Annotated in this window: 104 protein-coding genes, 2 tRNA genes and 1 pseudogene (1 of these 107 running past the window's edge); 81 read left to right on the forward strand and 26 right to left on the reverse strand. The window is 70.0% G+C overall.

What is annotated here, in order from left to right:
* Positions 1-1165: 1165 nt before the first annotated feature.
* From M1R94_RS13300 to M1R94_RS13310, 3 genes are all read left to right on the forward strand, one after another.
* Positions 1166-1417, forward strand: coding sequence for a type II toxin-antitoxin system Phd/YefM family antitoxin (locus M1R94_RS13300; RefSeq protein WP_249382197.1), 252 nt, complete (start codon positions 1166-1168; stop codon positions 1415-1417).
* Positions 1414-1689, forward strand: a complete 276-nt coding sequence (locus tag M1R94_RS13305; protein ID WP_249382198.1) for a Txe/YoeB family addiction module toxin — start codon at positions 1414-1416, stop codon at positions 1687-1689. The genes M1R94_RS13300 and M1R94_RS13305 overlap by 4 nt, the downstream gene beginning before the upstream one ends.
* A gap of 183 nt (positions 1690-1872) precedes the next feature.
* The gene (locus M1R94_RS13310; RefSeq protein WP_249382199.1) at positions 1873-2370 is read left to right on the forward strand and encodes a hypothetical protein; all 498 of its coding nucleotides are present in this window, start codon (positions 1873-1875) and stop codon (positions 2368-2370) included.
* A 20-nt stretch (positions 2371-2390) separates the two neighbouring features.
* On the opposite strand, the pseudogene M1R94_RS13315 reads toward M1R94_RS13310, so the two are convergent.
* Positions 2391-2597, reverse strand: a pseudogene (locus M1R94_RS13315) (ATP-binding protein); the annotation flags it as partial.
* A gap of 269 nt (positions 2598-2866) precedes the next feature.
* Here M1R94_RS13315 and M1R94_RS13320 point away from each other — a divergent pair.
* Positions 2867-3052 (forward strand): hypothetical protein, encoded by a 186-nt coding sequence (locus M1R94_RS13320; RefSeq protein WP_249382200.1) that lies wholly within the window; start codon positions 2867-2869, stop codon positions 3050-3052.
* A gap of 47 nt (positions 3053-3099) precedes the next feature.
* Here M1R94_RS13320 and M1R94_RS13325 read toward each other — a convergent pair whose 3' ends face one another.
* Positions 3100-3507: a VOC family protein gene (locus tag M1R94_RS13325; protein ID WP_249382201.1), complete on the reverse strand. Its 408-nt coding sequence runs from the start codon at positions 3505-3507 to the stop codon at positions 3100-3102.
* A gap of 378 nt (positions 3508-3885) precedes the next feature.
* On the opposite strand from M1R94_RS13325, the gene M1R94_RS13330 reads away from it, so the two are divergent.
* The 4 genes from M1R94_RS13330 to M1R94_RS13345 all read left to right on the forward strand — a co-directional run bounded on the left by M1R94_RS13330 (position 3886) and on the right by M1R94_RS13345 (position 6497).
* Positions 3886-4461 (forward strand): hypothetical protein, encoded by a 576-nt coding sequence (locus M1R94_RS13330; RefSeq protein WP_249382202.1) that lies wholly within the window; start codon positions 3886-3888, stop codon positions 4459-4461.
* Positions 4458-4793, forward strand: coding sequence for a transcriptional regulator (locus M1R94_RS13335; protein WP_249382203.1), 336 nt, complete (start codon positions 4458-4460; stop codon positions 4791-4793). The genes M1R94_RS13330 and M1R94_RS13335 overlap by 4 nt, the downstream gene beginning before the upstream one ends.
* Before the next feature lie 262 nt (positions 4794-5055).
* On the forward strand, positions 5056-6099 hold the full coding sequence (locus tag M1R94_RS13340) for a DUF4259 domain-containing protein (RefSeq protein WP_249382204.1): 1044 nt from the start codon (positions 5056-5058) through the stop codon (positions 6097-6099).
* 116 nt (positions 6100-6215) lie between these two features.
* Positions 6216-6497: a hypothetical protein gene (locus tag M1R94_RS13345; protein ID WP_249382205.1), complete on the forward strand. Its 282-nt coding sequence runs from the start codon at positions 6216-6218 to the stop codon at positions 6495-6497.
* A 21-nt stretch (positions 6498-6518) separates the two neighbouring features.
* Here the strand turns inward: M1R94_RS13345 and M1R94_RS13350 are convergent, their stop codons facing one another.
* Together M1R94_RS13350 and M1R94_RS13355 are read right to left on the reverse strand one after the other, a co-directional pair.
* The gene (locus M1R94_RS13350; protein WP_249382206.1) at positions 6519-7721 is read right to left on the reverse strand and encodes a tyrosine-type recombinase/integrase; all 1203 of its coding nucleotides are present in this window, start codon (positions 7719-7721) and stop codon (positions 6519-6521) included.
* A gap of 77 nt (positions 7722-7798) precedes the next feature.
* Positions 7799-7872, reverse strand: a tRNA-Leu gene (locus M1R94_RS13355).
* Between the two features lie 128 nt (positions 7873-8000).
* Between M1R94_RS13355 and M1R94_RS13360 the strand changes: the two genes are divergently transcribed.
* Together M1R94_RS13360 and M1R94_RS13365 are read left to right on the forward strand one after the other, a co-directional pair.
* Positions 8001-8678, forward strand: a complete 678-nt coding sequence (locus M1R94_RS13360) for an ANTAR domain-containing response regulator (protein WP_374109468.1) — start codon at positions 8001-8003, stop codon at positions 8676-8678.
* 310 nt (positions 8679-8988) lie between these two features.
* Positions 8989-10263 carry an ABC transporter substrate-binding protein gene (locus M1R94_RS13365; RefSeq protein WP_249382207.1) on the forward strand — a complete coding sequence of 425 codons (1275 nt, stop codon included), beginning with the start codon at positions 8989-8991 and terminating at the stop codon, positions 10261-10263.
* A 287-nt stretch (positions 10264-10550) separates the two neighbouring features.
* Here the strand turns inward: M1R94_RS13365 and M1R94_RS13370 are convergent, their stop codons facing one another.
* Genes M1R94_RS13370 through M1R94_RS13385 form a run of 4 tightly spaced genes read right to left on the reverse strand, consistent with a single transcriptional unit; the run spans position 10551 to position 14680 of the window.
* A complete protein-coding gene (locus M1R94_RS13370) occupies positions 10551-11357 on the reverse strand; it encodes an ABC transporter ATP-binding protein (protein ID WP_249382208.1) in 807 nt (268 codons plus the stop codon).
* Entirely contained in the window at positions 11354-12325 is a 972-nt protein-coding gene (locus M1R94_RS13375; protein ID WP_249382209.1) for an ABC transporter ATP-binding protein, read from the reverse strand. Before M1R94_RS13375 ends, M1R94_RS13370 begins: the two co-directional genes overlap by 4 nt.
* A complete protein-coding gene (locus tag M1R94_RS13380) occupies positions 12315-13301 on the reverse strand; it encodes a branched-chain amino acid ABC transporter permease (RefSeq protein ID WP_249382210.1) in 987 nt (328 codons plus the stop codon). Before M1R94_RS13380 ends, M1R94_RS13375 begins: the two co-directional genes overlap by 11 nt.
* 8 nt (positions 13302-13309) lie before the next feature.
* Complete coding sequence (locus tag M1R94_RS13385; protein WP_249382211.1) at positions 13310-14680, reverse strand: branched-chain amino acid ABC transporter permease; 1371 nt, start codon at positions 14678-14680, stop codon at positions 13310-13312.
* Positions 14681-15098: 418 nt separating this feature from the next.
* Here M1R94_RS13385 and M1R94_RS13390 point away from each other — a divergent pair, with 418 nt between their 5' ends.
* Positions 15099-15830, forward strand: a complete 732-nt coding sequence (locus M1R94_RS13390; protein ID WP_249382212.1) for a GNAT family N-acetyltransferase — start codon at positions 15099-15101, stop codon at positions 15828-15830.
* On the opposite strand, the gene M1R94_RS13395 is transcribed toward M1R94_RS13390, so the two are convergent.
* On the reverse strand, positions 15743-16177 hold the full coding sequence (locus M1R94_RS13395; RefSeq protein WP_249382213.1) for a hotdog fold thioesterase: 435 nt from the start codon (positions 16175-16177) through the stop codon (positions 15743-15745). The two genes, M1R94_RS13390 and M1R94_RS13395, sit on opposite strands and share 88 nt — an antisense overlap.
* On the opposite strand from M1R94_RS13395, the gene polA reads away from it, so the two are divergent.
* Positions 16176-18881 carry a DNA polymerase I gene (gene polA, locus M1R94_RS13400; protein WP_249382214.1) on the forward strand — a complete coding sequence of 902 codons (2706 nt, stop codon included), beginning with the start codon at positions 16176-16178 and terminating at the stop codon, positions 18879-18881. The genes M1R94_RS13395 and polA overlap by 2 nt on opposite strands.
* A gap of 17 nt (positions 18882-18898) precedes the next feature.
* Here the strand turns inward: polA and M1R94_RS13405 are convergent, their stop codons facing one another.
* The gene (locus M1R94_RS13405; protein WP_249382215.1) at positions 18899-19705 is read right to left on the reverse strand and encodes a class I SAM-dependent methyltransferase; all 807 of its coding nucleotides are present in this window, start codon (positions 19703-19705) and stop codon (positions 18899-18901) included.
* A 133-nt stretch (positions 19706-19838) separates the two neighbouring features.
* Here M1R94_RS13405 and M1R94_RS13410 point away from each other — a divergent pair, with 133 nt between their 5' ends.
* From M1R94_RS13410 to pcp, 8 genes are all read left to right on the forward strand, one after another.
* Positions 19839-21527 carry an ABC transporter substrate-binding protein gene (locus M1R94_RS13410; RefSeq protein ID WP_249382216.1) on the forward strand — a complete coding sequence of 563 codons (1689 nt, stop codon included), beginning with the start codon at positions 19839-19841 and terminating at the stop codon, positions 21525-21527.
* Positions 21528-21543: 16 nt separating this feature from the next.
* Complete coding sequence (locus tag M1R94_RS13415) at positions 21544-22548, forward strand: ABC transporter permease (protein ID WP_249382217.1); 1005 nt, start codon at positions 21544-21546, stop codon at positions 22546-22548.
* Positions 22545-23492, forward strand: a complete 948-nt coding sequence (locus M1R94_RS13420) for an ABC transporter permease (protein WP_249382218.1) — start codon at positions 22545-22547, stop codon at positions 23490-23492. Before M1R94_RS13415 ends, M1R94_RS13420 begins: the two co-directional genes overlap by 4 nt.
* A gap of 5 nt (positions 23493-23497) precedes the next feature.
* On the forward strand, positions 23498-25210 hold the full coding sequence (locus tag M1R94_RS13425; protein WP_249382219.1) for a dipeptide ABC transporter ATP-binding protein: 1713 nt from the start codon (positions 23498-23500) through the stop codon (positions 25208-25210).
* Between the two features lie 165 nt (positions 25211-25375).
* Positions 25376-26899 carry a 30S ribosomal protein S1 gene (rpsA, locus tag M1R94_RS13430; protein WP_249382220.1) on the forward strand — a complete coding sequence of 508 codons (1524 nt, stop codon included), beginning with the start codon at positions 25376-25378 and terminating at the stop codon, positions 26897-26899.
* Between the two features lie 126 nt (positions 26900-27025).
* Positions 27026-27910, forward strand: coding sequence for a siderophore-interacting protein (locus M1R94_RS13435; protein WP_249382221.1), 885 nt, complete (start codon positions 27026-27028; stop codon positions 27908-27910).
* A gap of 2 nt (positions 27911-27912) precedes the next feature.
* On the forward strand, positions 27913-28509 hold the full coding sequence (coaE, locus tag M1R94_RS13440) for a dephospho-CoA kinase (RefSeq protein WP_249382222.1): 597 nt from the start codon (positions 27913-27915) through the stop codon (positions 28507-28509).
* On the forward strand, positions 28506-29153 hold the full coding sequence (gene pcp, locus M1R94_RS13445; protein ID WP_249382223.1) for a pyroglutamyl-peptidase I: 648 nt from the start codon (positions 28506-28508) through the stop codon (positions 29151-29153). The genes coaE and pcp overlap by 4 nt, the downstream gene beginning before the upstream one ends.
* Positions 29154-29211: 58 nt before the next feature.
* On the opposite strand, the gene M1R94_RS13450 is transcribed toward pcp, so the two are convergent.
* The gene (locus tag M1R94_RS13450; RefSeq protein ID WP_249382224.1) at positions 29212-29835 is read right to left on the reverse strand and encodes a TetR/AcrR family transcriptional regulator; all 624 of its coding nucleotides are present in this window, start codon (positions 29833-29835) and stop codon (positions 29212-29214) included.
* 103 nt (positions 29836-29938) lie between these two features.
* Between M1R94_RS13450 and uvrB the strand changes: the two genes are divergently transcribed.
* Both uvrB and M1R94_RS13460 read left to right on the forward strand, forming a co-directional pair.
* Complete coding sequence (gene uvrB / locus M1R94_RS13455; RefSeq protein ID WP_283253400.1) at positions 29939-32047, forward strand: excinuclease ABC subunit UvrB; 2109 nt, start codon at positions 29939-29941, stop codon at positions 32045-32047.
* A 222-nt stretch (positions 32048-32269) separates the two neighbouring features.
* Positions 32270-33313, forward strand: coding sequence for a TerC family protein (locus M1R94_RS13460; protein WP_249382225.1), 1044 nt, complete (start codon positions 32270-32272; stop codon positions 33311-33313).
* 3 nt (positions 33314-33316) lie between these two features.
* On the opposite strand, the gene M1R94_RS13465 is transcribed toward M1R94_RS13460, so the two are convergent.
* On the reverse strand, positions 33317-33610 hold the full coding sequence (locus tag M1R94_RS13465) for a YciI family protein (protein ID WP_249382226.1): 294 nt from the start codon (positions 33608-33610) through the stop codon (positions 33317-33319).
* Between the two features lie 139 nt (positions 33611-33749).
* Between M1R94_RS13465 and M1R94_RS13470 the strand changes: the two genes are divergently transcribed.
* Both M1R94_RS13470 and M1R94_RS13475 read left to right on the forward strand, forming a co-directional pair.
* Complete coding sequence (locus tag M1R94_RS13470; RefSeq protein ID WP_249382227.1) at positions 33750-35135, forward strand: serine/threonine-protein kinase; 1386 nt, start codon at positions 33750-33752, stop codon at positions 35133-35135.
* The gene (locus M1R94_RS13475; RefSeq protein WP_249382228.1) at positions 35132-35743 is read left to right on the forward strand and encodes a hypothetical protein; all 612 of its coding nucleotides are present in this window, start codon (positions 35132-35134) and stop codon (positions 35741-35743) included. Before M1R94_RS13470 ends, M1R94_RS13475 begins: the two co-directional genes overlap by 4 nt.
* Before the next feature lie 20 nt (positions 35744-35763).
* Here M1R94_RS13475 and M1R94_RS13480 read toward each other — a convergent pair whose 3' ends face one another.
* On the reverse strand, positions 35764-36456 hold the full coding sequence (locus M1R94_RS13480) for an MBL fold metallo-hydrolase (RefSeq protein ID WP_249382229.1): 693 nt from the start codon (positions 36454-36456) through the stop codon (positions 35764-35766).
* Between the two features lie 124 nt (positions 36457-36580).
* Between M1R94_RS13480 and uvrA the strand changes: the two genes are divergently transcribed.
* On the forward strand, positions 36581-39448 hold the full coding sequence (gene uvrA / locus M1R94_RS13485) for an excinuclease ABC subunit UvrA (protein ID WP_249382230.1): 2868 nt from the start codon (positions 36581-36583) through the stop codon (positions 39446-39448).
* A gap of 8 nt (positions 39449-39456) precedes the next feature.
* On the opposite strand, the gene M1R94_RS13490 is transcribed toward uvrA, so the two are convergent.
* The gene (locus tag M1R94_RS13490; protein ID WP_249382231.1) at positions 39457-39948 is read right to left on the reverse strand and encodes an OsmC family protein; all 492 of its coding nucleotides are present in this window, start codon (positions 39946-39948) and stop codon (positions 39457-39459) included.
* A 62-nt stretch (positions 39949-40010) separates the two neighbouring features.
* Here M1R94_RS13490 and uvrC point away from each other — a divergent pair, with 62 nt between their 5' ends.
* From uvrC to M1R94_RS13535, 9 genes are all read left to right on the forward strand, one after another.
* Positions 40011-42137, forward strand: a complete 2127-nt coding sequence (gene uvrC, locus M1R94_RS13495) for an excinuclease ABC subunit UvrC (RefSeq protein ID WP_249382232.1) — start codon at positions 40011-40013, stop codon at positions 42135-42137.
* Positions 42134-43072, forward strand: coding sequence for an RNase adapter RapZ (rapZ, locus tag M1R94_RS13500; RefSeq protein WP_249382233.1), 939 nt, complete (start codon positions 42134-42136; stop codon positions 43070-43072). The genes uvrC and rapZ overlap by 4 nt, the downstream gene beginning before the upstream one ends.
* Positions 43073-43083: 11 nt before the next feature.
* Positions 43084-44103: a gluconeogenesis factor YvcK family protein gene (locus tag M1R94_RS13505; RefSeq protein WP_249382234.1), complete on the forward strand. Its 1020-nt coding sequence runs from the start codon at positions 43084-43086 to the stop codon at positions 44101-44103.
* 15 nt (positions 44104-44118) lie between these two features.
* On the forward strand, positions 44119-45099 hold the full coding sequence (gene whiA / locus M1R94_RS13510; RefSeq protein ID WP_249382235.1) for a DNA-binding protein WhiA: 981 nt from the start codon (positions 44119-44121) through the stop codon (positions 45097-45099).
* A gap of 204 nt (positions 45100-45303) precedes the next feature.
* On the forward strand, positions 45304-46311 hold the full coding sequence (gene gap, locus M1R94_RS13515; RefSeq protein WP_249382236.1) for a type I glyceraldehyde-3-phosphate dehydrogenase: 1008 nt from the start codon (positions 45304-45306) through the stop codon (positions 46309-46311).
* A 120-nt stretch (positions 46312-46431) separates the two neighbouring features.
* Entirely contained in the window at positions 46432-47643 is a 1212-nt protein-coding gene (locus M1R94_RS13520) for a phosphoglycerate kinase (RefSeq protein WP_249382237.1), read from the forward strand.
* A 2-nt stretch (positions 47644-47645) separates the two neighbouring features.
* Positions 47646-48443 carry a triose-phosphate isomerase gene (tpiA, locus tag M1R94_RS13525; protein WP_249382238.1) on the forward strand — a complete coding sequence of 266 codons (798 nt, stop codon included), beginning with the start codon at positions 47646-47648 and terminating at the stop codon, positions 48441-48443.
* Between the two features lie 234 nt (positions 48444-48677).
* Positions 48678-48923, forward strand: coding sequence for a preprotein translocase subunit SecG (gene secG / locus M1R94_RS13530; RefSeq protein WP_249382363.1), 246 nt, complete (start codon positions 48678-48680; stop codon positions 48921-48923).
* Between the two features lie 15 nt (positions 48924-48938).
* Positions 48939-49289, forward strand: coding sequence for an RNA polymerase-binding protein RbpA (locus M1R94_RS13535; protein WP_249382239.1), 351 nt, complete (start codon positions 48939-48941; stop codon positions 49287-49289).
* Between the two features lie 18 nt (positions 49290-49307).
* Here M1R94_RS13535 and M1R94_RS13540 read toward each other — a convergent pair whose 3' ends face one another.
* From M1R94_RS13540 to tkt, 6 genes are all read right to left on the reverse strand, one after another.
* Positions 49308-49976, reverse strand: a complete 669-nt coding sequence (locus M1R94_RS13540; RefSeq protein WP_249382240.1) for an O-methyltransferase — start codon at positions 49974-49976, stop codon at positions 49308-49310.
* A gap of 41 nt (positions 49977-50017) precedes the next feature.
* Positions 50018-50761, reverse strand: a complete 744-nt coding sequence (gene pgl / locus M1R94_RS13545; protein WP_249382241.1) for a 6-phosphogluconolactonase — start codon at positions 50759-50761, stop codon at positions 50018-50020.
* Positions 50758-51678 carry a glucose-6-phosphate dehydrogenase assembly protein OpcA gene (gene opcA, locus M1R94_RS13550; protein ID WP_249382242.1) on the reverse strand — a complete coding sequence of 307 codons (921 nt, stop codon included), beginning with the start codon at positions 51676-51678 and terminating at the stop codon, positions 50758-50760. The genes pgl and opcA overlap by 4 nt, the downstream gene beginning before the upstream one ends.
* Before the next feature lie 40 nt (positions 51679-51718).
* Complete coding sequence (zwf, locus tag M1R94_RS13555) at positions 51719-53260, reverse strand: glucose-6-phosphate dehydrogenase (RefSeq protein WP_249382243.1); 1542 nt, start codon at positions 53258-53260, stop codon at positions 51719-51721.
* A gap of 46 nt (positions 53261-53306) precedes the next feature.
* A complete protein-coding gene (gene tal / locus M1R94_RS13560) occupies positions 53307-54467 on the reverse strand; it encodes a transaldolase (protein ID WP_249382244.1) in 1161 nt (386 codons plus the stop codon).
* Between the two features lie 70 nt (positions 54468-54537).
* On the reverse strand, positions 54538-56715 hold the full coding sequence (tkt, locus tag M1R94_RS13565; protein WP_249382245.1) for a transketolase: 2178 nt from the start codon (positions 56713-56715) through the stop codon (positions 54538-54540).
* Between the two features lie 432 nt (positions 56716-57147).
* Here tkt and M1R94_RS13570 point away from each other — a divergent pair, with 432 nt between their 5' ends.
* The 18 genes from M1R94_RS13570 (at position 57148) to M1R94_RS13655 (ending at position 76833) form a co-directional block, all read left to right on the forward strand.
* Positions 57148-58077: a heme o synthase gene (locus tag M1R94_RS13570; protein WP_249382364.1), complete on the forward strand. Its 930-nt coding sequence runs from the start codon at positions 57148-57150 to the stop codon at positions 58075-58077.
* A 24-nt stretch (positions 58078-58101) separates the two neighbouring features.
* Positions 58102-59079, forward strand: coding sequence for a site-specific tyrosine recombinase XerD (locus M1R94_RS13575; protein ID WP_308199911.1), 978 nt, complete (start codon positions 58102-58104; stop codon positions 59077-59079).
* A gap of 71 nt (positions 59080-59150) precedes the next feature.
* On the forward strand, positions 59151-60026 hold the full coding sequence (locus tag M1R94_RS13580; RefSeq protein WP_249382246.1) for a ParA family protein: 876 nt from the start codon (positions 59151-59153) through the stop codon (positions 60024-60026).
* Positions 60016-60942 carry a segregation and condensation protein A gene (locus M1R94_RS13585; RefSeq protein WP_249382247.1) on the forward strand — a complete coding sequence of 309 codons (927 nt, stop codon included), beginning with the start codon at positions 60016-60018 and terminating at the stop codon, positions 60940-60942. Before M1R94_RS13580 ends, M1R94_RS13585 begins: the two co-directional genes overlap by 11 nt.
* Positions 60939-61721 (forward strand): SMC-Scp complex subunit ScpB, encoded by a 783-nt coding sequence (gene scpB / locus M1R94_RS13590; protein ID WP_249382248.1) that lies wholly within the window; start codon positions 60939-60941, stop codon positions 61719-61721. The genes M1R94_RS13585 and scpB overlap by 4 nt, the downstream gene beginning before the upstream one ends.
* Positions 61718-62485: a pseudouridine synthase gene (locus M1R94_RS13595; RefSeq protein WP_249382249.1), complete on the forward strand. Its 768-nt coding sequence runs from the start codon at positions 61718-61720 to the stop codon at positions 62483-62485. Before scpB ends, M1R94_RS13595 begins: the two co-directional genes overlap by 4 nt.
* A gap of 121 nt (positions 62486-62606) precedes the next feature.
* Positions 62607-62969 carry a chorismate mutase gene (aroH, locus tag M1R94_RS13600; protein ID WP_249382250.1) on the forward strand — a complete coding sequence of 121 codons (363 nt, stop codon included), beginning with the start codon at positions 62607-62609 and terminating at the stop codon, positions 62967-62969.
* Positions 62966-64108, forward strand: a complete 1143-nt coding sequence (locus tag M1R94_RS13605) for a prephenate dehydrogenase (protein ID WP_249382251.1) — start codon at positions 62966-62968, stop codon at positions 64106-64108. The genes aroH and M1R94_RS13605 overlap by 4 nt, the downstream gene beginning before the upstream one ends.
* 107 nt (positions 64109-64215) lie before the next feature.
* The gene (gene cmk, locus M1R94_RS13610; RefSeq protein ID WP_249382252.1) at positions 64216-64965 is read left to right on the forward strand and encodes a (d)CMP kinase; all 750 of its coding nucleotides are present in this window, start codon (positions 64216-64218) and stop codon (positions 64963-64965) included.
* The gene (locus M1R94_RS13615; protein ID WP_249382253.1) at positions 64962-65675 is read left to right on the forward strand and encodes a lysophospholipid acyltransferase family protein; all 714 of its coding nucleotides are present in this window, start codon (positions 64962-64964) and stop codon (positions 65673-65675) included. Before cmk ends, M1R94_RS13615 begins: the two co-directional genes overlap by 4 nt.
* A 27-nt stretch (positions 65676-65702) precedes the next feature.
* Positions 65703-67247: a ribosome biogenesis GTPase Der gene (gene der / locus M1R94_RS13620; protein ID WP_249382254.1), complete on the forward strand. Its 1545-nt coding sequence runs from the start codon at positions 65703-65705 to the stop codon at positions 67245-67247.
* Positions 67244-68350, forward strand: a complete 1107-nt coding sequence (locus M1R94_RS13625) for a hypothetical protein (protein ID WP_249382255.1) — start codon at positions 67244-67246, stop codon at positions 68348-68350. The genes der and M1R94_RS13625 overlap by 4 nt, the downstream gene beginning before the upstream one ends.
* Positions 68351-68448: 98 nt before the next feature.
* Positions 68449-68522: transfer RNA gene (locus M1R94_RS13630), tRNA-Pro, on the forward strand.
* Between the two features lie 296 nt (positions 68523-68818).
* Positions 68819-70357, forward strand: a complete 1539-nt coding sequence (locus M1R94_RS13635; protein ID WP_249382256.1) for a type I restriction-modification system subunit M — start codon at positions 68819-68821, stop codon at positions 70355-70357.
* A complete protein-coding gene (locus tag M1R94_RS13640; RefSeq protein WP_249382257.1) occupies positions 70354-71469 on the forward strand; it encodes a restriction endonuclease subunit S in 1116 nt (371 codons plus the stop codon). The genes M1R94_RS13635 and M1R94_RS13640 overlap by 4 nt, the downstream gene beginning before the upstream one ends.
* 41 nt (positions 71470-71510) lie before the next feature.
* Positions 71511-74939, forward strand: coding sequence for a DEAD/DEAH box helicase family protein (locus M1R94_RS20805; RefSeq protein WP_249382258.1), 3429 nt, complete (start codon positions 71511-71513; stop codon positions 74937-74939).
* Positions 74936-75961, forward strand: coding sequence for a hypothetical protein (locus tag M1R94_RS13650; RefSeq protein WP_249382259.1), 1026 nt, complete (start codon positions 74936-74938; stop codon positions 75959-75961). The genes M1R94_RS20805 and M1R94_RS13650 overlap by 4 nt, the downstream gene beginning before the upstream one ends.
* Positions 75961-76833 carry a protein NO VEIN domain-containing protein gene (locus M1R94_RS13655; protein WP_249382260.1) on the forward strand — a complete coding sequence of 291 codons (873 nt, stop codon included), beginning with the start codon at positions 75961-75963 and terminating at the stop codon, positions 76831-76833. Before M1R94_RS13650 ends, M1R94_RS13655 begins: the two co-directional genes overlap by 1 nt.
* A gap of 94 nt (positions 76834-76927) precedes the next feature.
* Here the strand turns inward: M1R94_RS13655 and M1R94_RS13660 are convergent, their stop codons facing one another.
* Entirely contained in the window at positions 76928-77233 is a 306-nt protein-coding gene (locus M1R94_RS13660; protein ID WP_249382261.1) for a helix-turn-helix domain-containing protein, read from the reverse strand.
* Positions 77234-77499: 266 nt separating this feature from the next.
* On the opposite strand from M1R94_RS13660, the gene M1R94_RS13665 reads away from it, so the two are divergent.
* From M1R94_RS13665 to M1R94_RS13740, 16 genes are all read left to right on the forward strand, one after another.
* Positions 77500-78372, forward strand: a complete 873-nt coding sequence (locus tag M1R94_RS13665) for a hypothetical protein (protein ID WP_249382262.1) — start codon at positions 77500-77502, stop codon at positions 78370-78372.
* A 324-nt stretch (positions 78373-78696) separates the two neighbouring features.
* Positions 78697-79284, forward strand: a complete 588-nt coding sequence (locus M1R94_RS13670) for a hypothetical protein (protein ID WP_249382263.1) — start codon at positions 78697-78699, stop codon at positions 79282-79284.
* A gap of 17 nt (positions 79285-79301) precedes the next feature.
* On the forward strand, positions 79302-80198 hold the full coding sequence (locus M1R94_RS13675) for a hypothetical protein (protein WP_249382264.1): 897 nt from the start codon (positions 79302-79304) through the stop codon (positions 80196-80198).
* Positions 80199-80328: 130 nt separating this feature from the next.
* Positions 80329-80955: an SAF domain-containing protein gene (locus M1R94_RS13680; RefSeq protein ID WP_249382265.1), complete on the forward strand. Its 627-nt coding sequence runs from the start codon at positions 80329-80331 to the stop codon at positions 80953-80955.
* A complete protein-coding gene (locus M1R94_RS13685; RefSeq protein ID WP_249382266.1) occupies positions 80952-81719 on the forward strand; it encodes a hypothetical protein in 768 nt (255 codons plus the stop codon). The genes M1R94_RS13680 and M1R94_RS13685 overlap by 4 nt, the downstream gene beginning before the upstream one ends.
* On the forward strand, positions 81716-83149 hold the full coding sequence (locus M1R94_RS13690) for a CpaF family protein (protein ID WP_249382267.1): 1434 nt from the start codon (positions 81716-81718) through the stop codon (positions 83147-83149). Before M1R94_RS13685 ends, M1R94_RS13690 begins: the two co-directional genes overlap by 4 nt.
* Entirely contained in the window at positions 83146-84027 is an 882-nt protein-coding gene (locus tag M1R94_RS13695) for a type II secretion system F family protein (protein ID WP_249382268.1), read from the forward strand. The genes M1R94_RS13690 and M1R94_RS13695 overlap by 4 nt, the downstream gene beginning before the upstream one ends.
* Positions 84024-84917: a hypothetical protein gene (locus M1R94_RS13700; RefSeq protein WP_249382269.1), complete on the forward strand. Its 894-nt coding sequence runs from the start codon at positions 84024-84026 to the stop codon at positions 84915-84917. The genes M1R94_RS13695 and M1R94_RS13700 overlap by 4 nt, the downstream gene beginning before the upstream one ends.
* A gap of 15 nt (positions 84918-84932) precedes the next feature.
* A complete protein-coding gene (locus M1R94_RS13705) occupies positions 84933-85136 on the forward strand; it encodes a hypothetical protein (RefSeq protein ID WP_249382270.1) in 204 nt (67 codons plus the stop codon).
* 84 nt (positions 85137-85220) lie between these two features.
* On the forward strand, positions 85221-85583 hold the full coding sequence (locus tag M1R94_RS13710) for a TadE family protein (RefSeq protein WP_249382271.1): 363 nt from the start codon (positions 85221-85223) through the stop codon (positions 85581-85583).
* A 26-nt stretch (positions 85584-85609) separates the two neighbouring features.
* Positions 85610-86038 (forward strand): TadE/TadG family type IV pilus assembly protein, encoded by a 429-nt coding sequence (locus M1R94_RS13715; RefSeq protein WP_249382272.1) that lies wholly within the window; start codon positions 85610-85612, stop codon positions 86036-86038.
* Positions 86039-86126: 88 nt separating this feature from the next.
* A complete protein-coding gene (locus M1R94_RS13720; RefSeq protein ID WP_249382273.1) occupies positions 86127-86522 on the forward strand; it encodes a pilus assembly protein TadG-related protein in 396 nt (131 codons plus the stop codon).
* Positions 86519-89638 carry a LysM peptidoglycan-binding domain-containing protein gene (locus tag M1R94_RS13725; protein WP_249382274.1) on the forward strand — a complete coding sequence of 1040 codons (3120 nt, stop codon included), beginning with the start codon at positions 86519-86521 and terminating at the stop codon, positions 89636-89638. The genes M1R94_RS13720 and M1R94_RS13725 overlap by 4 nt, the downstream gene beginning before the upstream one ends.
* 101 nt (positions 89639-89739) lie before the next feature.
* Positions 89740-90279, forward strand: a complete 540-nt coding sequence (locus M1R94_RS13730; protein WP_249382275.1) for a putative immunity protein — start codon at positions 89740-89742, stop codon at positions 90277-90279.
* Between the two features lie 94 nt (positions 90280-90373).
* A complete protein-coding gene (locus M1R94_RS13735; protein ID WP_249382276.1) occupies positions 90374-91897 on the forward strand; it encodes a hypothetical protein in 1524 nt (507 codons plus the stop codon).
* A gap of 360 nt (positions 91898-92257) precedes the next feature.
* On the forward strand, positions 92258-93346 hold the full coding sequence (locus M1R94_RS13740) for a competence protein CoiA (RefSeq protein ID WP_249382277.1): 1089 nt from the start codon (positions 92258-92260) through the stop codon (positions 93344-93346).
* Between the two features lie 227 nt (positions 93347-93573).
* Here M1R94_RS13740 and M1R94_RS13745 read toward each other — a convergent pair whose 3' ends face one another.
* Entirely contained in the window at positions 93574-94341 is a 768-nt protein-coding gene (locus M1R94_RS13745) for a GNAT family N-acetyltransferase (RefSeq protein ID WP_249382278.1), read from the reverse strand.
* Positions 94342-94698: 357 nt separating this feature from the next.
* Between M1R94_RS13745 and M1R94_RS13750 the strand changes: the two genes are divergently transcribed.
* From M1R94_RS13750 to M1R94_RS13780, 7 genes are all read left to right on the forward strand, one after another.
* A complete protein-coding gene (locus tag M1R94_RS13750; protein WP_249382279.1) occupies positions 94699-95010 on the forward strand; it encodes a DUF6112 family protein in 312 nt (103 codons plus the stop codon).
* A gap of 1 nt (position 95011) precedes the next feature.
* Positions 95012-96184 (forward strand): hypothetical protein, encoded by a 1173-nt coding sequence (locus M1R94_RS13755; protein ID WP_249382280.1) that lies wholly within the window; start codon positions 95012-95014, stop codon positions 96182-96184.
* A complete protein-coding gene (locus tag M1R94_RS13760) occupies positions 96181-97587 on the forward strand; it encodes a PrgI family protein (protein ID WP_249382281.1) in 1407 nt (468 codons plus the stop codon). Before M1R94_RS13755 ends, M1R94_RS13760 begins: the two co-directional genes overlap by 4 nt.
* Positions 97584-98936: an ATP-binding protein gene (locus tag M1R94_RS13765; protein WP_249382282.1), complete on the forward strand. Its 1353-nt coding sequence runs from the start codon at positions 97584-97586 to the stop codon at positions 98934-98936. The genes M1R94_RS13760 and M1R94_RS13765 overlap by 4 nt, the downstream gene beginning before the upstream one ends.
* A complete protein-coding gene (locus M1R94_RS13770; protein ID WP_249382283.1) occupies positions 98930-100060 on the forward strand; it encodes a DnaB-like helicase N-terminal domain-containing protein in 1131 nt (376 codons plus the stop codon). Before M1R94_RS13765 ends, M1R94_RS13770 begins: the two co-directional genes overlap by 7 nt.
* Before the next feature lie 410 nt (positions 100061-100470).
* Entirely contained in the window at positions 100471-101883 is a 1413-nt protein-coding gene (locus tag M1R94_RS13775) for a type IV secretory system conjugative DNA transfer family protein (protein WP_249382284.1), read from the forward strand.
* The gene (locus tag M1R94_RS13780) at positions 101880-103112 is read left to right on the forward strand and encodes a transglycosylase SLT domain-containing protein (RefSeq protein WP_249382285.1); all 1233 of its coding nucleotides are present in this window, start codon (positions 101880-101882) and stop codon (positions 103110-103112) included. The genes M1R94_RS13775 and M1R94_RS13780 overlap by 4 nt, the downstream gene beginning before the upstream one ends.
* An 18-nt stretch (positions 103113-103130) precedes the next feature.
* On the opposite strand, the gene M1R94_RS13785 is transcribed toward M1R94_RS13780, so the two are convergent.
* Positions 103131-103799 carry a transaldolase family protein gene (locus tag M1R94_RS13785; RefSeq protein ID WP_249382286.1) on the reverse strand — a complete coding sequence of 223 codons (669 nt, stop codon included), beginning with the start codon at positions 103797-103799 and terminating at the stop codon, positions 103131-103133.
* Positions 103800-103909: 110 nt separating this feature from the next.
* On the reverse strand, positions 103910-104881 hold the full coding sequence (locus tag M1R94_RS13790) for a sugar-binding transcriptional regulator (protein ID WP_249382287.1): 972 nt from the start codon (positions 104879-104881) through the stop codon (positions 103910-103912).
* Between the two features lie 113 nt (positions 104882-104994).
* Between M1R94_RS13790 and araB the strand changes: the two genes are divergently transcribed.
* Genes araB through M1R94_RS13820 form a run of 6 tightly spaced genes read left to right on the forward strand, consistent with a single transcriptional unit; the run spans position 104995 to position 112088 of the window.
* The gene (araB, locus tag M1R94_RS13795; RefSeq protein ID WP_249382288.1) at positions 104995-106728 is read left to right on the forward strand and encodes a ribulokinase; all 1734 of its coding nucleotides are present in this window, start codon (positions 104995-104997) and stop codon (positions 106726-106728) included.
* Positions 106725-107774 carry a substrate-binding domain-containing protein gene (locus tag M1R94_RS13800; RefSeq protein ID WP_249382289.1) on the forward strand — a complete coding sequence of 350 codons (1050 nt, stop codon included), beginning with the start codon at positions 106725-106727 and terminating at the stop codon, positions 107772-107774. The genes araB and M1R94_RS13800 overlap by 4 nt, the downstream gene beginning before the upstream one ends.
* Before the next feature lie 58 nt (positions 107775-107832).
* Entirely contained in the window at positions 107833-109329 is a 1497-nt protein-coding gene (locus M1R94_RS13805; protein ID WP_249382290.1) for a sugar ABC transporter ATP-binding protein, read from the forward strand.
* Positions 109326-110369 (forward strand): ABC transporter permease, encoded by a 1044-nt coding sequence (locus M1R94_RS13810; protein WP_249382291.1) that lies wholly within the window; start codon positions 109326-109328, stop codon positions 110367-110369. The genes M1R94_RS13805 and M1R94_RS13810 overlap by 4 nt, the downstream gene beginning before the upstream one ends.
* Complete coding sequence (locus M1R94_RS13815; protein WP_249382292.1) at positions 110366-111517, forward strand: ABC transporter permease; 1152 nt, start codon at positions 110366-110368, stop codon at positions 111515-111517. The genes M1R94_RS13810 and M1R94_RS13815 overlap by 4 nt, the downstream gene beginning before the upstream one ends.
* Before the next feature lie 52 nt (positions 111518-111569).
* Positions 111570-112088 (forward strand): SIS domain-containing protein, encoded by a 519-nt coding sequence (locus tag M1R94_RS13820; RefSeq protein WP_249382293.1) that lies wholly within the window; start codon positions 111570-111572, stop codon positions 112086-112088.
* Positions 112089-112280: 192 nt separating this feature from the next.
* On the opposite strand, the gene M1R94_RS13825 is transcribed toward M1R94_RS13820, so the two are convergent.
* Both M1R94_RS13825 and mobF read right to left on the reverse strand, forming a co-directional pair.
* The gene (locus tag M1R94_RS13825) at positions 112281-112634 is read right to left on the reverse strand and encodes a hypothetical protein (RefSeq protein ID WP_249382294.1); all 354 of its coding nucleotides are present in this window, start codon (positions 112632-112634) and stop codon (positions 112281-112283) included.
* Positions 112634-115343, reverse strand: partial view of a MobF family relaxase gene (mobF, locus tag M1R94_RS13830; RefSeq protein ID WP_249382295.1) — the 3' portion only. The gene runs 860 nt beyond the window's last position; 2710 of the gene's 3570 nt are visible here — the last part of the coding sequence; the start codon falls outside the window, past its right edge — the gene reads right to left on this strand; its stop codon occupies positions 112634-112636. Before mobF ends, M1R94_RS13825 begins: the two co-directional genes overlap by 1 nt.

Here is a 115343-nt window from a genome sequence, read left to right on the forward strand (position 1 = left end):
ACTACTACCGTCAGAACACAGCGTCGACGATGCTGGAAACCAGAGAACCGAGCCTCCACTGAACTCGGGGCGGTCCACAGGTGCTCGAACCCTCCGCTGACGCCGCGTATCCCATCGTGGCAGACCCCGAGTGGAGTTGGGGGCTCGGCCTGTACGCCCACTTCAACAGGGCAGAGACGGTAGCTGTGCCGGGATGGAATACGGCGACTATCGCCGGCGCATGCGGCGCGGGAGGCCTGATCGCCGGCGCACCTGGTGCGGCGGTCATGAGTACGTCATGCGGCCTCGTGGTTGAGACCATCAAATATCAGGCACGCGTGGCGAACGCATCCAGCCCGAAGAAGTGTCTGTTCATCAGGTTCGTCCCTGGGGGCTCTTTGACGAGCGCCTTCCCGGGCACCTACAGGGACGCTCGCTGCAAGTAGGGCGTCGCCGAGCCGGTGATGGGCGGGGAGGGCGGGGACGCATGACTCCTGGTCCACCCGCCCATTGCCGGTGATCGTGGAGGCCCACGGATGGGTCACTGGCATATGCCCGTGACCCTGGCGGCTCGCGTCAGCCATCTGGACGCCGCGTCAGGCAGTCGCCTAGTGCGTCAGGCGGTCACCCGGTCGGGCACCGGGACGCTGCCTTGCGTGCAAGGCCGGTGCAGCGTCGCCTTCTGTCCGTTGAGCCGATCGGGAGGGCCTGTTCGCCGACTCGGACTGCCTCGTTCGCGGAGTCCCAGGGTGGCCGGCTCAGGGAACACGGGACGGCCGTGGCGCCGGACGGTGTTATCAGAACCACGACGCAGCCGTCGATGGTGGTGCGGGTCTCCTCGATCAACGCCTCCATCGCGGCCATCGGCGAGCCCGGTGTATAGCGCGTGACCGGCCCGTCCGGGGGAGCCAAGGGGGAGCTGCCGGGCGTTGGTGTGTCCTGGGGGGTTCAGGCGCACAGCAGTACCAAGGCCACCACCACGAGCCATGTGAATTTGCGCCCCCCGAATCGGCTGCGGTCGCGACAGCGTAGAAGCCGCGGAGGTTTGCCGGGAGCCCTCCATGGCGACATTCACTCGACCAGATCGCATGCCGTGCAGCTAGGTCCGGTGCGTCAGGTGCGCCGGAGGGGGTGGCACCCTCGCCCGCTTCGACGTACAGTTTTCTGTACAGCCCGGAGGTGGTCCATGAAGACGATGACGTACTCGCAGTCGCGCGCCCGGTACGCCGAGGTGCTCGACGGCGTGGTGGATGACCGCGAAGAGGTCGTGATCACCCGCGCCGGGCACGAACCGGTGGTGATCGTGTCGCTGGCGGACTACGAGTCGCTCAAGGAGACCGCCCACCTGCTGCGCAACCCGGCCAACGCGCGCCGCCTCCTGACCTCGATCGAGCGGCTCGAGGCCGGCGGCGGGCAGGCGCACGAGCTCGCCGAGTGAGGTACGTGTGGGACCAGGACGCCTGGTCCGACTACGTGTGGTGGCAGACTCAGGACCGACGGATCGCCAAGCGGATCAACGAGCTGCTCCGCGATATCGCCCGCGCCACCTCTGCAGGCAGCCCCCACGAGGGGATCGGCAAGCCCGAAGCGCTCAAGCACGGCCTGCACGGCTACTGGTCGCGCCGGATCACCGACGAGCACCGACTCGTCTACAAGGTCGTCGACGACGAGGTCCGCATCGCCGCCTGCCGCTACCACTACGAAGCATGACCGGAGCCGGGGCCAAGGCTTAGGTCCGAGGCCAGGCGACCTCACCGCGCGCCACCGCTAGGAGATCCCCAGCCTCGACGACGACGACCCCACCTTCCCCGCGCCCGCAGCTGTGTCGGCCACCGCGCAACTGAGACCCGACTGGTTGTTCGGGATCGCGGTGGCTGCCGCTACCGTGCTGACATGTCGACAGACGTGGACGCCCGCGGCTCCCTTGCCCGTCCACTGCCGGCCGCGAACAGGCTGGTGATTCACGTCGCTGCGGGCGTCGTGGGGGCCACCTTCTTCGTCGTCATCGGTGTGCTGACGATGTACGCCCAAGCGCGGAGGGAGGGACTACTCCTCAACTTGGCGGGAACACCGACGGCGGTCGGCGCCTATGGGCCGTCCGCTTGGGTGTTCGAATCTGGTGTGGCAGCCGCCAGCGCCGCGCTGGTTCTCGCCTACTGCGTAGTGCGGCTTCGAGGTGGCCTGACCTGCGGACTCACCGTGGCTCTGGCCTGGCTCGCGAGTGCGATAGCACTACCGGAACCGCCCGTGCACGACTACTACCTCCTCCCGCTGCTCGAGAGGGTCCTACTGGGGGCAACGTCCTCGCCCGCAACCCATGTCGTAGCTGCAGTGCTCGTAGGAGCCTTCTTCCTTGATGCCCATTCCGCGCGACGCGCGCGGTCCAGCTGAACGAGGCAGGTGCGCGACGCTCAAGGGGTGGCCTGCTGCCCGGTCCGCTGCGCCCGGGAGTGGGCGAGGCGGCAGTTGGTGGCGCCGGCCTCGATGATGTTGCCGCCGAAGGTGAGCCGGTCCACGATCGCGGCGCACAGGCGTGGATCGGTGGAGTTCGTGGTCCAGCCGGAGAAGGACTCGTTGGAGGCGATGGCGACGCTGTTGGTCTCTTCGCGCTCGATCAGGCGCGCACTTGGTCAGCTCCCCGTCCAAGCGCACCGACACGTCGCCGAAGTCGACCGCGGCCTTCGCACCAGGTGCGTGAGTCTGCGGGACGAACGCGGCGTCGACGTCCAAGCCCGCCCCGGCCCGGATCTGCGGGCGGCGCTTGGCGACGTAGTCACGCACCGCCGAGTACGTCAGCTGCTCCAAGCTATGGCGGCACCTGACACAGCCATCCTCTGAAGCAACGACCAGGATGGGCCTCTGAAGCAACGACCAGGAGGGGACGACGATGAGCAGTGTGAACCCGAACGAGGAGCGGCCCCTCGGCCTACGGCCGGGCATCAACGACTCTCCCGGTTCGCCCACCTTCCGTGACGGCCCAGCCAACCTCCCACAGCCAGGTCGAGCGCGACTGCTCGGCATCGCAGTGCTGCTCACGCTGTTGGTGGTGGTTGCCTTCTTCGTGCTCGGGTGACCGGGGGAGCGCATCGCACGCGCCGACTCCTGTCCCGCAGACGCGTCCTACGGTTCGGCAGGCGAGGCGACGAGCTCGACCTCGAACCCGGTGGCGTTCTCTAGGTATGCGGCGTAGTGGTCCCGGCCGCCCGCGTAGGGGTGCCGGTCCTCGAAGAGCAGGGACCAGCCCTGGGACTGTGCCTCGCGTGCCAGGTCCTCGACGTCAGCCCGACTGCCGGCGTGGAACGCCACGTGGTTCAGGCCGGGCGCGCGACGGTCGTGGTGCTCGCCACGCACGTCCGGGCCGGACTCAACGACGACGTAGGTGGCGCCAAGCTCCCAGCTGAGGCCCGTGCTCCACGAGTCCGCCAGGCGATAGCCCAGCGCCACCAAGAGCCACTCGAGCGACGGTCGGGCCGCCTCAAGGTCGGCCACCCAGAGCTCCAGGTGATGAAGTGTGCCCCTCGACGTCATCGCGCCATCGTCTCAGCACCGGCACGCCGACCCGTCGCACGATTGTCACATCCATGATCGGGCCGCCGAGGACCGAACTGCTGCGCGACCCTTGCCAGGAGCCTGACCAGCCGCAGACTCCTCTTGCACTCCGTGCCGTCGCCGCCCCGAGATGGGCTGCGTCAGGTCCGCGTCAGGTGCCAATCGGGGTCGGACGCTCGGGGCTTGAGGCCATCGAGATCCATCCGGATCTGCCGAGAAGCGGATGCGCGAGGAGGGGCATGCCGGTGTCGCAAGCCGCTATGGACCCGGACGCGGGCATCCGGGATTGACTGCTGATGATGGCGATGGCGTACGAGCATCTTGACGGAACTTGCTCTGTCAGACAGAGTGAGTTCCATGACCACAGCCGTTGAGTACATCGACACGGTCCGCCAACAGCAGCGCGCGGCAAGGCACACGGTGTCGTTGACCCTAGGGGTCCACGGGCTTGCCTTGGCTGGCCTGGCGGTGGCCAACAGCCGGTTTGAGTGGCACCACAACGTCGTCACGCTCCTGCTGCCGTGCGCCGTCTACCTCTCGCTGTGGCTGGTGGTCCGGCTTCGCCGCCGGTTCACCGGCATTGGCGCTGGCCGCGACGGCTTCGGCGTCATGGCCGTGGTCTCGCTCCTGCTTGTCGTGTTCTTCCCGTTCGGCGCCATGGCGGTGATGTTCGCCGGCCCTGGGGCATTCCTCGGGCTGGGTCTGGCGGTGATCGGGGCCCGCCAGAGTGCGCCACGCCTTTGGGGCCCGGCGATCGCCCTACTCGCCCTGAGCCCCCTGGTCAGCCTCTACACCCTCGACAACCACGTCTCGTTCCTCGGCCCTCAGCCTGGAACCGTGGTCTTGGCGGTGCTAGCGGTGGCGCTCCTCACCCTGGCCGGTGCCTCGTACCGCGGCGAGCGAGCTGCTCTGAGGAGCTCGCCGCTGCTGTGAGCGATCAGGAGATGCACCCACTCGCTGCGCTCGACGAGACTGTTCATCAGCGGGCCCGTCTCGGGATTCTGGCAATTCTGGCCGAGAACCAGGAGGCCGACTTCACGCACATCAAGCGCTCCCTTGCGCTGACCGACGGGAACCTCGGACGCCACCTGGAGGTGCTGGCTCACGCAGGGCACGTGACTCTGCGGAAGGGGTCCGACGGTCGCCGCGCCCGCACCTGGGTCCGCATCACCCCCAGCGGCACACAGGCGCTCAACACCGAGATCGAACTCCTTCGCCGCCTCCTTCTCATCGCCGAGCTTCGGGGCGATTCCGCGCCCCGCTAGTGCCGTTCGCGGAGACGTGCGCGCGCACGATAGTCGCGTCGCGGGCGGCTACTGGTCGCCCGGCTCTGCCGCACCGAGGGCGGCTACGCTCGCCCGGATCTGCCGCTGTCCGGGTCCTCGGGAGTGGAGCCTCGCCCCGTTGCCGCAGCCGTTCTTTGTACTCACAGGCCGCGGCTGAGCTCTCAGATGCTCAGGCGCCGGTGATGATCCTGGCCCGCGCTGAAGCACAGCGCCGTAGATTGATCGCCATGCGGGACGCCCGGTGAGCGCGGTTTTCGAGGCGGACGATGCTGCCGACCTACTCGCCGAACTGGAGGAGCGCTCGCCCGGGCGGCGGCCAGCGTTGCTTCGTAGGGTCCTCGCCCGGATAGTCGCCGCTGCCAACGGCTACCTGGAACTTCCCGCTGCCGCGGCGGGGTTGGCCGCAGCCGCACTGGTGGCCGTAGCTCGGAACGGCGACCTGGCGCAAGGTGACGAGCACCTCGAGGGACTGACTGCCTTCCCGGTGGACACGCGTCTACATGAGCTCGCGACCGCGGCGCTGGACCGCCTCACCGACCCCCGCGACAACGAGTGGCTGGAGGCATGGGAGGAGAGCGGAGCGCTGACGACTCGTCTTGGCGACGTGGCGCACTGGAGGCAAGCCCTGACTCGCCCAGCGGTCGACCGGCCCGCTGTGCGCCGCGTACGCCGTCGACCTCGCGTCCCACCCGTCCCGATCGGCGCAACGTTCCTGCGTGTCACTGCGAGCGGCCGGCACCTTCGGGCCGTCGTCGTGGACGTCGACTACCGCGGTGAAACGATCGACCTCGCCCTGGTCGGTCCGGCGGAACCCTCCTCACTCGGCGGTGACGAGGACAGAAGGCCGGTGGTGGTGGTGGGAGGCCTCCAGTGCTCTGGTGCAGCTGCCGCAAACTGGCCCCGACTTGGGGACGTGCAGCCTCAAGGGCTGCGCGGACTGGCGCATCGGGCTACCGCTGCCATCGACTTCCGGATCACCTACGGGTCCATACCCGCCGGCTTGGTGGATCAACTCATCGAAGAAGCGAACGCACAGATCTTCGAGGCGTTGGCATGGCGCCACGATCCCCTCGGTATCGCCGCTTGGCGCGAGGACCTCGCGGAGGAGTACCGGCCGTGGGTCGAGACGACCGAAGAGGCGATACGAGATGGAGCTCCAGCCAGCGACATCGCAGCGCTGCTCTCCGTTAGGTGCGGCGGTGCTCACGTCGACACGGCCGCGCTCGAGCGCTACGCGGAGGACGCTCACGCCTACATCGAGTCCTGGATGATGCCTCCAGACTGAACGCGTACCCGCCCCGGAGACGTCCCCCCGACCGTCCGGATCTGCCGCGTCCGGCATGACATCGGCGACGAGCCTTGGGTGGCTTCGGCCGCGAGGTCTCGGGCTAGCCTCGGGATGTGTCCGCGAAGTCAGAGCGAACGGCCGCCCGCGAGGCCGTAGCGACTTACTACGAGGCCCAGCTGGCGGAGTTGGTGCAGCGCGTCGCCGCAGCGATCGACGGCTTCCGCGCTGGTGAGTTCAATGCGTCCGACGTAGACCGTGCCCTGTTCCAGTACTCCCGCGCGGCGAAGGAGCTCTGGAAGTTCTGCAACGTGGGCGATGTTGAGCTCGCCGCGACCGCGGTTCTTGAAGGGGTGCGCATCGACTGGTGGGAGCGGGCGGCGCCGAGGACGCGGTGACTCACTGCTGGCCTGTGCGCATCACTCTCGCGCGCGCGGCGCGTCGTCACGTGGAACCCGGGATCGGAGCCGACCCATGGCGGCCGCGGCGACCTCAGCAGCGTTGAGCTGCTGCGCCGGCATCAGATGGCTGTACCGCGAGTCGGTCGTCGCGTAGGTCTCGTGACCTAGTCGTCGCGACAACGTGAACATGTCCATCCCCTCGGCGAGCATCCAGCTCGCATGCGTATGCCGCAGGTCGTGGATCCTGGGCCGCTTCGTCAGGCGCCGCGCGTCTGGGTCCGGCTGACCGTCCGCGTCGACGGGGTTATGGGACTTGTCGATCGCCGGGGTCCAGTGCGTGGCCCAGAACGTGTTGTTGCGGATCGGGCGCCCGGCGACGTTGACGAACACCAGGTCCGTCCCGCGCTTGCCTGCCGTGACCTCCCGGAGCATCTCGGCGAGGTCGGGGGACAGGGAGATGGTCCGGCGCGACCGGGCCGACTTCGGCGCACCGATGTACGGCTGCCGCTCCCCGTCACGCTTCCACGCCTTGTTCACGCGCATCGTCGGCGGGTGGGCATCGAGGGAGAGGTCCTCGACGTGCAGCGCCGTGGCCTCACCGAAGCGCATCCCGGTGCCGACCAGGGTGATGATGAACGGCCGGTAGTGCTCGACGGTGTTGTCCAGGATGAGGTCGAGCTCCTCGGGCTCGAGCACCACCATGTCGTCGCCGGCGCGTTGGCTGCGGGGGAGTCGTACCGCAGCGCACGGGTTCTCCGCCCGGTACCCGAGCCGCACCGCGGTGTTCATGGACGCCGAGAGCAGCCCGTGGACGTTGGCGATCGACTTGTGCGACAGACCCTTCTTCTGGAGCTCGCGGATCCACAGCGTCACCTGCTGCCACGTCAGTGCCTTGACCGGCAGCGCGCCGATGTGGGGCGTGATGTGGTCCCGGGCCCGCAGCGTGTACCCGGTGCGGGTGTCCTCCCCGACACGGTTGAGCAGCTCGATGTGCTCGCGCACCACGTCCTCGACCGTCGGCCCGCCCTGGCGGATCGCGTTGGCCACCTCGACGGCCAGCGTGAGCCGCTGGCCGTTGGAGTCGAGCAGCTTGACCGTCTGCTCGGCCTGGCGCCGATCATCGAAGGTCAGCGACTGCCGGCCGGGTTGGGTGGGGTCGCGCCACACCACGCGGTAGGCCACCGTGCCGTCCCCGCGGGCTCGCCTCTCGATGCTCGCCATGCCCCCATGGTGCATCTCATGGGGACACATTTGTCCCCCTGTGGGGACAAGCGCTGCGTTTTCGCAGGTCAAACGCGTGCCCCGAGTGGGATTCGAACCCACACTGGATCGGGTTTGAGCCGAACGCCTCTGCCGGTTGGGCTATCGGGGCACGGCGGTCGCGACCACGGCTGTGCGCCGAGTCGTGACCACCTCGACGTCACCGGGCCGTGGCGTCCGTGACGCGCGTCATGGACACGCTGTACCGGCTCGGATGGCGTCGGCACTAGGCTAGCGTGCGTGACCGAGAGCGACGTTCCTCAGACCCCAGACCTCGACCTGCCCCTCGGTGGCGTGAGCGCCCCTGAGCCGGAGGCGCCCGCTCCGGGCACGCGCCCGGCGCGACGCGCGGTGGTCGCCGAGGATGAGGCACTCATCCGCATGGACGTCGTCGAGACCCTGCGCGAGGCCGGGTACGACGTGGTCGGCGAGGCGGGCGACGGCGAGACGGCCGTCCAGCTGGCGCTCGAGCTACGTCCGGACGTGGTGGTCATGGACGTCAAGATGCCCGTCCTGGACGGCATCTCGGCGGCTGAGCGCATCGGCAAGGAGCACGCGGCCCCCGTGGTGCTGCTCACGGCCTTCTCGCAGACCGAGCTCGTCGAGCGGGCGCGCGACGCCGGCGCGATGGCCTACGTCATCAAGCCGTTCACACCGGGCGACCTGCTGCCCGCGGTCGAGATCGCGATCTCCCGCTACAGCCAGATCACGGCGCTCGAGGCCGAGGTCGCCGACCTCGCCGACCGGTTCGAGACCCGCAAGCGGGTGGACCGCGCCAAGGGTCTGCTGATGACCAAGATGGGCCTGACCGAACCCGAGTCGTTCCGGTGGATCCAGAAGACCTCGATGGACCGGCGCCTCACGATGCGTGAGGTCGCCGACGCCGTCATCGAGCAGGTCGGTGGCCGCGAGAGCTGACGTACGTCCGACGCCCTCCTCCCGACAAGGTCGGGAGGAGGGTGTTGTTGTTGGCGCGTCCCTGACCTGCGACGTCGTCGGACGGCGTGCGGATGTGGGCCCCAGCGTGTGACCACACCGTGAGATGTCATCCCTACCCGGAAGCATTGTTCACAGGACTTTGGTCACAACTCGGCAACAACCGTCGCTGAGACTTCTCATGTCACCAATCGGACACACAACCGGGGTACGTTGCCGAGCACAGTCCTTCACCTCGCCCCAGTCCTGACCGGTGGGGGAGACCACAGTGCTCAGCAGAGGAGTGCCCCGAATGAAGAGAACGACCCACGCGGCTCGCGCAGCAGCGCTCGCCGGAGCCGTAGCCCTCGTCCTCACCGCCTGCAGCGGGGACGCAGACGACACGACCGACGACGGTGCAGAGGCTGACCCGGGGACGAGCGACAGCAGCCCCCTGATCATCGGCTCGCTCCTGCCGGTCACCGGGAGCCTGGCCTTCCTCGGCCCGCCCGAGGTCGCAGGCGTCGACCTCGCGATCCAGGAGATCAACGAGGCCGGCGGCGTCAACGGTGTCGATGTCGAGATCGTCCACACCGACTCCGGTGACGCCGAGAACATGGCTGTGGCCATCGGTTCGGTCGACGACATGCTGAGCCAGGGGGTGCACGTCATCATCGGCGCCGCATCCTCGTCGGTGACGTACGGCGTCATCGACACCATCGTCGAGGCCGAGGTCGTGCAGTTCTCGCCGGCCAACACCTCACCCGGGCTGTCCGGCTACTCGGACTACTACTTCCGCACCGCCCCGCCGGACTCGGTCCAGGGCAACGCGCTCGGCAACCTCATCGCCGGTGACGGTCACGAGCGCGTCGGCATCCTCGTCTTCAACGACGATTACGGCACCGGCCTTCGCGCCGTCGTCGAGGAGACGCTGGTCGGCGAGGGGGTCGAGGTCACCTACGGCACCGTCGGCGCTAACGAGGAGTTCGCCCCGAAGCAGAACAACTACGAGGCCGAGGTCCAGGCGGTCCTCGCCACCGACCCCGACGCGATCGCCCTGATCGCGTTCGAGGAGACCGCGGTGATCGTGCCGCAGCTCGTGCAGGCCGGGTTCGACACCTCGAACCTGTACTTCACGGACGGCAACACGGCCAACTACCCGGACCTTGACGCGGGCGTGCTCGAGGGTGCCAAGGGCACCATCCCCGGTGCGTTCCCCAGCGACGAGTTCCAGGAGCGGCTGCTCGCCGTCGACAGCGGCCTGACCGAGTACTCCTACTCGGCCGAGTCCTACGACGCCGTCATCCTCTCCGCGCTCGCCGCAGCCAAGGGTGGGCAGAACGACGCGCAGACGGTCCAGGCCAACCTGCACGCCGTGTCCGGTGCCGACGGTGGCGAAGAGTGCTCGACCTACGCCGACTGCATCGAGCTGATCGATGCCGGCGAGGAGATCATGTACGTCGGCCAGGCGGGCGTCGGACCCTTCAACGCGGACAACGACCCGTCGTCCGCGTTCGTCGGGATCTACGTCTACGACGCCGAGAACACCATCACGTGGACCGAGGCGATCTTCGGTGAGATCAGCTGACGCTGAGCATGTGACGGGCTGAGGCCCGACGTCAGGCCCGGCGGGGGACAACCCCGCCGGGCCTGACTGCGTCCCAGCTGCGGGAGACCCGGACGCCGCCGTTGCGGACAGCCACGTCGCTCACCGATGGACGCTTCGGTGGGTACGACGGTCGCCTGCGACGGTCTGCGACAGCTGCATGTCGAGGATCACCAGCTCGAACGGTGCGAACCGCGTGGCGTCGTCCCAGACGACCCGGGTGCCGTCGTCCCGGAACGGCAACGGCCTCTCAGGCCAGCCGCAGCTGTTCAGGGCTTGCGCTGATGCGCAGCGTCCTCGACGTCGGTCGCCAGGGTGCCCAGGTACAGCTCGATGATCTTCGGGTCGTTCATCAGCTCGCGCCCGGTGCCGGTGTAGGCGTTGCGGCCCTGGTCCAGGACGTATCCGCGGTCGCAGATCTGCAGGCACCGTCGGGCGTTCTGCTCGACCATGACGACCGAGACGCCGGCCTTGTTGATGCGGCGGGTCCGGATGAAGGTCTCGTCCTGGCGCACGGGTGACAGGCCCGCTGACGGCTCGTCGAGCAGCAGCACCGACGGCTCCATCATCAGAGCACGGGCCATCGCGACCATCTGACGTTCACCGCCGGACAACGAGCCAGCACGCTGCTTGCGTCGGTCGGCGAGGGTCGGGAACAGCTCCGCGATGAAGGCGAAGCGCTCGGTGAAGCGCTTGGGCCGCAGGAACAGCCCCATCTGCATGTTCTCCTCGATGCTCAGGGTGGGGAACACGTTGTTCGTCTGCGGCACGAAACCCACCCCGCGACGCACCAGGGCGTTGGGCTTGAGGTGCGTGATGTCCTCGCCCTCGAGCACGACCTCGCCCGAACGGACCTGGACCAGCCCGAACAGCGCCTTGAGCAGCGTCGACTTGCCCGCACCGTTGGGCCCGATGATCCCGATCAGCTCACCGGGGTACAGGTCGAGGTTGCAGCCGTCGAGGATGTTGACGCCGGGCAGGTAGCCGGCGGTGACGTTCGCGGCCCGCAGCAGCGGTGCCCCTTGGTCCAGGACGGGCGTAGAGCCGGTCTGCGGCTCGGATCCGGTGGCGGTCATCGGTTCTCCTCCTCGGCCTCAGCCTCGTGCTCGAGGTTGTGGATCACCTCGTCGGCGAGCAGGGCGTCGTCACCCAGGTCGGTGTCGTGGTGCGCGCCCAGGTAGGCGTCGATCACCGCTGCGTCCTCCATCACGGTCTCGGGTGGTCCCTCGGCGACGATCCGGCCCTCGGCCATCACCACCACCCAGTCCGAGATGTGCCGGACCATGTGCATGTCGTGCTCGACGAACAGCACGGTCATCCCCTGGTCGCGGAGGTCGCGGATGTGGCCCAGCAGCGACTGGGTGAGCGCGGGGTTCACCCCGGCCATCGGCTCGTCCAGCATGATCATGACCGGGTCGGACATGAGCGCCCGCGCCATCTCGAGCAGCTTGCGCTGCCCGCCCGAGAGCGACCCGGCGAACTCGTCGCGCAGGTGGTCGAGCTTGAAGCGCACCAGCAGCTCGTCGGCCTTGACCGTGATCTCCCGCTCCCGCTTGACCCAGAGCGGCTTGACGAGAGCGGCGATCATGTTCTCGCCCGGCTGGTCGCGTGCGCCCAGCCGCATGTTGTCGATCACGGTCATTCGCGCGAGCGCCTTGGTGAGCTGGAAGGTCCGGACCATGCCGGCCTGGGCGGTCCGGGCAGCCGGCTTGCCCGACATCGACGCGCCGTCGAAGGTCCACGTCCCGCTGCTGGGGCGGTCGAAGCCGGTCACCAGGTTGAACAGGGTCGTCTTGCCGGCACCGTTGGGACCGATGAGCGCGGTGATGACGTTGCGCTGGACCTCGAGGTGGTCGACCTTGACCGCAGTCAGACCTCCGAAGCGCCGCACGACGTCGTCGGCCACCAGGATGGCGTCGGGCTTCGAGGCGCCGGGTCGCGACTCGACACCGGCGAGCGCGGCCGTGGCGGCCACCGTCCCCGCGGATGGTCCCGAACGGGGCGTGGCGGAAGGGGCGGTGGCGCCCGAGGTCTCAGCGGACATGGAAGGTCAGCTCCTTCTTGTCGCCCAGGATGCCTTGTGGTCTGAAGATCACCAGCAGCATGAGTGCGATACCGATCAGCATCCCCGACAACGGCTCGATCTGCGCGGGGCTGAAGACGTCGGGGGGCAGCACCTCGCGCATCGTGGTCCGCACGATCGACAGCGTCACGAAGAAGATCATGGAACCCAGCACGGGGCCGAAGATCGTCGCCGCTCCACCCAGCAGCAGCACGGTCCAGACGAAGAAGGTCATGGCGCGGCCCATGGCGTCGGGTTGGACCGAGGTGGGTAGCACGTACACCACACCACCGAGCGCCCCGAGGACACCGCCGAGCACCAGTGCCTGCATCTTGTACGCGTACACGCTCTTGCCCAGCGCCCGGACGGCGTCCTCGTCCTCGCGGATCCCCTTGAGCACCCGGCCCCACGGGCTGCGCATCAGCAGGTAGATGAAGAGGACCGCCAGCAGGACGATCGCCCACGCGGCGATCCGCACCCACCACCCGTTGGACAGGTTGTTGCCGTAGGTGAAGGGACCGATCGTCGTGGAGCCGTCGGGCAGCGGTGACAGCGCCTGGAAGGTCGACTTGTAGGTGTTCCCGCGGATGCCCGACGAGGCACCCGTGAGGTCGGTGAACAGGGTCGACCGCCCGACCATGCGGACGATCTCCGCTGCCGAGATCGTGACGATCGCGAGGTAGTCACCCCGCAGCTTGAGTGTCGGGATGCCGAGCAGCAGCGCGAACACCACGGCGCACGCCATCGCGATGATCAGCGCGAGCCACAACGGTGCTCCGGCGATCGTCGAGATCGCGAACCCGTAGGCCCCCAGGAGCATGAAGCCGGCGTGGCCCATGTTGAGCAGCCCGGTGAAGCCGAAGTGCACGTTCAGGCCGATGGCGGCCAGGGCGAACGCTGCGGTCTGCGGGGCGATGAGCTCCGCCGCTGCAAGTGTGAGCAGTCTCTGCCAGTCCATGAGAGCTCCTAACCGATCCGCTCAGCGCGTCCGAGGATGCCCTGTGGTCGCACCAGCAGGACGAGGATGAGGATGAGGAGTGCCGAGGCGTACTTGAGGTCGGTCGGCACCACGAGGTTGGCCATCTCCACGACCATCCCGATGACGAGCGAGCCGACCAGCGCCCCGAAGGCGGTACCCAGACCGCCGAGGGTCACCGCGGCGAACATCAGGAGCAGCATCTGCATGCCGAGCGTCCAGTTCGCCCCGTTGAAGATCAGCGCCAGCAGCACACCGGCCAGACCCGCCAGACCGGCCGAGACCACCCACACGAGCCGGATGATCCGGTCGACGTCGATCCCCGACGCCGCGGCCAGGGCCGGGTTGTCGGAGACCGCCCGGGTCGCACGGCCGGTGCGGGTGCGCAGCAGGAAGTAGCCGACGGCGCTCAGGGCCACCACGGAGATGCCCATGGCGTAGTAGCTGGGGATGTTGAGCCGGACCGGACCGATGGTCCACGTGCCCGGGATGTAGTTGAGGATGCTGACCGTCCCACCGCCGAAGACGAGCTGGAACAGGTACTGCAGGGCCAGCGCCAGGCCGATCGTCACGATCATGCCCTGGACCAGGCCCACCCCCCGGCGCCTGAGCGGCTTCCAGATCCCGGCGTCCTGCAACCACCCGGTCGAGGCGCACAGCGCGACCGCCAGGATGATCGCGGGGACCAGCGGCCACCCGAGGACCGACGCGAACACGTAGGTGAGCAGTGCACCCAGGGTGACCTGCTCACCGTGGGAGAAGCTCGACAGGCCTGTCGTCCCGTAGATCAGCGAGAGGCCCACCGACGCGAGAGCGAGCACCAGACCGAAGCGCAGACCGGCGGCCGCCTGCTGGGCGATCCGTTGGGGGGTGATGGTGGATCCGCCGCGTGGGGCCTCCTCGCCGATGATCTCGCCGCCCTCGGCGTCGACCATCGGATCCGTCCCGCCCGTGCCGCTCTCCCCGGAAGGCGCCTCGTCGACCGCCTCGGGGTCGCCCAGCTCGAAGTTGACCTGACGCGTGGCACCGACGACGGCACGCAGGTCCCTCGGGTTGTCGTCAGGGGACAGGAGCTGCTGCCCCTCGGGCAGGGTCCCGACGTCCAGGGTGAGGGTGTAGGTACCGTTGGCCGTGATCGCCGCCGACCAGGTGCCGTCCTCGCCGGTGGTGACCGTCTCGGTCGACTCGGGTCCTTCGACCTGGATCTCGACCCCACCCGCCGGACCGTCCGAGCCGCGGACGCTGCCCGCGAGGCAGCCCGCCTCGGGGCTCGAGACGCACCCGTCGTCGGTGCCTGCCCGCGCGGGTGGCGCGAGCACCAGGAGCATCCCCGCCAGGAGCGCGGTCAGCGCAGCCAGCACGACCCATCGCGGTCCATGTACTCGTGCCCAAGCTGCAGCAGGAGCCACCTGGGAACCTCCGTCCGGTCGCATGATCGAGGTACAGCCCGTTCTGCACCGGGTCGGCAGCCTAGCCACTGCCGAACGTCCCGGGTCGAGCAGACCGTAGGCGTGCTATGTGTCGTCAGGGTTTCGCGGGGCCGCCACAGCCGGTGCCTCGTTGCGCCGACCACGACCCCGTCCGGGGGGATGTCGCGCCGCACGTCCCGAGGTCATCGACCTGCGGGGCGCCCGAGGCGACCTGGACGAGTATCCACGATGCCGAGGCGACTTTCCCTCAGGTGCGTCGACCGTTATCTTTTCGACATCGACCGAGCGTCACCCCGACGTCCCCCCGACCGCAGCGTCTCGGTCCAGCACGTGAAGGAGGCCCGTCGCCGTGCGTCCTGGTATCGAGGTCCGGCCGGCTCAGCCCGCCGACATGGCTGAGCTCGTCACGCTGTGCCTGGCCGCACGCAAGGAGTCGTCGGTGGGGACGCAGGTCTGCAGCCCCGATCCGGAGGTCCTGGCCCATCAGCTGGGCGCGCTGACGGCCGTCGAGGGCGGCACGGTGCTCGTCGCACGGTCCGACCAGCGGGTCGTCGGTCTGCTCCTCGGGCGTGTCGTGGGACCGAACCCCTTCACCGACGAGGCGAACCTGGCGGTCGAGGTCCTCTACGTGGGTGCCGAGCACCGACGCCGGGGTGTGGGGCACGCCCTGATGGTCGGCGCGCTCGACGTCGCCGCCGCCTCGGGGGCCGAGCACATCTACGCCACCCCGTTGCCCGGGGCGCGGGGCATGCAGCGCTTCTTCGTCCAGCTCGGCTTCGCCCCCGCGGCCGCTCACCGCGTGGTCAGCACCTCTGCCCTGCAGCGTCGGCTCGCCGCCGACCTCGGGGTCACTCGTCGCGGCTCCGCGCGAGGGCTGGAGGGGCTGATCGCGCGACGGCGCCAGTCGCGCCTGGACTCGACACGATCGGGTGGTGAGCCGCCGCGTCCCGGCACGGTGGACCTCGCCATCGGTGCCGAGGAGGACGGCATCGGTCAGGCCGGACGCTCGTCCATCAGCAGGCAGGTGAGACGCGCGGTGCAGACGCGACGTGACGCGGAGTCCTCGACCACGATCTCGTAGCTGGCCGTGGTCCGTCCGAGGTGGAGCGCGGTGGCGGTCCCACGGACCAGACCGTCTGCAGCGGCCCGGTGGTGAGTGGCGCCCACCTCGATGCCGAGCGCACGGCGTCCCGGTCCCGCGTGGAGCATCGCCGCGAAGGAGCCGAGGGTCTCGGCCAGGACGACGGACGCGCCGCCGTGCAGAAGGCCGTAGGGCTGGGTGTTGCCCTGGACGGGCATGGTGCCCACCACGCGGGCGGCACCCACCTCGAGGATCTCGATCCCCATCCGTTCGATCAGCGTGCCCGCGGTGGAGCGTCGGACCTCGTCGAGGTGGTCCTCGGGGGTGCCGGTGTAGGTGTCGGTCATGGCCGATAGGTTGGCACCCGTGAGCGACCTAGCGCGACCCCGACCTCTTCTCCTGCTGATCGACGGCCACTCGATGGCCTACCGCGCGTTCTTCGCGCTGCCCGTGGAGAACTTCTCCACCACGACGGGGGAGCCCACGAACGCGGTCTACGGCTTCACCGCGATGCTCGCCAACATCCTGCGGGACGAGCAGCCGACGCACGTGGCGGTCGCCTTCGACGCAGGCCGGACGACTTTCCGCACCGAGCAGTACCCGGCGTACAAGGGCACCCGTGACGCGACGCCGACGGAGTTCAAGGGTCAGGTGCCGTTGATCAAGGAGATCCTGGGCAGCATGCGGATCCCGACCCTGGACAAGGTGAACTTCGAGGCGGACGACATCATCGCGACCCTGGCCACCCAGGCGGTTGCGGCGGGCATGGACGTCCTGATCTCGACCGGCGACCGTGACGCGCTGCAGCTGGTGACCCCCGAGGTGACGGTGCTCTACCCCCGCAAGGGAGTCTCCGACCTGGTGCGGTTCACCCCGGACGCGGTGCTCGAGAAGTACGGCGTCGTCCCGGCCTGCTACCCGGACCTCGCGGCTCTCGTGGGCGAGAGCAGCGACAACCTCCCGGGAGTGCCCGGCGTGGGCCCCAAGACCGCGGCCAAGTGGATCAACGCCCACGGCGGGCTCGAGGGCGTCCTGGCCGCCGCGCCCGAGATCACCGGCAAGGCGGGCGAGAGCCTGCGTGCCCACCTCGACCAGGTGCGGCTCAACCGGATGCTCAACGCTGCGGTGCGCGACGTCGAGCTGCCGCTGGGTCTCGAGGACCTCGAGGTCCGGACGTGGGACCGCGAGGCCATGCACGAGGTCTTCGACGCGCTGCAGTTCCGCACGCTGCGTGAGCGGCTCTTCGCGATGGTCCCCGAGGAGGCACCCACCGACGGGCTCCAGGTCGAGGTGCAGGCCGTTCCTGCCGGCGAGCTGGGTGCCTGGTTCGCCACGCGCGGCTCACGTGAGCTGTCGCTCGACGTGAGCGGTCGGAGCACTCCTGTTGATGGGGACGCCTGGTCGATCGCCGTCGCGGACGGCCCGGCCGAAGCCATCACGATCGACCTGACCTCGCTCGAGCCGTCCGACGAGGAGGCCCTGGCCGGCTGGCTCGCCGACTCCGAGCGCGCCAAGTCGGTGCACGGCGCGAAGGCGGCCTGGCACGCCGTGACGGCTCGCGGGATGGCTCTCGAGGGAGTGCGCTTCGACACCCTGCTCGCGTCCTACCTCTGCCACCCGGACCAGCGTTCCTACGACCTCGCCGACCTCGCCGTACGGCACCTGCACCGGGAGCTGCGTGCCGAGGTCACGGGGGTCGGCAGCGGTCAGGGGGCGCTCGACCTCGACATCGAGGGCAGCTCGGAGGCCGACCGGGCGGGGGTACGGGCCGCGGCCGTCGCCGAGCTCACCGAGGTGCTCGGCGCGGACCTCGACGACCGTGCGTCACGGCACCTGCTCGACGAGGTCGAGCTCCCGCTCGTCGGCGTCCTGGCGCGGATGGAGCAGGCCGGCATCGGCGCCGACGTGGCCTACCTCGAGGAGCTCGAGCGGCACTTCGCGGCCGGGGTGGCCGACGCCGCCTCCGAGGCGTTCGCGGTGATCGGTCGTGAGGTGAACCTGGGATCGCCCAAGCAGCTCCAGGAGGTCCTGTTCGACCAGCTCGAGATGCCCAAGACCAAGAAGATCAAGACCGGGTGGACCACCGACGCGGCCTCGCTGACCGATCTCTTCGAGCGGACCCAGCACCCGTTCCTGGCCCACCTGCTCGCGCACCGGGACGCGTCGCGGCTTCGCCAGACGGTCGAGGGGCTGCTCCGATCGGTCTCGAGCGACGGGCGGATCCACACCACCTTCCAGCAGACCATCGCCGCGACCGGGCGGCTCTCCTCGACCGATCCCAACCTCCAGAACATCCCGATCCGCACCGAGGCCGGTCGCCGGATCCGTCGGGCCTTCGTGGTCGGGGAGGGGTTCGAGACCCTGCTCACGGCCGACTACAGCCAGATCGAGATGCGGATCATGGCGCACCTCTCGGGCGACGCGGGTCTCATCACCGCGTTCAACTCGGGGGAGGACCTCCACAACTTCGTCGGCGCACGCGTCTTCGGTGTCGGCACCGAGGACGTCACCGGCGAGATGCGCTCCAAGATTAAGGCGATGTCGTACGGCCTGGCCTACGGCCTGTCGTCCTTCGGGCTGTCCAAGCAGCTGTCCATCTCGGTCGGTGAGGCCGCCACCCTCATGGAGGACTACTTCGCCCGCTTCGGCGGTGTGCGGGACTACCTGGCGGGTGTGGTCGACGAGGCGCGTCGGACCGGGTACACCGCGACCATCCTGGGTCGTCGTCGCTACCTGCCCGACCTGACGAGCGACAACCGTCAACGCCGTGAGATGGCCGAGCGGATGGCCCTCAACGCCCCGATCCAGGGCAGTGCGGCCGACCTGATCAAGGTGGCGATGCTCGGGGTCGACCGTGCGCTGCGCGCAGACGGCCTCACCTCACGGATGCTCCTGCAGGTCCACGACGAGCTGGTCCTCGAGGTCGCGACCGGCGAGAGGGAGCAGGTCGAGGAGATCGTCAGGACGCAGATGGGCGCCGCGGCGCAGCTGTCCGTGCCCCTGAGCGTCTCGGTCGGCACGGGAACCAGCTGGCACGACGCGGGGCACTGAGCGGCGCGAGCGGTAGCTCACCCGCGACGGGTCACGAAGATCGCCGTCCCGGGGATCCGCTCACCGCGGACAGGCCCCCACCCGCCCCACACCCTGTCGTGGCCAGCGGGCCACTCGGGCTCGACAAGACGTTCGAGGACGAACCCGGCGGTCACCAGGTCGGCGACGTGGTCGCCCACCGTGCGGTGGTACTCGGCGTAGGTGACCTGCCCGGAGGCGTCGGTCTCGACGTAGGGTCGACGGTCGAAGTAGGACAGCGTCGCGGTGAGACCCTCGGGTCCCGGGTCGTCGGGGAAGGCCCAACGCACGGGGTGCGTGACGGCGAAGACCCATCGCCCTCCGGGGCGAAGCACGCGGGCGACCTCCCGATGCACGCGCACGGCGTCCGGCACGAAGGGGATGGCGCCGAACGCTGTGAACGCGATGTCGAAGGCCGCATCGGCGAAGGGCAGGGTGCGGGCATCGGCCTGGACGAGTGGGGTCGCGGTGCCCACGCTGCGGTCGAGCCGTCGTCCCGCAGTGAGCATCCCGGCGGAGAGGTCAGTCGCGACCACCTGGGCACCGGCCTGCCGCAGCCACCGTGAGCACTGCCCGGCTCCGGCGCCGACCTCGAGGACCCTCCGCCCGACCACTGGTCCGAGGAGCTGGACGTCGGCCTCGCGCAGGCCCTCAGGGCACCAGCAGAAGTCCTGCGGACCCAGGAAGTCGCCGTGGTCGTCGAGGTACTCGACGGCGTTCTCGTCCCACCACCGACGGGCGGCGGGGCCGGCCGCTGACGGGGGGACCTCCTGGAATCCTGCGAAGTCCGCCGGGGGCTGTGTCATCACGGTGCAGTCTCGGCTGTCATGGCGCTCATGTCTCCTAATCACTACGGTGTACCGGTCCGTAACATCCCCGTGACGAGCTGGCACTACGTTCACCTCGGCACGGACCGCTGGATGTCCGCGACCTCCAACAATGACGAGGGGTGACCGAGTGAGGACCTTCCTGAGGACGACTGCTGTCGTCGCAGCAGCGGGGCTCGCGCTGAGCGCGTGTGCCGCGAGCGACCGCGAGACCGACGACGGCGAGGGTACGACGGCGGAAGCCGGACGCGACACCTTCATCTTCGCAGCGTCATCCGACCCTGCCTCCCTCGACCCGGCCTTCGCCAACGACGGCGAGTCCTTCCGGGTCGCACGCAACATCTTCGAAGGTCTCGTGGGTGTCGAGCCGGGCACCGCTGACCCGGCGCCGCTGCTCGCGGAGGACTGGGAGGTCAGCGACGACGGCCTCGAGTACACCTTCTTCCTCAAGGAGGGTGTCTCCTTCCACGACGGCACGCCCTTCGACGCCGACGCGGTCTGTGCCAACTTCGACCGCTGGAACAGCTTCACCGGTGTGCTGCAGTCCGAGAGCCTGTCCTACTACTGGCAGAAGGTGAACGGCGGCTTCGCGAGCAGCGACGTCGAGAGCCTGGACGGGACCGGCAAGTACCAGTCCTGCGAGACCAGCGACGACCTCACCGCCGTCATCACGATGCAGAGCCCGCTGCCCGAGTTCATCTCGGCGCTCTCGCTGCCGTCGTTCTCGATGCAGTCGCCCACCGCGATGGAGGAGTACGGCGCCGACGACGTCGGCGGCGACGCCTCGGCCCCGCTGCTGCCCGAGTACGCCACGGCGCACCCGACCGGCACCGGCCCGTACATGTTCGAGTCCTGGACCCGGGGCCAGCAGGTCGTGCTGACCGGCAACCCGGACTACTGGGGCGAGCAGGGTCAGATCCAGCGGGTGGTCTTCACGATCATCTCCGACGCCACCGCACGCCGGCAGGCGCTGCAGGCCGGCGACATCGACGGGTACGACCTGGTGGGCCCGGCCGACGTCGAGGCGCTCGAGGCGGAGGGCTTCCAGATCGTCGACCGTGAGCCGTTCAACATCCTCTACCTGGGCATGAACCAGGCGAACCCCGAGCTCGCGGACCTCAGGGTCCGGCAGGCGATCGCCCATGCCATCAACAAGGAGGCGCTCGTCGCGCAGACCCTGCCCGAGGGCACCGAGGTGGCGACGAACTTCGTGCCGCCGTCGGTGGCCGGGTGGAGCAGCGAGGTCGAGACCTACGACTTCGACCAGGACCGCGCCCGTGAGCTCCTGGCCGAGGCCGGCAAGTCCGACCTGACCATCGAGTTCAACTACCCGACGAACGTCTCACGGCCCTACATGCCGACCCCGGAGCAGGTCTTCCAGTCCATCAGCGCCGACCTGGAGGAGGTCGGCATCACGGTCGTCCCCGTCCCGGAGCCGTGGAACCCGGAGTACCTGGACCGCATGCAGGGGACGGCCGACCACGGTCTGCACCTGCTGGGGTGGACGGGTGACTACAACGACACCTACAACTTCATCGGCGTCTTCTTCGGCGCGCAGTCGATGGAGTGGGGCTTCGACGACTCCGAGCTCTTCGAGATGATCAACGAGGGTCGGTACCAGACCAGCGTCGAGGACCAGACGGCAGCCTACGAGGCCGCGAACGTCGCCATCCTCGAGCGACTGCCCGGGGTGCCGCTCGCGCACCCCGTGCCCTCGCTCGCGTTCACCCAGGTGGTGCGGGACTACCCGGCGTCCCCGGTGCAGGACGAGGTCTACAACGTGATCCGGCTCGAGGACTGAGGAGCAGCCCCGATCGATGGTCCGACTCATCCTGCAGCGCCTCGCGCTGCTGATACCGACCCTGCTCGGTCTGTCGATCCTGCTGTTCCTGTGGGTGCGCGCTCTTCCAGGAGGGCCGGCAACGGCCCTCCTGGGGGAGCGCGCCACACCCGAGGCCGTGGAGCGCATCAACGCGCTCTACGGGTTCGACCGCCCGCTGGTCGAGCAGTACCTGACCTGGATGGGACAGCTCCTCCAGGGCAACTTCGGCGCCTCGACCCGTACCGCGGTCCCGGTGCTCGACGAGTTCCTCCAGCGGTTCCCGGCGACCATCGAGCTGACCCTGCTGGCTCTGCTGCTCGCGGTCGGCGTGGGGATCCCGCTGGGATACGTCGCGGCGCGCCACCAGGGCCGCTTCCTGGACCACACGACGGTCGCCGCATCGTTGCTCGGGGTCACCATCCCGGTCTTCTTCCTGGCGTTCCTGCTGAAGTACCTCTTCGCGGTGCAGCTCGGCTGGTTCCCCTCGACGGGCCGGCAGAGCCCGTCGATGCTCGCGACGCACCCGACGGGCTTCTACGTGCTGGACGGGCTGCTCACGCGTGAGTGGGATGCCGCCTGGGACGCGTTGCGTCACCTGGTCCTCCCGGCGGTCGCCCTCGGGTCGATCCCGCTGGCGATCATCGCGCGGATCACCCGTGCCTCGGTGATCGAGGTGCAGAACGCCGACTACGTGCGCACCGCCCGCGCCAAGGGCCTGCGGGGGCCACGTCTGCGCCGCCGGGTGGTGCTGCGCAACGCGATGCTCCCGGTGGCCACGACGATCGGGCTCCAGGTCGGACTGCTGCTCTCCGGAGCGGTCCTCACCGAGACCGTGTTCTCCTTCAACGGGATCGGGAGCTTCCTGGCCAACGCGGTCTTCAACCTGGACTACGCCGTGCTCCAGGGATTCATCCTGTTCATCGCCGTCGTCTACGCGCTGGTGAACCTGGCCGTCGACGTCTCCTACGGCCTCATCGACCCGAGGATGCGAGTGCGATGACCACCGAACCCGCTGCCCAGGGCGCCCTCCAGGACCCTGTCCTGTCCTCGTCCGCACCGCGCGACCCGCGTGACGACGCCGGAGCGAGCATCTGGCGGGTCGCGGCCCGCCGACTGCGCCGGAACCCGGGTGCGGTGATCGGCGCCTCGATCGTGCTGGTGTTCATCCTCGTGGCGCTGCTCGCGCCGGTCCTGGCGCCCTACGGCGCGGGTGCCCTGCCCGGGCGGGCCGAGATCCGCCCGACCTTCATCCCAGGGCCGTCCGCCGACTACCTGCTCGGCCTGGACCGGTACGGCGGCGACCTGCTGTCCAAGCTCATCTGGGGGGCTCGGGCGTCCCTGCTGATCGGCGTGCTGTCCACGATGCTCGGGCTGATGGGGGGTGCACTGCTCGGCCTGCTGGCCGGCGCCTTCGGCGGTTGGGTGGACACCGCGACCATGCGGCTGGTCGACCTCATGCTCTCGGTACCGTCGCTGCTGCTCGCGGTGTCCATCGCCGCAGTGATCGGCCAGTCCTCGACCGCGGTGATCGTCGCGATCGGTGTGGTCCAGGTCCCGATCTTCGCTCGCCTGCTGCGCGGCACGATGCTCGCGCAACGGGGCCAGGACTACGTCCTCGCGGCGCGATCCCTCGGCCTGTCCCGACGCACGGTGACGATGAGCCACGTGCTCCCGAACAGCCTGGGACCGGTGATCGTCCAGGCGACCCTGATGCTCGCGACCGCGGTGATCGAGGCGGCGGCGCTGTCCTTCCTCGGTCTGGGTGGTGGGTCGCCGACGACCGCCGAGTGGGGTCGCATGCTCACCGCCGCCCAGAACGAGCTCGAGGTGGCGCCACGGCTGGCCCTGTGGCCAGGTGCGTGCATCGCGGTCACCGCTCTGGGTTTCACGCTCTTCGGCGAGGCCCTGCGTGAGGCCCTCGACCCCAAGACGAGGAAGGGGTGACCGGCGTGCAACCCCAGCCGCTGCTGAGCCTGCGGGATCTCGAGGTGACCTTCACCACCGAGCACGGGGCGATGAAGGCCGTCCGTGGAGCGAGCTTCGACGTCATGGCCGGTGAGACGGTCGCGATCGTCGGCGAGTCCGGCTCGGGCAAGTCGACCACCGCCATGGCCGTGATCGGTCTGCTCGCGCAGAACGGCCGCGTCAGCGGCGGTCAGATCCTCTTCGACGGCACCGACGTGGCAGCGCTGAGCGGCGCGGGGATCGCCCGGATGCGGGGCAGCGACATCGGCATGGTCCCCCAGGACCCGATGTCCAACCTGAACCCCGTGATGCGCGTGGGGACGCAGATCGTCGAGGCCCTCGAGGACAACGGTGTCGCGCGTGGTGAGGCCGCTCGACGCCGCGCCGTGGAGCTCCTGGAGGAGGCCGGGCTGCCCGACGCCGCCCATCGTGCGTCGTCGTACCCGCACGAGTTCTCCGGGGGCATGCGTCAACGGGCGCTGATCGCGATGGGGCTCTCCTGCCGGCCTCGGCTCTTGATCGCGGACGAGCCGACCTCGGCCCTGGACGTCACGGTGCAGCGCACCATCCTGGACCGGCTCGACGTGCTGACGGCCGAGCTGGGTACAGCGGTGCTGCTGATCACCCACGACCTCGGTCTGGCAGCCGAGCGCGCGAGCCGGATCGTGGTGATGTACCAGGGCGAGGTCGTGGAGCAGGGCCCCGCGACGCAGCTGCTGACCGACCCGCAGCACGAGTACACCCGGCGGCTGCTCGCCGCGGCGCCCTCGCTCGCCTCCCGCCGCATCCAGCTGGCCAAGCAGGCAGGGAAGACCGAGGCCGTCGCGGACGACCTCCTGGCGGTCTCGGCCACCCCGCACGACCCCGCCGGTCCGGACGCGGACGCGGACAACATCATCGAGGTCGAGAGCATCACCAAGGTGTTCAAGCTGCGAGGCAGGGGCCTGTTCTCGCGCAGCTCGGACTTCACGGCGGTGGACGACGTGAGCTTCGTCATCCCCCGCGGCACCACCGTCGCGGTGGTGGGGGAGTCGGGGTCGGGCAAGTCGACCGTGGCCAGGATGATGCTCGACCTCATCCCGGCGACCTCGGGCACGATCCGGTTCAACGGTGAGTCCGTGGGCGGGGCGGACCGCGCGGCCGAGGTCAGGTTCCGACGCAAGGTCCAGCCGATCTTCCAGGACCCGTACGCCTCCCTCGACCCGCTGTACACCATCCACCGGACGATCGAGGAGCCGCTGCGGGCCCACGACTTCGGCACGGCCGCCGAGCGCCGCGACCGGGTGCACCAGCTCATGGAGGACGTCGCCCTGGCACCGCACCTCCTGCGGCGCTACCCGGCCGAGCTCTCCGGGGGCCAGCGTCAGCGGGTCGCGATCGCGCGGGCGCTGGCCCTCAACCCCGACCTGGTGGTGTGCGACGAGGCCGTCTCCGCCCTGGACGTCATCGTCCAGTCGCAGATCCTGCACCTGCTGGCCGACCTGCAGCACCGGCTCGGGCTGAGCTACCTGTTCATCAGCCACGACCTGGCCGTGGTGCGGCAGATCGCCGACCGGGTGTGCGTGATGGAGAAGGGGCGGATCGTCGAGCAGGGCACGGTCGACGACGTCTTCGACCGTCCGCAGCAGCAGTACACCCGTGCCCTGCTCGACGCGATCCCCGGCCGTGACCTGGAGCTGGGTCTGCGTGCCGGCTGACCCGGTTCGTTCTCTTTGACCGCGCCTTCCGTGCGCAGATAGGATGATCGACGGCGTGTCACGTGTTGCGCCCACATCACCCTCGGAGAGCGCAGGCTCTCCACGGGCCATCCTGCACCTTCCCTGTCCGAACTACTCCCTGTCCGCATCGGAGCTCGAAACTCAATGACCATCTCCACCCCTACCAAGCCGACGACTCCTCAGGTCGCGATCAACGACATCGGTACGGCTGAGGACTTCCTCGCCGCGATCGACGCCACGATCAAGTACTTCAACGATGGCGACATCGTCGAGGGAACCATCGTCAAGGTCGACCGCGACGAGGTCCTGCTGGACATCGGCTACAAGACCGAGGGCGTCATCCCCTCTCGCGAGCTCTCGATCAAGCACGACGTCGACCCGGACGACGTCGTCAAGGTCGGTGACGCGGTCGAGGCCCTGGTCCTGCAGAAGGAGGACAAGGAAGGCCGTCTGATCCTGTCCAAGAAGCGCGCGCAGTACGAGCGCGCCTGGGGCACGATCGAGAAGATCAAGGAGGAGGACGGCGTCGTCACCGGCACCGTCATCGAGGTCGTCAAGGGCGGCCTCATCCTCGACATCGGTCTGCGTGGCTTCCTTCCTGCGTCGCTCGTGGAGATGCGTCGCGTCCGTGACCTCCAGCCGTACGTCGGCAAGGAGATCGAGGCGAAGATCATCGAGCTCGACAAGAACCGCAACAACGTCGTGCTCTCGCGCCGTGCCTGGCTCGAGCAGACGCAGTCCGAGGTGCGCTCGACCTTCCTGCAGACCCTGCAGAAGGGCCAGGTCCGCCCCGGTGTCGTGTCCTCGATCGTCAACTTCGGTGCGTTCGTGGACCTCGGCGGCGTCGACGGTCTCGTCCACGTCTCCGAGCTGTCCTGGAAGCACATCGACCACCCCTCCGAGGTCGTCGAGGTGGGCCAGGAGGTCACCGTCGAGGTGCTCGACGTCGACTTCGAGCGTGAGCGCGTCTCGCTCTCGCTCAAGGCGACGCAGGAGGACCCGTGGCAGGCCTTCGCCCGGACGCACGCCATCGGGCAGGTCGTTCCCGGAAAGGTCACCAAGCTCGTCCCGTTCGGCGCGTTCGTGCGCGTCGAGGACGGCATCGAGGGCCTGGTGCACATCTCCGAGCTGGCCGTCCGCCACGTCGAGCTGCCCGAGCAGGTCGTCAACGTCGGCGACGACACCTTCGTGAAGGTCATCGACATCGACCTCGAGCGTCGTCGCATCTCGCTGTCGCTCAAGCAGGCGAACGAGGGTCTGGACCCGACCAGCGAGGACTTCGACCCCGCGCTGTACGGCATGGCCGCCGAGTACGACGACAAGGGGAACTACAAGTACCCCGAGGGCTTCGACCCCGAGACCAACGAGTGGCTCGAGGGCTTCGAGTCGCAGCGTGAGACCTGGGAGGCCCAGTACGCCGCCGCCCACTCGCGCTGGGAGTCGCACAAGAAGCAGGTCGCCGAGGCGGTCCAGGCTGACCTCGACGCCGCCAACGCGCCTGAGGCGACCTCCTCGTCCTCGTCCTCGTCTTCGTCCTCCTCCTCGTCGTCCTCGTCCTCCTCGTCGGGATCGAGCAGCTACTCCTCGACCCCGGCCGAGGAGACCGGTGGCACGCTGGCCTCGGACGAGGCTCTCGCCGCACTGCGCGAGAAGCTCACCGGGAACTGACACCGCGCGCCCACGGGCGCAACGGTTCACGCGACGGGCCGGTCACCTCAGGGTGGCCGGCCCGTCGGCATGTCCGGATCGCCAGGGGGTGGGTGACGATCGCTGGCGCCGGGCTAGTCTGTCGCGGTGAGTGCACAGGAGAGCGCAGCCCCCGACGGGCGGCGCACGGGCCCAGGCCGCACGAAGATCCGTCACAAGCTGGCGGTGCGTGACTTGCGGGTCGTCGGTGTCCGTCTGGTCGGACCACGGATGGTCAGGGTCACAGTGGCGGGCCCTGAGCTGGTCGACCTCGAGGCTCAGGGACCCACCGACCACGTGAAGGTCTTCTTCCCGGACCCCACGACCGGGCACCTCGCGGCGCCTGTCCTGACCGCGGAGGGGCTCGAGCGTCCGTCCTCGGGCACCCTGCACGTTCGCGACTACACCCCTCGCGCGTACCGCAGTCGCGGCCCGACGGGTCCCGAGCTCGACCTGGACCTCGTGCTGCACGGGGATGTCGGGCCCGCCTCCACCTGGGCGGGGCACGCGACGGTGGGCGACCGGCTGGTCGTCGCAGGCCCCAAGGGGTCCAAGCTCGTACCGCCCGGTGTGACCAGTGTGCTGCTCGGGGGCGACGAGACCGCGCTGCCTGCGATCGCCCGGTGGCTCGAGCTGCTTCCCGTCGACGTCGCCGTCCGTGTTCTCGCGGAGGTCGACTCCGCCGCCGACGAGACCTACCTCGACCAGGTGGGGCCAGCGGGCCGCCCGCTCGAGATCAGCTGGCTGCACCGGCACGGACGCGCGCCGGGGACCGAACCGCTTCTCGAGCGTGCGGTGCAGCGTCGCGGACTGGTCGACCGCTCGACCTTCGTCTGGTTCGGCGGCGAGGCGGGCACGCTGCGCGGCGTCCGGCGGCACCTGCGTCGAGACCTGCGGCTGACGGCCCGGCAGGCCGAGGTCTCGGGCTACTGGCGGCTCGGCGAGGCCGCCTTCGACCACCACGCCCCGATCGACCCGAGCGACCCGGACTGACCGTGCGACGAGTGGGCCTGACCGGGGGGATCGCGGCCGGGAAGTCGGTCGTCGCTGCGCGCCTGCGCGAGCTGGGGGCCGTGGTCGTCGACCACGACCTGCTCGCCCGTGAGGTGGTCGCTGCAGGTTCGGACGGGCTCAGCGCCGTGGTGGCGGCCTTCGGCGAGCGGGTGCTGGGAGCCGACGGCGCGCTGGACCGGCCCGCGCTGGCCGAGGTGGTCTTCGCCGACCCCGACGCGCGGGCAGCGCTCGACGGTCTGCTGCACCCGCGCATCCGTGCCGAGGCGGCACGTCAGGAGGCCCGCGCCGTGCAGGCCCGGGCCGCGGTCGTCGTCCATGACGTCCCGCTGCTCGTGGAGACCGGTCAGGCCGGCGACTTCGACGTGGTGGTCGTCGTCGAGGCGCCCGAGGCGGTGCGGGTCGAGCGGCTGGTCCGTGGTCGAGGGATGGAGGCCGGCCAGGCCAGGGCGCGGATCGCGGCCCAGGCCGACGACTCGTCGCGGCGGGCGGTCGCGGACGTCGTCCTCGACGGCTCGGGGACGACGGCGGCGTTGCGGCGACAGGTGGACGACCTCTGGGCGCGCTGGGAAGCGGCATGACACCGATGCCGACCGTCCTTGTCACGGCCTTCGAGCCCTTCGACGGTCAGTCGACGAACGCCTCCTGGTCGGCCGTGGAGGGACTCGCCCACGGCTGGTCCGGACCGGCACGGGTCGTCGTGCTGCGGCTCCCGGTGAGCTTCGAGGGTGCACCCGCCGCGCTGCGGGCGGCGGTGGTCGAGCACCGCCCTGCGCTCGTGCTGTGCGTCGGGGAGGCGGGTGGCCGTCGCGCCGTCGGCGTGGAGAGGGTGGCGGTGAACCTCGTCGACGCGCCGATCGCGGACAACGACGGGAACCTCCCGGTGGACCGTGCCGTGGTCGAGGGCGGACCGACGGCGTACTTCTCGACGCTGCCGGTCAAGGCGTGCGTGGCCCGGATCCTTGCGGCAGGAGTGCCCGCCGAGGTGTCGGGCACTGCGGGGACCTACGTCTGCAACGCGGTCTTCTACGCGCTGATGGATCTGCTGGCCGCGGCACCCGACGTGCGGGGTGGCTTCGTGCATGTGCCTCGGACGCCGGCACAGGTCCCGACGGACGGTCCGTCGTTGGCCACGCAGGCTGCGACTCGCGCTCTGGACCTCGTGGTGCGCACCTCGCTCGAGCGGCCGCCCGAGGAGTCGCTGCGCGGCGGGGCCACCCATTGACACCTCCCTGGCGCGCAGGTGCGTCCGGTCGGTCTGAGCCCGTCCAGGACCTCAGGCGCTAGTCGGTGGGTGTGGCGGCGTCGGGTGGGAGGACCCCGCGCACGCTCGCCAGGACCGTGCCGGCGATCTCGCTCAACGGTCTGTCGGGCTGGAAGGTTCGCCACTCGAGCCCGGCGATGAGGGTCGCACCGAAGGCCGCTGGGGCGGCGACGTACGCGTCCGCGGTGGGGTCTGCGTCGACGATGACCTGCCGGAAGACCGAGACGATCTCCTCGCGCACCGGACGCAGCGACTCCTGCCAGGTCCGCCCGGTGCGGAACAGCTCAGAGGCCAGCACCTTGGTGCCTGCCGGGTTGTCACGCACCTGGGTCAGCAGGGCGCAGATCACGGCGTCCAGGGCGTCGGTGCCGGTGCGTCCGGCGGCTGCCCTGCGCAGCGCCTCGCTGAATCCGCTCATGGTGTGGTCGATCAGCGAGGTGAAGAGGGTCGCCTTGGAACCGAAGTTGTAGTAGATGCTGCCCTTGGCGACGCCGGCCCGCTCGGCCACCGCGTCGAGAGAGGTCTCGGCGTAGCCCCGCTCGGCCATCAGGGCCGCCGCGGCGTCCAGCACCTGACGGCTGGTGCTGGCGCGACGGGCGGCGTTGCCGTCCGGGCGGGGAGGGGAGGATCCGGCGACGGGCACGCAGGCACAGTAGTACGCGAACCCTTCGGCCAGGACCGGGTGCTGCGTCCCTGCGGGGTGACGACGGTCAGCCGGTGTCGGTGGTGCGACGTACCGTGGTCCCATGCGTCCTGTCACCGACCTGCAGCGCCGGGTCGCCCCCTTCGAGGTGATCTCCGACTACACGCCGGCGGGTGACCAGCCCCAGGCCATCGAGGAGCTGACCGGCCGGATCCAGGCCGGGGAGAAGGACGTCGTGCTGCTGGGTGCGACCGGTACGGGGAAGTCGGCGACCACCGCGTGGTTGATCGAGAAGCTCCAGCGCCCGACCTTGGTGATGGCCCCCAACAAGACCCTTGCCGCGCAGCTCGCGACCGAGTTCCGCGAGCTGCTGCCGAACAACGCGGTCGAGTACTTCGTCTCGTACTACGACTACTACCAGCCCGAGGCGTACATCGCGCAGTCGGACACCTACATCGAGAAGGACTCCTCGATCAACGAGGAGGTCGAGCGGCTGCGTCACTCGGCGACCAACTCGCTCCTGACCCGGCGCGACGTCGTGGTGGTGGCGTCGGTCTCGTGCATCTACGGGCTGGGCACGCCACAGGAGTACGTCGACCGGATGGTGCGGCTGTCGGTCGGCGACCACATCGAGCGTGACCAGCTGCTCCGGCGCTTCGTGACGATGCAGTACGCACGCAACGACATGGCGTTCACCCGCGGTACGTTCCGGGTACGTGGGGACACCGTCGAGATCATCCCGGTGTACGAGGAGCTCGCCCTGCGGATCGAGTTCTTCGGCGACGAGATCGAGGCGATCCACACCCTGCACCCGCTCACCGGTGACATCATCCGGTCCGAGCAGGAGATGTACGTCTTCCCCGCGACGCACTACGTCGCCGGGCCCGAGCGGATGGAGCGGGCGGTCTCGGGGATCGAGAGCGAGCTGGAGGAACGGCTCGCGGAGCTCGAACGGCAGAACAAGCTGCTCGAGGCTCAGCGCCTGCGCATGCGCACCACCTACGACGTCGAGATGATGCGGCAGGTCGGCAGCTGCTCAGGCATCGAGAACTACTCCCGGCACATCGACGGACGCGGCCCCGGGACGGCCCCCCACACCCTGCTGGACTACTTCCCCGAGGACTTCCTGCTGGTCATCGACGAGTCGCACGTCACCGTGCCGCAGATCGGTGCGATGTACGAGGGAGACCGGTCCCGCAAGCGGTCGCTGGTCGAGCACGGGTTCCGCCTGCCGAGCGCGATGGACAACCGGCCGCTGCGATGGGAGGAGTTCGTCGAGCGGATCGGGCAGACGGTGTACCTCTCGGCGACGCCCGGTGCCTACGAGCTCTCGCAGGGGGACGGTGTGGTCGAGCAGATCATCAGACCCACGGGCCTGGTGGATCCCGAGGTGGTCGTGAAGTCCACCACCGGCCAGATCGACGACCTGCTCGAGGAGATCCGCACCCGCGTCGACAAGGACGAGCGGGTCCTGGTGACCACGCTCACCAAGAAGATGTCCGAGGACCTCACCGACTACCTGCTCGAGAAGGGCGTCCGGGTGCAGTACCTGCACTCCGAGGTGGACACCCTGCGCCGGGTGGAGCTCCTCCGGGAGCTGCGCATGGGGCAGTTCGACGTGCTGGTCGGCATCAACCTGCTCAGGGAGGGTCTCGACCTTCCCGAGGTCTCGCTGGTGAGCATCCTCGACGCCGACAAGGAGGGCTTCCTGCGGTCCGGGACCTCACTGATCCAGACCATCGGCCGTGCCGCGCGCAACGTCTCGGGTCAGGTCCACATGTACGCCGACCGGATCACCCCCGCGATGGCGCAGGCGATCGACGAGACCAACCGTCGCCGGGAGAAGCAGGTCGCTCACAACGTGCTCAACGGGATCGACCCGACCCCGCTGCGCAAGCGCATCAGCGACGTCACGGACATGCTGCTCCGTGAGGACATCGACACGGCCGAGCTGCTCGCAGGTGGCTACCGCAACTCCGGCAAGGGCAAGGCACCGGTGCCCGGCAAGACCGGCGCCAAGGGCTCGGCCTCGTCGGGGCCGAGCCGTCTGGCGGGCGCCGCAGCCAGCGACCTCGCTGACCTGATCCAGGAGCTCAGCACCCAGATGCACGGCGCGGCCGCCGAGCTGCAGTTCGAGCTCGCAGCCCGCCTGCGGGACGAGATCTCCGGGCTCAAGAAGGAGCTCCGCGACATGCAGGGCGCGACCGCCTGACGCGACGGGCCCCCGGACACGACTCGTCGGGGCGCTGGCGGGGGTGTCGGGGTACGGGGCCGCGATGACCTATGCTCCAGTGGTTCGTGAAGGGGAGTACTCCCGAAGCGGCGGAGTCGTCATCACGGCGGGGTCCTGATCCTCGCCCGGTTCCGTCGGCCTGGCTGGTCAGCCCGGTGGAGGAGACCTTCGGTACTCAGCGCACGGTGCCGGAGGCAAGTCATGCATGTTCCCCTGTGGGTCTGGGGCGCCACGGTCGTGGCGATCCTGGTCCTCTTCGTCTTCGACTTCTACGCGCACGTGCGGACCCCCCACGAGCCGACCTTCCGGGAGTCGGCGATCTGGTCCTCGGTCTACATCGGGCTGGCACTGGTCTTCGGCGTCGGGGTGACGCTGGTGTGGGACACCAGCCACGGCGGTGAGTACTTTGCGGGGTACGTGACCGAGAAGAGCCTCTCGGTCGACAACCTCTTCGTCTTCCTCATCATCATGACCCGCTTCGCGGTGCCCAGGATCTACCAGCAGAAGGTGCTGCTTGTCGGTGTGGCCATCGCGCTGCTCCTGCGCACGGTCTTCATCCTCGCCGGGGCGGCGGCCATCGCCCAGTTCTCCTGGGTCTTCTACCTCTTCGGTGCGTTCCTGATCTACACCGCGGTCAAGCTCGCCCGGGAGGACCACGCCAACGAGGCGCCGTCGGAGTTCCACGAGAACAGGCTGATGCGTCTGCTCCGACGGGTCCTGCCCACGACGACCGAGTACCACGGGGACCGCCTCTCGGTCCGGCTCGGTACGCGTCGCGTGTTCACGCCCATGCTCATCGTGATGATCGCGATCGGCTCGACCGACGTGCTCTTCGCGCTGGACTCGATCCCGGCGATCTACGGCCTCACGAAGGAGCCGTACCTGGTCTTCACGACCAACGCCTTCGCCCTGCTGGGCCTGCGACAGCTCTACTTCCTGCTCGGTGGACTGCTCAAGCGCCTCATCTACCTCTCGCAGGGCCTGTCGTTGATCCTGGGCTTCATCGGGATCAAGCTGGTGCTGGAGGCGCTCCACCAGAACGAGCTGCCGTTCATCAACGGTGGACGGCACGTCGAGTGGGCGCCCGAGATCCCGATCTGGCTCTCGCTCACGGTGATCCTCGGGACTCTCGCGGTCGCGACGCTGGCGAGCCTGGCAGCGACCCGACGGGCCGGGAAGGTCGAGCTGCCCGAGGCGGACGAACCGGTCGACGCGACGCAGGAGCTGCGGTCGCGGGACGGCTGACGGTCAGTCCGCGGTCGACGCCCAGGGCCCGATGACCAGGTTCCAGGGGCGGACGACGCTCTGGCTGATGAGCCCCTCGCGGTGGAACGGGTCCGCGGCGAGCAGGGCGTCGAGTGCGGCGTCGTCGGGGGCACGGAGGATCAGCAGGGCCCCCGGGGCGCCCTCGCTGTACGGTCCCGAGCCGAGCAGGCTTCCGGCGTCGGCCAGCGAACGGAAGTAGTCGCGGTGCTCGGGCCGGACCTCGTCGCGCAGGGCGTCACGGGAGTCGTAGGTGTACTGGACGGCGTAGATCGTCATGCAGGCATTGTGCCCGGCCCGCGGGCTTTCACCCGATGCCGAGGTGCAGGGTCGGCGGGTCGCACCTAGGTTCGGAAGCAGTGCGGCCGTGCCCCGGTGCCCGTCGGGTACCGCTGCGGGCCAGAGGAGGAGGCGGGACGTGAGGCCGAGGTCGGACGTTGCCCACGACGTCGTCCTCGACGGCCGCTATCGCCTCGACGAGGTCCTGGGGCAGGGCGGCATGGCGACCGTCTACCGGTCGCACGACCTCGTCCTGGTGCGAGACGTCGCCGTCAAGCTCTTCCCACCGGTCGCTGAGCACGCCGAGGAGACCGAGAGGCATCGGGCGGAGATGCTGGTGCTCGCCCAGCTGAGCCATCCGGGCCTGGTCACCCTGCACGACGCAGGGATCGTGGAGGCCGGCGGGCCGTTGCGCCAGACGTACCTGGTGATGGAGCTGGTCCACGGCCCGACCCTCGCCGACCACCTGCAGTCCGCCCGTCTGACCGTCAAGGACACCGCCCGGATCGGTCAGCAGCTCGCCGAGGCCCTGGCCGTGGTCCACGCCACGGACGTGGTCCACCGGGACATCAAGCCTGCGAACATCCTCCTGCTCGACCGGGACCTGCTCGATGCCGAGGAGGATCAGGAGCCGCTGGCCCTGACCACCGGACCGCTGGTCAAGCTCGCCGACTTCGGGATCGCGCGGCTCTCGGACGGGCCCCGTCTCACGATGACGGGGACGACCCTGGGTACGGCCACCTACCTGAGTCCTGAGCAGGCCATGGGGGCTGCCGTCGGCCCCGCGACGGACATCTACGCCCTCGGCCTGGTCCTGCTCGAGTGCTTGACCGGAGCGAAGGCGTTCACCGGTACGCCGGTCGAGGTCGCGGCAGCCCGCCTGAACGTCTCGCCTGCGATCCCCGACACGGTGGGCGAGGAGTGGACCGAGCTGTTGCGCGGGATGACAGCCCGGGACCCCGCCGATCGCCCCTCGGCCGCACAGGTCGCCGCACGGCTGCACGGACTCGCGGGCCTCGGCGCGATCTCGACCGGGGAGGTCCCGACCGCGACGCCTGTCCCGACCCCGGTGGGCGGTGCGGCGCACGATGCGCCACGGACGGTCGTGGAGGAGGGGGCGGCACCCGCTCTCGCTCGCCCCCCTGCCGCCATCCCACCCCGCGTCGCGCCCTCACCGGTGCGCCGACGCCGCGACCAGGACGCCACGTCGAGCGAGGACCCGTACGGTCACACCCAGCGCCTGCCGACCCATGAGGTCCAGGCGGAGGCCGAACGCTCGGCAGAGCAGCCACGGGTCCGCCCCAGCCTTGCCGATACGCCGTCCGCAGCAGGCCCGGGCCTGCGACGTCAGCGCATCCTGCTCAGCGCGTCGGCCCTGGTCGCGGTCGTCCTGGTCGCCGTGGCAAGTGTCTTCACCTGGCATACGACGGGCGAGACGGAGCCTGTGCAGTCGCCGACGTACCCGGCGGTCGACGGACCGCTCGGGGACGCCTTGGACGACCTGCAACGGAGCGTCGAGCCGTGACGCGCGCGAGGCATCGGCTGCAGCAAGCCCGGGGGCTGGGAACCGGACTGCTGGTGACCGGCGTCCTGGTGACGGGGGCGTGCACGACGACGGCCGAGCTCGGCCCTGAGGCAACCGCCCGGTTGCAGGACGGTGTCCTCGAGGTGACCCGGGCGGCTGCCGCCGACCAGCTCGACGCAGCCGCCGACGCCCTCGAGCAGGTGCGCGAGGACCTCGAGCTCGCGGTGGGCGAGGGGCAGGTCTCGGCGTCGCGTCACCGGACGATCGAGCAGGCCCTGGACCGGACGGCGCGCCAGCTCGACGAGGCCGTCCGCAGCGCGGCCGCGGAGCGAGCCGCCCAAGAGGCGGTGGCGCAGCAGGAGGCCGCGGCTCAGCAGGAGGCCGCGGCTCAGCAGGAGGCCGCGGCTCAGGAGGCCGCGGCCGAGGCTGAGGCCGTCGCGGGTCGCGAGGCCGAGGCTGTGCAGGGCACCTCCGGGGGTGGTGGCCCACCACCTGCGGAGCCGGCGGACAAGGTCGACGCGGGCCCGCCGCCTCAGGACGGACCGGGGAGCGGCGGGCGGGGGCCCGGCAACAGCAGCGGTGGTGGGAAGCCCGGGGGGCGACCCTGATCGACACGGTGGCGTGAGCGCTACCAGCCGCGCGCACGCCACCGGGCCAGGTGGGGACGTTCTGCGCCGAGAGTCGTGTCGTCCCCGTGGCCCGGGTACACCCAGGTGCTGTCGTCGAATCGACCGAAGACCCGCTCCTCGAGGTCGTCCATCAGCTGCGCGAAGTCCCGCGGGGAGGTCGTGCGTCCTGGGCCGCCGGGGAAGAGGCTGTCGCCCGTGAACAGGTGCACACGGCCCGGCACGCTGCCGGGCGCCCGGGTGCGAGCGGGCTCCCGGTAGGCCAGAGCGACCGAACCGGGGGTGTGCCCACGCAGGGCGACGACCTCGAGGGCCACGTGCCCCAGGCAGAGCACGTCCCCGTGGTGCAGCCGACGCGTCACGGGCACGGGCAGCGCGTCGGCGTCCTCGGCACCGGCCGCGACCTCGGCTCCGGTGACGGCGTGGAGCGACTCGAGCCCGCCGTGATGGTCGGCGTGCCGGTGCGTCGTGACGATCGTCGTGAGATCGGCGGCCGAGGACCCTTCACGGACCAGGGCGAGAAGGCGCGCGGGCTCGGCTGCTGCGTCGACCAGCACCTGGTCGCCCCGTGCGCGGCAGGTGAGCAGGTAGGCGTTGTTGTCCATCGTGCCGACCGAGACCTTGCGCACCACGATCTCGTCGAGCTCCCGGACGGCTGTGGGGCCGGAGCGGACGACGGCACCGGTGTACTCCATGGCCTCATCCTCCTCCTTCTCGACCGGTCACGCGGCGGGACCGTGGGCCCGGTCGACAGGCGCTGGCGCGGTGACGCCGCTTCGAACACTTGTACGCACCTGGTGAGCGACCTACCATGGGCGGGTGAATGACCGACTCCTCGTGCAGGGCGCACGCGAGCACAACCTGCGCAACGTCGACCTCGACCTCCCTCGGGACAGCCTCATCGTGTTCACGGGCCTGTCCGGCTCGGGCAAGTCGTCGCTGGCCTTCGACACGATCTTCGCCGAGGGGCAGCGACGCTACGTCGAGTCCCTCTCGGCCTACGCCCGCCAGTTCCTGGGCCAGATGGACAAGCCCGACGTCGACTTCATCGAGGGGCTCTCGCCCGCGGTGTCGATCGACCAGAAGTCGACCAACCGCAACCCACGCTCGACGGTCGGGACCATCACCGAGGTCTACGACTACCTGCGCCTGCTCTTCGCGCGTGCCGGCACGCAGTTCTGCCCGGTGTGCGGCGAGCAGGTCAGCCGCCAGACCCCGCAGCAGATCGTCGACCGGCTGCTCGAGCTGCCCGAGGGGACGCGGTACCAGGTGCTGGCGCCCGTCGTCCGTGGGCGCAAGGGCGAGTACGCCGACCTGTTCAAGGAGCTCCAGTCCAAGGGGTTCGCCCGCGCCAGGGTGGACGGTGAGGTCGTCCAGCTCACCGAGCCCCCCGCCCTGGAGAAGAAGCTCAAGCACACGATCGAGGTGGTCATCGACCGGCTCGTGGCCCGAGAGGGAGTCCAGCGCCGGCTGACCGACTCGGTCGAGACCGCGCTCGGGCTGGCCGCGGGACTGCTCGTGGTCGAGCTCGTGGACGCCGAGGCGGACGACCCCGAGCGCGAGCGGCGGTTCTCCGAGCACCGCGCCTGTCCGAACGAGCACCAGCTGGCCCTGGACGAGATCGAGCCGCGGACCTTCTCCTTCAACGCCCCCTACGGTGCATGTCCCGAGTGCACGGGCATCGGCAGCAGGCTCGAGGTCGATCCTGACCTCGTGATCCCCGACGAGGAGGCGACCCTGGCCTCGGGAGCCGTCGCGCCCTGGGCGCAGACCTCCTCGGAGTACTTCCAGCGCGTGCTCAAGGCACTGTCGGACGAGCTCGGCTTCTCAATGGATGTGCCCTGGCGTGCGCTGCCGGAGCGTGCCCGCGAGTCGATCCTGTACGGCCAGAACCATGAGGTGCACGTCCGGTACAAGAACCGCTGGGGCCGGGAGCGTCAGTACAGCACTGGTTTCGAGGGGGTCGTGACCTTCATCGAGCGCCGGCACGGCGAGACCGAGTCGGACTGGTCGAAGGAGAAGTACGAGGCCTTCATGCGACAGGTACCGTGCCCGGTGTGCCACGGCGCCCGCCTCAAGCCCGAGGTGCTGGCGGTACGGGTGGGCGGTCGGTCGATCGCCGAGGTGTGCGCCCTGCCTCTGCGCGAGGCCCGGGACTTCCTTGCCGACCTCGAGCTCGGGGAGCGTGAGCGCGCGATCGCGACGCAGGTCCTCAAGGAGATCCAGGCGCGGCTGGGCTTCCTGCTCGACGTCGGGCTGGACTACCTCGCCCTGGACCGGCCCGCCGGGACGCTGTCCGGTGGCGAGGCCCAGCGGATCAGGCTGGCCACCCAGATCGGCTCGGGCCTGGTCGGGGTCCTCTACGTGCTGGACGAGCCGAGCATCGGGCTGCACCAGCGCGACAACCGACGGCTGATCGACACGCTGACCCGCCTGCGCGACCTGGGCAACACCCTGATCGTCGTCGAGCACGACGAGGACACCATTCGGTCGGCCGACTGGATCGTCGACATCGGCCCGGGTGCGGGGGAGCACGGCGGGCGGGTGGTCCACTCGGGCGATCTCGCCGGTCTGCTCGCCTCGGCCGAGTCCGTCACCGGGGCCTACCTCTCGGGACGCCGGTCCATCCCCATGCCGGCGACCAGGCGCCCGGTCGACGCGAGCCGCATGCTCACCGTGGTGGGCGCGCGCGAGCACAACCTGCGTGGCATCGACGTCTCGTTCCCGCTGGGAACACTCACCGCGGTCACCGGTGTCTCCGGGTCCGGCAAGTCGACCCTGGTCAACGCGATCCTCTACACCGTGCTGGCCAACGAGCTCAACGGCGCTCGACAGGTTCCCGGACGCCACACCCGGGTCACCGGCCTGGACCACCTCGACAAGGTCGTCCACGTGGACCAGGGCCCGATCGGCCGGACCCCGCGCTCCAACCCCGCGACCTACACCGGTGTCTGGGACCACGTCCGCAAGCTCTTCGCCGAGACGAGCGAGGCCAAGGTGCGTGGGTACGCACCCGGTCGCTTCTCGTTCAACGTCAAGGGCGGGCGGTGCGAGGCGTGCTCGGGGGACGGCACGCTGAAGATCGAGATGAACTTCCTGCCTGACGTCTACGTGCCGTGCGAGGTGTGCCACGGCGCCCGGTACAACCGCGAGACTCTCGAGGTGCACTTCAAGGGTCGCACCGTCGCCGACGTCCTGGACATGCCGATCGAGGAGGCCGCGGAGTTCTTCGCCGCCGTCCCCGCGATCTCGCGGCACCTCAAGACCCTGGTCGACGTCGGGCTGGGCTACGTCCGACTCGGGCAGTCCGCACCGACCCTCTCGGGAGGCGAGGCTCAGCGCGTCAAGCTCGCCAGCGAGCTGCAGAAGCGGTCGACGGGCCGCACGATCTACGTCCTGGACGAGCCGACGACCGGGCTGCACTTCGAGGACATCCGCAAGCTCCTCGGGGTGCTTCAGTCACTGGTCGACAAGGGCAACAGCGTGATCGTGATCGAGCACAACCTGGACGTGATCAAGAACGCCGACTGGGTGGTCGACATGGGACCCGAGGGTGGCTCGGGCGGCGGTGTCGTCGTGGCTGAAGGAACGCCGGAGCAGATCGCCGTGGTCCCCGAGAGCCACACCGGGCGTTTCCTGGCCGAGGCCCTCGACGTCCTGGAGCTCACGGCGGCGCGATCCGCCTGAGCGAGCTGTCAGGCGATCTCGGCGGTCAGGGGCGCCGGGTCGACCCTGACCGGGAAGTTGACCGACCGCTTGATGAAGCAGTGCTCACCGGCCCGTGCGTGCAGGACGGCGAGGTGCTGATCGTCGATCGGGTGGTCGGGGGCCTGGCGCACGGTGATCTGCGGACGCAGCACCACGTGCGTGAACTGGCCGGCGCCGACCGCCTCGACCCGCATCGTGCCCATGGCGTGGTCGAGGTAGTGGGTCACCGTGACCCCCTCCTGCGCGGCGAGGTGGAGGAACCAGAGCATGTGGCACTGCGACAGCGCCGCGACCAGCAGCTCCTCGGGGTTGTAGCGGGTGGGGTCGCCGCGGAAGGCGACGTCGGCCGAACCCGGCAACGGTGGCTTGCCCTCGGCCGTGATCTCGTTGTCTCGGCTGTACGCGGTGTAGCTGCTGGTTCCGGTCTTGCCGGCCCCGGTCCAGGTGACCGCGATGTTGTACGTGTGGAGGGGGCCCATGCCCACACGCTACCGACTGCCCGGGCGCCGGGCCTGTCGGTCACCTGAACTAGGCTCGGGACATGGCCGATCCGGCGACCTACCGTCCCCCTCCAGGACAGGTCCCCGACTCCCCGGGCGTCTACCGCTTCCGTGACGAGCACGGCCGTGTGGTCTACGTCGGCAAGGCCAAGAGCCTGCGCTCGCGCCTGGGCAGCTACTTCCAGGACCTCTCCGCCCTGCATCCGCGCACCCAGCAGATGGTGACGACCGCGGCATCGGTCGAGTGGACCGTCGTCGGCACGGAGGTCGAGGCCCTCGCCCTCGAGTACTCGTGGATCAAGGAGTTCGACCCTCGGTTCAACGTCAAGTACCGCGACGACAAGTCCTACCCCTACCTGGCGGTCACCCTGGCCGAGAAGGTGCCACGGGTCCAGGTGATGCGTGGGGCCAAACGCCCCGGCACGCGGTACTTCGGGCCGTACGCGCACGCCTGGGCGATCCGCGAGACCGTCGACCTGCTGCTGAGGGTCTTCCCGGTGCGGACCTGCTCCTCGGGCGTCTTCAAGCGCGCCGCGCAGTCGGGTCGTCCTTGCCTGCTCGGCTACATCGACAAGTGCTCCGCGCCGTGCGTCGGACGGATCAGCACCGAGGACCACCACGCGTTGGCGCAGGACTTCTGCGACTTCATGGCAGGTGACACGGCGAAGTTCCTGCGACGGCTCGAACGGCGGATGAAGCAGGCCTCGGCCGAGCTCGAGTTCGAGGCCGCGGCGCGGCTCCGCGATGACATCGCAGCCCTCGAGCGGGCGACCGAGAAGAACGCCGTCGTGCTTCCCGACGGCACCGATGCTGACGTCTTCGCCCTCGTGGGCGACGAGCTCGAGGCAGCGGTGCAGGTCTTCCACGTGCGCGACGGCCGCATCAGGGGGCAGCGCGGCTGGGTCGTGGAGAAGGTCGAGGACATCACCGACGCCGAGCTCGTCGAGCACCTGCTGCAGCAGGTCTACGGCGACGGTGCCGAACGGCACGAGCCTGGACGTTCGTCGGACGGGTCGGCCCGTCCCGAGCGTGGCGCGGCAGCCCCGGGCAGCGCCGTGCCGCGCGAGGTCCTCGTCCCGGTGCTGCCCCCCGACGTCGACCAGGTCACCGACTGGCTGGGTACGCTGCGCGGCGCCCGGGTCCAGGTGCGGATTCCCCAACGAGGCGACAAGAAGTCCCTTGCCGAGACGGTGCGACGCAACGCTGAGCACGCCCTCATGCTCCACAGGACGCGGCGGGCCGGCGACCTGACCACGCGGAGTCTTGCGCTCCGCGAGATCCAGGAGGCGCTCGAGCTGCCGAGCGCCCCGCTGCGGATCGAGTGCTACGACATCTCCACGACGCAGGGGACGCACCAGGTCGGGTCGATGGTCGTCTTCGAGGACGGACTGGCGCGCAAGCCGGAGTACCGGCACTTCGTGGTGCGCGGACCGGACGGCACCGGTGCACGTGACGACACCGCGGCGATGTACGAGGTCATCACCCGGCGCTTCCGCCGCTACCTCGAGGACCAGGCCGTCTCGGGTGCGCTCGACCTCGGCGCAGGGCCGGACGGCGACCCGGTTCGTGTGGACCTCGAGGGTGCGTCCGTGCCTGGCACCCCTGCGCCTGGCACCCCTGTTCAGGGGTCGCCGGTGGTCACCGGGGGGGAGGTCCCCGCCGAGGTTCCCGCACGGCCGGCCCGTTTCGCCTACCCGCCCAACCTCGTGGTCGTCGACGGCGGCGCCCCTCAGGTCGCGGCGGCAGCACGGGCCCTCGCCGACCTGGGGATCGAGGACGTCGCGCTGTGCGGGCTCGCCAAGCGGCTCGAGGAGGTGTGGCTGCCGGGGGAGGAGTACCCGGTCATCCTGCAGCGGAGCTCCGAAGGGCTCTACCTGCTCCAGCGGCTGCGGGACGAGGCGCACCGCTTCGCGCTGCGTCATCACCGCACACGGCGTTCCAAGGGGATGACGACGTCGGCCCTGGACACGGTCCCGGGCCTGGGCCCGGCCCGGCGCGCGGCCCTGCTCAAGCACTTCGGCTCGGTGTCGCGCCTCCGGGCAGCATCGGTCGAGGAGATCGCCGAGGTGCCCGGGATGGGCCGCCGGACCGCCGAGACCGTGCTGGCCGCCCTGGTGCCCGAAGGATCGGAGCCCACCGAGCGATCCCCTGGCATGCTGGGCCCATGAGCACCGAGCCACCGCCCATCACCGTGCCGCAGGGGATCCCCGCGCTCGAGGCCGTCACCCCGACCCCGAGGGGCGACCTTCCCGAGATCCTCGTGATCACTGGGATGTCGGGCGCCGGCAAGTCGCGGGCCGCCGCGGTCCTGGAGGACCTCGAGTGGTATGTGGTCGACAACCTCCCGCCACGGCTGCTCACCCACCTCGCGGCGATGATGACCCCGAGCCCGGGAGGCATCCACCGGCTGGCCGCCGTGGTCGACGTGCGCGGACGTGAGTTCTTCACCGATCTGATCGAGGTGATCGACTCGCTGCGTGCCGCCGGGCTCGACTACCGGATCCTCTACCTGGACGCGTCCGACCCGGCGCTCGTGCAGCGGTACGAGGCGGTACGACGGCCGCACCCGCTGCAGGGTGAGGGCACCCTGCTCGACGGGATCGCGGAGGAGCGGGTGCTGCTCGATGCGATCCGTGAGCGCGCCGACATCGTGATCGACACCACCGAGCTCAACGTGCACGACCTCGCTCGCGAGGTGCGGCTCGCGGTGAGCGGAGGCGCGGAGGACCAGCTGCGCATCAACGTCCTGTCGTTCGGGTTCAAGTACGGCATCCCGCTCGACGCGGATCACGTCGTCGACGTGCGCTTCCTGTCCAACCCGTACTGGATCACCGAGCTGCGGCACCTGACCGGCCGTGACGAGCCGGTGCGTGACTACGTGCTCGAGCTCGACGGTGCGCGTCTGTTCATCGACCGGTACGTCGAGGCCCTCGAACCGGTGCTCTCGGGGTACATGCACGAGGACAAGCGTTACGCGACGGTCGCTGTGGGGTGCACCGGTGGCAAGCACCGTTCGGTGGCGATCTCGGAGGCTCTCGCCGGGGCGTTGCGCGAGCGGGGGCAGCGCGTCGTGGTGACGCACCGTGACCTGGGGCGGGAGTGAACCAGCCCCGGATGGGGAGCACCGGCGGGCCGAACCCCTGGGTCAGTCCGTCGACGGCTTCACGCGGGCCGGCCATCGTCGCCCTCGGTGGCGGTCACGGTCTGTCGGCGAGCCTGTCGGCGCTGAGGTTGATGTCCGACCGGCTCACCGCCGTGGTGACCGTGGCCGACGACGGCGGCTCGTCGGGCCGGTTGCGGGCCGAGATGAACGTCCTGCCGCCGGGGGACCTGAGGATGGCCCTGGCTGCCCTGTGCGACGACTCCGACTGGGGCCGTACCTGGCGTGACGTGCTCCAGCACAGGTTCCACTCCGAGGGGACCCTGGACCAGCACGCGGTCGGGAACCTCCTGATCGTCGCCCTGTGGGAGCTGCTGGGCGACACCGTCACCGGGCTCGACTGGGTGGGCGGACTGCTCGGCGCACGTGGCCGCGTGCTGCCGATGGCCGCGGTACCGCTGATGATCGAGGCCGACCTGGTCGACCTCGACGGCAGCGGGAGCGGTGTCGCGCGGGTCGTGCGCGGGCAGAGTGCGGTGGCCGTCGCCCCAGGTCGGGTGCGGCAGGTCCGACTCCTGCCCGCCGACCCCCCCGCCTGCCCCGAGGCTGTTGCTGCCGTGGACGCTGCGGACTGGGTGGTGCTCGGGCCGGGCTCGTGGTTCACGTCCGTCATGCCGCACCTGCTGGTCCCTGACCTCTCGGCCGCCCTGCACCGCACGGCCGCTCGTCGGTGCGTGACGTTGAACCTGAGCCAGGAGTCCGGCGAGACCGCGGGCATGTCTGCCTTCGAGCACCTCCGGGCCCTGCGTGCCCACGGGCCCGACCTCAGGATCGACGTGGTGATCGCCGACCCGACCGCGATCGAGGAGGTCAGTGCGCTCCAGGACGAGTGCTCGGCCATGGGGGCCCAGCTCCTGCTGCGGCAGGTAAGGGTGGGGGACGGCAGCGCCCGTCATGACGCCCTGCGGCTCGCCGCCGCCTACCGGGACGCTTTCGAAGGATTCCTCGGAGACGTCGGCACCCCCGCCAGGTGATGGCAGGATGACGCCATGGCGTTGACGGCACAGGTGAAGGACGAGCTCGCACGGTTGACCGTCGACAAGACCTCATGGCGCAAGGCGGAGGTCTCCGCGACCCTCCGCTTCGCGGGTGGTCTGCACATCATCTCCGGCCGCATCGTGATCGAGGCGGAGCTCGACACGGGTGTCGCGGCCCGGCGGCTGCGCCAGTTCATCTCCGAGGTCTACGGCCATGGCAGCGACGTCGTGGTGGTCAGCGGAGGTGGCCTGCGCCGTGGGACCCGCTACGTGGTGCGGGTCGTCAAGGACGGCGAGTCGCTGGCCCGCCAGACGGGCCTGCTCGACAGCCGCGGCCGTCCGGTGCGTGGGCTGCCCCCCCAGGTCGTGTCCGCGGGGCTGGGTGAGGCCGAGGCCGCGTGGCGGGGGGCGTTCCTCGCTCACGGTTCATTGACCGAACCCGGACGATCCTCTGCCCTGGAGGTGACCTGTCCCGGACCTGAGGCCGCACTCGCCCTGGTCGGCGCGGCGCGCCGGATCGGCATCGCGGCCAAGGCCCGCGAGGTGCGCGGGGTCGACCGTGTCGTGATCCGGGACGGCGACGCGATCAGCGCGATGCTCACGCGGCTGGGCGCTCACGACGCCGTCATGGTGTGGGAGGAGCGCCGGATGCGCCGGGAGGTGCGGGGCACGGCGAACCGCCTGGCGAACTTCGACGACGCGAACCTGCGGCGTTCCGCGCGGGCCGCGGTGGCCGCCGGCGCGCGGGTCGCGCGAGCCTTCGAGATCCTCGGGGAGGACCTCCCTGAGCACCTGCGTGAGGCGGGGCAGCTGCGGCTTGCCCACCGGCAGGCTTCCCTCGAGGAGCTCGGGCAGCTCGCTGAGCCACCGCTGACCAAGGACGCCGTCGCCGGGCGGATCCGGCGGCTCCTGGCGACCGCGGACAAGCGGGCTGCCGAGCTCGGCGTGCCCGACACCGAGGCCGGCCTGAGCCCGGACATGCTCGACGTCTGACGCGGGGGTGGTGGTGCCGTCTAGGCCCCGCGACCCGCACGTCCGGTGGACGAACGTCCCTGCGCGAGATGTTTCCGGCGTGTAGCCTGAGGTCATCTGGGGATCGAGGAACAGTCACGGTCCGGCCAGGCGTGTACAACGCCGTACGCAACCCTTAGCGACCACTTGCGTGCCGGAGGACCCGGCGCGTCCCGAGGAGGCACAGTGACCATCCGCGTCGGTATCAACGGCTTCGGCCGTATCGGACGTAACTTCTTCCGCGCCGTCATCGAGTCGGGGGCCGACATCGAGATCGTCGGTGTCAACGACCTCACGGACAACAAGTCCCTGGCGCACCTGCTCAAGTACGACTCCATCCTGGGTCGTCTGGCGCAGGACGTCACCTACGACGAGACGTCGATCACCGTCGGTGGCAAGACCATCAAGGCGATGGCCGAGCGCGACCCGTCCGCTCTCCCCTGGGGCGAGCTGGGCGTGGACATCGTCATCGAGTCGACCGGTTTCTTCACCGACGCGACCAAGGCCAAGGCCCACCTCGACGCCGGCGCCAAGAAGGTCATCATCTCCGCCCCGGCGAAGAACGAGGACGCGACCTTCGTCGTGGGTGTCAACCACACCGACTACGACGCCGCCACCCAGCACGTCATCTCCAACGCCTCGTGCACGACGAACTGCCTGGCCCCCATGGCCAAGGTGCTCGACGAGGCCTTCGGCATCGAGCGTGGCCTGATGACCACGATCCACGCCTACACCCAGGACCAGAACCTGCAGGACGGGCCGCACAGCGACCTGCGTCGTGCGCGCGCCGCGGCCATCAACATGGTCCCGACCTCGACCGGTGCGGCCAAGGCCGTCTCGCTCGTCCTCCCGCAGCTCAAGGGCAAGCTCGACGGCTACGCCATGCGCGTCCCCACGCCCACCGGCTCGGCCACCGACCTGACCTTCACCGCCTCGCGCGAGGTCACCGTCGAGGAGGTCAACGCCGCGATCAAGGCCGCCTCCGAGACCGAGGGCCTCAAGGGCATCCTGACCTACACCGAGGACCCGATCGTCTCGTCCGACATCGTCACGGACCCGGCCTCGAGCATCTTCGACGCCGGCCTGACCAAGGTCAGCGGCAGCCTGGTCAAGGTCGTGGCCTGGTACGACAACGAGTGGGGCTACTCCAACTCCCTCGTCAAGCTCACCACCTACGTGGGCGACCGTCTCTGACGTTCCCGTCCCACCGAGCAGCTGACATGCGTCCGCGTGCCCCGCGCGACCTCCGGGTCGGGCCGGGTGCGCGGACGCTGTCATGTCACCCCTGACGATCACTCACCGAGGATGTGCTCCATGAAGACCATCGACGACCTGGGCGACCTGCGCGGCAAGCGCGTGCTCGTCCGCTCCGACTTCAACGTGCCGCTCGACGGCACGACCATCACCGACGACGGCCGTGTGCGTGCCGCCCTGCCGACGCTCACCAAGCTCGTCGAGGCCGGCGCACGCGTCGTGGTGACCGCTCACCTCGGGCGCCCCAAGGGAGCCCCCGAGGACAAGTACTCGTTGGCCCCCGTCGCCGCCCGCCTCGGTGAGCTGCTCGGCGTGCCGGTCCACCTCGCCAAGGACACCGTCGGTGAGTCGGCCAAGGCCACGGTCGCCGCCCTCGCGGACGGTGAGGTGGCGCTCCTGGAGAACATCCGCTTCGACCCGCGCGAGACGTCCAAGGACGAGGCCGAGCGCGCCTCGCTCGCCCAGGAGCTCGCAGCCCTGGCCGACGCGTACGTCTCCGACGGCTTCGGGGTGGTGCACCGCAAGCAGGCCTCGGTGTACGACATCGCCCTCGCTCTGCCGTCCGCGGTCGGTGGGCTGGTGCTCAAGGAGGTCGAGGCGCTCCGCAAGGCCACCGACGACCCCGAGCGCCCCTACGTCGTCGTGCTCGGCGGGTCCAAGGTCTCGGACAAGCTCGGCGTCATCGCCAACCTGATCACCAAGGCCGACCGGTTGCTCATCGGCGGAGGCATGGCGTTCACCTTCCTCGCCGCCAAGGGCTACTCGGTGGGATCCTCGCTGCTCGAGCAGGACCAGATCGAGACGGTCAAGGGTTACCTGGCGCAGGCCGAGCAGGCCGGTGTGGAGATCGTCCTGCCGACCGACGTCGTCGTGGCCGACTCCTTCGCGGCCGACTCGCCGCACGAGGTCGTCGCGGCCGACGCGATCCCCGACGGACGGATGGGCCTGGACATCGGCCCGGACTCCTCGACGCTGTTCCGGGACAAGATCCTGGACGCCAAGACGGTCGTCTGGAACGGACCTGCCGGGGTCTTCGAGTTCGAGGCGTTCTCGGGTGGCACACGGGCCGTGGCCCAGGCCCTCGTCGACGCAGGTGCCGCAGGTGCCTTCACGATCGTGGGCGGTGGCGACTCCGCCGCCGCCGTCCGGGTGCTCGGGTTCGACGAGGCGGGCTTCGGCCACATCTCCACCGGGGGTGGCGCGAGCCTGGAGTTCCTCGAGGGCAAGTCGCTCCCCGGTATCGCTGTGCTGGACCAAGAGAACGGGAGCTGATCATGGCAGACGCACGTACCCCGCTGATGGCGGGCAACTGGAAGATGAACCTCGACCACCACCAGGCCACCCACCTGGTGCAGAAGCTGGCGTGGACCCTCAAGGACGCCAAGCACGACTACTCGGCGGTCGAGGTCAGCGTGCTGGTCCCGTTCACCGACCTGCGCTCGGTCCAGACCCTGGTCGACGCCGACAAGCTCGAGCTGTCCTACGGTGCGCAGGACGTGTCCGCGCACACCGAGGGCGCCTACACCGGGGAGATCTCGCCGGTGATGCTCGCCAAGCTCGGGGTCACCTACGTGGCGGTCGGGCACTCCGAGCGTCGCCAGTACCACGCCGAGGACGACGCGCTGGTCGGTGCCAAGGTGAAGTCCGCCTTCAGCCAGGGCATCGTGCCGATCCTGTGCGTCGGGGAGGGGCTGGACATCCGCAAGGCGGGCGACCAGGTCGCCTACACCCTCGACCAGGTCAAGGGCGCCCTCGCAGGGCTCTCGGCCGAGCACGCCGCCCAGATCGTCATCGCCTACGAGCCCGTCTGGGCCATCGGTACGGGTGAGGTCGCCACCCCGGAGGACGCCCAGGAGGTCTGCGGAGCAATCCGTGAGTGCCTGGCCGACCTGTACGACGCCGAGCTCGCGGCAGGCGTGCGTGTCCTGTACGGCGGCTCGGTGAAGTCGGGCAACGTGGCCTCGATCATGGCCAAGCCCGACGTCGACGGTGCCCTGGTCGGTGGCGCGAGCCTGGACGCCGAGGAGTTCGCCAAGATCGCGCGCTTCCAGTCGCACCAGGTCGGTCTCTGACCCTCGACCGGTCCTGATCGCACGCCCGCGGGTTGTCATCTGCGTTCGTGCCGGGTCCCCAGGTCCCGCCCGAGACGGGCGGGACCTGGGGGGCCGGGCTGGTTGCCCAGCGGTTCGACGGGGTGGGACGAGGTATTCCACCCGGACGTGTTCGTCGGATCGCACCCGCGTCACCTATCCTTGTCCGGGCGCCCCTCGGCGCCGGACGCGAGCTGAGTGAGGACGTACGAGTACGTGGACGCACTGCGCATCACCCTGCAGGTTCTGCTGGTCCTGACCAGCTTCCTCGTCATCGCGCTCGTGCTGCTGCACAAGGGCAAGGGCGGCGGCCTCTCCGACATGTTCGGCGGAGGCATCTCGAGCGGTGCCGGGAGCTCCGGCGTGGCCGAGCGCAACCTCAACCGCATCACCATCGGGTTGGCACTGTTCTGGGCGACCATCATCGTCCTGCTCGGCCTGATCCAGCGCGTCAGCGCCTGAGACCGGAGGTTCACCGTGGCGAGCGGTAGTGCAATTCGTGGTTCCCGTGTCGGAGCCGGCCCCATGGGCGAAGCAGAGCGTGGCGAGTCGGCCCCGCGGTTCTGGGTGTCCTACTGGTGTGCCAACGGGCACGAGACCAAGCCCAGCTTCTCGATCGAGGCAGGCGCCGAGGCGCCCGAGACCTGGGACTGCCCGCGCTGCGGGTACCCGGCCGGGCAGGACCAGGCCAACCCGCCGTCGCCCTCACGCAACGAGCCCTACAAGACGCACCTGGCGTACGTGAAGGAGCGGCGCAGCGACGAGGACGGCGCGGCCATCCTCGACGAGGCCCTCGCGGCCCTGCGAGCCCGTCGCGGTACCGCCTGAGGGTAGTGCTCCTGAGGCTCAGGCCGCGACACGGATCAGCATGAAGCCGTCGTAGCCCTTCGAGCCGACGGTCTGCACGACGGTCGCCGCGAGACGGTCGTCGCCCGCGACCCTCGCGTACAGCGCGCGGGTGCCTGTGACGGCTGGATCGGTGCTTCCCGGGTCCACGACCAGGCCTGCTCGCACGACGTTGTCGACGACGATCACGGAGCCACGACGGGTCAGCTGGAGCGCCGCCTCGAGGTAGGCCACGTTGGACGGCTTGTCGGCGTCCACGAAGACCATGTCGTACGGTTCGACGCCGTCTTGGATGAGCCTGCCGAGGGTGTCGACGGCCCGTCCCACCAGGATGTCGACCACGCCCGCGAGCCCTGCCCGGGTGATGTTCTCCTCGGCGACGGCCGCGTGCACCGGGTCGATCTCCAGGGTGGTCAGTCGTGGCTCGTCGCCGACCAGTCCACGCGCCATCCAGATCGTGCTGTAGCCGCCGAGGGTGCCGATCTCGAGGATCCGACGTGCCCCGTGCACCTGGGCGAGGATCTGCAGCATCCGGCCCTGGGCGGCCGAGACCTGGATGGCCGGCAGGCCCGCGGCCTCGGCACGGGCCAGGGCCTGGTCGAGCACGGTGTCAGGACGGACGACGGTCTGGATGAGCTCGTCGACCGCGGACCAGGTGCTCTGCGTCACGGTGTCCTCCAGGTGAGGCGGCGTGCCGGTGGGTCGGTGCGTCAGCCGGCAGCGTCGGCGTCGAGCAGCCACAGGGTGCGTTCGACACCCACCGCACCAGCCGCGGGTGTCGTGGTGACCGCGTCCCCGGCCAGGCCGCGGGCTGCTGGTGCGGCCTTGTCGGCCCCACCGACGACCAGCCAGATCTCGCGGGCGGCGGTCAGCGTCGGGAGGGTGAGGGTCACCCGCTCGGACGGCGGCTTGGGCGAGCCGTGCACCCCCGCCACCGCACGGTCGGTGACCTGGAGCCCGGCGTGCCCGGGGAAGAGCGAGGCCACGTGGCCGTCGGGGCCCATTCCCAGCAGCACGACGTCCAGCGCCGGGACTGCCGCCCCCTCGGGAGCGTGCTGCGCGAGCTCGGACGCGTAGGCGGCCGCCGACTCCTCGGGGGTGGAGACACCAGGACCCGGGCCGACCATGGGGTGCACGTTGGCGGCGGGGATCTCGAGCTCGTCGAGGAGCGCCTCGCGGGCCTGGGTCTCGTTGCGGTCGGGGTGACCGTCGGGCAGGAAGCGCTCATCACCCCACCACAGGTGGACGCCGGTCCAGTCGACCGCAGGGCGCAACGGTGAACCGGCGATCTCGGCCAGGACGGCGATGCCGACCGACCCACCGGTCAGCGCCACGTGCACCGGGCGGTGCAACGACTGCCGGTCCACCAGGTGCACCAGGAGGCGGGCAGCCGTCACCCGTGCCAACGTCTCGCGGTCGGGATGCACGACCGCGACCCGTGCGCCGGCACTCATGCCGCACCGATCCGGTCGAGACCGCTGTCGAGAACCTCGCTGTAGACCTCGTCGGGGTCCAGACGGCGGAGCTCCTCGGCGAGGCACTCGCGCAACCCGCGGATGGGCATCGACGTGTGGCGTTCGGGTTGGCCCGGCTGGCTCAGCGTCGCCGTCCGGCCGTCGGGTCGGTCGATGATGATCGGGCCCGACGGGCGGTGGAGCTCGACCCGGGTGATCGCCTGGACATCCTTGAGCCGGACGAGGTCCACCGGGCAGTCCAGCGCGTAGGCGAGCCACGCAGCGAGCAGCACCACCGAGGGGTGGGACTCGTGGCCGCGCACCTCGACCCTGGTCACCGGCTCGTGGGGAGGGAGGTCGAGGGCAGCGGCGAGCAGACCACGCCACACCGTGAGCCGGGTCCAGGCGAGGTCGGTGTCCCCGCCCTTGTGCCCGTCGCGCAGCCGGCGCAGTGTCCGCATCGGGTCCGAGCAGGCGGTCGAGTCGGTGATCCGGCGCTGGGCCATCCGTCCGATGGGATGACTCGCGGGTGTCTGCGGGACCTCCTGGGGCCACCACGCGACGATCGGCGCGTCGGGCAGCAGCAGAGGGATCACCAGGGTGTCGCTGTGCTCGAGCATCTCGCCCGAGACTCGCAGCACGATGACCTCGCTGGCACCCGCGTCGCCACCCACCCGGATCTCGGCGTCGAGACGGGCCGTGGTGCGCGTCTCGTCCCGGGCCAGCACGATGACCCGGCACGGGTGCTCGCGGCTGGCCTCGTTGGCGGCCTTGACGGCGTCCTCGACGTCGCCGTCCTGCGCGTCGATGACCAGGGTCAGCACCCGTCCCAGGGCGACGGCGCCGCCCTCCTCTCGGACCCGGACCAGGGCCCTGTTGACCGCCGTGGTGGTCGTGTCGGGAAGGTCGATGATCATCGTTCACCTCGTGTCACGGGAGGGTTCGGGCAGGTCGGGGTCACGGTCGTCTCCAGGAGCGGCCGTCACGGGCCATCATCGCGTCGGCGGAGTCCGGGCCCCAGGTGCCCGACCGGTAGGGCTCGGGTGCACCGTTGCTCTCCCAGTAGGCCGTGATCGGGTCGAGGATCTTCCAGGAGAGCTCGACCTCCTCGTGCCGGGGGAAGAGCGGGGGGTCGCCGAGGAGGACGTCCAGGATGAGGCGTTCGTAGGCCTCGGGCGAGGACTCGGTGAACGCGTGGCCGTAGCCGAAGTCCATCGTGACGTCGCGGACCTCCATCGCGGTGCCGGGCACCTTGGAGCCGAAGCGGATCGTGATGCCCTCGTCGGGCTGCACCCTGATGACCAGGGCGTTCTTGCCGAGCTCCTCGGTCGCGGTCGACTCGAACGGCAGGTGGGGTGCCCGCTTGAAGACCACGGCGATCTCGGTGACCCGTCGACCGAGCCGCTTGCCGGCACGCAGGTAGAACGGCACCCCGGCCCAGCGTCGGGTGTCGATGTCGAGACGGATCGCCGCGTAGGTCTCGGTGCGAGAGTCCGACGCGGTCCCGTTCTCGTCGAGGTATCCCACGACCTCCTCGCCGCCCTGCCAGCCCGCGCTGTACTGCCCTCGGGCGGTGTGGGCGCCGAGGTCCTTGGGCAGGCGCACCGCGGAGAGCACCTTCTCCTTCTCGGCGCGCAGGTCGTCGGCGTCGAACGAGACGGGCTCCTCCATGGCCGTCAGTGCGAGGAGCTGCAGCAGGTGGTTCTGGATCACGTCCCGGGCCGCACCGATGCCGTCGTAGTACCCGGCCCGGCCGCCGATCCCGATGTCCTCGGCCATCGTGATCTGCACGTGGTCCACGTAGTGGGCGTTCCAGATGGGCTCGAACAGCTGGTTGGCGAACCGCAGCGCGAGCAGGTTCTGGACCGTCTCCTTGCCCAGGTAGTGATCGATCCGGAAGACCGACTCCGGGGTGAACACCTCCGAGACGACGTCGTTGAGCTCCTGCGCACTGGCCAGGTCGTGACCGAACGGCTTCTCGATGACCACGCGGCGCCATGCGTCCTTGCCCTGCTCGGACAGCCCGGAGCGCGCGAGCTGGCGGCAGACCAGGGGGAACGAGCCGGGTGGTACCGACAGGTAGAACGCGTGGTTGCCCCCGGTGCCCCGCTCGGCGTCGAGCTCGGCGACGGTCCTGCTCAGCCGGTCGAAGGCGTCGTCGTCGTCGAACTCGCCCTGGACGAAGCGGATGCCCTCGGCGAGCTGACGCCAGGTGCTCTCGCGGAACGGGGTCCGGGCGTTGGCCTTGACGGCGTCGTGCACCACCTGGGCGAAGTCCTGGTTCTCCCAGTCTCGTCGCGCGAACCCGGTGAGCGCGAACCCGGGGGGCAGCAGGCCGCGGTTCGCCAGGTCGTACACGGCCGGCATGAGCTTGCGCCGGGCGAGGTCCCCGGTCACACCGAAGATCACCAGACCGCACGGGCCGGCGATGCGCGGCAGCCGGCGGTCGCGGGGGTCCCGCAGCGGGTTCCGGGGGGCGTCGGTGGTGCCTGGACTCATGTGACCTCTCCGTGGGCGAACAGCTGGCCGATCCGGTGGTGCGTCCTCATCCGGCGGATCCGGGGGCGTTGCGCTCCAGACCCGCGGTGACCGTGTCCAGCAGCTCCTGCCAGCTCGCCTCGAACTTGCTGACGCCCTCGCGCTCGAGCAGGTCGGTCACCTCGTCGAGCGAGATGCCCACCGTGGACAGCTGCTCGACGACGTCCTGGGCGTCGTCGTAGGCGGTGGTGACGGTGTCCCCGGTGATGTCGCCGTGATCGGCGACCGCCTCGAGGGTCTTGCCGGGCATGGTGTTGACCACACCCGGTGCCACGAGCTCGTCGACGTAGCGGGTGTCGGCGTAGGCGGGGTCCTTGACGCCGGTCGAGGCCCACAGCGGGCGCTGCACCGCGGCGCCGTCCCGCGCCAGGGACTGCCAGCGCTCGGTGGCGACCGTCTGCTCGTAGAGCCGGTAGGCCAGCCGGGCGTTGGCGATCGCGGTGCGACCGCGGAGCCGTGCCGCCGCGGGGGAGTCGATCTCGTCCAGGGCGGCGTCGACCGCGGCGTCGACCCGGGAGACGAAGAAGGAGGCGACCGAGGCGATGGAGGACAGGTCCAGGCCGGCCGTGCGGGCCTGCTCGAGCCCCGCCTGGTAGGCGTCCAGGACGTCGCGGTATCGGTCGAGGGAGAAGATCAACGTGACGTTGACGCTGATGCCCGCGCCGACGACCGCGGTGATCGCGGGCAGACCCTCGATCGTGGCCGGGATCTTGATGTACAGGTTGGGACGGTCGACCGTCGACCACAGCCTGCGAGCCGTCGCGATCGTCGCCTCGGTGTCGCGGGCCAGCCCGGGATCGACCTCGATCGAGACCCTTCCGTCCAGGCCGCCCGTGGCGGCGTGCACGTCGGCGAGCGCGTCGCACGCTGCCCGCACGTCGTCGGTGGTGATGCTGAACACCGCCTGGTCGACGTCGGCGCCGGCCGCGGCCAGCTCACCGAGCTGCTGCTCGTAGGCGTCCCCGGCGGACAGCGCTGAGGCGAAGATCGTGGGGTTGGTCGTGACGCCGACCACGCCCCGCTCGGTCACCAGCCGGGCGAGCTCACCGCTGCCGATCAGCTCGCGGGACAGGTCGTCGAGCCAGATGGCGACCCCGGCGTCACGCAGACGCCTGATCGGCTCGGGGGCGCCGCGGTCGTGGGTGCTCGTGCTGGTGCTCTGGGTCATGACGGTCTCCTTCGATGACGGGGCCGCCCGGGACGGCGCGTGGTGCCGTCCCGGGCGGTCGTTGCGTAGGTCAGACGTCGGCCGTGCCCCCGGCGGTGGGCTTGGCGCCCGCGCCGGGCGTCGCGCCGCCCGAGGCGTCCGCGAGGGACTCGCGGGCGGCAGCGACCACTGCTTCGGTCGTGAGGCCGAACTCGCGGTACAGCGTCTTGTAGTCGGCCGAGGCACCGAAGTGCTCGATCGAGATGCTGCGTCCGGCGTCCCCGACCAGCTCGCGCCAGCCCAGGGACACGGCCGCCTCGACCGAGACGCGGGCACGGACCCCGGCGGGGAGGACCGACTCGCGGTAGTCGGCGTCCTGCTCGTCGAACCACTCGCGGCAGGGCACCGACACCACACGTGCGGCGACGCCCTCGGACTGCAGGGCCGTCCGGGCCTCCACCGCGAGCTGCACCTCTGAGCCGGTGGCCAGGAGGATCACGTCGGGGCTGCCACCCTCGGCCTCGGCCAGCACGTAGGCGCCCCGAGCGGTGCCCGAGGCCGCGGCCAGGACGTCGCCGTCGGCGGCGCCCTCCCCGCGCTCGAAGGTCGGGACGTTCTGCCGGGTCAGGACGATGCCTGCCGGGCGGTGGGTGCGCTCGAGGATCGTGCGCCAGGCCCACGAGACCTCGTTCGCGTCGGCCGGACGCACGACGTCCAGACCCGGGATCGCCCGCAGTGCCGCGAGGTGCTCGATCGGCTGGTGCGTGGGTCCGTCCTCGCCCAGACCGATCGAGTCGTGGGTCCACACGAAGGTCACCGGGATCTGCATCAGGGCGGCGAGCCGCACCGCGGGGCGCATGTAGTCGCTGAACACCAGGAACGTGCCGCCGTAGGCCCGGGTGCCGCCGTGCAGGGTGATCCCGTTGAGGATCGAGCCCATGGCGTGCTCACGGATCCCGAAGTGCAGCGTGCGCCCGTACCGGTCGCCCGAGAACGCCTTGGTGCTGCGGTCGGCGGGCACGAACGAGGGCTCGCCGGCCATCGTGGTGTTGTTGGAGCCCGCGAGGTCGGCCGAACCGCCCCACAGCTCGGGCAGCACCGGCGCGAGAGCACCGAGGACCTTGCCCGACGCGGACCGTGTCGCGACGTCCTTGCCCGCCGGGAAGACGGGGAGCGCATCGGTCCATCCCTCGGGCAGCGTGCGTGTGGACAGTCGGTCCAGGAGGGCCGACCGCTCGGGGTTGGCCTCGCGCCACTGCGTGAGGGCCTCGTCCCACTGCGCGTGCAGCGCCGCGCCACGGGCGCTGACCGCACGGCCGTGCGCGAGCACCTCGTCCTCGACGACGAAGGCCTGGTCGGCGTCGAAGCCGAGCAGCTCCTTGACGGCTCGCACCTCGTCCCCACCGAGGGCCGAGCCGTGGATCGCGCCGGTGTTCTGCTTGGAGGGCGAGGGCCAGCCGATGATGGTGCGCAGCGAGATGATCGAGGGCTTGCCGGTCTCGGCACGGGCGGCAGCGAAGGCCTGGGCCAGTGCGTCGACGTCCTCGGTGTAGCCCTCGCCGCCCTGGGTCCAGTCCACGCGCTGGGTGTGCCAGCCGTAGGCCTCGTACCGGGCGAGCACGTCCTCGCTGAAGGCGATGTCGGTGTCGTCCTCGATCGAGATGTGGTTGTCGTCGTAGAGGACGACGAGGTTGCCGAGCTCCTGGTGCCCGGCCAGCGAGGAGGCCTCGGACGTCACACCCTCCTGGAGGTCGCCGTCGCCGGCGATGACCCAGATCGTGTGGTCGAACGGGCTCGTCCCGGGAGCGGCGTCGGGGTCGAGCAGCCCCCGCTCACGACGTGCGGCCATCGCCATGCCGACGGCCGAGGCCAGTCCCTGACCGAGCGGTCCGGTGGTGATCTCCACACCGTCGGTGTGCTGGTACTCGGGGTGGCCCGGGGTCTTGGAACCCCAGGTGCGCAGGCTCGCGATGTCGTCGAGGGTGACCTCGTACCCGGACAGGAAGAGCTGGAGGTAGATCGTCAGCGACGAGTGCCCCGCAGAGAGGACGAAGCGGTCGCGGCCCGCCCAGTGCGAGTCGGACGGGTCGTGCTTGAGGAACCGCTGGAAGAGCAGGTAGGCCGCCGGGGCCAGGCTCATCGCCGTCCCGGGGTGGCCGTTGCCGACCTTCTCCACCGCGTCGGCCGCGAGGACCTTGAGGGTGTCGACCGCACGGCGGTCCTGGTCAGTCCACTCGAGCTGGTCGAAGGGGGGGTCGAACGCGTTCACCGAACCTCATTCCTGCCCGGACGGGGCCCGGGACGTCGCTTCTGCGTACTACGGACCGCCGGGGCGCCTGCGCCGGCGGGAGCGTGTGGTGGGGGCTGCGAGGTGCGCCAGCGCCACACCCGGAGCCTACCTGCGACGTAGCAGCGGCGAGCGGGACGGACACCAGGTGGACTCACGGTGCGAGCCTCGCGCGTGTGAGGCTCGCAGGTCGGAGCCGCGCGGTCGTGGCTGCGGCGGAGCCTGCGCGGTGCGGTGGCCGTACCATGGTCGCCAGACCGTGTCCGACCGTCTGCCTTACGGAGCAACCTCGACGTGCGCACAGCCAGCCCCGCCCCCCGCGACGACACCGGAGCAGACCGGGCCGGTCGAGCGGACGCAGCGGGGACCCACGCGTTCGTCGGTGGGCACGGGATCGGTTCGGGCGGCGCCACGCTGAACCGGTCCGAGGCCTCGTCCGCGACGGGCTCGCTGGCCCGTCTGCGCAGCCGGGTCGGTGCCTATGTCGCGCTGACCAAGCCGCGCATCATCGAGCTGCTCCTGGTCACCACCGTGCCGACGATGATCCTGGCGCAGCAGGGGTTCCCGCCCGTGACGCTGGTGCTCGCCACGCTGGTCGGCGGCGCGACGTCGGCAGGGTCCGCGAACGTGCTGAACTGCTACATCGACCGGGACATCGACGAGCTGATGAACCGGACCAAGCGGCGCCCGCTGGTCACCGGTGAGGTGACACCCCGCGCAGCGCTGGTCTTCGGGTTCGGGCTCGGGATCTTCTCCCTGGTCTGGTTCGCGACCGTCGTCAACCTCGTGGCGGCGGCCCTGACGTTCCTGGCGATCGTGATGTACGTGGTCGGCTACACGATGCTCCTCAAGCGCCGGACGCCGCAGAACATCGTGTGGGGCGGCGCCGCGGGCTGCATGCCGGTCCTCATCGGCTGGTCGGCGGTGACCGGGTCCGTCGGCTGGGCCCCGGTCGCGCTGTTCGGGGTGATCTTCTTCTGGACCCCGCCGCACTACTGGCCGCTGTCGATGAAGTTCCGTCGCGACTACGCCGCGGCCGGGGTACCCATGCTCCCCGTCGTGGCCGGCGACGTGCGGGTCGCGCGGGAGATGCTGGCCTACGCCGTGGCGATGGTGGGCTCGTCCCTCGCGCTGATGCTGGTGCACCCGATGACCTGGGCCTACGGCGTGATCGCGTTGGCCCTGGGCGCTTGGTTCGTGGGCGCGACGGTCCAGCTGCTCCGCCGCGCGACCACCCCCCGGCCCGGGGTCAAGCTCGGGGAGATGCGACTCTTCCACGGCTCGATCACCTACCTGACGCTGCTCTTCCTCGCGGTGGCCGTCGACCCGTTCCTCCCCCTGTAGCCGGCAGCGGTGCGGCCCGACGACGTGGACGCCCCGGCCGCCGGCGGCGACCGGTCGGGTGAGGTCGGCGCGGCCCTCGGCGAGGCCGTCGAGGGTTACCTGGCACACCTCACGGTCGAGCGAGGTCTCTCCGCGAACACCCTGGCGGCCTACCGCCGGGACCTTCGCCGCTACACGGGCTCGTTGGTCGAGCGGGGCGTGACACGACCTGCTGACGTGACCGAGCAGCACGTGCGCGACGTCGTCCTGGCACTGCGCACGGGCACCGAGGGTGTGCCCGCCCTGGCTCCCTCCTCCACGGCGCGCCTGCTCGCAGCGGTGCACGGCCTGCACCGCTTCTGCGCGCTCGAGGGGCTTGCACCCGGCGACCCCGCGCACCGGGTGCGGCCCCCGGCTCAGCCTCGCCGGCTCCCCAAGGCGATCTCCGTCGAGGACGTCGAGCGGGTCCTGGAGGCGTCGAGCGTCGGCGAGGGCCCCGTCCCGCTGCGCGACCGGGCCCTGCTGGAGCTGCTGTACTCGACCGGGGCGCGGATCAGCGAGGTGGTCGACCTCGACATCGACGACCTCGACCTCGACCCTGAGGCCGCGGCCGTCCGGCTGCTCGGCAAGGGCCGCAAGGAGCGGGTGGTGCCGGTCGGCTCGTTCGCGTGCAGGGCCGTCGAGGCCTACCTGGTGCGGTCCCGGCCCGCGCTCGCCGCAGCCGGACGCGGGACGCCGGCGGCGTTCCTGAACACCCGTGGCAACCGGCTCAGCCGTCAGAGCGCCTGGGCGGTGCTGCGTGTCGCGGCGCAGCGTTCGGGCATCCCGGGGGCGGACGTCGTCTCTCCGCACACCCTGCGGCACTCCTTCGCCACGCACCTCCTGGCCGGCGGCGCCGACGTCCGAGTGGTTCAGGAGCTGCTCGGGCACGCCTCGGTGACGACCACCCAGATCTACACCCAGGTGACCCCCGACACGCTGCGCGAGGTCTACGCCGCCGCCCACCCGCGCGCCCTGGCCTGACTTCGGGGGAGGGGCCCGGTGGGCCCGCGTGGTAGCCGGTCGGTCGGGTCACGCTGCGGTAACCTCGGGCCGTGACCAGCCATGCCCCGGACGCTCCTCCTGCTCCAGCCACGGACCCCGTCGGGCGCCCGTTGCCGGAGTTCGCCGACCCGGTACGGCTCGAGTCGCACGGACCTGCGCGGATCATCGCGCTGTGCAACCAGAAGGGTGGCGTCGGCAAGACGACCACGACCATCAACCTCGGGGCGGCGCTGGCCGGCTACGGGCGCAAGGTGCTGATCGTCGACTTCGACCCGCAGGGGGCGGCCTCGGTCGGGCTCGGCGCGAACCCGCACGAGCTGGACCGCACGGTCTACAACCTGCTGATGGAGCGCAACGCCTCCCTCGACGACATGGTGCACCCCACCGCGGTGCCCAACCTGGACCTGCTGCCGGCGAACATCGACCTCTCGGCGGCCGAGGTCCAGCTGGTGGGAGAGGTGGCTCGCGAGTCGATCCTGTCGCGGGCGATGCGGCCGCTCGAGGACGCCTACGACGTCATCCTGGTCGACTGCCAGCCCTCGCTCGGGCTGCTGACAGTCAACGCGCTCACCGCCGCGCACGGCGTCCTCATCCCGCTCGAGTGCGAGTTCTTCGCGCTGCGTGGGGCCGCGCTGCTGGTGGAGACCATCGAGAAGGTGCGCGACCGGCTCAACCCTCGCCTCGAGGTCGACGGCATCCTGGCGACCATGTACGACCCCCGCACGCTGCACTCGCGCGAGGTGATCGCCCGGGTGCACGAAGCCTTCGGCGACCAGCTGCTGCACACCGTCATCGGGCGGACCGTGAAGTTCCCCGACTCCTCGGTCGCTGCCGAGCCGATCACCACCTACGCACCGACCCACTCCGGTGCGGTCGCCTACCGGCAGCTCGCGCGAGAGCTGGTGGCGCGCGGCGATGCGGCCTGAGGCCGCGCCGCTGACCGACGCACCTCCGCCGGCGACCGGGCACGGACCGTTCGAGGTCCACCTGGTCAACTTCACCGGGCCGTTCGACCTGCTGCTGGGCCTGATCGCCAAGCACAAGCTCGACATCACCGAGGTGGCCCTCGCCCAGGTCACCGACGAGTTCATCAGCGCGGTCCGGGCTGCCGAGGGCAGCGACTCACCGTGGGAGCTGGGTCAGATCAGCGAGTTCCTGGTGGTCGCTGCGACACTGCTGGACCTCAAGGCCGCGCGACTGCTGCCGGCCGGGGACGTCGAGGACGCCGAGGACCTCGAGATGCTCGAGGCGCGGGACCTGCTCTTCGCCCGGCTGCTGCAGTACCGGGCGTACAAGCAGGTCGCCTCGCGCATGGGTGCCCAGCTCGAGCAGCAGGCCCGGAGCGTCCCGCGCACGGTGGGGCTCGAGCCGCACCTCGCAGCCCTGCTGCCCGAGCTCGTCCTGCAGATCGGTCCCAGCGAGCTCGCGATCCTCGCGGCGCACGCACTGCGGCCACGGGAGGCGCCGCCGGGCGTCGACATCGCCCACCTGCACAACCCGGCGGTCAGCGTGCGGGAGCAGGCTGCGGTGCTCGTCGACCGGTTGCGCCGCACAGGGTCGGGGTCCTTCCGCTCACTGGTCCACGACGCCGAGACCACACTGGTGGTCGTGGTGCGGTTCCTGGCGCTGCTCGAGCTGTTCCGTGAAGGGGTCGTGGCCTTCGACCAGGTCAACCCTCTGGGTGACCTGACCGTACGGTGGACGGGTACGCAGGAGACCGAGGTCGAGGTCACCGACGACTACGACGGCGACCCCGAGACGTCGCCCGCACCTGTGCCGGTCGAGGGTTCGGCGCAGTCCACCGACACGGCCGACGAGCACCCCGCTGGAGGAGACGCATGACCGCCGAGACGACACCCGTCGACCGCGCGGGGGCGGAAGGCGCCGAGCCGGACGCCCCGACGGCGGACGAGCTGGCCTTCGACGTGACCGAGCTGCCTGGTGGGGCCGACGCCGCCGTGGAGGCCGTCCTCATGGTGGCCGACGAGCCGGTGCCCGCGGTGCAGCTGGCGAGCGTGCTGGGGCTGCCCACCGACCAGGTCGAGGAGATCCTCGAGCGCCTGGCCGCCGAGTACCGCGGTGCGCAGGGCCGGCCCCGCGGTTTCGTGCTGCGCAACGCCGGTCAGGGCTGGCGCTTCTACTCGGCCCCGGCACACGCCGACGTCGTCGGACGCTTCGTCCTCGACGGGCAGACCGCGCGGCTCACCCAGGCCGCTCTCGAGACGCTCGCGGTGATCGCCTACCGCCAGCCGGTCACCCGTGGCCAGGTCTCCGCGGTGCGGGGGGTCAACGTGGACTCGGTGGTCCGCACCCTGGCGGCCCGTGGGCTCGTCGGTGAGGTGGGCACCGAGCCGAGTGGCGCGGTGCTGTACGCCACCACGTCGTACTTCCTCGAGCGGATGGGCCTGACGAGCCTGGACGAGCTGCCGCCGCTCGCCCCGTACCTGCCCGACCTGGACACCATGACGGGCATCGACGACAGCACCGACGACCGGCGCGCCCAACGGCGCGACCAGGCGGCGTCGTCGTCCGGGACGTCCGCACCTCACGATCTCGACCTGGACGCCGCACCCGGCGCCACCGACCTGCTCGACGACTCCTCGGAGGAGAACCCCTCATGACACCCCCTCGCCAGGCCCCCCAGCGTGACGTCCACGACCCCGACGGCATCCGGCTGCAGAAGGTGCTGGCCTCGGCGGGTGTCGGGTCACGTCGTGCGTGCGAGGGCATCATCACCGCCGGCAGGGTGAGCGTCGACGGTGTCGTCGTGCGTGAGCTGGGGGTGCGGGTCGACCCGCTGGCCGCCGTGATCCACGTCGACGGCCTGCGGCTCCAGCTCGACACCTCGCTGGTGACCATCGCCCTGAACAAGCCGCTGAACGTGGTCTCGACGATGCACGACCCCCAGGGCCGACCCTCGCTGACCCAGTACGTCGCCGACCGCCCCGAGCGGCTCTTCCACGTGGGCCGGCTCGACGCCGAGACCGAGGGGCTGCTGCTCATGACCAACGACGGCGAGCTCGCCAACCGGCTCGCCCACCCCTCCCACGGGGTGCCGAAGACCTACCTGGCGACCGTCGAGGGCCGGGTCAAGGGGCTGCTCGCCCAGCGGCTGCGCTCGGGCGTGATGCTCGAGGACGGCCTGGCCAAGGTCGACTCGTACAAGGTGATCGACACCTCGCCGTCGCAGAGCATGGTCGAGGTGGTGCTGCACGAGGGGCGCAACCACGTGGTCCGGCGGATGTTCGAGGCAGTCGAGCACCCGGTGACGCGTCTGCTGCGTACCCAGGTGGGTCCCATCCGGCTCGGCAACCTCCCCCCGGGACGGACCCGGGTCCTGGGTCGTGAGGAGCTCGGTGCACTGATGGCCGCGGTGGGCATGTGAGCCCGTCGGGCGCGGACGCGCTGACCGAGCCCGCGAGCTCGGTTGTACGCTCGCGGGCGATCGGCGCGTCGCCGGGCGCCCTGCCGACGACGCCCGAACGACCGAGCGGACGAGGTGCGTGATGACGGTGCGGGCCATCCGGGGGGCGACCCAGCTCGAGCGGGACGAGCGCGACCACCTGTTCGAGCGCACCGCCGAGCTGGTGCGTGAGGTCCTGGCCGCCAACGAGGTCACCACCGACGAGCTCGTCTCGATCCTGTTCACCTGCACCCCGGACCTGCGCAGCGACTTCCCGGCTGCGGCCGCCCGGGAGATGGGCATGGGCGACGTGCCGTTGATGTGCTCGGTCGAGATCGACGTGGCGCACGCGCTGCCCCGGGTGGTGCGGCTGATGGCCCACGTGAACCTCGACCGCCCGCGCCAGGACATCCGCCACGTGTACCTGCACGGGGCGACGGTCCTGCGCAAGGACCTGGCGCAGTGATCGACTCCGATCTGCCGGGTTCGACGCAGGGACCCGCGGCCACCCGCGGCCCGGTCCGTGTGGTGGGCACCGGCCTGCTGGGCGCGAGCGTCGGCATGGGCCTGCGAGGCCTGGGGGTCGACGTCGTCCTGCACGACCCCTCCCGGACCACGGTCGTGCTGGCCCGGGACGTCGGTGCCGGACGGTTCCCGGCTCCGGACGACGAACCGGTGCGGCTCGTCGTGGTGGCCGCACCGCCCGACGTGACGCCCGACGTCGTCCTGGCCGAGCTCGCTGCGCATCCGCACGCGGTCGTCACGGATGTCGCGAGCGTGAAGTCGGCCGTGCTCGAGGAGCTGCGGACGCGAGGCGCCGACCTCACCCGGTACGTGGGCTCCCACCCGATGGCCGGCTCCGAGCGTTCGGGGCCCACGGCGGCCCGCCCGGACCTCTTCTCGGGGCGTCCCTGGGTCGTGGTGGGCTCGGGGGAGTCGACGCCCGCGGCAGTGCTGGCGGTCCGGAGCCTGGCGACCGACCTGGGCGCGGTCCCGCTGGTGCTGGGTGCCCGTGCGCACGACGATGCCGTCGCCCTCGTGTCGCACGTCCCGCAGATCGCCGCGTCGCTGGTCGCCGCGCGTCTGCGCGACGCGGATCCGGCGGCGCTGGATCTCGCGGGGCAGGGCCTGCGGGACGTCACCCGCGTGGCCGGGAGCGACCCTGGCCTGTGGACCTCGATCCTTGCCGCGAACTCGGCGGCGGTCGGCCCGGTGCTGCGGGCCCTGCGGGATGACCTCGACGCGGTGATCGAGGCCCTCGAGCACGCCGACGCCGCGGGCGGCGCAGAGAGCGTGGCCGCGGGGGCCCTGGGGACGCTCGCCTCGACGATCGCGGCCGGCAACGCGGGGGTGAGCCGCATCCCCGGCAAGCACGGCGGTGCGCGCAAGGACTACGACGTGGTGACCGTCCTGGTGCCGGACGCCCCGGGCGAGCTCGCCCGGCTGCTGGCCGAGGTCGGTGCCGCGGGGATCAACCTCGAGGAGCTCCAGCTCGAGCACGCACCGCGTCAGGCGGTCGGCCTGGCCGCGCTCTCGGTGCTGCCCGGGCTGCGGGGGCGGCTCGAGCATGAGCTCGCCGAACGGGGCTGGAAGATCGCCGGCTAGGGGCTGGCGAGCAGGGTCGGCGCGGACGGGGACGACGGTGTGACAGCGAGATCGACGAGGAGATGGGCCAGCTGATGGGTACGGGTACGGCAGAAGGACACGGCACGATGCCGGACGTCGGTGCGCATGCGAGCGTCAGCGTGGACGGTGACCGGCCGCTGGTGGTGGCCGTCGACGGGCCGTCCGGCTCCGGCAAGTCGAGCGTGTGCCGTCAGGTCGCGGCCCGGCTCGGTCTGGCGTACCTCGACACCGGGGCGATGTACCGGGCGGCCACCTGGTGGTGCCTGCAGGGTGGGGTCGACCTCGCCGACACCGAGGCGGTCACCGCGCACGTGCACACCCTGGTCCTCGAGATGGGACTCGACCCGCGGCTGCCGACCTTCTCCGTGGCGGGGACCGACATCGGCACGGCGATCCGGCAGTCGGAGATCTCGAGCGTCGTCAGCGCGGTGGCGACCAACCTGGACGTGCGCGCCGACCTGGGTCGACGTCAGCGCGCCGTGGTCGACGTCGAGCTGGGTCCCGACGGCTGGAGCCGCGGACGGGGTGTGGTGATCGAGGGTCGCGACATCACGACGGTCATCGCCCCGGACGCCCCGGTACGCATCCTGCTGACGGCGAGCGAGGAGGCGCGACTGGCACGACGCTCACGTGAGCTGCACGGCGACGCTGCCGCGCACAACGTCGCGGCGACCCGCGACCAGGTGCTGCGCCGTGACCGGGACGACTCGACGGTGGTCGAGTTCCAGACCGCTGCCGACGGGGTCGTGACGGTGGACTCCTCGGACCTGGACCTCGAGCAGACCATCGAGGCGGTCCTCACCGTGGTCGCCCGCCTCACCGGGCGCACCCCGTGACCGGTGCCACCGTGGCGGCTCCCGGTGTCCCCGGTGAGGTCGGGCCACGATGGGCTCGATGGGTCGGGCGGTTCTTCGCCCGTGTGGTGTGGAGCACGGAGATCGTCGGCGCCCACCACGTGCCGAAGCATGGCCCCGTGCTGCTCGCCGCCAACCACACCGGGTTCGTCGACGGCCACGTGCTCATCGGCGCGGCTCCACGGGGGATCCACGTGCTGGTCAAGCAGGAGGCGTTCACCGGTGCCATCGGTGCGGTGCTGCGCGCCTCGGGCCAGATCCCGGTGGACCCCGACGGCGGACGTACCGCGCTGGTCGCCGGTCTCGCGGTGCTGCGCCGTGGGGGAGTGGTCGCCGTCTTCCCGGAGGGCAACCGTGGGCGCGGCGACGCGGCGAGCTCGCGGGGTGGTGTGGCCTGGCTCGCGGTCACCTCGGGGGCACCTGTGGTGCCCGTGGCCATCCTGGGGACACGCCGGACCGGGGAGTCGGTGGACTCCTCACCGGGTCTGCGGCGGCGTCTGGTGGTCGAGTTCGGGGAACCCCTGACGCTGACCAGGCCGGCCGGCGTGTCGGGACGTGACGCGGTCGCCCAGGGGCACGAGACCCTCCGCACGACCCTCGCGGAGCATGTCGACACGGTGGTCCGCCGCACCGGTGTCGCGCTCCCCACCGACGACCCGAACGCCGAGCAGAGGGGCCCAGTTCGTCCCTGAGCCCCCCGGCAGGGGAGGATGGGCCCCATGACTGCCCAGGACCCCTCCGAGCACGACCCGACCGCGGACGCCGCGGCACCCCTCGCCGTACCCGCCGTCGACATCGACGCCCCCTCCGCCCCGCCCGTCGACGGTGTCGACGACCAGGTCCGTGAGGATGCGCTGCGCGCAGGACTCGCCGAGTACGAGCTCGAGGAGGACGACCTCGCGCTGCTCGACGGCCAGGAAGGTGCCTCGGGTGAGGGCGCGCCGGCCGGGCCGCTGCCCGTGCTCGCCGTCGTCGGCCGGCCCAACGTCGGCAAGTCGACGCTCGTCAACCGGATCCTGGGTCGCCGTGAGGCCGTCGTCGAGGACAAGCCGGGGGTCACCCGTGACCGCGTGAGCTACCCGGCGGAGTGGGCGGGCCGCAACTTCACCCTGGTCGACACCGGTGGCTGGGAGGTGGACGTCGCGGGCATCCACGCCCGCGTCGCGGAGCAGGCCGAGATCGCCATCGACCTGGCCGACGTCGTGCTCTTCGTCGTGGACGCGACCGTGGGTCCGACCTCCACCGACGAGCAGGTCGTCAAGCTGCTGCGCAAGGCCAAGAAGCCTGTGGTCCTCGCCGCGAACAAGGTCGACGGTCCCCGCGCCGAGGCCGACGCCGCGACGCTGTGGAGCCTGGGCCTGGGCGAGCCGCACCCCATCTCGGCCCTGCACGGCCGCGGCGTGGGCGACCTGCTGGACGCCATGGTCGAGGAGATGCCCGAGGTCTCGGCCCATGGTGCACTTCGGCTCGGGGGGCCGCGCAGGGTCGCACTGGTCGGTCGACCCAACGTGGGCAAGTCGAGCCTGCTGAACAAGATGCTCGGCGAGAACCGGGTGGTGGTCGACGCCGAGGCCGGGACCACCCGCGACCCGGTCGACGAGCTCGTCGAGCTCGCCGGCAAGACCTGGTGGTTCGTGGACACCGCGGGCATCCGGCGCCGGGTGCACCAGACCACCGGCGCCGACTTCTACGCCTCGCTGCGGACCCAGGCGGCGATCGAGAAGGCCGAGGTGGCCGTCGTGCTCGTCGACGCGAGCGTGCGGATGACCGAGCAGGACACCCGGGTGATCTCCCAGGTGGTGGACGCCGGTCGTGCGCTGGTCATCGCCTACAACAAGTGGGATCTCATGGACGAGGACCGCCGACCTGCGCTCGAGCGCGAGATCGAGCAGGACCTGGTGCAGGTCCAGTGGGCGCCGCGGGTCAACATCTCCGCGCAGACCGGGTGGCACAAGGACCGTCTGGTTCCGGCCATCGAGCGCGCGCTGGACTCGTGGGACATGCGCATCCCGACCGGTCGGCTCAACGCCTTCCTCGGTGAGCTGGTGGCCTCGCACCCCCACCCGTTGCGCGGTGGCAAGCAGCCGCGGATCCTCTTCGCGACCCAGGCCGACACGCGGCCGCCGCGGTTCGTGATCTTCGCGACCGGCTTCCTCGAGGCCGGGTACCGCCGCTACATCGAACGGCGTCTGCGAGAGACCTTCGGCTTCGAGGGATCGCCCATCTCCATCTCGGTACGGGTCCGGGAGAAGCGCAAGCGGTGAACCAGGGCGTCACCGGCGGGTCGGGCCCGACGTCCTCGGACCCGGAGCCGCCGCGCCCGCACGCCGCACGGGACCGCGGCCTCGTGCTGCGCTGGGGTCTGCCGCGTGACCCGGCCGCCGGGTCGCACCTGGCGGGCTTCCTGGTCGCCACCGTCGCCACGGTGCTGCTCACCCGGGCGTTCCTCGCCGCCGCGGGGTACCCGCAGATCGGGGGCGACGGGCTGCACATCGCGCACGTCCTGTGGGGCGGGCTGCTGATGGCGGTGGCCTTCGTGCTGCTGCTGTCGTTCGTGGGACCCGTGGTGCGCCCCGCGGGCGCTCTGATCGGCGGCGTGGGCTTCGGACTCTTCGTCGACGAGGTCGGGAAGTTCGTCACCGAGGACAACGACTACTTCTACGGCCCCACCGCTGCCCTGATCTACGGGACGGTCGTGGGGCTGGTGCTGCTGGGCGAGGCGCTCCACGGGCGGATCCCGCACCACCCGGTCGAGCACCTCGCCGGTGCCGCGGACCACGCTGTCGCGGGTCTGGCCGGGGGTTTCACCACGCGCACCCGGGCCGAGGCCCACGAGCTGCTCGACCGGGCCGGAGACATCACCGGGGCTCGCGAGGTCGGTGCACTGCTCGACGCTGTCGAGGAGGACACCCGTGAGCTGCCCAACCCGATCGAGATCGTCGGGCAGGCCGTGGTGCGCGGCACCCGCAGGCTGGTGGGCGCCCGCTGGGTGCCCTGGGCAACCGTCGGGGTGCTCGTGCTGGCCTCGGTGGGGGCCGTCGCTCGAGGGCTGGTGGCCTGGTTCGGTGGCGCGGACGTGCCGTGGTGGATCGTCACAGGTCTCCTCCTCAGCGCCGTGGCCTCGACAGCCGCCGCGGCCCTCGGGCTCGTCGTGGTCCGCAGCGACCGGCACCGTGCCTACCTGCTGTTCCGGCGGGCCGTGCTGATCAGCCTGCTCGTGACCCAGGTGTTCGTCTTCCGCATCGAGGAGTGGTCCGCCACGGTCGGGCTCCTGGTGGACCTGCTCGTGCTCGGGCTGATCACCGCAGAGCTGCAGCAGATCGCCTCCGGGAGTGACGAGGACGGCGATGACCTGGGACGTCGGTGACGCGGCCGAGGCGGTGCCGATTCGGGGCCGTTCGACGCCGAGGTGACAGACGGGGGTCACGGTTGGGGTAAAGTACTCACGGCTCGAGAAGCCAGACACGGGATGTGGCGCAGCTTGGTAGCGCACTTGACTGGGGGTCAAGGGGTCGCAGGTTCAAATCCTGTCATCCCGACGTGTAGAACTGCAGGTCAGAGCCTCACCGGAAGAGATTCCGGTGGGGCTTTGATCATGTCTGGCGGGGTCCTGGACCCTAACCTGGACCCTAACTTCTTGCGATCCGGGGTGGACGGGTACGGCTGGTGGCGTGCTCCCGAGGGCGTTGCGTGGGTCGACTCGCTACGTTGGCCTCGGCCAAGGCGGACACGGCGATAGCCGGGAGGACTCGAGCCCGGGAGCGGGCGGCAGGTCCTGCCAGCCTCAGTGCATGTCGGGCCCTGACCGCACTAGTGCTCCCGGTAGCCTGTCCCGGTGATCACAGGGGACCTCAAGAGCAGGATCGACCGCATCTGGGACGCGTTCTGGTCCGGCGGCATCTCCAACCCTCTGGAGGTCATCGAGCAGATCACCTATCTGCTCTTCATCCGGCGGCTGGACGACCTGCACACACTCGCCGAGAACAAGGCCAACCGAACCGCCAAGTCCGTCGAGAACGCCGTGTTCCCCACCGGCAACAACGACCAGGGCCAGCCGTGGGCGGACCTGCGCTGGTCCCACTTCAAGGACTACGACCCGGCCCTCATGTACGACGTCGTCTCCAACAGGGTGTTCCCGTTCCTGCGAACCCTCGGTGGCGACGGGTCCACCTACGCGCACCACATGAAGGACGCCCGCTTCACCGTCCCCACACCTGGGCTCCTCGCCAAGGTCGTCGACATGCTGGCCGATGTCCCGCTCGTGGACCGGGACACCAACGGCGACCTCTACGAGTACATGCTCGGCAAGATCGCCTCCGCCGGGCAGAACGGCCAGTTCCGCACTCCGCGGCACATCATCCAGCTCATGGTTGAGATCATGGCGCCCGGCCCGCGCGACGTCATCGTGGACCCGGCAGCCGGGACGTCAGGGTTCCTGGTCGCTGCGGGGGAGTACGTTCGTCGGGAGCACCCAGCGGTGATGCACGACGCGGCGCTGCGCGAGCACTTCCATCACGGCATGTTCCACGGCTACGACTTCGACAACACCATGCTGCGCATCGGCAGCATGAACATGCTGCTGCACGGTATCGAGAACCCTGACATCCGCTACCGCGACTCCCTGTCGGAGTCCGCTGGAGGCGACGCCGAGAAGTACACGGTGGTGCTGGCCAATCCGCCGTTCGCTGGCAGCTTGGACTACGAGACCACCGCCAAGGACCTCCTGGCCATGGTCAAGACGAAGAAGACCGAACTCCTGTTCCTCGCCTTGTTCCTCCGGCTCCTCAAGCCGGGCGGCCGAGCGGCGGTCATCGTGCCCGACGGCGTCCTCTTCGGCTCCAGCAACGCCCACAAGGCGCTGCGTAAGGCAGTGGTCGAGGACCACAAGCTCGACGCCGTCATCAAGCTCCCCGCCGGGGCGTTCAAGCCCTACGCCGGGGTGTCGACCGCAATCCTCGTCTTCACCAAAACCAACTCCGGCGGCACGGACCACGTCTGGTTCTACGACCTCCAGGCCGACGGCTGGTCCCTCGACGACAAGCGCACGCCCTTGCTCCCCGACGACCAGCTCGGCGCGGTACCCAGCGCGCCGTTCGTCGTCGACAACCACACCAAGAACAACCTGCCTGATGCTGTCGACCGCTGGCACCAACGGACTGCCTCTGAACAGCACCGGGCGCGCACAGCGCAAAGCTTCACCGTCCCCAAAGACGAGATTGCCATGCAGGGCTATGACCTATCTTTCAACCGCTACCGCGAGGTGATCCGCGACGAGGTGGAGCACCGCGCTCCTGCGGAGATTATCGCGGACATCGAGGTGATCGAAGAGGAGATTCGTCTGGGACTCGACGACCTCAAGGCGATGCTCGGATGACTCCTTGGCCCGATGTTCCGGTCGTCGAAGCCTTTCGTGACGCCACTGGCGGTAACGCAAAGGTGCCCGCCACGGAGTACCTGGCTTCGGGTTTATACCCCGTCATAGATCAGGGCAATTCCGACGTGGCGGGATACACGAACGAACGAGAAAGGTTGTGTCGGACGCAGGGCCCGGTAGTCCTGTTCGGCGACCACACGCGCGCTTTCAAGTACGTGGACCGGCGTTTCGCCCTTGGGGCAGACGGCGTCAAGGTGCTGGCACCGCGAGAGGGGTGGGACACGAAATACCTCTACTGGGCGCTCCGCTCGCTTGACCTCCCGAGTGCTGGCTACTCCCGGCACTTCAAGTTCCTTAAGGAACGGAGCATCGCACGTCCGCCGATTCAGGAGCAGCGCAAGATCGCGGCGATCCTAGACCAGGCCGATACCCTTCGGGGCAAGCGGCGGGAGTCCATCGCTCATTTGGATGTCTTGGCGCGGGCTGCGTTCATGGAGACTTTCGGTGACCCACTTTCGAACCCTCGTGATCTGCCGATTCAGTTGCTTGACGCTTGGGTTGACCCTGACCGTCCTGTTACGTACGGGATTCTGAAGCCTGGACCGGACGTCGCTGACGGTGTGCCTTACGTTCGTGTCGCCGACATGCGGGCCGGTGGGATTGCGCTCCCGCGCGTGAAACGAACGTCAACTGCCATCGCGCTTCAGTACAAGCGCTCGACACTTCAGGCAGGTGACCTCTTGATCTCGATTCGGGGGCACGTGGGCCGCATGGCCGAGGTTCCTGCCGCCCTTGACGGCGCGAACATCACCCAGGACTCGGCCCGACTAGCCGTAGACTGCGACTCAGTCGAGTATGTGCGTGGGGCGCTTGAGTGCGAGAGTGTTCAGGCGTGGATGGCGAGACGTGTCAGGGGAGCGGCCGTGCAGGGCCTGAATCTCGGCGACCTACGATTGGTCCCACTACCCCTACCGCCACTTCGTGAGCTTCAGGACTTCGGCCGGTTGGCGCGGACGATTAGGTGCCGTCGCGAGGTCGCGCGACGGCAGCTCGTTGAGTGCGATGCACTCGCCGCTTCCCTTGCTCATCATGCATTCACGGGTGATCTGTGACGTGACGGCCAAGACGTACGCGGGATGCAGAAGGGGGCGCAGTGGGGAACTTCGGCTTCCTCGAGGCTAGTTGGCCGGACCTCCACGCGGAGTCGGATCGGGCGGAACGGTTCGCCTTCGTCGACCCGCGAACGTCCTGCTTCTACGCGCGCCGCGCGCTGGAGCTCACGCTTCTCTGGCTCTACACCGCCGACGCGACGCTGACGCCGCCATACAAGGACGACCTGGCGGCGATGCTCTACGAGCCGACACTGCGGACGCTCGTCGGCCCGGCGCTGCAAGCCAAGATGGACGTGATCCGTCGGCAGGGCAACGCCGCAGTCCACCGCCCCAAGCCGGTGTCCTCCCAGCAGTCTCTGGCCACGGTTCGCGAGCTCTTCCATGTCCTGTACTGGGTGGCACGCACCTACGCCACGGACACTCAGCACCCTCCGGCGTCGCTGGCCTTCTCCGCCGACGCCGTCCCTCGCCCGGGCGACGTGCGGGCCAAGACCCAGGCCGAGCTCAAGGACCTCAGTGACCGGCTCGCCGCGCAGGACGCGGACCTGGTTGCCGCACGGGAGCGCGCCGAGCAGTCCGAGGCGGTCGCCGCGGCCCGTGACCTCGAGATCGCGCTCCTACGGACCCAGGTCGCGGCTGCCAAGGCGCGGCACTCCCAGGAGCCCGACGTCCACGACTACGACGAGGCCTTGACCCGGGACCTGTTCGTCGACCTGATGCTCAGCGAAGCAGGCTGGGCGCTGGACCAGGCCCGTGACCGCGAGTTCGAGGTCACCGGCATGCCCAACGCCCAGGGCAAGGGCTTCGTCGACTACGTGCTCTGGGGAGACGACGGCAAGCCCCTGGCCGTGGTGGAAGCCAAGCGGACCCGCAAGGACGCCATCGTCGGCCAGCAGCAGGCCAAGCTCTACGCCGACTGCCTCGAGGCGACCTTCGGTCAGCGCCCGGTGATCTTCTACACCAATGGGTACGAGCACTGGCTGTGGGACGACCTGCGCTACCCGCCCCGCCAGGTCCAGGGCTTCTACAGCAAGTCCGAGCTCGCCCTGCTGATCGCACGTCGCTCAACGCGGGCACCACTGGCCCTGACCGACATCAACGCGAGCATCGCGGGCCGGCCCTACCAGCAGCGGGCGATCAGGGCGATCGACGAGCACTTCGAGCACGACAAGCAGCGCGCGTCTCTCTTGGTCATGGCAACCGGGGCTGGCAAGACCCGCACCGTGATCGCCCTGGTCGATCAGCTGATGCGCGCCAACTGGGCCAAGCGGGTCCTGTTCCTCGCCGACCGGGTAGCGCTGGTCACCCAGGCGGTTGGGGCGTTCAAGGAGCACCTGCCTGACTCATCGCCGGTGAACTTGGTCACCGAGAAGGAAGCAGACGGGCGGGTCTACGTCTCGACCTACCCGACCATGATGGGCGTGATCAATCAGAGCGACGGGGCCGGGCGACGGTTCGGACCCGGGTACTTCGACCTCATCGTCATCGACGAGGCCCACCGGTCCGTCTACCAGAAGTACGGCGCGATCTTCACCTGGTTCGACTCCCTGCTGGTTGGCCTGACGGCCACGCCCAAGGACGAGGTGGACCACAACACCTACCGCCTGTTCGGCCTGGAAGACGGTGTCCCCACCGACGCCTACAGCCTGGATGAGGCTGTCGCCGAGGGATATCTCGTCCCGCCTCGTGCGGTCTCCGTGCCGCTGAAGTTCCAGCGTCAGGGCATCCGGTACCACGACCTGTCCGAGGCCGAGCGCGACGAGTGGGATGCCCTGGACTGGGGCGAGGAAGACCCGCCCGATGCCGTGACCGCCGAGGCGTTGAACGGGTGGCTGTTCAACGCAGACACCGTCGACCAGGTCCTCAAGGTCCTGATGACCCACGGGCACAAGGTCGCCGGTGGAGACCGCCTCGGCAAGACGATCATCTTCGCGAAGAACACCGACCACGCGAACTTCATCTCCGCCCGGTTCGACCTGGCCTACCCCGAGTACGCCGGTCACTTCGCCCGCATCATCACCTACAAGACCGAGTACGCCCAGAGCCTGATCGACGACCTCTCCAACTCCGATAAGGCGCCGCACATCGCCATCTCGGTCGACATGCTCGACACGGGCATCGACATCCCCGAGGTCGTCAATCTCGTCTTCTTCAAGCTCGTGCGATCGGTCTCCAAGTTCTGGCAGATGCTCGGCCGCGGCACCCGCCTTCGCCCCGACCTGTTCGGCCCCGGCCAACACAAGACAGACTTCCTCGTTTTCGACTTCTGTCAGAACCTGGAGTTCTTCAACGCCGACCCGGCTACCGTCGACCGCACCCGGGCCCCCTCGCTGGGCGAGCGGCTATTCGGCGCCCGTACGGAACTGGTGACTGCCCTGGACAAGGCCGGGATCGGCGACGGCCTCGACCCGGGGGAACAGGACGGCACCGTCAGCGAGCGCGCGCTCCGGGCCGAGACCGCCCGCCACCTCCACCACATCGTCCAGGGCATGAACCTGGACAACTTCGTGGTCCGCCCCGCACGCCGCTGGGTCGAGTTCTACGCCGACGACGCAGCCTGGACCCACCTGAGCCCTGAGGAGGCCGCCGAAGCCGTCGAACACCTCGCCGGCCTGCCCAGCGCGGTTCGCGACGACGACGAGCGAGCCAAGATGTTCGACCTGCTCACCCTGCGCCTGCAGCTCTCGCTCCTAGATTCCGACCCCGGTGCGGACCGGATTCGTCGCCAGGTCCAGCAGATCGCCACCGGGCTCCTGGAGCAGACCACCATCCCCGTCATTAAGGCACAGGAGGCCCTGCTGGCGGAGGTCGCGGGCGAGGAGTGGTGGGTCGATGTGACCCTTCCGATGCTCGAGCTGATGCGCCGGCGACTGCGCGGCCTGGTCAAGCTCCTCGAACGCGCCAAGCAGGCCAAGGTGTACACCGATTTCGCTGACGAGCTCGGCGAGATGCAGGAGATCGAGCTGCACCGGGCCGCACCCGCGGTAGATGTCGACCGGTTTCGTGCCAAGGCTCGTGAGTACCTGCGCGCCCATCTGGACCACGTCGCCCTTCAGAAGGTCCGCCGCAACCGTCAGCTCACCTTGGACGACCTCAGCGAACTCGAGCGGATGCTCCTCGAGGCCGGCGTCGGCGATGCCGAGGAGCTCGCCAAGGCGAGCGCGGTGTCCAACGGCCTCGGCGTCTTCGTCCGATCACTGGTCGGGCTGGAACGCGACGCCGCGTCCGAAGCGTTCTCCCGCTTCCTCAACGGGGCCACCTACACCCGGGCCCAGATCGACTTCGTGTGGACAATCGTCACCCACCTCAGCGAGAACGGCGTGATGGACGCTGAACGACTCTACGAGCCGCCCTTCACCGACTCGGCGCCCACCGGCCCGGACGGGCTCTTCAGTGGATCAGACATCGACGACCTCGAGTCGGTGCTCCACGAGGTGCACCGCACAGCGAACCCCGGTGAGGTCGCATGACCGGCGAGGGCGCCGGGACGATGACGCCCTTCGACTTCGACCTCGACGAGGCGAAGTCGGCCGAACCGCTGATACTGACCGCAGACGAGGCCAAGGCGTCCGTCGAGCACCTGTTCCAAGAGGCCATCCGTCACGGTTCCGGGACCGCCTACGGGCAACTGCTGCGGCAGATCGCCGCCTTCCGCCAGTACAAGCCGACGAACGCCCTGCTGGCCCAGCTCCAACTCCCCGGCGCCGTCTACGTCCTGCCGGCGCACCGCTGGGAGACCAGATTTGGGCGGGTCATCAAGCCCGGCCAGCGACCCCTGGTCATGCTGCAGCCCTTCGGACCGGTCATGTTCGTCTACGACGTATCGCAGACCATCCCGCTGCCTGGCGCACCACGGCTCCCGCCGGAGGTCCTCCACCCCTACGAGATGCCGCCCATGGTCAACGCCGACGCAGCCGTCGCCTGGCTCACCGCCAACGCCGTCGCCGACCGAGTCCGGGTCACCCGGGTGCCGTCAGCGGCGCAGCGGGCCGGGTGCATCTACGTATCCAGCACGATGCAGCACCAGCGGGCTGTGACGAAGAGCGGCCAGGGAACCGCACTGGTGCCCGTCCGCTACGAGGTCGAGCTCAACGATGCCTTCACCTCAACCGAGTCGCTCGCGACCCTGGCTCACGAGCTCGGTCACCTGTACTGCGGTCATGTCGGGACGCACGACAAGGACCTGTGGCCCTCGCGCACGCGCCTGGACCGGGCGAGCGAGGAAGTCGAGGCCGAGTCCGTCGCCTACCTGGTCTGCCTGAGACTCGACTCGACGGCGTCGGTCCCGCCACACCTCTATCAGTACATCGAAGCCGACCAGCCGCTTCCGCCATTCGCGTTCGAGCGCGTCATGACCGCTGCCGGCCGAGTGCTGGAGATGGCGCAGGGATGGGCCCCGCGGCGCTCCAAGACACCGCCGAGAAGCCCCCAGCGGCTGTTCAGTGACCAGGGCCCTGTCCGTCCTGAGAACGCCGAGCCAGGAGCACGCTGATGCGCACCTTCCTCCTCACCTACAACTCGCAGCGCTGGCAGATCCCCGAGGCGGCGTGGTTCAGCGACCTCGAAGCAGTGCAGGCAGGTGCCCGGGTGGGTGGACGGTGGTCGACCGGCACTCGCACCGACATGACCGTTGGTGATCGGGTCTATCTCCTGACCCAGGGAGTCGAGCCGCGCGGCATCGTCGCGAGCGGCTGGACGATCGATGAGCCGGACCAGGACGAGCACTGGGACGGAGGAGGCGGCACCGCGAACTACGTGGAGGTCGAGTGGGACTTCATGGTCCCGATCGACGAGCCACTGCTGACAGCGAACTTGCTCATCAACGTGCCCGAGGTGCCGTGGAAGTACCTGCTCGGCAGCGGTGTCGAGGTAGCTCCCCAAGCTGCGCGCCGACTCAACGAGCTCTGGCGAGGCCACGTGGCCGGACGGGAGCTACCTGGACCCACCAAGGGTGGGCGCGGCCGCAGCCAGGGTCGCGTCACTGACGCCGTCGCCCGCGCAGCCATCGAGAATCACGCCCAAGCGTTGCTCAGCGCGCACTACGAAGCCGACGGATGGGTCGTTACCGACACCCGCCACGGAAACCCCTACGACGCCGAGGCACGAAAGGGCGACCAGACCTTGTACCTGGAAGCCAAGGGCACTCAGGGCGATGGCGCTGCTGTCCTAGTCACCGCGGGGGAAGTCCGGTTTGCTCAGGACCACCCGGGTCAGTGCGTGATGGGTGTCGTCACCGGCATCCGACTCGATCCAACCGCGGTCGCCGCCGGCGGCGAGCTCCGCATCCTGCCGTGGGCGCCGGAGGACGACCAGCTCGAGCCGGTCACGATGCGTTGGACGCCCAAGACCGTCAGCAGCCCTTGACCACGGGCCGCCGTCTCTGCGGTGTGCGGGATGGGGCGTGGCTGCCTGAGACCGCCTCTGACCTTCTGCCGACATGAGCCGTCAAGATGCGTGACTAGACCGCCTGGCGAGCGGGCGAGCCGGCCGCACGCCTGCGCTCGACGAACTCGTTCACCTCGACGACCGGGACCTTGCGTAGCCGGCCGATGGTGATCGTGGCGAGCTGGCCAGAGGCGATCAGCTCGTAGATCATCGTCCGGCCGATGTCGAGTCGCTCGGCGGCGTCCTCGACGGACAGCAAGACGCGGGGGTCCGGGCGCACCGTCACGTTGACGATGCGCGCGCCGCCGGAGTTCCCGCCGTCTGGGCGACGTCGACGCGGAGTGAGCTTGAGTGTCGTGGTCGAGGTTGCGGCGTCCATGGCGGACCTCCTATCGATGTCGGGAGACCAGCCTGCGGCGGCGCTGTTGCCAAGCATCTGACCGTGCGCCGGGGTGGATGTGAGCGCCCTTCGAGGGGGCCCGATTACTCGGTGCGCCGAGCCATGCCGCTCTTGCCAGGAGTCTGACCAAACGGCGCACGAGAGCTTCGGCGCGAACCGCTGACCTGCGGCGACACCACGGTCAGACCTCTGGCAATACCCTCCGCGCACCGTGGCCGGTGTCCATGACGACACCGGAGGCGACCATGAGCGATCTCGACGACGACGCCCGCGACGTCCGAACGCGGATCACCTTGCGTGACCACGACCAGCTGCGCCGCACGCTGGTCCGGATCGAGGCGGAGGGCTGGGACGGGCCCACGGGACGTGGCCTCCTGGAGTTCGTCCGGCAGGACATGATCCGCCGGATGGTCGTCGGGCTCGGCCTGCGCGGTACGGCCGCGTACGAGGCTGAGGCGACGGGGTGGGCGGCCGCGTGGGAGGCGCTGAACGCCCCGCGGCTCGCCGAGGCCGAGCTGCCATGGTCTCTGGTCCACGCCGCCGCGCGACGTGCAGTGCTCGGCGAGCTACTTGCCGCCCGGTACGCGACGGGCGTCCGTCGTGCCTGGGAGATCCGCAACGCGACGCGCGGCTCGGGCTGCGATCCTCGGGTAGTGCCGGTCGACGACCTGACCGGCATCACCGAGGGGCGAGAGGCTACCGCCGACGGCGCGAGCGGTCTGCTGGACGCAGCCCTCAGCCTCCTGCGCGACCGACTGGTCGAGCTCGGCTGGGACGATCTCGCGCTGGATGCGGTTGTCGACGCACTGCTCGACGCGCGGCTCACAGTGGGGTCGGGCGGGGCGTGCACCGGCTGGCGACCGCTGTCCGCCGACATCGGTGTCGCGCCATGGCGGGTTCGCCGGTTGGCCGTCGCGCTGCTCGGTGGTCCGCAGTGGCCCGGGATGATCGCCCGTGTGGTCCGCGAGGGCGCCGGTGTCTTGGAGTCACGGACCGGGCGCGCGGCGCTCGAATCGACCGTTCGCCGACGCTGGCGATCGCCGCTGCTCCAGGCCGAGCGTGCCGCCGCCGTGACCCCGGCAGACCGGGGGACGTCGACGGTGAGGGCACCCTCGTGACGGTCATTGCGGCGAACTCATGGCCGGCGGCGTCGCGTCTTCTGCGATCCCGCGCACCCCAGTAGGTATGGGACCCATCGGCTTCGTTCACAGCGCCCGCGCTGAGCACGATATCCACAGATGCTTAGGTCAACACCGACCAGCACTGCATCGCGGCCGTCCACTTTGGTGGCATGAGTACGACCGCAGGCGCTTTCACTCGCCGATGATAGCGACGCTGGGGCTTCCCCATTCCGGCCTGCGGGTGTCCAATGGGCGAATCGTCGCGGTCGAGATCATCGTCCGCGGGGGTCGTAGGGGGCGGTCGGGACGAGGGGGTCTCCGATGACGACGAAGTCGAGGTGCGAGCGCGCGGCACTCGGGTGGTGCCTCGCAGCCATCGTGCTCGCAGGGTGCACGGATGTTGCTCCCGAGCCGACCGAACCCACTTTCCCGCCCCCGACGTCAACCCCGACTCCGACCACTGCGTCGCCGACACCGACCATCGACCCCGAGGTTGCCGCCGCCGAGGAAGCGATCCTCGAGGCGTACGAGGGCTATTGGGCCGCGAAGGTCGCCTCGTACGCCGACCCGACGCAGCCCCAAGACCCGACGCTCGCCGTCTTCGCCGACGACACCGCCCTCACCGATGCCCAGTCGACGATCTTCACGCTTCGAGAGAACGGCATCGTGATCCCCGGCGAACCCGTCCTCTCGCCTGTGGTGTCCGAGGTCGTGCTCGCCCCGGACGCATCGGCGACGATCACCGACTGCGTCGACGCAGCGAACTGGCAGCCGATGTACGTCGCTACCGGTGAGAGCGCAGCGGCGCCGGACCAGGCGCTGCGGGTGGTCACGGTGTCGACGGCCTTCGTCATCGACGGCAGTTGGCGAATCCGGACCTCGGTCGTCCACCGGGACCAGACATGTTGAGGCGTGTGGCAGGCGTCGTGGCACTCGCCGTTGGGCTCACGCTCACGGCCCTACCGGCGGCGGCGGCCGGTGAGGTGGCGTGCCCGGTCGACCTGCCGAACTGCATCGTCACCGTCGAGAACCGTGGATCAGCGGGCAGCACGACGGGCGGGACGGTGTCCACGGGTGGGTCGAGTGGCGACGCGCGGGTGTGCCGACTTCCCTACCGTGACGAGGTCGTCGACTGCTACGACGACGACTGGGGTTGGTTCAGCAACGTCGACAGCTGCTACTACCGCCTCCGTGACCCGCAGCCTCCGGCGAACGACATCGTCTGGCAGGGGCGCCACCCTGAGGGCGCGATCTATGTGGTGACGTGCATGGACAGGATCTCCCCGGGATCCAACGGTGGCTGGACCTGGCTCGCCACTCCACCGAACGGATACGGCGCGCCGTCGGTGACACCCGCTGAGCTCGCACAGCGCGCCGTCGAACAGATGGCACTGGCTGGTCCCGCGATCGGCACGACGGTCGACGGTGGCCAGCTCGGTCTGGTGGGCGTCCCCGTGTGGCTCTGGACCCAGGTCACGCCCACGACGTGGGGGCCGACCACGACGACAGCCTCGGTGCCCGGGCTTGCGGTGACTGCGACCGCGCACGCGATCCAGATCGCTTGGGACATGGGCGACGGCACCAGCTTCGTGTGCACCAACCCGGGGACCCCCTACATCGCCGGCGAGGTGCACTCGCCGACCTGCGAGCACATCTACACCTGGCCATCGCTCAACGAGCCCGACGAGGCATACACCGTCACAGGCACCACGACCTGGTCGGTCTCGTGGTCCGGCGGCGGCACCAGCGGAACCTTGACCGTCACCCGCACAGCGCAGACATCGGTGCGCATCGGCGAGCTGCAGGTGCTCGTCTCCGGCTGAGTCAGTGCCCCCGGCAAGGGGCAAGAGCGTCATCGGAGAAACCATGGCGACCAACAACCTCATCACCGCCAGGCGCCGAACATCTGCGGCCCCAGGCTCGGCCCCAGAGTCCGGCGCCACGCGGGCGCCGATGATCGCACCGACGCGGCAGCGGCGCCGCGCAGGCCTCATCGCCGCTGCGGTGCTTCTGGCACTGCTCGGCGCCATGGCTGCGACGACCATCGGCGCGCGTCTCAGTGACCGGCAAGACGTCCTCGTCCTCGCGCGGGATGTGCCGTTCGGCGCTCCCATCACGGCCGACGACGTCACCGTCACGTCCGTCGCCGTGGAGCCGGAGATCGATGTGATCACTGCCGGTTCGCTCGGCGACGTCGTCGGCAGTGTCGCTGCGGGCGACCTGCGGGCCGGCGGGCTGATCAGCAGCGGCATGCTGCGGGAAACTGCACCACCCGAGACCGGTCAGGTGCTCGTGCCGATCGCAGTCCCAGCCAAGCGTCTCCCAGCCGGAGGGCTCGTTGCGGGGTCGCGCCTGGAGGTCGTCGACACACCCACCTCCCGTGCGACGGCCGAGGGCGGTGCTCCGCCGACAACACCGCGGGCGTTCACCGTCGAGGTGGTGCGGCTCGGTGAGCCTGACGTCAACGGGGTATCGATGCTGGACGTCGTCGTCGAGCAGGGTGACGGCCGGGGTCTCGCCGCCCTCGTGGCGACGGAGCAGTTCGCCCTGGTCCTGCTGGCGGAGGGGAGCGACCGATGAGTCTGGTTTCGCTCTGCTCGGTCACGGGCAGCCCGGGGGTCACGACGACCGCCATGGCCATGGGCACGGTCTGGCCGGTGGTCACGGGGCGGCGGGTCGTAGTGCTCGACGCCGACGCGTCGGGCTCCGGCGTGCTGCCCGGCTACCTACGCGGCGCGGTGCCATCGGCCGGCGGGGTGCTGCGGCTTGCGGCCACAGGTGCACGCACGGCACAGACGCTCCTGGAGCACTGCGTGGCGTGGGACGAGGACCACTCGAGACTCCTCCTGGTGGGTGTGACCACTTCGGTGGAGGCCCGTGGGCTGGGCGGGTTGTGGCACACGGTCACCGACCTCGTTCCCGACCTCGACCAGCTCGGGGTGGACCTGGTGGCCGACGTCGGGCGACTGGAACACGTCTCCGAGCCCACGCCTCTGCTGGAGCGCGCCGGCTCGGCCGTGGTCGTGACGCGTCCGACGCTCGGTGGCGTGCTGGCCGCGTCGGCCGGACTGGAGCGACTGAGGACCCTGCGGGGACCGGTGAGGGCGACGTCGGCGATGCTGGTCGGCGAACGGAGGCCCTACAGCGCGGACGAGGTGCGCCACGAGCTCGGGGTCGACCGGCTGCCGGTCCTCTCGTGGGACCCGCGGGCCGCGGAACGACTGCACAGCGGTGAGTTCCTCGGTCGAGGACCGCTCCTACGCACCCAGCTGATGCGCTCGGCCAGCGTCGTGGTCGAGGCCCTGCGCCCGGCTGTTCTCGACCTGGCAGGGGGCCCGCGATGAGTGACGAACCCAGCACCCCCCGGCCCGACCCTCGATACGCGACACCGCTCGACCCCTCCGTCGGCATCCCCGACCCCGTACTGGTCGCCCAGCTGCGTCGCGTGGTCGCCCCTCAGCTCGCGGGCCTTCTCAGTGCCCGGCCTTCGACGTCGGTGCCGCTCACCGACGATGCACGTCGGGAGCTCGCCCGCTCGCTGATCGTCAAGGAGATGGGCAAGCGCGAGCACGAGCGGATGCGGGAAGGCACGCCGCCAATGGGTCGTGACGACCATCGTGCGGTCACTGCCGCTGTGCTCGCGGCGCTCTTCGGGCTGGGACGGCTCCAGCCGTTGGTCGACGACCCGGCCGTGGAGAACATCGAGGTCGACGGGTGCGAGACCGTCTGGCTCTCCTACTCCGACGGGCGCGACGTCCCCGGACCGGCCGTCGCGGCCTCCGACGCCGACCTCATCGAGATGATCCAGCTTCTGGCTGCGCGCAGCGGAGGCGCCGAACGCTCGTTCACCCCCGCGCACCCGGCGCTGCACCTTCGCCTGCCGGACGGCTCGCGTCTGGCCGCCGTCGCGTGGCTCACCCCGCGACCCCACGTCGTCATCCGCCGCCACCGCGTGACCGACGTCGACCTGGACGACCTGGTCAGGCTGGGAACTGTCGACACCGTGCTCGCGTCGTTCCTGCGTGCCGCAGTGCGCGCCGGGCGGAACATCGTCGTCACCGGCCTGCAGAACGCCGGCAAGACGACGCTCGTGCGGGCGCTTGCCAACGAGTTCGACCCGATGGAGCGCTTCGCCACGATCGAGAAGGAGTACGAGCTCCATCTGCACGACCTGCCCGAGCGCCACCCGCGCCTTGTCGCGATGGAGGCCCGCGAAGGAACCGCCGAGGTGGACACGCACGGGGCGCACGCGGGGGAGATCACCCTGGCCCAGCTGGTCACCGACGCCCTGCGGATGAACCTGCGCCGGATCATCGTCGGCGAGGTCCGGGGCCCGGAGATCATCCCGATGCTGGAGGCGATGTCCACCGGCGACGGATCGATGTGCACGCTCCACGCCCGCACCGCGGACCACGCGATCGATCGCATCGTCACTCTGTGCCTGATCTCCGGGCTGCAGATCGCCGAAGCCTTCGCCTACCGGCTGCTCGCCGGCGCCGTCGACCTGGTGGTGCACATCACCCTGCGCGACGACTCCACAGACGGCGGCGCCAAGCACCGATTCGTCTCGACCGTCCTGGAGATCGGCGCGCTGGGGGAGTCCCACCGACCGGTCACGACCACTGTGTTCGCCCCGGGCGCCGACGGCCGCGCCGTGCCGACCCACCGACCGGACTGCCTGCCCAAGTTGATCCGCGCCGGGTTCGACCCGTCGCTCTTCGAGCATCGCTCCGGGACCTGGGCACACCCGCTCCCACCTCAGGGGGAACGATGACCACCCTCGTGCTCGGACTCGCGGGCGCCTGCCTGGGCCTCGCCGTGCTGGCGACCGCCTTCGCGGTGCGCCCGGACCTGCTGCCCACGCCTCGCGTGTGGGATCCACGGCGCCGGTGGCGGCAGTCGCGCGTCCAGCCAGGATGGGCCGCCTGGCGCTGGCCCGCCGCGGTGTTGGTCGGGCTCGTTGTTGTCGCAGCCTCGCGCTGGTTGGTCGCCGGAGTGCTCGTCGCAGCCGCCGTCGTCGGGCTACCGGCGATCTTCACGACGTCCCAGACGGCCGCGGCACGGATCGACCGGGTGGAGGCGATCGAGGAGTGGACCCGCCGACTCGCGGACCTGCTGCGCAGCGGCGTCGGACTCGACCAGGCGCTGGTGAGCTCGGCCTCGACCGCGCCCGAGCGACTCCAGCCACAGATCCAGGCACTTGCCGCGCGCTTGCTGGCCAGGTGGTCCACCCGCGACGCACTGATCGCACTGGCCGACGACATCGACGACGCCGCGGGTGACCTGGTCGTCGCGGCGATGCTCCTGGCCTCCGAACGTCGTGGACCGGGACTCGCCACGGCCCTTGCTGCGGCCGCCGACTCGGTGGCGGCGGAGGTGGCTTCGCGACGGGCGGTCGAAGCCGAGCGGGCCAAGCCGCGCACGACAGCGCGCGCGGTCACCCTCATCACCCTGGGCGTGGTGGCGGTCGGCTCCCTCAACGGCGAGTACCTCGCGCCCTACAGGGAGCCGCTCGGCCAACTGGTCCTCATCCTGCTCGCCTCCGGGTTCGCGGCATGCTTGTGGTGGATTCGGACGCTGACCCTCGCAGCCCCTACTCCGCGCGCACTGTCCGGTGCTGCCACCGGTCGTGACGGGGAGGTGTCGCGATGATCCTCTGGCAGGCCCTCGTCCTCGGCGGCATGTTCGCCTCCGCTGCCGTGCTGCTGTACGCCGGGCTGGTTCCCGCGCCACCCGACCTGCACGCCGCGATGGAACGCCTCCGGTCGACCGGTGCGCCTGACCCTGTGGCCAGCGCGCGAGGTCCCGCCTGGTGGCGCTCGCTCCGCGCGCGGTGGGCACCGCCGCTGATCCGCAGCCTCGGTTTGCGGCGCTACGCGGCCGACCTGGCGATGCTGGACCAGACGGTGGAGGACCTCGTCGTCCGCAAGATGGGGTACGCCGTGCTTGGCGCGGTTTTCCCCGTGCTTCTCGGCGCCGGACTCACGGTCATGGGCGTCCGGACACCCGTGGTCGTCTCGGCGCCGCTGGTGCTCGTGTGCGCAACCGTGCTGTTCTTCGTCCCCGACCTCGACCTGCGCCGTTCGGCCCACGCGGCGCGCGACCGAATGCGGCACGCCGTCAGCCTCTACCTCGAGCTCGTCGCCCTCGAACGCCTCGCCGACGGCGGCATGACGCAGTCGCTCGAGCGAGCCGCCACGATCGGCACCACGCGCGAGCATGACCTGATCCGTGCCGCACTGCTGCGCGCCGAGCTCGACGGCCGACCGGCGTGGTCGGCCCTCAACGACATCGCCGAACGCACCGGGGTGCGCGAGCTCGGCGACGTCGGCGACATCATGCGCGTCGCCGGCTCTGACGGCGCCGCGGTCTACACCACGCTGCGCGCCCGAGCCCAGGCGTTGCGCACCCAGCTGCTCAGTAGCGCCACCGCGGCCGCCAACACTGCCTCCGAGCACATGGTCATCCCGGTCTCGCTGCTCGGCGTGATCTTCATGGGCCTCATCGCCTATCCCGCACTTGCCCGCATCGTCTTCGGTTGACCGAGAGGAGCCCTCATGTCCACCTTCGTCGCGGTAATCGTCCTCCAGGGTTACATCGCCGGATGCCGTCGCTGGGTACGTGACCACGCGCCGACCGGCGACGTCGGGGCGTCGACCCTCGAACTCGTCATCATCGTGCTGGGGCTGATCGCCGTCGCCACGCTGCTGGTCGTCGCCATCACGGCTGCGGTCCAGCGCCGGGTCGACCAGATCACGTAGCCGACCATGAGCTCCCGTCGACGAGCGCAGCGAACCCCGGCCCGGAGGTGCCGTTGGTCTGCCTCCAAGGGGGATCGCGGGTCGATGTCGCTCGAGCTCGCGATCGCGTTCCCCGTCGTGCTGCTGCTGATCACTGCATTGATGCAGTACGGCCTGTGGTACTTCGCCCGCACCGTGGCGCTCGCCGCGGCGCAAGAGGGCGTCAGCGCCGCGCGGGTGCTCGACGCGGCACCCGCCGAGGGTGCCGAGCGGGCCGCGCAGTACCTCGAGCAGAACGGTGCCGACATGCTCGTCGACCCGTCCGTCGTGGTGAGAAGCCCGACGGCCGGAGTGGTCGCGATTGAGGTCAGCGGACAGTCGCTGTCGCTGATCCCGGGTGTGGCGCTGACCGTGACGCAGTCGGCCCAAGGCCCGGTGGAGTCGTTCGTCGATGCGGGTGCACCGTGAGTGCGCATGGTCCCGTCCGGCGTCGGGTGGGTGCGACACGCGACGACGCAGGATCGATCACGCTCGAGCTTGCGATCCTGGCCCCGGTGCTGCTCCTGCTCCTGGGCCTGCTGATCTTCGCCGGCCGTGTTGGTGTCGCCCGGTCGGCGGTCGACCACACTGCCGCGGTCGCAGCTCGGGACGCCTCGATGGCGCGCAGCGCCGACGGGGCGAGGAACGCCGCGAACGAGGCGATACTTCGCGAACTCGGATCGCAGGACGTTGACTGCACGTCGGCGAGCGTCGCGGTGGACGCGACGGGTTTCTCCGCGTCACTCGGACAGCCCGCGGTTGTCCAGGTCACCGTGACGTGTGTCGTGAGCGTCGCGGACCTGGCCCTGCCAGGGCTCCCGGGGCAGCGGGTCCTCACCTCCACCTTCGTCTCGCCTCTGGATGCTCACCGTGGCCGCCCGTAGTCGCGTGCGTCGGCTGCAGCGGACGCGGGGAGGAGCTGTTCGGCGATGGTGGGCGGCTCGCACCGATGACGGCCTTGAGGCGGGCTCGATGACCGTGTTCTTCGCGATCACAGTCCTGGGCTTGCTGCTCTTGGTTGGTCTGATCGTCGACGGCGGCGCCAAGCTACGCGCTACCCAGCGAGCCGACGCGGTCGCTGCCGAAGCCGCTCGCGCCGCGGGCCAGGTGATCGACCTACCCGCCGCGGTGGCCGGCCAGGGCGTGAGCGTCGATCTCGTCGGGGCGGTCGCCGCCGCGTCCGCCTACCTCGACGCCGCGGGTCTCGCGGGCACGGTCCAGGTGGCCGACGACCGTACGCACCTTGCTGTCACGACCACCGCCGAGAGTCCCACCGTCTTCCTCGGCCTGATCGGGGTGTCGACCATGACCGTGACCGGGCACGCCGAGGTTCAGCTCGCCCACGCGATCTCCGGGAGCGGACCATGACGACGGCTACGCGTCACACCTCCGAGCGGAACCTCGCCACGCTGTGGCGGGGCATGGGTGCGTTGGTCACCCTCGCGGTGCTGCTCGTCGGGGTGCCCGTCTTGCTCGCAGTCCTCTCACCCGTCCGGTTGCCGTCCCGTGGGCCGACGTGGGACGAGGTGGTTGGCGCCTGGACGCGGCCCGACGACGGCACAGTCGTGTGGGGGATCATGACGGCCGGCGCCTGGGTGTGCTGGCTGGTCTTTGCGCTCCAGGTCGTCGCGAGCCTGATCGCGACGGTTCGTGCGACGGAGCTCCCGGCCATCCGGGGTCTGGGGTGGCTCCAGCAGGGCGCCACGACGTTGGTCACAACGGCATTGCTGGTCCTGACGACGTACGGACCGAGCCTGTCGGTTGGTGCGGGCGAGTCGGCGGTGGCGGCGGCGCGGCTACTACCCGCGGCACCGCCCGGCGAGGGCCGCGGCCTCGTGGCCACGCCTGTCGCAGCCGACCCCGGAGACGGTGCCGGGGTTTGGCGGGTGGAGCGTCCGCCGATCGTCCCGGCGAGCGACCCGGGTCCTGATGTCGTCGACCTCCATCCCTCGGTCACCGTTCGCCTGGGGGACACGCTCTGGGACCTGGCCGAGAGGCACCTCGGCTCGGGGCATCGCTACGTCGAGATCGTCACGCTCAACCACGGGACGCCACAGGCTGACGGTCTCGCACTCACCGACGAGCACTGGATCGAAGCGGGCTGGATCCTGCGTCTACCCATCGACGCCACGAACCTCCCGGCCCGGACGCCGCCGTCAGCCGAACTGCAACCGGCTGCGGTCCCCGAGCACGTGGTGGTCCCGGGCAACACCCTCTGGGGCATCGCCGCCGAGCATCTGAACGACGGCGCCCGATTCCCAGAGGTCTTCGACCTCAACGCCGGCGTGACCCAGCCGGACGGATCGAGCCTGACCGACCCGGACCTCATCCGCCCCGGGTGGCGCCTTGCGCTTCCGGCAGAGGCCGCGGTCGCGCCCACTGCCGCACCGAGCGAGCCGGCCGTAGCCGAGGAACCGGCGCCCCGACCCAGTGCCGGCGTCGAACCGCGCGCCATCGCACCTGCACCCGCGGCGGAGGCAGCATCCGCCGCGGAACCGTCAGACGGCGTGAAGGACGGCGCTGCCGTGGCCAGCAATGAGGAATCGGTCAGTGCGGGCGCCGAACCTGGCGTCGTCGATCTCGACGCCGCGCCGCAGCCAAGCACGGCGCTGGTCCTAGGCGTGACCGGCTTCGCGGCAGCGCTCCTGCTCGCTGAGCTGGACCGTCGTCGTCGTCGCCAGCGTCGGCTGCGCCGCACTGGAGAGTCCCTCCCCGTCCCGGCCGTTGGCTCCCCGGGCTCGGTGGCTGAGGCCGAGCTGCGGCGCGCCGTCGTACCGCTCAGCCAACAGGACCTGGACCGCACCTTCCGGCGTCTGCTTCTCAACTGCAGAACCGCGGAGCGCTCACTTCCACGAGTCGTAGCCGTCCTCCTCGACCTTGAGCATGTGGACCTGCTCCTGGCAGCCGATGAAGCCGACGCGGTGGCTCCTTTCGCGTCCGCAGGACCGCGGCGCTGGCGCGCCAGCCATGCCGAGATCCTCAACGCCCCGTCGCATTCCGACGAGGACGACGTCGCCAACCCGTACCCGGTGCTCGTCGGGCTCGGTCAACGCGGCACGGCATCCCTCCTCGCGAACCTGGAGGCTGCCGGAACGCTCTCGATCATCGCCGACACCGAGATGGCAAGCGCAACCTTGCGAGCCTTGGCGTGCGAGCTGGCCTGCCAGCCACTCGAAGGTCACGTCCCGCCCTTCGTCACCGAGGAGCTCGGGGACCTCATCGACACGGATAACCCTGACCTCGTCACCCCGCTCCGCGCGAGGCCTGAGGTGTACCCATCAATACTCGCCGCCTACGCAACCTCGTTCACGGCCCTGGGCGTCAAGGACGTCCTTGCCGCCCGCGGGCTGCCCGGGCAGGCCGACGGGTGGCTCTCCACCGTTCATCTCGGTTCGCCCGTCCCGCCCACCGTCGCGTTGCCGTGGTCCGGGTTGGTGACAGTCGCGGTGGGGGAGCACGGCGGGTGGCGGCTGGTTGTCGACCCAGACGGGAGCGGGCGGCTCGACCCGCTGGGGCTCGACCTTGCCGTCGCCCACCTCCGCGAGGACACCTACCGCAGCCTGCTCACGGCGCTCCGCACCGCCCGTGAGGAGCCGGTCCGGGAGGCGTTGGTCCCACCCGGGGTGATCGAGGAGATCGCCACCGTCCGTGACTCGCTTACCAGCGAGACCGCAGATAGCTCAGACGATTTCGATGCCGCAAGCATTCAGCTGTTGCACCGCGACGCCGAACCCGTCCTAGGGCCACCCGCACCGCGGATCCTCCTCCTCGGCCGACCACTCGTGACTGGGCACGTCGGCGGGCCGGGTGCGAAGCGCGAGCGACGCCTCACGGAGATCGTCGCCTACCTCGCACTCCACCCAGGCGCGTCGACAGAAGCGATCGACGAGATCCTCGGCCGCGGCCAACGTGTCACCGCGAGCACCCGCAACGCGTACATCTCGCGAGCACGCGCCTGGCTGGGAAGGGCGCCGGACGGCACGCCGTACCTGCCGATCCTCACCACGTTCCACAGCTACCGGCTCGACCCAGCCGTGCGGACTGACTGGGATGACTTCCGCGATCTTCTGCGCGCTGGCGTCCAGGCCGATGCCGATGGAGCTCCCGCTCTCCGCGCAGCGCTCGACCTTGTACGGGGTCGCCCGTTCGCTGACGCACCCGTTGGCACCTACGACTGGGCCGAACCACTCGCGCACCAGATGATCGACCAGATCGTCGATGCGGCCCACCTCTACGCAGTGCTCGAGGCGGGGGGTGACTACCGGTCGGTGCGGGAAGCCCTTGCTATCGCACTCAGCGTCGACCCGTGCAACGAGCTGCTGCATCGTGACGCCATCGCCGCCGCGCACCGGGCTGGCGATGTTGCCGAGGTGGACCGGTTGGTCGCTGTCCTGCAGCACCGGGTGTTCGAGATCGACCCTGACGACGGGCTGGAGGAGGAGACGGTCGAACTGCTCGTACAAGTTCGTGGTCGTCGTTCGTGAACGCGCTACCGGTGGCTACTTGCTCCGGACGTCAACGGTGTGCCCGTGCGGCCGCATGGCCGCGTGTTGGTGAGCGGCTCAGCATCCGCGATGATGCGGGTGTGACGGCCAGCCAGGGTGACTTCGCGCTGACGCTGGACGAGCTTCGGGTCGTCGCTCGGTACACCGCCGAGTGCGCGCTCGAGGCGCTCCCCGTCTTCGAGGCGGCCCGACCTGGCGATTCCCGCGCCCGGGCCGCCACCGACGCTGCCTGGGAGTTCGTGCACGGGGCTCCGCGATCCAATCTGCAGCGTGCTACGGCGCTCGATGCCCACCGGGCGGCCAAGGATGCAACCACACCAGCGGCCCATGCGGCCGCTCGCGCTGCGGGCGATGCCGCCGCTTCCGCCTACCTGCATCCCTTGGCCAAGCCGTCGCAGGTCGGCCACATCTTGCGCGCGGCAGGCTTTGCCGCCCGCGCATTGGAGTTGGCTGCCGACGATGACGATCAGGACGTCGCTGCGCAGGTGATCGAGCGAGCACGCCGTCGCGCCTCACCGACCCTGGTCGAGGTGTTGCGGCGCTACCCACCCGCTCCCGAGGGCAAGAACCGCGTCGACCAACTCTGGAAGACCCTCGACGCCGCGCTCAGACCTAAGTGAGCCGTCCGTGAATTCGGGTCGAGCGGCGTCGTACGCAAGCAGCCCAGGGGCAGTCGTGACGCACGCGCGGTCCGTCTTGGTGGATACTGACCGCGTGACCGGAAGCGATGTCGAAGAATCCCAGATTCGTTCGGAGTCAGCCTGGGAGGCAGACCCCGCCGGAGTGTTCTTCAGCGACCGGTTCAACGTCCACCCCGAGGTCATGGCCGAGTACGGCGCCTTCGACATCTCCGTAGTCTCGGATCTGCCTGTGTTCATCGACCCCTTCCTGCTGTTCAACAGTGAACAGCCCGAGCACATCGCCCTCCACGACCAGATCCTTGAGTACCTGGGGTTCCTGCGAGACGAGGCCGACCAGCAGCTGCCCCTGGGCCTGATCAAGAGCTGGTACACGTTCAGCGAGGTCAAGCAGAACTGGCTCGGGTTCACGGTCAGCGGCAATGCCGGCCACGGCCTCGGGGCAGCGTTTGCCAAGTCACTGCACAGCGCGCTTGGCGACATCCTGAGCAACTTCGGCAACGAGACGATCACGACCTCCAGCCACCTAGAGAAGCTCGCTCTCATCCGGCCCGGAGTCGGCCGCGACACCATCTCGGACTTCACGACCAATCTCATCAAGCACTTCCTGCTGCGCTACACCGAGACCTTCGCGGCCGCACACCTCGCGTCCGACGCCGTTCGCAAGACCGCCGTCGCGAGAGCAGCCTTCAACTACGGCACCAAGACATGGATGACCCGCACCTACGCACTGCCCTGGACTGCGGGCGACTTCGTGATCCTTTCCCCGTCCGCACTTCTGACCAAGGACGAAACCTGGATCAACAGGAACGACATGATCGGTTCGTTCGACGTCCTGCCTGACGTCTTAGATGACGAGCAGCTCCGCGCGGACGTCAGTCTCTACTTGGGCCAACAACTGTCGAGGAAGCCGTCGGCTAGAGAGATCGCCGATGCGCGAGCTCGCACCATCCTCCACTTCCCGGAGCTCATCGACTGCTACATCCGACTCAAAGAGGATACCGGCGATCAAGCGGTCGCAACGAGTCGCGAGAAGGTCAATGAGACCCAGCGGCTGCTTCGCGACCAGGTCCAGACTGCGGCTCGCGACCTCAGCGACAAGACCGACATCTTTGCCAAGCCGTGGACATCCTTCGACGAGGCCATGGCGGCGGTGAAGACGTTCCAGCGGTACGTCGAGCATCAGGACGGATGGCGAGTCATCAACCGCGGCAACGGTCGGCCTTTCGCGAACGAGACTGAAGTCCAAGGCTTCTTCGGCCTACTCCTGCAACCGTCTCGGTTCGACGTGAACCGCGAACCGAACAACGGCCGAGGACCGGTGGACTTCAAGATCTCGATGGGCCTGGACAAGGCCCTTATCGAGTTCAAGTTGGCCAAGAGCAGCAGCCTGGAGCGCAATCTGGACAAGCAAGTCGCCGTGTACGAGGCCGCCAACAAGACGAAGCGGTCTGTCGCGGTCGTGGTCTGCTACACGGCTGCCGACCAGGCGAAGGTCAAGCGGGTTGTCCAGAAGCTCGGTCTCGACCAACCCGATGCTCGACCACTCGTGGTCATCGACGCCCGTTCCGACAACAAGCCGTCCGCGTCGAAGGTCTGACGCACCGAGTGGCGTCCGCGCCAGACCTGCAAGGGTCTGCTTCGGATCACCCCGCGGTCGCCATTGCGGCGCTCCACCGGAGCAACGCGCCCACCCGCGCACGGGACGCGCCTGCTCGTTGCTCGGGTGCTGGCCGGCCGGTCAGTCTCGGTAGGTGCGATGGTCTCAATGGGTCGGCGCAGGCTGCGGGATCGACGACACTGGCCAGCATGACAAGGGACGAAGGCAACTGGCGAGGCCCGCGATGAAACGGCGAACGGGCGAGCTCAGTCGACGACTCGACCGCCGGGAGCCCATTGGCGTCTACTCCGCCGGCCTGCGTGCGGGATTCACCCCTGGACGCTACGGTGCGGCTAACCGATGGGAGGCGTCGTGCCACTAGTTGCCCTGGCCGACGGGAACCGGGTCGTCTCCACCTTCCTGGACTCGCTGGAGTGGGACGCGTTGCGGCGAGACTCCCGGCAAGGGCTCGTGACGTTGCCGGGTTGTGGCACGCCAGCGTACCTTCGGCGGTCCAGGGCCGGGCTGCAACACTTCGTGCATCAGCCTGGGACGGCGGCCGGGTGTTCGAACCACGAGGCTGAGTCGCCGGCGCACCTAAGGGCGAAAGCGCTGATCGTGGACGCGGCACGCGCAGTTGATTGGGAGGCCGAACCGGAAGTGCCGGGACCCGGGTACGTTGCGGACGTTCTGGCTGCTCGTGACAGGCGGCGCGTCGTGTTCGAGGTCCAAATGTCCGAGCAGGCCGGCACGGACTACAGGGATCGGACTGCGGTGCGGGTCGCCGACGGCGTCGAAGTGGTCTGGCTCGCAAGCGTGAAGGGTAGACGCGGCGCGGACGAGTCGGTCCGACCCGATGCAACCATGCCGCTGGTTCGGCTCGCCGTGCCCGGTGACCCCGCGGCTGTCCGCGTCGGCGCCGATGTAGTGGCGACGGATGACTTCGTCCAGCTGTACCTCACTGGTCGCATCAGCATTCGCACCCACGTCAGTGGACCGGCAGCAACGAAGGCCGAACTGATGCAGTACCCGTGTTATCGGTGCGGAGATGCGTCGACGGTCTGGCGGGTGGACGGCCTAACCGTCGAGGGTCGGTGCGGGCTGTCGGCTCTCGTACCGGACCGGGCCGGCGGGATGTGGGCGACAGAGAGACCTGAAGCCGACTCTCAGATCCAGCAGGCCGTCCGTGACCGTGTAGCCACAGCCGGGTGGGCGCTCTGCGCCGCGCTTTCCCTGAAAACGTCCGGCACCGCCGGGCAGTACCTAGCATTCTCCTGCGCACATTGTGACGCGCTCTTCGGTGACTGGCCCTTGCGCAGCGAGTGGATGAACGCCGCGTACGTGGATGGCGCGATCATCGACGCGGTCGTTCCCGCTGGCGAGCAGTGCCTGAGCCGGACGCACTGGTGCCGCGAGCGCGGATACGGCCTCTGTGAGAACCTCAGCTGACAGGACTTCACTCCGCCCGCCCGCACGCACACTCCTGCGGATCGGTGATGGCACCAAGGTACTTCGAGTACGAGGCGTGGCCGACCCAGCTGCCCATATGCTCGCACTGCAAGCATCAGATCGAGCCCGGCCAGAGGGTTCACTGGTACGACGAGGTCCTGCCCCTGAGCGCGACCGTGGCACGCCGCGCCGCCACCGGGCCGGGGCCCGGCGCTCAGAGAAACGGCCTAGAGGTCCGGCTCGAGCGCCGCCGCAATCCGCGCGGCGCGGGCCCGGTCCGTGACGTACCCCAACTGGGTGCGGATCTCTGCGGCGAGCTCGGGCATCGGTGGGCCGGCGACGCCGCGCACGTAGAAGGCCCGCACCGGCCGGGCAGGGTCGGTCGGGCGCCAAATCCACAGCGGGTGGGAGGAGTCCACTGGGTTGTGCCAAGTGACGGAGCGGTGCTCGGGCACCGTGTCCACGTCCACGTACTCGAGATCCGCCGGCGCGGCCGGCACGTGCCATCCCAGCCGCTCCCACCACGGCGCCAGCGGTGGCCGGGTCGACGCGATCACACCCCAGAACCCCGCCTCGGACAGCGTAGCGAGCGCGAGCGCGACCAGGGCGGTGCCGACGCCTGCGCGGCGCAGGTCCGGTGCCACCACTACGAACAGCAGCTCGGCCCACCGCCCGCGTCGCAGTTCTCCAGCCGCCCCGCTGCACGGCTTGGTCACGACTGCCCCCGCGACCCGACCGTCCTCGGCGCGCGCGACCCCGACCCGCCACCGCGACGTCGCCGATCCGCGGATTAGGCCCGCAAGGTGGTCTGCGGACGGCGCCATCCCGCGCCACTCGGGCATCACCGCGAACCCCAGCCGGTCAATCTCTGCGGCATCCGACGCAGTCGCCAGGCGCAGGGTGACCCCCTCCGCCTCCCGGCCCGGCACGCCCGGGGAACCTCCTGCGGCCGCGGTCGCGGCGCGGCGCGCGGCTCGGGCGCTCTTCTGGCTCATGAGCACATCGTGCCGCACCGCGGGCCGCTTGGCGGGAGTTGCCGGTGCGGCGTGCGGCGCACCGGGCCCCCGTGCGGTGCTGGCTCACCTGGCCCCTCGGTCCCCTGGCCGCGACCCACCGTTCCGCAAACGGCTATCCGTCATGAGAACGGCGGTCGCCATCACAACCGATCCGGACCGAACCGGAAGAGATCGTCCGGTCATCGGCCATGACCGAGCATCGATGTGAGCGTCGACCACCCTCCACCCTAGAGATTGCCCTTCGGCTGGGCCGTCGCGTCTTCTCCCCTCCGCCGCACCCCAGTCAGGTAGAAGGAGCCCACATCCGGTGGCTCCCGGCCCGTCTGGAGCCCTGCTATGCGCCTCGTCGCCTGGATCACGACCGCGCTCCCCATGGTGGACCCGGGGATCACTCCTAACCAGAACGGCCTCCCCGGCCTCGAGGTCGTACGCAGCATTGTCGGCGCTCTGCTGACCTGGGGTCTCGTCGCCTGCGTCGCGGGCCTGGTTGTTTCGGTGATGGTGTGGGCGCTGGCCCACCAGCAGGGCAACTACTCCTACGCGTCGTCCGGGAAGACGGGCGTCCTCGTCGCGGCCGGAGGTGCGCTGCTGATCGGGGGAGCGAACGCGATCGTCGCGTTCTTCTCCGGACTCGGGTCCGGGATCTGACGTGGCGACGCTCGGCTCGGCGGATGCCCGCCGCCCGATGGTCTCGATCGGCGACTGCTCGAACCCGCTGGACTGCCTCGGGCAGACCGTCACCGGCTCAGTGACAACATCCGCCGCGAACGGTGTGCTCGGCGGGCTGGGGTCCGTGTTCATCGAGGGAGCCGAGCAGATCGCCACTGCCGCATACGCCTCGCTCGACGACACCACCGCTGTCGATCTCTCCGCGGACTGGTTCCGCGCGAACGTCGCCGTGATCGCGGCGGTGACCCTCCCGGTGCTTGTCGGGCTGCTCGTGGTCCAGGTGATCGGCTCGGTCCTGCGGCGCGAGCCGGGCGGCCTGGGTCGTGCGGTCCTGGGCGTCGGGAAGGCGCTGATCGGCGCGGCACTTGCGCTGGCAGTGACACAACTGGCCTTGGCCGCGGTGGACGGCATCTGTGTGTTCATCGCAGCGTCGGCGGGAACGACGGTCGGCACTGCGGCATCACAGTTCTTCGACTTCGCGCGGATCGCGACGGCGGTCTCGCCGGGCCTGCAGATCTTCCTCGGGACCCTGATGATCGTGGGCTTCCTGCTGCTGTGGGGGCTGCTGGTGTTCCGCAAGGCGGCGTTGCTGCTCGTGGCCGTGTTCGCCCCGGTCGCGTTCGCCGGCCAGGCGTGGGACGCGACGCGGGTCTGGACGCGGCGCTGGATGGAGGCCGTTGCTGCGCTGGTGCTCTGCAAGGTCGTCATCGTCGTTGTGTTCGTGTTGGGTGCCTCCGCGTTCTCTGGCACCGGACCGTCGCCGACTGGCACAGCCGTCGGCACGACCGATCCGGTGTTCAGCGACCTGCTGGTCGGGCTTCTGCTGCTGTCGATCGCACTGTTCGCGCCGTGGCTGACCTGGCGCTTCGTGCACTGGGGCGGGATGGAGGCCGCGACGACGATGAACTCGGTGTTGGCGGCCAACCCCGCGAGCTCGGCCGCTCGGTCCACGGCCCGGATGGGCACGGCCGTGGTGCAGCAGGTCGGGATCAGTGCGGCGGTGGGCGGCATCGGTGGGGCCTCACGTGCGGGTACGTCCGGCGCTCGCGCGGGTGGGGCCGTTCGGGTCGGCGCCGCGGCCGGTGCGGCTGGGACCCCGAGACCGACGACGCCGCCACGTCCGTCCACGCCGAGCTCGGGGCCCCGACGATGAGCACGACGACGACCGCAACCGCGGGCATCCGGTTCGCGCGGGCCGAGCAGCACGGCGTCCTCCTTGGCCTCTCCGGGGCACAGCTGGGCTTCGTCGCGATCGCGCTCGTGGTCGCGGGCACCGCGGTGTACCTCGCCGGTGCGAGCGGTCTTGGCCTCGCCGCCGCAGTCTGGGGTCCGCTGCTGGTGGTGGGCACCGCTCGAATCGGGGGCCGGCCGCTGACCGCGTGGCTGCCCCTCCTCGCCGACTGGCAGGCGCGGCGCGTGACCGGCCGGACGGCCACCGTGCAGTCGACCCGGTCGCCGTCGTTGGTTGACTCGTTGCGCCTACCCGGGATCGCGGGCCCTCTCGCGATCGCCACCACACCCAGCGGCACCGCCGTCGTACACGATCGTCGGGCCGGAACGCTCACCGCTGTCGCGCGGGTCAGCAGCGCGGGGTTCCTCCTCGCCGACGTAGCCGTGCAGGACCACCGGGTAGGTGCCTGGGGCCGCGTGCTGGGGTCGTTGAGCCAGGCGGACGACGTCGTTCGCCTCCAGGTGCTGCATCGTTCACTCCCGGCACCAGGAGCGTCGAGCAGTCTCATGGGGCTCGGTGAAGGGTTTGCGGCGCGGGTGCTGTCCGAGCTGCTGGCACAGACCCCCGCCGATCAGCGCGAGACTCTCGTCGCGGTCTCCCTCCGGGCTGGTCGCTCGCGGCGAGGTCGGCCGGATCCGGCGCACCTGGCCCAGGTTGACGAGAGCCTGATGACCCTCGCCCGCGCTCTTGCTGGCGCGGACCTAGTCGTTGCCGCGTGGCTCGACGCGGCCGAGGTTCGTCGCGCCGTCCGGGCCTCGTACGACCCGTCGCCGGCTGCACTCGCGCCCTCGCTCGTTCCGGTCGCGAGTCAGGCCGGGCCGATGGCAGCCCGGGAGTTCTGGGATCGCCTGGAGTGCGACGGCGCGGTGCACGCGGTCTACTGGGTGGCCGAGTGGCCCCGCAGCGAGGTCCACCCGGGCTTCCTGCAGTCACTCGCGCTCGCTCCGGGAGTGCGGCGCAGCGTCTCGCTGACCGTGGAGCCGCTGACTGCCGCCGCGTCGCTTCGGCAGATCCGTCGGGCGAAGGCTGAGCACATCGCCGACTCGGCCCAGCGCGCCAAGCTCGGCCAGGTCGAGGACGAGTCGGTGCGCGCCGAGCAGGCCGACCTCGCCCGGCGCGAGGCCGAGCTCGTAGCCGGGCACGGAGACCTGCGGTTCACCGGGCTGCTCACCGTGACGGCGGCGACCGTTGAGGAGCTCACCGCAGCCGGGTCCGCCCTGCGATCTGCTGCTGCCCAGGCGATGTGCGAGGTCCGGCGTCTGGACGGACAGCACGGGCTCGCCCACGCGGCCGGTGCGCTACCGCTCGCGCGGAGGCTGCTGTGAGCACCACCAGGACCGCGCGTTCGAGGAAGCCTGGCCGGGCCTTCCGAACCAGGGCCGGGCGCCTCCAGTCGTGGCTGCCGCTCCGCCTCCCGCCGCACCGGGCGTCGTCCTCGATGCTTGCTGGTGCCTACCCGTTCCTCAGCCCGCCTCCGCCGCCCGTCGACCGGGCTCTGGTCGGCACCGACGCGCTGACGGGGGAGCGGTTCGCGTTCGACCCGTGGGACCTCTACGCCGCCGGGGCCCTGACGAACCCCAACGTCCTGCTCGCCGGGGTGATCGGGCAGGGCAAGTCGGCGTTGGCCAAGTCGCTCGCTATTCGCTCGATCGCCTACGGCCGGCGCGTCTACGTGCCCGCCGATCCGAAGGGGGAGTGGGCGGTGGTCGCCGAGGCGGTCGGCGGCACGGTGGTGCGCCTCGTTCCCGGGTCGTCGACCCGGATCAACCCGCTGGACGTGACCGCCGCCGACCCGCTGATCGCCCGTGGGCAGCGACTGCGCCTCTTGACCGCGCTCGTCGAGGCGACGCTCGAGCGACCCCTGGCACCGCCCGAGCACTCCGCGCTGGATGCTGCCCTGCGTTCCGCCGTCGGCGTTTGCGGCGACCGTCAGGTCACTGTCCCGGACCTGGCGCTGGCACTGGCGGACCCGGATCCGGTCGCGTCGCGCGCCGACGGGACGTCGGTCACCGAGCGCAGCGCCGACGGCCGTGACCTGCTGCACGCCGTCCGCCGCCTCATCCGAGGCGACCTCGCCGGGCTGTTCGACGGACCCTCGACGGTCACCCTCGACCGCAACACCCCGATGCTCGTGCTCGACCTGTCGGCGCTGGACGATGAGACCCTCGCCGTCGCCATGACCTGCGCGGCGGGATGGGTCGAGTCGGCGATCGTCTCGCCCGACTCCGGCCCGTCGTGGGTGATCTACGACGAGGCGTGGCGGGTGCTCCGCCTCGAGCCGCTGGTCCGTCGGATGCAGGCGCAGTGGAAGCTCGCGCGAGCGTACGGGCTGGCGAACCTGCTGATCCTGCACCGCCTGTCCGACCTTGACGCCGCAGGCGACGTCGGCTCCCGCGCGCGGTCGCTGGCCGCTGGTCTGCTTGCCGACTGCTCGACGCGCATCGTCTACCGCCAGGAGAGCGATCAGGTCGGCGCTGCCGGCGCGGCCCTCGGCCTGTCCACCACCGAGCGGGACGTGCTGACCGCGCTGCCGCGGGGGACCGGCCTGTGGTCGATGCCCGGCCGCTCCTACGTGGTCCACCACCTGCTGCACCCGGACGAGCTCGCCGTCCTGGACACCGACCAGGCGTTCCGGCTCGCCACCGCCGACCTGACAGGAGGCCCACCATGCTGACCCGCGACGACGTCGCACTCATGGCCGAGCGGGCGATGCTCGGGGCCCTGCTCGTCGAACCAAGCCCGTTCCGCGAGCTCGACGGCTGGGTGCGGGGGACCGACTTCACCGAGCCCTGGCACCGACAGGTGTGGGTGGCAATGCGCGAAGGACACGGCGCGGGCTGCTCGATGGACACCGTCTCGCTCGGCACGCGGATGCTCGAGCGTCACGGACCACGTATCGCGGACCTCCCGCGTCTGCACCAGTTGCTGCACGACGCCCCGGACAACCCCGATCCGAGGCCCCACGCTCGCGTCGTCGTCGAGTCCGGGGTTCGCCGCGACATCGACGGCCAAGGCATCCTGCTGCGGGCGACGGCGCTCGAGGCGTCGATGTCCCGCGAGGGCCGCCCCCTACGCTCCGCACTGCGCATCGCCGGAGCGGCGGTGCTCATCGCATGCGAACGGTGGGCCGACGCGAACGGCCAGGTCACCGACAATCTCACCGCTCAGATCCCGGCCCGGTTGCGCGCAGGAGCCGACGATCTTGAGCTGCGCCGAGCCGCCGACAAGTTCGTTGCCGACTACCCCGGCATCGACCCGGCGCAGGTCGGCCGCAACGAGCAACGACTGGTCGCCTGCCTCGCCACGCATCCGACGGCGATCTCGCCGACCGTCGCGTGGATGCGACCCGACCAGCTCACCAACCGCCCGTGGGCTGCCGTCTACTCCGCACTCGCCCAGCTCGCGGCCGGTGGTCACAGCATCGACCGGTCGACTCTCGCGCTGGCGACGGCACAGGTCGCTCGCGCCACGGGCACAGGACCAGAGCTCGATGCGCTGATCGACGGGATCGAGGGCGAACGGGCGTCGGTCCCCGGCCACCTGCGTCAGGTCGTCGCCGGCGACCATCTGCGTCTGGCGGCCGCACAGGGAACTGCGGCGCTCCATGAGGGCGCGACGTCCCTGGACGTCCCGGTGGTCGACCTGCTCCAGACCGCCACAGCGCTCCTGCACCGCATGCAGCACCTGTCCACGGCCCTGCCAGATCAGATCGACGTCGGACCAAGCGGGCGTCGCGGGGCGTGGCAGATCGATCCGCCGACGGCCGGGCCGATGAGCGAGGGGCCCGCGGCGGGATGAGCGCCCAACCGCGTCGTGCCGTCCGCCGTGCTCCGCCTGGTGGAGCGAGGGCTCCTGATCTCGCGACGTGGGCGCTGGGCGCCATGGCGGCAGTGGCCGGCGTCGGGGCGGTGTTGTGGTGCGGCGCGGCGTTCGCCGCAGTGGTCACCGGCCGGGGGGTGCCGCAGGGAGGGCTAATGCCCGCACTGCGAGCGATCGGATCGTGGGGCGACCCGGCCTCCGTGTGGCCATCGCCCGACCAGCTCCCCGGCCCCGTGGCCTACTGGGCTGCGACCGCCGTCGTGGTTCTCATCACGGCTGGTGCCGGCGTCGTCGCTGGGGCGAGGTGGCTGCGACGGGACGCTGGTGCTCGCGCCAACTCTGCACGACGATCGATACCCGGTCTGGCGTCCGGGCACGAGATCCTCGCTGTGGCGGGCGAACGCGCGGTCCTTCGCCGCGCCTCGATCGTGCGACCGTCGACGGCCGGGACGAAGCCCGCGCCGACAGCCGTCGGCTACCGGCTGGGCTCCGTCGGACGCCGCTCGATCTGGTGCTCGGTCGAGGACTCCGCGCTGCTTGTCGGCCCACCTCGCATGGGCAAAGGCCTGCACCTCGTCATCCCCTGGGTGCTCGACGCACCCGGACCGGTCGTCGCCACCTCGACACGCCCCGACGCGCTCGCCGTCACCTGGCACGCTCGCTCGCGGTGCGGCCCGGTCGCCGTGTTCGACCCCCAACGGCTCGCCGGGCTGCCCGGCGGCCTGGCGTGGTCACCCATCCGGGGATGCGAGCTGCCACGCACGGCCCTGGTGCGCGCTCGGGGACTGGCCGCCGGAGTCGGGTTCGGCAGGACGGTGTCCGACGGCGACTTCTGGTCCGGCCAGACCGAGACCGCTCTGCGCTGCCTGCTGCACGCTGCCGCACTGGACGGGCGGAGCTCACGCGACCTGTACCGCTGGTCACTCAACCCCGTCCTCGCCGGCGACGCCATCGCCATCCTGTCCCGAGAGAGCGCCGCGGCAACCGGCTGGGCCGATGCCCTGGACGCAGCGGTGCACTCCGATCCCCGCACCCGCGACTCAATCTGGCTCGGCGTCCGTCAGTCACTCGCAGCGCTCGCCGACCCGGACGTCCTCGCCGCCGTCGACCCCGTTCACGGGACAGAGTTCGACCCCGCAGCGTTCCTGCGTGACTCCGGGACGCTGTACCTGCTCGCCTCGGCCGTCGCCTCGGGATCCTCGGCCCCGCTGATCGCCGCGTTCGTTGAGGACATCACTGAGACCGCACGGCACCTTGCTGCCCGGTCGGCCGGCGGGCGGCTGGACCCGCCGATCCTTCTCGCCCTGGACGAGATCGCGAACCTCACCCCGCTGCCGTCGCTGCCCTCGCTAATGGCTGAGGGAGGTGGCACCGGCATCACCACGCTTGCCGTCCTCCAGTCGCTGGCGCAGGCCCGAGGCCGCTGGGGCGAGCACGCCGCCGACGCGATCTGGGACGCAGCCACCGTCAAGCTCGTCCTCGGTGGGTTGGCCAAGTACCGGGACCTGGACGACGTCGCCCGCCTGCTGGGCGAGATCGACGAGGTCACCCACACCACCAACCGATCCCGGCGCGGGGACGCCTCGACCTCGACGTCGGTGCGCACCATGCCCGTGATGCCGCCCGCGGTGCTGCGCACTGTGCCGTTCGGCACGGGCATTGCCCTGCTGCGGCACTCGCGACCCGCGCTCGTCGACCTCCAGCCGTGGACGGCTCGCCCCGATGCCGACGCGTTGCGTGTCGGCCAAGCCCAGATCGAGCGTGCTGCGGCTGCTGCGGCGATGAGAGGTGAGTCGCGATGATGCGAGGACTGCTCGTCGCGGCGGGTGTCGGGACCGTCGCGATCCCCGCGGTTGCGGTTCTTGCCGTGCTCGCCGTGGCCGGGGGGACCTGCGTCGTGGGAGGAGGGCTTTCGGCTGATGCGCCGGTCCCAGAGGTCGCGCGCGAGTGGGTCGCGGCCACCGTAGGAGCCTGCCCAGAGTTGCCGGAAGCCTGGGTCGCCGCGGTGATGGCCCAGGAATCCGGGTTCCGGCCCGACGCCTACGCCGATGACTCCAACGGCGGGACATGGGGGCTGTTCCAGATGAACGCCTCGGTGTGGGCCGGGGCGTACGGGCATCCGTGGTCGGCCGACCTGAACAGCAACGGGATCTGGGACGTTCGCGAGGGTGAGATCCACGCCCGCATCGGCGGGAAGTATCTGTGCGACCGGCTCGCAGGCGTCCGGGCGATCCGTGCCGAGCATCCCGACTGGGCGTCCTCGGCGCTGCCGGACCTGGACGCGCTGATCATCGCGCACAACGCAGGGGAGTCCCGGCTGCGGACCTACCCGACCATCCCGCAGGTCACCCAGAAGTTCATCGCAAACGTCGGCGAACGGGTCGCGGCGTGGAGTAGCGTGCCGACAGCCGCAGACGCACCCGAGCCCCCACTTGAGGCACTGTCTGGCCCCACGAACCACCCGGTGTCCGCCGACAACACCCCCCTGCTGGCGGCGGGCACCGGGTGCCTACCTGTCCAGGGGGGCGAGGCAGGCGGGGTGGTCGTCCCGCCGGGAACACCACACGACGTCGCCACGGCCGTCACCACGGCGCTGTCCTATGTCGGAGTGACCTCGGGCTGGGCTGGGCTGTGCGACCGACTCGCGTGCCGCGCCTACGGGTACGTCGGCTCGGGGTACTACTCAGCCGCCACCCACTGGGACACGATGGTCGACGAGGGCCATGCCCACCCGAGCGACCGATGCCCGCCCCTGGGCTCCTTCGTGTTCTGGAACACCGGCCGCGTCTTCGGGCACGTGTCCGTGGTGGTCCAGGCATCGGCCACCTGCGACCCCGAGGAGATCCTGATCACCTCCAACGGGGTGTTCGACTCCGCCACCGGCAACCACGGTGGGGTCTACCTGCTTTCGTTCGCGCGGATGGATGCGATGTACCTGGGTGGAACGGGATACCGCGGGTGGTCGAACCCAGTGTGTGCCGGCGCGCCGCTACCTCCTGGCACGGTGCACCCGGCGCCGTCTGGGAGGTAGCGAGGGGATGGCTTCCCGCTACAGCAGCCGGTCCACGGTCTGGTCGAAGACCTCGGCGGCCTGCTCGGCGCGGTCGTCGCACAGCACGTCCCACGCCAATGCCGGGGACAGGGTGACCGCCGGGATGCCAGCAGCGACCAGGTCGGCGACGTCGTCGGCACGGCGGACGCTGGCAGCGAGGACCCGGGTCGACGACCCCGATTGCTCAGCGATCCGGTGCATCGCAACAACGTCGGCCATCGCGTCACTCGACCCTGTGTCAGCCATCCGGCCCAGGTAGGGCGCGACGTAGCGCGCGCCCACCGCGCACGCGGCGACCATCTGGCTTGGCCGGAACACCGCTGTGAGGAGCAGGGCAACGCCCTGGTCGATGAGGTGCTCGGCCGCCTCGAACCCTGCGGCTGTGGCCGGGACCTTGATGACCGTTCGGGCGTCGATGTCGAGCAGGCGTGCAGCGTTGGTCCGCAGGGCGACAGCATCGGCGCCCCAGGTCTGGAAGCAGACCTCTAGCGCTCCGGCGGCGCGGGCCCAGGCGTTGATGACGGGAAGGTCGGCGATGCGTGCGCCGTCCCGTTCGAGGATGGTCGGGTTCGTCGTCAGGCCGACGAACGCGCCGGTAGAGAAGAGACTCTCGACCTTCTCCCGGTCGGCTGAGTCGATGAAGATCAACGGGCGGGTAGACGGCACGGTTCTCCTCCTGCGGTGGCCGGGGCGGCCCTTCGCTGCAGCTGGCGCGTCGAGTCGCGTTGCACCTCACATCCGAGCACGCGGCCTCGCTGCGTCCTAGAGACGTGCGCTCATATGAGCAACGATGAGTGATCCTCCTCCAACAGCACGCGAGCGACGGCGGAGTCGGTGACCAAAGCGTTGACGAACCCGCTGAGCAGGACCGATCGGATTGCCCGCGCCTTCGTCACGTGGCCGGCGACCGCGATCACGGTCGGAATCGCGGCGAGCTCTGGCCCTGTGATCCCCATGATCTGGGCGGAGAGGCGCGTAACGATCTCCTGTCCCTGAGCGTCGAGCAGGACCCCACCAACCTCAGCTTGCAGGCCGGACTCTGCGAGCATCTCCTTCTCCTGCGCCGAGAAGAGCGTGCGCAACTGGGAGTTCGGCGGGTTCCAGCTGCCGATGGCCACCAGGGCCACGGACACGTCGCGGAAGCGGCCGAACGTCTCGGCGACCCCAGGGGAGCGGCGCAGGCTCGCTGCCGTGGCTGCGTCTGGAACAAGGAGCGGGGTGTAGAGGGGGTAGGCCGACTCACCGGTGAGGCCAGAGAAGATGCGCACCAGTTCCATCGAGTTCTCTCCGGGATGCCCAGCGATGCCGGAGAGCTGGACCACAGGGCACCGGGGGAGATCGGAGGCGGCCTCTGCCACAGCCTTGACCGTCCGCCCCCATCCGACACCGAGCACGTCGCCGTCGGTCAAGAGACCCGCTAGCAGCTTGGCGCCTGCGCGCCCCAGAGCCTCGCGGAGGCGCGGCTCGGAGAGGTTTCCAGAGTTGACCACGATCGCGTGCTGCAAGCCGTAGCGGGCCTTGAGCTGGGCGGACAGCTGGCTCTCTCGTTCCCGGGGTCGGTGCAGCGTGATGCGCACAGCGCCTCGGGCGATGCCTTCCTCGAGCAGTCGGGCAACTCGGAACCGGGAGATGCCCAGCTCTCCGGCAATCTCGACCTTGCTCCGCTGCTCGAAGTAGTACCGCTTGGCGACCTTCAGGAGCAGTTCCGCTTGGTCGGGGGTGACGTGTCGGTAGGCCAGTTCGCTCATATGAGCACTCTAGTGTTGCGTGGCGAGTGAGCGTGAAGGTTCCCTGCTCTCAGGCGGGATGCCACGGAGCGACAACGCAGCGCACCGGTCCCGCCGCTCAGTGAGGAGTGGCCGTGCGACGCAGGATTGCAGTCGGAGTCGACTTCGGCACTGCCTCGGCGCGTGCTCTCCTGATCGATCTCGATTCCGCTGAGGAGCTTGCCGAGGCGGTCCGCGACTACCCACACGGTGTCGTCGACGAGGCGCTGCCGTCCACCGGCGCGACCTTGCCACCGAACTGGGCGCTCCAGGACCCGTCGGACTATCTGCCCACTCTGGTCGCCGTCGTCACCGAAGCGCTCGGCGCCGCGGGGGTCGACCCTCGGGACGTCGTCGGCTTGGGAATCGACACCACCGCCTGCACGATCATCCCCACCACGGCCGGGGGAGTGCCTCTGTGCGAACTCCCAGACCTCGAGGGTCGGCCGCACGCATACGCCAAGCTCTGGAAGCACCACGCCGCCCAGCCGCACGCCGACCGAATCAACGAGCTCGCCCGGCTGCATGGCGGACTTTTCCTTGACGCCTACGGCGGCAAGATCTCCTCTGAGTGGCTGTTCCCCAAGGCCCTGCAGATCTTTGAGGAGGACCGGGAGGTCTTCGACGCGGCGGAGCGGTTGATCGAGCTGCAGGACTGGATCGTCACGAGGCTGGTCGGGCATGAGGTCCGCGGTGCCCAGGTCGCGGGCTACAAGGCAACCTACGTCCTCGACGACGGCGGCTACCCCGGGGTCGAGTTTCTGGAGGACCTTGCCCCCGGCTTCTCATCCGTCCTCGAGCGCCTAGGTCACAGCTGGCTGGCTCCCGGTGCGCGCGCCGGCGGGCTGCTGGACGAATGGGCCGACCGCCTTGGGTTGCCGGTGGGCACTCCGGTGGCCGTCGGCAGCATGGACGCTCAGGTCGCCGTGCTCGGCTGCGGCATCTCGACCCCCGGCGAGATGGTCCTGGTGATGGGCACCTCGGTGTGCAACCTCGTCCTGGCCGAGGACAAGCGGCACGTCGAGGGGATGTCCGGCGCGGTGCGCGACGGCGTCATCCCTGGGCTGTGGGCCTATGAGGCAGGGCAGCCCGGAGTGGGGGACACCTTCGGCTGGTTCGTGCGGACCTGCCTGCCTGAGAGCTACGCAATCGCCGCGCGTGAGCGGGGAGTGAGCGCATTCGACCACGTCGCTGAACTTGCCGCGGCCTTGCGGCCTGGAGCCAGCGGTTTGATGGCACTGGACTGGTTCAATGGCAATCGCTCGGTGCTGGTGGACGCCGACCTCTCCGGCTTGCTGGTCGGCATGACGCTGGGGACTCGCCCGGAGCACATCTACCGTGCGCTGGTAGAGGCGGCCGCGTTCGGCCAACGAATGATCATCGACACGTTCACCCGCTCAGGCGTTCCGGTCGACACGATCGTCGCCTGCGGAGGCCTGCCTCGGCGTAGCCCTCTGCTGATGCAGGTGCTCGCCGACGTCACGGGCCGTGAGATCCACATCTCGACCTCCCGGAACACCCCGGCCCTCGGAGCGGCCCTGCACGCCGCTATCGCTGCCGGCCCTGACGACCGCGGTCTGGCCTCGTTCGCCGAGGCAGCGGCGTTGGCGAGCGTCGAGCAGAGCGCCTATGTCCCAGATCGGAGCGACCGTCAGACCTACGACGAGCTCTACGAGATCTACGCCCACCTGCACGCGGAGTTCGGCCGCAACCCGGTGGACGTGATGTACGCGCTGCGCCGGATCGCGGCGCAGCAACGGAATCCGGAACCCAACGGACGTCCGGCCAGACGCACGAGATCACACCCCTTCGAAAGGACACCACGATGAACGCACGACGACGTGCTTGGCTGACGGCGACCACCGCGGCCACCGCCCTGGCACTGACCGCCTGTGGTACTGCCGACAGCGGCACCACCGCTCCCGGCGCGAACGATGACGGCGGGGGCTCCGACTCCGGTGACCGGACCATCGTGAACGTGGTCAAGCTCGCCGGAGGTGACTGGTTCAACCGGATGGAGGTCGGCAACCAGGAGTACGCCCAGGAGCACAGCATCCGGGTTGACCAGACCGCGGGCGACGATGCCAGCGAGGAGAAGCAGATTGCGGTCCTCAACGACCTCATCGCCCAGCGCCCGGCGGCACTGACCGTGGTACCCAACTCCCCGGAGTCCCTCGAGGCGGTGCTCAAGCGCGCCCGGGACACCGGCATCGTGGTCATCACCCACGAAGCGCCCGGCATCACCAACGCCGACGCCAACCTCGAGGCGTTCGTCAACGAGGACTACGGCGCGCACCAGATGGACCTGCTCGCCGAGTGCCTCGGCAACGAGGGCAGCTATGCGCACGTCGTGGGATCCTTGAGCGTCGCCAGCCACAACATGTGGGCGGCCGGCGCGCTGGAGCGAGCTGGCGAGGAATACCCGGACATCACCCGGGTCGCCGACCCGATCTCGTCCGAGGAGAGCCAGGAGACGGCCTACAACCGAACCCGTGAGCTGCTCGCGACGTACCCCGACATCCGTGGCTTCCTTGGCTCGGCATCGACCGACGTCGCCGGGATCGGACGGGCGCTCGAGGAAGCCGGACGCCAGGACGACACCTGTGTCGTAGGCACGTCGACCCCTGCTATCGCGGGCAACCTGCTCGAGTCCGGCGCGGTCGATGTCATCACCGCCTGGGACCCCGCGCTTGCCGGCCAGGCGATGCTCGCCGCCGCAGAGCTTCTGCTCGCCGGTGAGGAGCTGACCGACGGCACCGACCTCGGTATCCCCGGCTACGAGTCGCTCGGACAGGACCCGGACGTGCCGAACAGCTTCTTCGGCAACGCCTGGATCGACATGACGAACGAGAACAAGGACGACTACCCGTTCTGACCACCGCAGGCAGGGGCGGGCCCCACGCCCGCCCCTGCTCGCAGGAAGCAGGCAACACATGTCCGAACGGCCCTTTGCCCTGCGCGCCAGTGGCGTGACGAAGTCCTACGGCGGGGTGCGCGCTCTCGCCGGGGTCGACGTGCACGTCCGGGCGGGTGAGGTGCTCTGCCTCGCTGGCGCCAATGGATCCGGCAAGTCGACGCTGATCAAGATCATCTCGGGCGTCGAGAACCCGGACCACGGCACGATCGAGCTCGGAGGGACATCGGCTCAGCGGTTGACGGTCAAGGAGGCCGTCGACCGGGGGGTTCAGGTGATCTTCCAGGACATGTCGTTGTTCCCGAACCTGACGGTGGCGGAGAACATCGCGATGTCAGCGCGGGTGTCGTCCAACGCACGATGGATCTCCGAGCGGAAGGAACGCGCGCTCGCCCGATCGGTCGTCGAGCGTCTTGGACTGCGGCTTGACCTCGATGCAGAGGTCCAGGACCTGCCGGTCGCTGATCGGCAGCTGGTCGCCATCTGCCGGGCACTGGCTCTCGACGTCAAGGTCCTGTTCATGGATGAGCCGACCACTGCCCTGACCTGGCACGAGGTCGAGACGCTCTTCCGTGTAGTCGCCCAGCTCAAGGAGCAGGGCGTCGCGATCGTCTTCGTCTCGCACAAGACCGACGAGGTCTTGGACATCTCCGACCGGATCACGGTGCTGCGCAACGGAGAGGTGGTCGCTGACGGCCCCACCGCCGAGTTCGACCACGCCAGCTTGGTCGAGGCACTGCTCGGCTACTCGGCCACCGAGGACCGTGTTCTCTCCCAAGCCTTGGCGGCGGCGGCGCCGGCACTCGAGGTGGAAGGTCTCGCAGCTACCGACCTCTTCGCAGACGTTAGCTTCTCGCTGGTTCAGGGTGAGGTCGTTGGCCTGACCGGACTGCTGGGATCAGGTCGGTCCGAGGTCGCCGAGGCGATCTTCGGCAAGGTCCCGACGACCGGGGGCCGAGTCCGGGTGGCTGGCCGTGAGGTGAGCATCGAGGGGATCGACGACGCCTTGCGAGCCGGCGTCGCCTACGTCCCCAGTGACAGGCTCACCCAGGGTGTGTTCCTCGACCAGTCGATCGCGACCAACCTGGTCTCGGCCACGATCGGCACCGTGACCCGGCGCGGTGGCGTGCTGGACGAGTCGGCCATGGCCGCACAGGTCGACGACGCCGTCAGGGACTTGGCGATCAAGATCGGTGAGCCGACCGACCCGGCGCGCAGCCTCTCGGGAGGCAACCAGCAGAAGGTCGTGCTGGGTAAGTGGCTCGCCACCGATCCGGGCGTGCTCATCCTCAACGGGCCGACTGTCGGAGTCGACGCCGGCTCGAAGGCGGCGATCATGGAGATCCTGCGTCGCAAGGCCTCCGCTGGGATGGCGATCCTCCTGATCTCCGACGACGTCCCCGAGCTGGTGAGCATCTGCCACCGCGTCCTGTTCATCCGCCGCGGCCGCATGTCCGGAGAACTGGCCGGCGACGAGATCACCGAGAGCAACGTCCGAGAAAGGCTTGTGACATGACCGCCGACGTCCACGCGGAGCGGGCGGCGACCAGCCGCCGTCCCGGACTAGCCGCACTGCGCGGTCGGAACAACGAAGGCGTCCTAGCAGGCGTCATCCTGCTCCTGCTGCTGGTGATGCTCGTGGTCGAGCCATCCGCGCTGACGTGGGGGTTCGCCGGAGACATCATCCGTTCGGGCCTGGTGACGCTCGCGCTGGCGCTCGGCCTGCTCCTGATCATCATCTCGGGAGGCATGGACGTCTCGTTCACCGCGATCGCCGTCTTCAGCGGCTACGCCACAGTCCGGCTCATGACAGACCTCGGGATCGACGGTCGGGTCTGGCCGTTTCTGCTGGCCGCGGCCATCGGGTGTGCGCTGGGCTCACTCAACGCAGTCCTGGTCGCGCGCTACCGGATGGAGACACTGATCGCCTCGCTCGGGACCCAGGTGATCATCCGAGGCTTCCTCCTCGCGTTCGTCGGTTCGACGTACCTCGCCACGCTCCCGCCGCAGCTGGACTCGGTCGGCACGACGACCATCTTCAGGCTGGGTTCGAGCCCGGTAAACATTGTCGTGGTGCCGGTTGCCCTGGCCTGCGTCGCCCTGGCCCTCATCCTGCGACGCACCATGTTCGGACGTGGCGTCTACGCCGTCGGGGGCGACAAGGAGTCCGCCCGGCGGGTCGGGTTCCACGTTGCACGGGTCCAGACCGGCATCTACCTCCTGGCCGGGCTGTTCGCCGGCTTCGCCGGGATGGTGCACGTGGTGCTGTCCCGCCACGCCTCCCCCTTCGACCTCGTAGGCATGGAGCTGAACGTCATCGCCGCGGTAGTGATCGGCGGCGCTCTCGACCGAGGCGGGCGCGGCAGCGTCCACGGCACCGTGCTAGGCGTCCTGCTGGTCTCGCTGGTGCAGAACTCCCTGGTACGGCTGGGGATCTCCAGCTACTGGCACGTGCTGGTCATCGGGCTGGTGATCCTCGTGGGCGTGGCGATCCAGGCACGGAGCAACGCGCGCGGAGCCAAGCGGCCCCGCATTCTCGAGGAGGTCACGCCGTGAGCAAATCGTCCAGCACCACCATCAGTCGGAACCGAGCCTGGTCAGGGCGTGTGCTCGGCCAGGCGCGGCACAACGGGCACGCCCTGGGACTTCTTGTGCTCGCCGTCATGGTCGCGGTGATGTTCAGTGCCCTGAGCCCGAGCATCTACGCCACACCTCTGAACGTGCAGTCGATCGCCTTCGCTGTGCCGGAGATCGGCTTGATGGCGCTGGCCATATCCATCGCCATGACCACTGCGGGGATCGACCTGTCGACCGTGGCGGTCGCCAACCTGGCCGCACTGACGGCTGCTTTCGTCTCGCTGCAGGGGCAGGAGGCGGGGATGTCAACCCTGGTGGTGAGTGTCGTGGCGGTCGCCGCGGCGCTGGCGGTCGGCATGCTCTGCGGAGTGCTCAACGCTGCGGTCATCGCGGTCATCGGAGTCGCGCCGATCCTGGCGACCCTCGCAACGCAGATGCTCCTGGCTGGCCTGGCAGTCCTGCTGACCGAGGGGCGCCCGATCTACGGACTGACACCCGAGCTCACTGCCGTCGGGACGGGCACCTTCGCGGCCGTCCCGACGGTCTTCTGGATCTTCCTGCTCGTGATCGCCACAGCAGCGTTCATCATGCGGCGGACTGGCTACGGTCTGCGCGCCACGATGATCGGTGCCAACGCGGTCGCATCGGACTACTCGGGCATCAACCGTTCCGGCGTCATCTTCCGGACCTACATGCTCACGGGAACCATCTCCGCGGTCGCTGGCCTGGTGATGGTCATGCGTACCGTCTCGGCGGCCCCTGGGTACGGCAGCTCCTACCTGCTCCTAGCAGTCACGATCGCAGTGCTTGCCGGGGTCAACCCGTTCGGTGGGCGCGTGGCCGTGTGGGGAGTGGCCCTGGCTGCCGTCGTCCTACAGATGATCTCCAGCGGGCTGAACATCCTGGGATACAGCGCCTACATCTATCAGATCGTCCAGGGCTTGATCCTCGTGGGGGTGATGATCCTCCGCGTCGAGGGCATACGAGCCGTCGCCCTCGTCCACCGCGCACGGAGCGGTGGCGCTGCGGATCCGGTTCCCCCCGTCATCGACCGACCCTACGAAGAAGGACACGATGCACAGTCGAGCTCAGGCGCTGCATACAGCAGCCACACTCATCAGGGATGAAGCCATGGCGGTGGCCAAGGTGGCGGACCAGGTCGATGAGTCACTCCTGCGAGTGGCCGACCTCGTCATCGCCACGACAGGCAAGGTGATCACGACGGGTGCAGGCACGTCCGGCACGATTGCTCGCCGGCTTGCCCACTTGCTGTGCGTCACCGGCACCCCGGCGCTGTACCAGAACCCCGGTGACGGGCTGCACGGCAGCCTTGGCGTCGCCGCGGAGGGCGACGTCGTCATCGCCATCTGCAAGGGCGGTGAGACGGCCGAGCTCTCCGAGTTCGTCAGTCGAACCAAGGAGCGCGGGGCGCTGGCGGTGGTGTTGACGGCCAAGCCGGAGTCCTCCCTTGCGCACCTGGCGGACGAGGTCGTCACGATCGACAGCAGTGGAGCAGACCCAAGCGGGATCATCGCCATGGGCTCGACCCTGGCGACGGCCGCCTGGGGCGATGCGCTGGCGATGCTCGTTATGAGTGCGCGGTCCTACTCCTGGGAGCAGGTGCTGCACAGCCATCCAGGTGGTGCCGTCGGGAAGAACGCGGGCTCGCTCCTTCGAGGAGTCGACGGCAGTGCCTGAGTCTGCTTCCGACAGACTCGGGCGCTGCCGCGTCCGCTCACTCGTCAGCCACACGCGCTGAGACGTCGATGCCCCCGCGGCGCGTTCAAGGTCGTCCAGCCGGACGCCGAGGCGAGCGGGGTTTGGGTGCACTCGTCTGAGCATCCGGCCTGAGACCTCGGTTCAGGTCGCTCGATGCTGCGGTCTTGCCTCCTAGTCGCGGTGTTCGCCCGGCCGACATCCGGTGCGTGCATTCCAGTCGGCAAGCCGCTGGCGCGCGAAGGCAAACTGCGCCATCCACTGGAGCGGAGCTGACCCGTCGTTGGAGTAGGTGAAGGAGGCCTGCCAGGCGGTGTAGAGGGCGGAGAGCTCTTCGACGGTGGGGCCGTGCTGGGTCCAGCACTGGGGCACGGTGCGGTGGTCCAGGGTGAAGCGCCACCGCAGCCAGTCGACCCACAGGGTGAGCTCGGCGAGCTGTTCGGCTTCCTTGTCGGTGTCGAGGAAGGCCCAGGTGATCGGTCCGGAGGGTCCGAAGAACCGGCCAGGGCGGGGGTGCGGGTCGCTCATCACGCCGGTCCAGCTGTGGGCCGGTTCAGACCTGGCCAGGGTTCGGAGACAACGACCGGGGCCGGGTCCCGGTGCACCGGGGTGACCGGGGTGACCGGGGTGACCGGGGTGACCGCCGAGCGTGTCGGCTCCGGGTACAGGTCGATGCTGGGCTCGGGTGGCAGCCAGTCGGGTTGGCTGTCGGGCTGTCGGGCGATGACCTCGGCGACCCGCTGCGCGTACAGGGCGTCGATCTGTTGCAGTGGCCCTGCCGCTGGGTCGTCGGACGGGACGGGCTCGGTCCAGTCGGGCGCCGTGGCGGACGTGCCCCGCTCGTCGGTGCGCCGGTCGAGCCAGTCGGTCAGGCGAGTGGTCAGGGTCTTGGCAAGCGCGTCGGTGGCCTCGCTGGGCCGCGCTGTTGCGATCCAGGTGACGAGCCCGCGCATCGGGTATCCGGCGGCCTCACCGCGGCGGAGCGCGGACACGAGGGCCGCTCGGTGGGCCGAGTTCCAAATCGCTTCGACCTGGCCGTCGCTGAGCCCGCAAGTGGGCAGGACCCGCCGCCAGCGTCGGGTCGCTGCGTCGGCCAGGAGTGTGTCGCGAATCGGCTCGAGCCGTTCGCGTGAGGCTGCGTCGTTGAGGGCGCGGGCGATGGTCTGGGTCGCGGACAGCTCGGCGCCGCTGGTGCCCAGGATGCGGTCGAGGATGTCGCGGGCGTCGGCTGCCCGGTGGTGGTCGGGGAGGTCGTCGCAGGCGGGGTCGATCGCGTCGAGGGCGACGTATACGTGGTTGAGGTGGCGTCCGCGGGTCATCGCGACGTAGAGGTTCTCTCGGGTCATCCCGACGGCGGCCAGGACGTGGGCGTGGTCGACGGTGACGCCCTGGGCGCGGTGGGTGGTGGTGGCGTAGCCGAGGTCGACCTCGTGGGCGACGTACTCGGCGGGCAGTCGAACGGCCGCTCCGGTGGAGTCGAGTCGAGGGTCGCGCTGTGCCCGGGTCACGGTCAGGGAGCCGTCGGGGTAGGTGGCCAGGACGTCCCAGATCTCGCCGTTGCGCACGTGGCCGCCATCGCCCGTGGTCAACTGCCGGGCATTGGCGCGGGTCAGGATGCGGTCGCCGCGGGCGATGGTGTCGCCATCGGTGGTGGTGATGCCTTCGGGTGCGACCAGGCCGTCGGTGACGCGGTCGGCATGGGCGCGGGCGTTGAGCGCGCGGACGGTCCGGCCGTCGGCGGCGATGAGGATCGCGGAGTGGCCGCGTGCTTCGGAGTCCTGCCAACGGGTGTAGCAGTCCTCGAGCATGGCCTCCGAGGGTCCGGCGGAGACGCGGTCGTGCTCGAAGTAGGCATCCAGCGCGGCAAGGCGGCCGGTGCGCAGCAGGCGGGTCGCGTCGGCCTCCCACGGCTGGGAGAAGCGCCACAGCGAGGACAGCACGACCGGTCTGCCCCGTTGGGTGAGCAGGTGGAACGCCCCGCCGGCATCGACTGCGGAGAGCTGGGCGTGGTCACCGACGAGGAGGACCTTCGCCTCGACGGCGCTCGCCTGGGCGCTGAGGGTGTCCAGGGCGAGGGTTCCGGCCAGTGATGCCTCATCGACGATGAGGAGCTGGCAGGGGTGAAGTGACCAGTCCGCGTCGGCACGGTGCAGGGCGGCGAGCTGGGTGTTGATCGCGCCGGCCCGGGCAGGATGGGTGTGGGCGTTGACGGTCGCGCGCTCGTCCTGCAGGGCGGCGGTGCGCTCGGCGCGTCGGATGCGGCCCGGGCCGGTGGACTCGTAGAGCCACTTGGCGGTGTTCTCACAGGCGATCCCCAGGGCATCGCTCAGTTCGGCGGCAGCGGTGGATGAGGGTGCCAGTCCGATCACCGATCCGGTTCCGTGGGTCTGCGTCCAGGCTTGGGCCAGGGCGAGCAGGGTCGTGGTCTTGCCCGTTCCGGCGGGGCCGACCAGGACGTCGAGGCGGTTGCCGGACGTGGCAATCGTGCGCACTGCGCCGACCTGGTCTGGGGCCAGTCGCACGTCCGCGCGGTGGCGCGGTGTCCGCAGAGGGTTCTCGACGGTCGCGGTGACCGCTGACAGGCGGGCCTTCGGGGCGTCGACGTCGCCGAGGGTGGCAAGGAGCCGGGCCTCTGCTTCCAGGATGCGGTGGTCGGTGTATCGCTCTTCGCCGGCTCGGGTGAACACCGACGTCCCGTCGGGCCGCTGGTACCCGGGGGTGACTGTGAAGACCTCGGGCGCTGCGAGGCTGATGCACCGGTCGAGCGCGGCGGCGACGACCCGGGTGTGCAGAGCGTGCCGATCTGCCGGTGAGGCCATCCGCAGCCCGCGGGTCGCGCGCGCGGCCTCCGCGAGCAGGTTCATCCGGGTCCAGGTCGCTCGGCGCGTGAGGACCTCGTCCAGGACGACGGTGCTCAGCCGGTCGACGACGCCGTCCGAGACCTGCGCGGACGTCAGGGGACGGGAGTGGGAGGCGTGCATCGCTGCTGCGACCAGCTGCTCTGGTGTGAGGCCGGTGGCCTCGGCGCTACGGCGCTGCCAGCCGCGGAGGAGGTCGCCCAGCGGACGGATGTGCTTGTCAGGGCGGGTCGCGCGGGTGACCCGCTGTCGCAGCCGGACGACCTCGACCCGGTTGGGACCGCGCCCGTGGGCGGCGACGAACTCGGCGACCGCCGCGGTCATCGCGGTGTCGATCTGGGTCGACCGGGTCGAGAAGAGCGCAAGGAGCGGTTCCGGG

The organism is Actinotalea alkalitolerans (assembly GCF_023369855.1).
Lineage (GTDB): Bacteria > Actinomycetota > Actinomycetes > Actinomycetales > Cellulomonadaceae > Actinotalea.

What these genes read in the sequence shown, in the direction of transcription:
- M1R94_RS13300 (WP_249382197.1), top strand. Translation starts at nt 1,166, where the DNA reads ATGAAGACGATGACGTACTCGCAGTCGCGCGCCCGGTACGCCGAGGTG.
- M1R94_RS13310 (WP_249382199.1), top strand. Translation starts at nt 1,873, where the DNA reads ATGTCGACAGACGTGGACGCCCGCGGCTCCCTTGCCCGTCCACTGCCG.
- M1R94_RS13320 (WP_249382200.1), top strand. Translation starts at nt 2,867, where the DNA reads ATGAGCAGTGTGAACCCGAACGAGGAGCGGCCCCTCGGCCTACGGCCG.
- M1R94_RS13325 (WP_249382201.1), bottom strand. Translation starts at nt 3,507, where the DNA reads ATGACGTCGAGGGGCACACTTCATCACCTGGAGCTCTGGGTGGCCGAC.
- M1R94_RS13330 (WP_249382202.1), top strand. Translation starts at nt 3,886, where the DNA reads ATGACCACAGCCGTTGAGTACATCGACACGGTCCGCCAACAGCAGCGC.
- M1R94_RS13350 (WP_249382206.1), bottom strand. Translation starts at nt 7,721, where the DNA reads ATGGCGAGCATCGAGAGGCGAGCCCGCGGGGACGGCACGGTGGCCTAC.
- M1R94_RS13365 (WP_249382207.1), top strand. Translation starts at nt 8,989, where the DNA reads ATGAAGAGAACGACCCACGCGGCTCGCGCAGCAGCGCTCGCCGGAGCC.
- M1R94_RS13370 (WP_249382208.1), bottom strand. Translation starts at nt 11,357, where the DNA reads ATGACCGCCACCGGATCCGAGCCGCAGACCGGCTCTACGCCCGTCCTG.
- M1R94_RS13375 (WP_249382209.1), bottom strand. Translation starts at nt 12,325, where the DNA reads ATGTCCGCTGAGACCTCGGGCGCCACCGCCCCTTCCGCCACGCCCCGT.
- M1R94_RS13380 (WP_249382210.1), bottom strand. Translation starts at nt 13,301, where the DNA reads ATGGACTGGCAGAGACTGCTCACACTTGCAGCGGCGGAGCTCATCGCC.
- polA (WP_249382214.1), top strand. Translation starts at nt 16,176, where the DNA reads ATGGCCGATAGGTTGGCACCCGTGAGCGACCTAGCGCGACCCCGACCT.
- M1R94_RS13395 (WP_249382213.1), bottom strand. Translation starts at nt 16,177, where the DNA reads ATGACCGACACCTACACCGGCACCCCCGAGGACCACCTCGACGAGGTC.
- M1R94_RS13405 (WP_249382215.1), bottom strand. Translation starts at nt 19,705, where the DNA reads ATGACACAGCCCCCGGCGGACTTCGCAGGATTCCAGGAGGTCCCCCCG.
- M1R94_RS13410 (WP_249382216.1), top strand. Translation starts at nt 19,839, where the DNA reads ATGACGAGGGGTGACCGAGTGAGGACCTTCCTGAGGACGACTGCTGTC.
- M1R94_RS13415 (WP_249382217.1), top strand. Translation starts at nt 21,544, where the DNA reads ATGGTCCGACTCATCCTGCAGCGCCTCGCGCTGCTGATACCGACCCTG.
- M1R94_RS13420 (WP_249382218.1), top strand. Translation starts at nt 22,545, where the DNA reads ATGACCACCGAACCCGCTGCCCAGGGCGCCCTCCAGGACCCTGTCCTG.
- rpsA (WP_249382220.1), top strand. Translation starts at nt 25,376, where the DNA reads ATGACCATCTCCACCCCTACCAAGCCGACGACTCCTCAGGTCGCGATC.
- pcp (WP_249382223.1), top strand. Translation starts at nt 28,506, where the DNA reads ATGACACCGATGCCGACCGTCCTTGTCACGGCCTTCGAGCCCTTCGAC.
- uvrB (WP_283253400.1), top strand. Translation starts at nt 29,939, where the DNA reads ATGCGTCCTGTCACCGACCTGCAGCGCCGGGTCGCCCCCTTCGAGGTG.
- M1R94_RS13460 (WP_249382225.1), top strand. Translation starts at nt 32,270, where the DNA reads ATGCATGTTCCCCTGTGGGTCTGGGGCGCCACGGTCGTGGCGATCCTG.
- M1R94_RS13465 (WP_249382226.1), bottom strand. Translation starts at nt 33,610, where the DNA reads ATGACGATCTACGCCGTCCAGTACACCTACGACTCCCGTGACGCCCTG.
- M1R94_RS13480 (WP_249382229.1), bottom strand. Translation starts at nt 36,456, where the DNA reads ATGGAGTACACCGGTGCCGTCGTCCGCTCCGGCCCCACAGCCGTCCGG.
- M1R94_RS13490 (WP_249382231.1), bottom strand. Translation starts at nt 39,948, where the DNA reads ATGGGCCCCCTCCACACGTACAACATCGCGGTCACCTGGACCGGGGCC.
- uvrC (WP_249382232.1), top strand. Translation starts at nt 40,011, where the DNA reads ATGGCCGATCCGGCGACCTACCGTCCCCCTCCAGGACAGGTCCCCGAC.
- rapZ (WP_249382233.1), top strand. Translation starts at nt 42,134, where the DNA reads ATGAGCACCGAGCCACCGCCCATCACCGTGCCGCAGGGGATCCCCGCG.
- M1R94_RS13505 (WP_249382234.1), top strand. Translation starts at nt 43,084, where the DNA reads ATGGGGAGCACCGGCGGGCCGAACCCCTGGGTCAGTCCGTCGACGGCT.
- whiA (WP_249382235.1), top strand. Translation starts at nt 44,119, where the DNA reads ATGGCGTTGACGGCACAGGTGAAGGACGAGCTCGCACGGTTGACCGTC.
- M1R94_RS13520 (WP_249382237.1), top strand. Translation starts at nt 46,432, where the DNA reads ATGAAGACCATCGACGACCTGGGCGACCTGCGCGGCAAGCGCGTGCTC.
- tpiA (WP_249382238.1), top strand. Translation starts at nt 47,646, where the DNA reads ATGGCAGACGCACGTACCCCGCTGATGGCGGGCAACTGGAAGATGAAC.
- pgl (WP_249382241.1), bottom strand. Translation starts at nt 50,761, where the DNA reads ATGAGTGCCGGCGCACGGGTCGCGGTCGTGCATCCCGACCGCGAGACG.
- opcA (WP_249382242.1), bottom strand. Translation starts at nt 51,678, where the DNA reads ATGATCATCGACCTTCCCGACACGACCACCACGGCGGTCAACAGGGCC.
- zwf (WP_249382243.1), bottom strand. Translation starts at nt 53,260, where the DNA reads ATGAGTCCAGGCACCACCGACGCCCCCCGGAACCCGCTGCGGGACCCC.
- tal (WP_249382244.1), bottom strand. Translation starts at nt 54,467, where the DNA reads ATGACCCAGAGCACCAGCACGAGCACCCACGACCGCGGCGCCCCCGAG.
- M1R94_RS13585 (WP_249382247.1), top strand. Translation starts at nt 60,016, where the DNA reads ATGCGGCCTGAGGCCGCGCCGCTGACCGACGCACCTCCGCCGGCGACC.
- scpB (WP_249382248.1), top strand. Translation starts at nt 60,939, where the DNA reads ATGACCGCCGAGACGACACCCGTCGACCGCGCGGGGGCGGAAGGCGCC.
- M1R94_RS13595 (WP_249382249.1), top strand. Translation starts at nt 61,718, where the DNA reads ATGACACCCCCTCGCCAGGCCCCCCAGCGTGACGTCCACGACCCCGAC.
- aroH (WP_249382250.1), top strand. Translation starts at nt 62,607, where the DNA reads ATGACGGTGCGGGCCATCCGGGGGGCGACCCAGCTCGAGCGGGACGAG.
- cmk (WP_249382252.1), top strand. Translation starts at nt 64,216, where the DNA reads ATGCCGGACGTCGGTGCGCATGCGAGCGTCAGCGTGGACGGTGACCGG.
- der (WP_249382254.1), top strand. Translation starts at nt 65,703, where the DNA reads ATGACTGCCCAGGACCCCTCCGAGCACGACCCGACCGCGGACGCCGCG.
- M1R94_RS13640 (WP_249382257.1), top strand. Translation starts at nt 70,354, where the DNA reads ATGACTCCTTGGCCCGATGTTCCGGTCGTCGAAGCCTTTCGTGACGCC.
- M1R94_RS13650 (WP_249382259.1), top strand. Translation starts at nt 74,936, where the DNA reads ATGACCGGCGAGGGCGCCGGGACGATGACGCCCTTCGACTTCGACCTC.
- M1R94_RS13655 (WP_249382260.1), top strand. Translation starts at nt 75,961, where the DNA reads ATGCGCACCTTCCTCCTCACCTACAACTCGCAGCGCTGGCAGATCCCC.
- M1R94_RS13660 (WP_249382261.1), bottom strand. Translation starts at nt 77,233, where the DNA reads ATGGACGCCGCAACCTCGACCACGACACTCAAGCTCACTCCGCGTCGA.
- M1R94_RS13665 (WP_249382262.1), top strand. Translation starts at nt 77,500, where the DNA reads ATGAGCGATCTCGACGACGACGCCCGCGACGTCCGAACGCGGATCACC.
- M1R94_RS13670 (WP_249382263.1), top strand. Translation starts at nt 78,697, where the DNA reads ATGACGACGAAGTCGAGGTGCGAGCGCGCGGCACTCGGGTGGTGCCTC.
- M1R94_RS13680 (WP_249382265.1), top strand. Translation starts at nt 80,329, where the DNA reads ATGATCGCACCGACGCGGCAGCGGCGCCGCGCAGGCCTCATCGCCGCT.
- M1R94_RS13685 (WP_249382266.1), top strand. Translation starts at nt 80,952, where the DNA reads ATGAGTCTGGTTTCGCTCTGCTCGGTCACGGGCAGCCCGGGGGTCACG.
- M1R94_RS13690 (WP_249382267.1), top strand. Translation starts at nt 81,716, where the DNA reads ATGAGTGACGAACCCAGCACCCCCCGGCCCGACCCTCGATACGCGACA.
- M1R94_RS13695 (WP_249382268.1), top strand. Translation starts at nt 83,146, where the DNA reads ATGACCACCCTCGTGCTCGGACTCGCGGGCGCCTGCCTGGGCCTCGCC.
- M1R94_RS13700 (WP_249382269.1), top strand. Translation starts at nt 84,024, where the DNA reads ATGATCCTCTGGCAGGCCCTCGTCCTCGGCGGCATGTTCGCCTCCGCT.
- M1R94_RS13705 (WP_249382270.1), top strand. Translation starts at nt 84,933, where the DNA reads ATGTCCACCTTCGTCGCGGTAATCGTCCTCCAGGGTTACATCGCCGGA.
- M1R94_RS13710 (WP_249382271.1), top strand. Translation starts at nt 85,221, where the DNA reads ATGTCGCTCGAGCTCGCGATCGCGTTCCCCGTCGTGCTGCTGCTGATC.
- M1R94_RS13720 (WP_249382273.1), top strand. Translation starts at nt 86,127, where the DNA reads ATGACCGTGTTCTTCGCGATCACAGTCCTGGGCTTGCTGCTCTTGGTT.
- M1R94_RS13725 (WP_249382274.1), top strand. Translation starts at nt 86,519, where the DNA reads ATGACGACGGCTACGCGTCACACCTCCGAGCGGAACCTCGCCACGCTG.
- M1R94_RS13740 (WP_249382277.1), top strand. Translation starts at nt 92,258, where the DNA reads ATGGGAGGCGTCGTGCCACTAGTTGCCCTGGCCGACGGGAACCGGGTC.
- M1R94_RS13745 (WP_249382278.1), bottom strand. Translation starts at nt 94,341, where the DNA reads ATGAGCCAGAAGAGCGCCCGAGCCGCGCGCCGCGCCGCGACCGCGGCC.
- M1R94_RS13750 (WP_249382279.1), top strand. Translation starts at nt 94,699, where the DNA reads ATGCGCCTCGTCGCCTGGATCACGACCGCGCTCCCCATGGTGGACCCG.
- M1R94_RS13760 (WP_249382281.1), top strand. Translation starts at nt 96,181, where the DNA reads ATGAGCACGACGACGACCGCAACCGCGGGCATCCGGTTCGCGCGGGCC.
- M1R94_RS13770 (WP_249382283.1), top strand. Translation starts at nt 98,930, where the DNA reads ATGCTGACCCGCGACGACGTCGCACTCATGGCCGAGCGGGCGATGCTC.
- M1R94_RS13780 (WP_249382285.1), top strand. Translation starts at nt 101,880, where the DNA reads ATGATGCGAGGACTGCTCGTCGCGGCGGGTGTCGGGACCGTCGCGATC.
- M1R94_RS13790 (WP_249382287.1), bottom strand. Translation starts at nt 104,881, where the DNA reads ATGAGCGAACTGGCCTACCGACACGTCACCCCCGACCAAGCGGAACTG.
- M1R94_RS13800 (WP_249382289.1), top strand. Translation starts at nt 106,725, where the DNA reads ATGAACGCACGACGACGTGCTTGGCTGACGGCGACCACCGCGGCCACC.
- M1R94_RS13805 (WP_249382290.1), top strand. Translation starts at nt 107,833, where the DNA reads ATGTCCGAACGGCCCTTTGCCCTGCGCGCCAGTGGCGTGACGAAGTCC.
- M1R94_RS13810 (WP_249382291.1), top strand. Translation starts at nt 109,326, where the DNA reads ATGACCGCCGACGTCCACGCGGAGCGGGCGGCGACCAGCCGCCGTCCC.
- M1R94_RS13825 (WP_249382294.1), bottom strand. Translation starts at nt 112,634, where the DNA reads ATGAGCGACCCGCACCCCCGCCCTGGCCGGTTCTTCGGACCCTCCGGA.